Below are 115,343 nucleotides of genomic sequence, written 5' to 3'. Positions count from 1 at the left end.
CGTCGGTCTTGAACCGTTTCGAGAACTCCATCAACTGCCACAGATCCGAGCGCGCCTGCCCCGGCGCATTGACGAGCTGATGCCAGAACTGCGTGCGTCGCTCGGCATTGCCATACGCGCCCTCCTTCTCCACCCACATCGCCGCCGGCAGGATCAGATCCGCGGCCTGCGTCGTGACCGTCGGGTACGCATCCGACACGACGATGAAGTTCTTGGGATTGCGATAGCCCGGCAGCCCTTCCTGATTGAAGTTGGCGGCCGCCTGCATGTTGTTGTTGACCTGCACCCAATACGCGTTGAGCTTGCCGTCGGTGAGCATGCGGTTCTGTTCGACCGCGTGATACCCCACTTTCGGGCTGATCGTGCCGTGAGGAATCTTCCACAGCTCCTCGGCGTGCTTGCGATGCTCGGGATTGGTCACCACCATGTCGGCGGGCAAGCGATGCGAGAAGGTGCCGACTTCACGCGCCGTGCCGCACGCCGACGGCTGGCCGGTCAATGAGAACGGACTGTTGCCGGGCGTGGCGATCTTGCCGGTGAGCAGATGCAGGTTGTAACAGAGATGATTGGCCCACACGCCGCGCGTATGTTGATTGAACCCCATCGTCCAGAACGATACGACCCGCACCTTTGGATCCGCGTACAGCTCCGCCAACTGCTTCAACCATGACTCCGGACAGCCGGAAATCTTCGCCGCGTGCGCCAGCGTGTATGGCTTCACGAAGCGCGCATACTCCTCGAACGACATGGGCGTGGAATCGCCCGCCTGCCTGGCGTTCTTCGCCTTCTGTTCCAGCGGATGCTCCGGCCGCAAGCCATAGCCGATATCGTCATTGCCCTTCTTGAAGTTCACATGCTTGCCGACGAAGTCGCGATTCACGCGACCGGTCTCGATGATGTAATTGGCGATGTAGTTCATGATCGCCAGATCCGACTGCGGCTTCATGACCAGCGGGATGTCGGCGAGATCGAACGAGCGATGTTCGAACGTCGAGAGCACGGCGACCTTCACCTGCGGCGCGGACAAGCGCCGGTCCGCGACGCGCGACCACAGGATCGGATGCATCTCCGCCATGTTCGAGCCCCACAGCACGAATGCATCGGCGGACTCGAAATCGTCGTAACAGCCCATCGGCTCATCCATGCCGAAAGTTCGCATGAAAGCGTAGGCCGCCGAAGCCATGCAATGGCGCGCGTTCGGATCGAGATTGTTGCTGCGGAAGCCGGCCTTCATCAACTTGTTGGCCGCATAACCTTCCCAGATGGTCCACTGGCCGGAGCCGAACATGCCGACGGACTCCGGGCCGTTGGCCTGCAGCGCCTCCTTGAACTTCTGCGCCATGACGTCGAACGCCGCGTCCCAGCTGACCGGTGTGAACTCGCCGTTCTTGTCATAGGCGCCGTTGGTCATGCGTAACAACGGCTGCGTGAGGCGATCCGCGCCATACATGATCTTGGACAGGAAATAGCCTTTGACACAGTTGAGGCCGCGATTGACCTCGGCGTTGGCGTCGGCATGTGTCGCGACCACACGGTTGCCCTTTACCGCCACACGCACACCGCAGCCAGTGCCACAGAACCGGCACGGCGCCTTCGACCATTTCAACTTGGTGAATTGCGATTCGGTAATGATGTTCTGGGCCGGCGCATTCTGACTCGCCGCCGCGATGGCCGATGCGGCCGCGCTACGTCGCAGGAACTGTCGTCGATTCAGCGTCATGAGGTTCTTCCATTGCCGAGGCGCTTTCCATCAGGTGCGCCACGATCGAAACGGTGAGCACGCCGGAGAGTTGCTGTAGATCCGTAGTGGCGTCGGCGATCGCGCGGCTGTCCGCCGATTCGAGCACGATCGCCAGTTTGCCGACCTGACCGGTCTCGTGCAGCTCGGCACCGGGCATCGAGCCAATCAACGCGCGCACGGCCTCGCAGCCTTTCTCGGTCGCTCGCACGAGCAGACTCGCGATGTGCACCATGGGCTCGTCCGCCTCACCCGCGGGTCGCCCGAGCTTGAAAAAGTCACGACGTGAGATTTCGCGCATGGCTCTGGTTACACCGAGGGCGGGCCGGCGATGAGTTGATACATCCAGACCGCGAAGCCATAACCGGCCACGATCAGCACCGATAGAATCGGCGCCACGATGAATGTCAGAAAGATGAATACGGCCAGCTCGCGCCGCTTCTCCACTTGCATGTCGTTATTCCAACCCCTTGAGCCCAGTCACGTTGTATTCGGTGATTGCTTAGGGAGGAATCACGGAATACCGAGAGGCGGTGCGAGGAGTCACGGAGGGAAGATCATGCGGATGGGTCACGCGACGAATACAGCTCTGTCTGCATCTCGGTCAGCCGCTGGGCAGTCCTTCCGAACAGGCCCTTGTATCGCGAGCCTTGGTACAGAGTATCGATGGGCGCGCGTGCCGATACGACGAGATGCCCGCCACATTCGTAGATCGAGTCGACCAGAAGCGCGAATCGATGCGCCTGAACCTCATGCTCCACCCCGAACTGCGGAACATCGCTCACGAATACCGTGCGGAAACGGTGCCCCAGCTCATCGTAATCGCCCAGACTGGGCCGCTCACCGCATATTTCATCGAATGCGAACCAAACGGCATCGTTATTCAGCCATCGCGCCAATAGTGGAGCTCCGTGGATCGTCACTGTGGCGTTCGATTGACCCTGCCCACGCGTGAGCGCGTCGAACAGCGTCTCGAGTCTCCCTTGCGTCTCCTGGTCCGCTGCGTCGAGCCACTTGGCGGTCCAGACAAGGAGCTGCGACCGATGGTCGACTTCCCCTCGCAGCTCCAACTCCACCGTACGTTCCTGCAGCAGCTCGATCGCCGGCAGGAAGCGCTGACGTTGCAAACCGTTCTTGTAAAGCTCCCGAGCCCTCACTCTGGAGCCGATCACCAGGGTGACACCGGCGTCACCCAGCTCTTTGAGCAGCCCCCCAAGAATCATCGCATCTGCGATGTCTGTGACGAAAAGATCATCCAGGCATAAAACCTGCGCACGCCTCGCAATGCTCTGTGCAATGTCCCTGAGCGGAGTGGTCCCCTTCGCAGTGAAGCGCAGCTCATCGTGTATCGAGCGCATGAATCTGTGGAATTGCTCGTGCTGCTTGGCTTCGATCGTGAGACTGCGGATGAACAGGTCCAGCAGCAATGTCTTGCCCATCCCCGCGCCGCCCCAGATATAGAGGCCGCGCTCGGCCCTGCGCGGCTCCGAGCGGAGAAAATTGATCAGACGCCGTTTCGGCGCAGGTGTCACCAGACGCAAGCGCAGTTGCTCCAACTCCTCGGCAACGGCGAGCTGCGCAGCATCCGGTGTATATCCCCAACGCACGCATTCGGCCTCGTAAAGTGCCGTGACGGTCGCCTCGCTCGACCCGGCTTCAAGATCTTTCTTCTCAGCGGATTCCTCCGCCGTGAGCTCTCGTATGCACTCGGCCAGCGGCGCGCAGAAGCGGGCCAGCCAAGCCCGAGTCGTTTCATTGAGTGCATCGGTTTCGGGCAGCTCGAGTTGGACCACTCCGAGAGCGCGTATGTCGCGCACGGGCACCAGCAACATTGAGCGGGACGTTTCCTCGATGCGCACCGCAGGTGACATTACGGCGAGATCGGGAATCCACATCGGCTCGCCCGCTCGTGAGACTTTCTCGAGCAACGCCCGACGACTGCCGGGACCGATCGCAGACTGCCGCTGCCTTGATCGCGAAGCGATGACGACAGGTTGCTCATCGACCAATTGAATGATCTGACAGGCACTCGCCTCGGCCACGGCACGCATGACTCTCAAATACTCATCGAACGCCAGCTCTCTGTTCTCAGTAACGCGCAGCAGGCCCTGCGCGATGAATTCAGGGTCTTCGATCAACCCGTCACGTGCGCGCACGCCCGCGCCGCGAACACGCGCGAGCAAGAATCTCTGATCTGCGGTCAGTGGCGCACTGATCGTGCGCCCCGCCGCCTCGCATATCCACTCGAACAGCTCCGACCAGTCGCTCGCGCACGCAAACATTCCATAGTTCATCGCACTGATCCGCGCCTGAACATTCTCGGAGAAAAATCGCGCGCTGAACAGCAGCACAGGTAGCCGCCAGCCCTCCCTGATGAGCTCGGCGGCCCGATAGAGGCTTTCATCGATGTGGCCATCAGGTCGCTCCACCACCACGATATTGATGTCACGTTTGCGCAGCTCAGGCGCCGCTTTATTCGTATCGCTGGCAAAGTAAATCTTCGCGCCGCGGTCAATGAGATCGGACAAAGAGTCGCGCAGTTCGTGATCGGGGTTGCCGACCCACAGCAGCGTCATTCCCACGAACAACTCCCGGTCCGCAACCGACTGCAGCAGCTGCTGTACCCCCACGACGAAGTCCCAGCCTCGATCGGGTGAGTCGACGACGAGCCCGCCCTCTGCCAAAGCGTTCCAGAGCGCCGGATCGACACGCGATGGCGCCCGGCGCTCCACTGCCAGCAAGCCGGCGCGAGCCAGCATCGTTGGCGAATGGGTCTTGCGAAAACGTTCGAGCAGTTGTTGCGCTCGATCACCGGACGCCGGCTTCCGCTCCGCTTCGGCCAGGATCAGCGGCTCGATTTCAGAACTGAGTTTCACGAACGCAGAACTGTCGCCCGCATCCTCGACCACGCGTGCAAATTCCGACACGGAGACAGGCGGGGTGGTGGCTTTGAGCAATATCCCGGCCAGCGGCAATGGCAGGCCCCGGTCAGATTTGACAGCGGGAGCCCAGTTCGCGATCACACCGGTGCCGGCCGGCACTGAGCGCACCGATACTGGCCCAACGTTTGTCAGCACCAGCAGTCGACGACCTGCCTTGCGCGCCGATCCAAGAATATTCTCCAACACCACGCCGCCGCCGGCTGCACTCCAGTCGTGAGCCGCGAGCACTGTCGTGCCATCCCGAGCAATGGCGTGGCCCGCAAAGAACAACAGCATCAAATCGTCCGGATCGCTGCTCGCATACAGCTCATCGAGGGTCTTCAGTATGTTGCTCGACGTCGCACTCGTGTCCGACAGCAACTGCGTGCTCGCGTAGCCCAGGCGGCTCAATTCTATGGTCAATGCATACGCGTCGCTCGCGGCCGAGTGAAGCCGCGGCAGCTCCTGCGAGGCAACTTCGCCCACGCCCGCCAACAGCGCGTGCCGTTTCCTCACCGGAGCTGTGGACACCGGCAAAGCCACCGGCAGCGCAGGCCGCGCGCCCAGGTGTGCCGACCGTACGCCATCGCTATCAGTTCGATCGGAGACATCGGGAGTCCAACCGGCGCGCCGCAGCTGACGGCCCTGTACTCGTACCGTGATTTCTTCCGCATCGAGGATCGCTTCGCCGATCCGATAGGCGCGCACGCCGGAATCCCAGGCCTCGCTCTTCGGAGCCGCGTTGCAGCCGATGGCATACTCGTGACCGTCGTCGATGACCGGATCCTTCCCCTGCCAGGACGCATACAACCGCACGTCGAACAGCCAACGCGGCGCGAAGTCGGTCAGGAAATGTTGACGCGTCTGCGGTGAGAATTGCGGAGGAGCGTGGTGAGTGAGCAGGATGCGCAGCTCGTGGCGGCTGGCCCACTCAGCCACATCGCCACACACCGCATCGAGCTGCTTGCGATCCAGCGATGCGGAATTGCCGCCGAACGTCCTGAAGGGCGACATCGAAGAATCATTCAATCCAACGATGCCGACGCGAATGCCGTTGATCTCACGGCTGATTGCGAAGTCGCCCGGCAACAGGCCGCGGACGTTACCGCCGAGCGATTCGGCCCGACGCCGCCAGGATTCATAGTTGTAGAACGCCCGCGCGACGCTTTGCCGCTGCGGATCCTGTTCATTGCTCCAGAAATCGGCGGTTCGCTCCTGACCGTCCGCGATCCTGGCCCCGAGTCCGTCGCGATCGAAGGGGATTCTATGCTCGCCATCATGATTGCCGGGGACGACGATCAGCGCCGGCCAGGCTTGCTGCAACTTCTGGATCGAGCTTCTCAGCTCGAACAGAAGGTCCCCCACCCCGACGAACTGCTCCTCACCGGCATGCATCGTGAGATCGCCGGTCACGATGACGGCGTCGATGGGGCGGTCCGCGCTCAGATGGCGGCAGACATCGTCGATGAGCGGCTGCGCGGACCAGCCATCCCGGACGCGATAATGCAGATCGCCCAGATGTAACCAGCGAAACACTCGAGCTGATGCCGGCCTGGCGGCGGGCTGCGGGACTGGCCGCGAAATCGACTCGACCAGGTCCCTTCCGGCATCGACCACCACCTGCGGGCGCGCCTGCTCGACAACATCCACCGCCGCGCTGCGGCTCACAATCGGCACGCCCGCGCGATTCACCAGCACATAGCGAATATTGGCCGGACCGGGCTCCCGCGCCGTGACCCAGAATTTGGCCGGGCCATACGAGCCCCCGAACCGATGCACGACGATGGTGGAATCGCCGGCGGACTCCTGCACGAACGCCGGCCCGGCATCGAGAAAACAAGTGACGGGATATTCCTCCTCCGCGTACGGCCACTGCCCGGACCGCAGGTCGCAATCGACGTCGACCGAGATGAGATAGCGCACCCCCGCCCTGGGCTTGCGCGGATAGTTGATGCGAAATTGCAGTGGGATGTGCTCATCCATTGCGGTCACCCTTTGCTCCGCGCTCCTTGAGTCCCACCGAGAATCCCACCGAACCGTACTGGACGTACATGAAGGAACTGACGAAGCGCGCGGCGCCGGTTTCTCCGTCGAAATTCTTCACCGCGTCTTCGCGCAACTCACGCAGGAATTTCGCGAGCCGGACACCATCCGGACGACGCGCCTGTCTGAGCAGCTTCGCGCCGATCTCGGCGGCGTGCCGGTCGTCGACGGCGCCCAGCGTGCCGACAAATGTTTCGCTGAAATAGGACAGAAAGAACGCGGGCAAACCGGCGACTCCCAGCCGCGTGCGCGTCAACCGCGCGGAGTGACAGGCATTGACGATCATCGCCGGACGCATCTTGGGCGCATCGAGGACTTCGAAGTCGAGCGAGTTGACCGCGCCGCTCTTCAGGTTCGCTTTCCGCAGCTCCTTGCGGTGCTCCGCGTCGCAGGCAGGCACGCCGTGACAGGCCATGAACACCATCGCGATGTCCGGCGGCAGCGTCCGCAGGGTCTTGACCAGCTTGGCATTGGATTCGCATTCGACGTGCTCGCAGCTGTCCAGCTCGCCGACTTCGGCGGCGGCATGCTTCAAGCGAACGGCATCGATATATCGTACGACTCCGCCGCGCAAGTGACGTCGTTCCTGGGGATCGAGACGCACGGCCTCGGAAAAGTTGAACACCGCGGTCCACCGCGTAACCTCGATCAATGCCCCGAGCGGCATCCCGCCCTGGCGCAGCACCAGCATCTCCCAGGGCACTCGCGAGTCGGCGTGCTCGCAGATCAGAAGAGACACCTGACCCTGAGTGCACTCGATCACCCGATTGAGCCATCGAAGCAGACCGTGGATGGATGCCCGAGAGTATTCGAGCACGCTCGTATATACATTCATGGCGCTGCCGCCATCGCGCTCGACATCGACCAGGCTCAGCGGCGGCTGAGGAATGGTCGTGGTGACGTGACCCGTCTTCGCATGATAGCAACTGAGGTCCAGAGCATCGCCGTTCGCCGTGACATTGATTATCGCGAAGCGCTCATCGGGCTCGAACGCCAGATTCACGTGCGCCCGTTCACCGAGCTCGGCCGGCGGCGCATAGTAGTTGCCGCTTATCGCGATCTTCGACAACTCGCGAAGCGTTCGCTCCCGGGCGACCTTGAGACCGAACTGCCCTATGCAGCGTGCGGCCGTCCGGGGCACACGCACGGTAAAGGTCCACTGGCACGCGCCATTGTCCACGTCGCTCGGCCCCACCAGCAGCTCCGGCTCCAGAACCTCCAGCGCCGCTGCGCCCTGCCACACCAGCGACATGGAGGTGTCCCCCTCTATCGCGATCGCATCTGGCGCAGCTTCAGAGCTCTGCAACGTCAGTATCACTTCATAGTCGTGCCCGAGATCCATCCGGTCATCGGCGCCCTCGGGGACCTCGCCGTCGCTGGATTCGGCCAGGTCCAGACTGGGCACGACATAGACGCGTTTCGGTGGCCGTACGGGCGTAGGCCGCCGTGGCGCGGCGCCCTTGGCACTGGCGATCGTGGCATCGCCCCGCTCACCCATGATGATCCGTCACTCGAACGATTTCCGCGTCGAGCGCCGCCGCGAGCGCCAACGGCAAGTCGCGCAACAACGTCGGCCCTGGATTGATGAGAACCCGCTTCGTGTGCGTCAACGCTCGCAGATCGCGAGCAACACTTCTCGCATCCTCGATCCCTTGCCGGCCGACCCGCTCCGTCAGACAACCCTCGCGGCTCGCTTTCAATGTGACATTGCCGCGACCGTCCGTAACGACGACTAGCGTCGCGCGCCTGGCGGCAACTCTGCCATGCCCGAACGACTGTTGAATCGCTTGCAACGCCAGAGACAAGCCGTCGGCGAGAGGCGTGGCAGAACCGGCAGGTGCATCGAGCAGCGCGGCGATACCGGGCACCAGCACATTGCGGGCGAGAACCCGTTCCGCACGCAGCGGATTGGTTGCGTCCTTGGCTCCCACTTTGATCACGCAGACTTTCGCTCGCGCCGCATACGCATGCCGCAAGAAAGGGATCAGGCTATCGAGCCATTCGCGGTCGACGACGCTGGTGTAGTCGATCACCAATACGAACAGCTCCGTCGCCAGCGGGACGCGACGATAGGAACGCAGATCGCTCCGACGCAAAATGATATCGGTCGGTGGTTGCTCCAACGCCGCCCTGCGCAGCGACTGCATGGGCGCGGCGGCAAACAAAGTATCCACGATGGCCAGATCGCGCGTCGTCTCGGCACGCCGGGTGCCGATGATCGTGCCTCGCCCCGACGAGGCGACCTGAGCAAGCCGCCAGGGCATTCGCAACGACGCGTACTCATGAGGCGGCAGCGTTTCAGCCTGGGGTGATGCGCCAGCGGGCGCGTCGGCTCCATCGATCTGCGAATCCGTGCCGAGCAACGCGTCACCGGCCGTTGCAAGCCGGACATTCGGCTCCGTGTTACTCGCCCCACACTCATCGACGGGAGTGACGAGCATCGGATCGGGCCTGGTGAAATCCGCGCTCGCTCCCAGGGAGCTCGGCGTCGCCGATGCCCCGGCGGAATCCGCCGCTGCCTCGTCTCGGTCCGACTGCTTGCCCAGGTCCAATAGTCGGGCCGCTTCACGCACGGTGTTCGCATCGACGCTCGGCTTCGCGTCGAGCAGAGCCAGCGCCTTCGCGACTTCCAATAACGCCAGGGACTCGCGAACGTTACCGCTCACGTTGCTGGCCATGCAGCTCATCGTTTGCTCGATCGCCTCATCCGTCACGATTCGGGCGCCACCTCGCTCCCTCACCCCCTGGCTCGGTCCCGGTAGAGCGCGTTGCTCCGGGTGGGTCAGCGCCTCTCGCAAAATATCGAGGCGACTCACGATCGGTCGAACGGGCATTCGAATGCGCACGGGAAACCGGTCGACCAGATGTCTGGAAACACTGGAACCCGTTGCGTCCGGAAGCGAGGCAATCCATCGATGATGGACCGGAACCACACTGCTGCGACCACGACGCTCGATTCGCACGTGCGATGCGCCCAGCATGGTCACACCCGCACGAGCCGCGGCGAGCGACAAGCGAGCCAAATCAGGAACGATCACGATGCGAGTCGTGTTCGGCGGCGGCACCAACAGGCCGCGGCCATTCCAACCTTGGGGTAGATCCGCCACTCCCCAAAGCAAATCCTCGCTTTCGGCGGCTCCGAGCCACACACGATCCACGGCCTCGGCGCCAGCCTGCAACAGACCTCTGGCGAGACGGTCCGCCAGGGACTCCAGCTGCGAGCCGCTCGCGCCATACACCAGGAGCCCGTCGAGGGCGCTGGAAACAGCGACGCAATCGATCAGCCGCTCGAGATCAGGCACGGACATCGGAAAGTGTTTCGGCGACTGACGCATCGTCTTCGGTCGACCAGGGCAGCAGTTCGCGCTGGCCTGGCATCTTGCGTCGATGTTGCAGCACCAGTGCCGCGACCGAGCAAAGATGATCACGGGTGACTCGATTCGAATTCTGCAGCGCTGCCAGGGCCCGGCTGGCAAGCGCGAGTGTGACATCGCCGCGATGACCGTCGGCCTGGAAACGCTGAGCCAGCGCCACGCACCCTTCGAGCACCGGCTCCGGCACGCTCATCGCAGCGGCTCTTTCTTTCGCATCCTCCAGCTCGACCCGCATTGCTTCATCCTTCGCGAGCGCGCCGTCGTCGATGCCCGCCGCCGACCGCATCACTGTATCCAGTACTGCCCGGCGCTGGCCGGTGTCGCCGAGCCCGCGAACGTCGACCATCAAACCGAAACGGTCGAGCAGTTGGGGACGCAGCGTACCCTCCTCCGGATTCATCGTGCCGACCAATGTGAAGCGCACGCGCGACTCCCGCGTCTGAGACTCACGTTCGACGCGCAACAGACCGCTGGCGGTCACATCGAGAATGATATTGACGATGTGATCGTCGAGCAGATTGACCTCGTCGACGTACAGCATGCGGCCATTGGCTTCCTCCAGCAGCCCGGGCTTCCAGCGCGGCACGCTCTTCAACAGCTCGCCGACGTCCCAGCCACCGACGACCCGATCCTCGGTGGCATTGATCGGCAAGGTCACCGGCAATGTGCCGCTCACCATGCGGGCGAAAGCACGCACGATGGTCGACTTCCCCGCCCCGCGCTCGCCGCTCACCAAAACTCCGGAAATGCGCGGCTCGATGTAACTCATCATGAGCGCGTTCTTCAGCTGCGTCTGACCGACGATGCTGGACCAGGGCAGTACATTCATATTCTTCATGAAGAAACCGTCACACTGGTGCGTTGACCCGTCAGTCGCTCGCGCAAGTTGGCTACGCCGGCAAACGTGAATTGATGCAGACCGAGGCCCCACAACATCGCCATGATCCAGTCCTCCCAGCCGCCCCAGGTTGCATCGGGCGACCACAACGTAATCAGCCCCAGCACGGTGGTCACCAGCACAGTGACCACCAGCAATACGGCGTCGATCGCTCGTGTCTGTCGCACGTTGATGCGCAGGTCTTCCCGGGTGACTACGCGATCACCCGCGTGAGCGTCGGCCAGCGGGGGCGGCAGATCGATGGGGAGCTTCAGTGGCGCAGCCTCGCTCGCAAGCATGGCGCCTCGCTTGTCACCATGGAGCCGGCGCTCAGCCTCCAAAGTCGCGCGCTCTGCCTGCAGCAGTTGTGTCAACGTGTCTTGCGTGTTTGCCGCGCTGGCCGCAGTCAACGCCGCCGCCACCTGCGACTCAGCACCTTGAATCAGACTGACCACGGTGTCGCGCTCATCCCTGTCGAGGTCCTGATCGGCGGCCGCCTCGGTTCGCAGGGCCTCGATGTGGCGCTTCAGACCCGCTCCGATCAGCCTCGTATAGCGCGCCCATGCCTCCTGATAGCTCGCCATGGCTTGCTCGACGTTGCTCGAGACAGCCGCACGCGCGCCTGCCAACTGAGTTCGTAACGCGTCCGTTTCCACGACCCAGCGATCGGGCGCAACGCCTGGTGGCGCCCCGGCGCCAATGATTTCCATCAGGTCGTCGACCAATATCTCAGCCCACTTTGCGCTCACCTCTGTATAGATATCGAGCGCCGCCGGCACGTTGTCCTCGCCGAGATGATTGCGAGCCTCACCGAGTCGGGCCGTTAGAATGCCGGCGCTGCCTGCAATCGCTCCTTCCGGTCGGGACGCGACCGCAGCCTCGATGCTCTTGCGCAGCGCCTCGATGTGAGCAGTCAGCTGCCGCCGCAGTTCCGTCTCGATCAGGGCATCGAGGCCTTGCAACCGCTGCCTGGCCTGCTCGATCTGCGAAACATTCGAGTCCGCGGACGAGATCACGCCGCGTACGCTGACGATGACGCCCTGAAATTTGCCCCGCAGCGAGCTCGGTACCAGTCCGGCGACGCGCCGACGCCAGTAAATCCACAGGTTCGTGAGTTTGCGACGCTCGCTCAGCCGATCGAGCTGTTCCCGGACACCTGGTTCCATCGTGCCGAGCTCGAGCGTCAGCAGAAGAGCACTGACCTCACGATGCAACGAGCGAATGGTCGCGATCTCCTCTTGCTGATCCCGCGCCTCCTGCAGCATCCGCTCCAGTTCCAGCAGCAACCATTGAGCCCGCCGCATCTCGACCAGCCGCGGACGCACGCTCTCGGATAGAAAACGCAAGGCAATCGATATGCCGACGCCGATCAGGATGGCCATGAAGGCGGCCGAGGCCGGTTGGCGCAATGTGACGGTAAAATCCGCATCCACGGGCCTGGCGCCGCGCGCGCCGATTCGCAGCTTGCCCTGGTACTCTCCCGCTCCCTCCAGCTCGGCGAGAATGAACGACAGCGGCAACGACTGATTCGCCGCAAGCGTCAGCGGCCCGGGATCCCGAATGCCGATGAGCAGCCGCTGGCTGGCCTGTCCGCGGCCGCCGTTTGCTTCCCGTCGTGAAAACTCGGTCACGATCGGCGCATCGAGCGTGACCGGGCGCCCCGCGGTCTCTTGCAACACGATTCGCAGCTGCGCGTAGCTGTCGCCTCCAACCGCCGCCACCGCTCGCAGCGGCTGGATGCCTTGGATTTCGACGCCGAGCTCGCGAGCGGCACGGGTCACCGACAGCTGGGCGGTGTCTCGAGTACTGCCGTGAAGAAAGGAAATGTCGCCGGTGTACTGACCCGTCGCGGCGAGCGTTGCCGCCACCCGGAATGTGACAACCCGGCCGGCGGGAATGACGATGGGCAACTCGGCACGGGTGCCCGGACCCGCCGCTTGCGACGCCAGGCCACTATCGGCGCTCAGCTCGAGGGGATGGAGGTGTCCGCTGGCATCGCGCAACGGACTGCTCCGGATCGTGGCCGAAATGTCTTTATTGCCGCTGGCCTCGACCCCGAGCGTCAATGCGACCGCTGCGGTGTCGGCCGACAGTTTTATCTGGCCATCCGGCACACCCAGGATGGATAGCTTGACCGGCGGACCCTCGGCGCGGCACGGCGAGCTGCCCAAGATCGCCAGCCCGACGAGCAGCCCGGTCCAGCGGCATCGACGCGTTCCAGACGCCGAGATCCGTTCAAGCACATCTGTATCCCCATCGATGCGACATTTCGGATCATACCAATGCGCAACCGATGGGCGTCAATTTGCCTGGGGTGTGACCGCATTGCGGTAGCCGGCGACGAGAGTAGACTCGGCTCACTCCACGTCATCCCCGCACAGGAGTCACGTCCATGAGCGATATGACCAGGCGCCAGTTCCTGGCGATCACCGGCAGTACGCTGGCGGGCTCCAGCCTGGCGCTGCTGGGGTTCTCGCCGGGCCAGGCGCTGGCCGAAGTTCGTCAGTTCAAACTGTCGCGCGCGACCGAGACGCGCAATACCTGTCCCTACTGCTCGGTGTCGTGTGGCCTGCTGATGTATTCGCTCGGCGATAAAGCGAAAAACGCCACCCAAAGCATTTTTCACATCGAAGGCGATCCCGATCATCCCGTCAATCGCGGCACCTTGTGCCCCAAGGGCGCCGGGCTGATCGATTTCGTGCACAGTCCGAATCGATTGAAATATCCGGAGTATCGCGCCCCCGGGTCGGATCGCTGGCAACGCATCTCCTGGGATGAAGCCATGGAACGCGTGGCGCGGCTCATGAAACAGGATCGCGACGCCAATTTCATCGCGAAAAACGCCGACGGCCAGACCGTGAACCGATGGCTGACCACCGGCATGCTGGCGGCCTCGGCGAGCAGTAACGAAGCCGGCTACATCACCCACAAGGTCATTCGCAGTCTGGGGGTGCTGGCGTTCGACAATCAGGCGCGTGTGTGACACGGCCCGACGGTGGCAGGTCTTGCCCCGACGTTTGGCCGTGGAGCGATGACGAATCACTGGGTCGACATCAAGAATGCCGACCTGGTCCTGATCATGGGTGGCAATGCCGCCGAGGCGCACCCGTGCGGATTCAAGTGGGTCACTGAAGCCAAAGCGCACAACAAGGCGCGACTGATCGTGGTCGATCCGCGCTTCACCCGCTCGGCATCGGTCGCCGACGTCTATGCGCCGATCCGTGCCGGCACCGACATCGCGTTCCTTGGGGGCGTGATCAGTTATCTGCTGGCGAACGACAAGATTCAGCGCGACTACGTCATCAACTACACCGACGCCAGTTTCATCGTGCGAGAGGATTTCGCGTTCAACGAGGGCCTGTATTCGGGCTACAACGCGGAAAAGCGCGCCTACGACAAGACCAGCTGGGAATATGAGATCGGCGCGGACGGCTTCGCTCATACCGATCCGACGCTCGCGCATCCGCGCTGTGTCATCAATCTGATGAAGCAACACTACTCGCGCTACACGCCGGAAATGGTCGAGCGCGTGTGTGGCACGCCAAAAGAGAAGTTCCAGCAGATCTGCCAAATGATCAGCTCCACGTCGACCACCACGCGTGCGATGACGATCATGTATGCGCTCGGCTGGACTCAGCACTCCGTTGGTTCGCAGATGATCCGGTGCGCGGCGATGGTCCAGCTGCTGCTGGGAAACATCGGTGTTTCCGGTGGCGGTATGAACGCGCTGCGCGGCCACTCGAACATCCAGGGCCTCACCGATCTGGGCCTGCTCTCCAATAGCTTGCCCGGCTACATCACCCTGCCCTTCGATCGCGAACAGGACTATGAGAAGTACGTGGCCGTGCGCTCGCAGAAGCCGCTGCGACCGAATCAGATGAGCTATTGGCAGAACTTCCAGAAATTCTTCGTCAGCCTGCAGAAGGCCTGGTGGGGCGATGCCGCCACCGCCGAGAATCACTGGGGCTTCGATTATCTGCCCAAGATCGACAAGCTGTACGACATGCTGCAGGTCTTCGACTTGATGGACCAGGGCAAGATGAACGGCTATCTGGCGCAGGGTTTCAATCCGCTGGCCGCCGCTCCGAACAAGGCGAAGATGACCGCGGCGCTCTCGAAGCTGAAGTATCTGGTGGTCATGGATCCGCTGGTCACCGAGACGTCGGAGTTCTGGCGCAACTTCGGTGTCCACCACGACGTGGACTCGAGCAAGATTCAAACTGAAGTCATTCGTCTGCCGGTGAGCTGCTTCGCCGAGGAGGACGGTGCGCTGGTCAATTCCGGACGCTGGCTGCAATGGCATTGGAAAGGTGCCGAGCCGCCGGGCGAAGCACGTACCGATATCGAGATCATGGCCGAGCTGTACACGCGACTGCGCAAGCTCTATCAGCTCGAAGGCGGTGCGTATCCCGATCCGATCCTGAACCTGTCGTGGCGCTACATTCATCCCAACAAGCCGACGCCCGAGGAACTCGCAAAGGAATACTGCGGTCAGGCGCTCACCGATCTGCTCGATCCGAAAGACCCGACCAAGGTGCTCCGCAAGCGTGGCGAGCAACTGGCTGGCTTTGGCGAGCTGCGCGATGACGGCACCACCCTCAGTGGCTGCTGGATCTTCTGTGGCGCCTGGGGACCGAACGGCAACCTCATGGCTCGCAGAGACAACGCCGATCCCACCGGCATCGGTCAGACCTTGAACTGGGCCTGGTCGTGGCCCGCTAACCGGCGGGTGCTCTACAACCGCGCTTCTTGCGATACGAACGGCAAGCCGTTCAATCCGGAACGCATGCTGGTCGCGTGGAATGGCAAGCAGTGGATCGGCTCCGATACACCGGACTACAAAGTGGACGACGATCCGTCATTGGGTGTCGGGCCTTTCATCATGAATCAGGAAGGCGTCGCCCGCTTCTTCGCCCGCGGCAACATGGTCGAGGGGCCGTTCCCGGAACATTACGAACCGTTCGAATCGCCGCTCGGCTACAACCCGCTCAGTCGCAACGAGCCGCGAGCTGTCAGCAATCCGGCCGCACGCATCTTCAAAGCAGACCGTGATGCGCTCGGCAGCGCTGCGCAGTTCCCGCACGTCGCGACGACATATCGGTTGACGGAGCACTTTCACTACTGGACCAAACATGTCCGCCTGAATGCCATCACCCAGCCGGAGCAATTCGTCGAGATCGGCACCGCACTGGCCGATCAGATCGGCGTCGCCGCGGGCGATCGAGTGAGAGTCAGCTCCAATCGAGGACACATCGAAGCCGTCGCCGTCGTCACGAAGCGCATCCGGGCGCTGAACATCGATGGCAAGACCGTGCACACCGTGGGCATCCCGATTCACTGGGGATTCACGGGTCTGGCGCGGCCCGGCTACATCGCGAACACGCTCACGCCTTTCGTCGGCGACGGCAACTCGCAGACGCCGGAGTTCAAGGCGTTCCTGGTCAAGGTCGAGAAGGTGTAGGAGCTCGTCATGGCGCTACAGTCACTCGATATCGTCCGACGCTCCGCCACCACCACGCACCCGCCGACCGTGCGCAAGGCACAGACCGGCACGGTCGCGAAGCTGATCGACACCACCAAGTGCATCGGCTGCAAGGCCTGTCAGGTCGCGTGCATGGAATGGAACGATCTGCGCGATGAGATCGGCACCAACGTCGGCGGCTATCAGAATCCGCACGATCTCACCGATCAATCCTGGACGCTGATGCGGTTCGCCGAATATGAAAACCCCGCCAGGGGCGGCGATCTGGAATGGCTGATCCGCAAGGACGGCTGCATGCATTGCGCCGATCCGGGCTGTCTCAAAGCCTGTCCGGCGCCGGGCGCCATCGTGCAATACGCCAACGGTATCGTCGACTTCCAGGAGGAGAATTGCATCGGCTGCGGCTATTGCATCGCCGGCTGCCCGTTCAACATTCCTCGCATCTCGCAGCGGGATCACAAAGCATATAAATGCACGCTGTGCTCGGATCGCGTCGCCGTCGGCCTCGAGCCCGCCTGCATCAAGTCCTGCCCGACTGGCGCGCTCGTCTGGGGCACCAAAGAAGACATGCATCAGCATGCCGCCGAGCGAGTCGAAGATCTGAAATCGCGCGGCTTCGATCAGGCCGGGGTGTACGATCCGCCGGGCGTCGGCGGCACACATGTCATGTACGTGCTCCATCACGCCGATCAACCCGAGCTCTATAACGGCCTGCCCGAAGATCCGCGCATCAGTCTCTCGACCAGATTGTGGAAAGGCGTGACCAAGCCGCTCGCCCTCGCCGGTATCGCACTGACGGCCCTGGCTGGTTTCTTCCACTTCATCCGCGTTGGCCGCAATGAGACGCACGAAAGTGACGAGCAGGCCGCCGCGCAAGCAACGGAGCGGGCCCGCCATGGCTGACACCACCAGTGATCCGAGCCGTCGCACGATCGAGCGCTACACGCCCAACGAGCGCACCAATCATTGGACCGTGGCCATCGTGTTCATTCTGACGGCGCTTTCCGGGCTGGCCTTGTTTCATCCCGCCCTCTATTGGCTGAGCGGCTTGCTGGGCGGCGGCACCTGGACGAGGATCCTGCATCCGTTCCTCGGCGTGCTCATGGCAATCTGCTTCGCGCTGCTGGCAGCGACGATGTGGAAGTTCAACAGAATGGAACGGCGCGACTGGCAATGGCTGCGCCAGGGCCGCGACGTGCTGAACAACCGCGAGGCCAACGCGCCGGAGGTCGGTCGTTACAACGGCGGGCAGAAACTGCTGTTCTTCGTGTTCGTGCTCTGCGTTCTGGGTCTGCTGCTCTCCGGCCTGGTCATCTGGCGTCAGTATTTTTCCCTGTACTTCTCGGTCGGGGTCGTTCGGGCCGCCGCGGTCGTGCATGCGATCTGTGCCTTCGTGATGATCTGCGCCATCGTCGTCCACATCTACGCCGCCTTTTGGGTGAAGGGGTCGATCGCGGCCATGACGCGTGGTACCGTGACGCCAGGCTGGGCGTGGAAACATCACCGCGCCTGGTTCCGGGAAAAGATCCATGCAACGCATTCTCGAACCCGGTCAGATTGAGACCTTCGCGCAGCGGGACATTCCTCGACTGCGTCTTCCCGATCGTGCGCGCGTGTTCTCCGCTCGCGCCGAGCGCCTGCGCCGGCAAAGCGAAGCCGGTGCCATCGGACATGCCATCCGTGATTATCTGCACCTGATGGCGCATCTTGCCGATGCCCAACAGGCTGCCTTGGAAAGCATCGAATCCAGGCCGCTCGAATTGCCCGGCGACGAGGACATCGCCCATGCCCAGGCATTTCATATGCCCCTGGTATCAGTGGCGAGCTGGCAGCGTCAGGCGCAGTGGCAACAGGCGCTGGCGTCGATCTGCAGCTCGCTCACAGCATTGCCGAATCTTCCCGCACAAGTCCTGCTGGTCACCGATCATGTGTGTGCTCTGACGGCGCAGCAGCTCGAAGCCCAAGCGGATAATTTGTTGGCGGTTCAGCCGCTGCAGGTCGACACGGCGACCGCTCCGTTCATCATGGCGGCCCTGCAGGTGTACTGGGTGGCGCTGGCGAGTCGAACAAACATCGACGCCATTCACGAGCTCGACGTGCCCGGCGTCTGCCCGACCTGCGGCACACTGCCGGTGGCAAGCATCGTGCGCGCGGATTCACGGCATCAAGGACTGCGCTATCTGCACTGTGCCTTGTGCGCGACCGAGTGGCACATGGTCCGGGTGAAATGCAGTCACTGCCAGACGACCCAGGGCATCAGCTATCAGTCCATCGAGGATGGGCCGCGAAGCATTCGTGCCGAGTGCTGCGACACCTGCCGGACGTATCGAAAGATTCTGTATCAAGAAGATGACGTCGCGGTCGAACCGGTCGCAGACGATCTCGCCAGCCTGAGCCTGGATCTGTTGTTGAGCGAAGCCGGCTATCGTCGTGCCAGCCCCAATCCCCTGTTGTGGCAGCAGCCATGATCGTCGGCACCGCCGGGCACATCGATCATGGCAAGACGTCGTTGGTGCGCGCGCTGACCGGAATCGACACCGATCGGTTGAAGGAAGAAAAGGAGCGCGGCATTTCCATCGAGCTCGGCTACGCCTACACAGCGCTGCCCAACGGCGATGTGCTCGGCTTCGTCGATGTGCCGGGTCACGAGCGACTGGTTCATACGATGGTTGCCGGTGCCTGCGGCATCGATTTCGCACTGCTCGTCGTCGCGGCGGACGACGGCGTCATGCCGCAGACTCGCGAGCATCTCGCAGTCCTTCAGCTGCTCGGCATCTCGCGTGGCGCCGTCGCGCTGACCAAGGTGGATCGGGCGAATGAACAGCGGGTGCGCGAAGTGGAGTCGGAGATAAGAGAGCTTCTGCGGCCCACATCGCTCGCCAGCGCTCCCCTGTTCTTGGTGAAAGCCACGTCTGCCGATGATCCCGGCACCAAATCGCTTCGAAAACATCTGCATGAAGCGGCGATGGCCATGCCGGCGAGGAAGGATGGAGGTCTGTTCCGGCTGGCGGTGGATCGTGTCTTCACGCTGCCCGGCCACGGCACAATTGTCGCGGGCACGGTGTTCTCGGGAAGGATTCAGGTCGGCGACAGCGTAGTTGTGATGCCGGGCAACTTCGCTGCCCGTGTGCGCAGTATTCACGCACAGAATCATCCGAGTGAATGCGGCGTCGCCGGCCAGCGCTGCGCGCTCAATCTCGCCGGCATCGAGAAAAGCGCGATCTCCCGGGGCGACTGGCTCGGCGAACCTCGGGCCCTGGTTGCAACCAAACGAATCGACGCACGAATTCAACTGTTAGCCCATGGCAAGCCGAAACTTGCGACCGCCGCGACGGTTCACGTGCACCTCGGTGCCGCACACGCCACGGCGCACCTGATGCTGCTGGAGTCGGAGCATCTTCAAGCTGGCGAGTCGACGCGAGCTCAGCTCGTGTTCGAAACTGCAGTGTGCGCGCTGCCCGGCGATCGCTTCATCATTCGCGACGCGCAGGCGGCACACACGATTGGCGGCGGCGTCGTTCTCGATTCCTCCGCGCCGGCTCGCAAGCGCCGCTCGGATCAACGCCTGCGTTATCTCTACGCGGTGGAAAAGATGCTCGCGGGTGAGGGATTGTCGCAGTTGCTGGCCGTCTCGCCTCACGGCGTGAGCATGACGGATCTGCAACGATTGACGGCGTCCGCCAACGTGACCTTTCCTGCCGATGCTGTCGTCAAAGCCACGTTCGTCATGCTCACCTCGACGTGGGAATCATTGCGTGAAGACGCTTTGATCGCCCTGCGAGAGTTTCATGTCGAGTTTCCCGACGATCCCGGTCCCGATAGCGGACGGCTGCGTCGCATTGCACGACCGGACATGCCCGCGCCACTTTGGACGGCGCTCATAGATGAACTCGCGCAAGACGGCTCGATCGTTCGACATGGCCCGTGGCTGCAACTGCCCCACCACGCCGCCGCGCTTTCGGAGAGCGACCAAGAGCTTGCCCGACAATTGCAATCACTCATCGCGCAGGCGCGACCTGAACCACCCTGGGTGAGAGACCTGGCCGCTGCCGTTCGACAGCCGGAAGACCGCGTGCGACAGATTCTTCGCAAGCAAGTTGCCTGCGGCGCGGTCTGTCAGATCGTGCATGACTTGTTCTACGACAGCGATCGCGTCGACACGCTGGCCGAAGTCGTCGCCTCGCTGGCCCAGGAAGGGGGCAGCGTGAATGCCGCGCGCTACCGGGATGCGATCGGGCTCGGCCGCAAACGAACCATACAGATTCTGGAATTCTTCGATCGCGTCGGTTACACCCGACGCGTTCAGGACCAGCACGTCCTGCGCAAGGACAGCGGCTGGGCAGGCAGGGCTCATCGCGAGCCCCGCCCTCATTCCCCTCAGGTCAGTTGACCGAAACGTTCGATCAGCGACGTTCTGCAAGCCGCATCGGTCGCGGGCACGGAGCCCGGCGTGAAGCCAGCAGGCGCCGCGCCGCTCCAATCGGACAGGTCATTGCCGAAGTCGAAGCGATAGTCGAGGCCCGAGGCATTCGTGCCCACAGCCTTGAGCAGCAGCGAGCGCACGCCGCCGGCGACATCGATGCTCAACGTCAGTGTGTGATCGTCCAGCAGGCTCCAGTGACCGCCGACCAGCAACGCGCCGTTCGGATCGGTGCTGCTCGTCGTATCGAAATCGCCATCGTCGCCGCGATAGCGCACGCAGACCTTGATATCGCCCGAGCGCGCATTCGCCGCGCCGCTGACGAAGAACAGCGCATCGCCCCGCTCGCCTGGCTTGTCGAGGCTGACCGAGAACGCGGTGTTCACGAGCGACGCGAAGGCCGTCGCCGCGCCAGCCGGAATCTTCGCGCTGGCACTGATCGAGTTGGAGTTCCGATCGAAACCGAAGCCCGGCGCAATCAGCGTGCTCAGATCGATGTCGTCTTCACCCAGCGCGGCCAGGTCCGTGCCGAGGCCATTGCCCTGAGCAAGCTGGTTGCGAACCCAATCGATCAGATTGCTCAGCTCCGGATCGCTCGGATTCGCCAGCGCACGCTCGGCGGCCACCATCTGCAGACGCAGCACTGCTTTCAAGTCTTCCGGCGTTCCCACGCCCTGCAGGGCGCCGACAATTTCTTCATTCAACGCGACCAGGTCGGCGGTGAAATCCAGCAGCGGCTGGAACGAGCTGGGATTCGGCAGTTGATACGTGGCAGGCGTCACCTGCCCCGGATTCTGCGCCGTGTAGAGGGCCTGACGCGCAATCTCCGCCAACGCATCGACCGACGAGAAAGTCGACTCGAACGTTTGCGAGGGGCCGAAGTCGATGATCTGTGCCGCCATGGCGATATAGCCGTTCGCCCAAGAAGTACTCTCGATGTCCTGGAACGTGGCCGGCCCGAGCGCCAGATTGCCCACTTCGCCAGTGGTGCGCGAAATGATCGCCGCCAGCTGCGCACGGCTCATTCGCTGGATGTCTCCACTCGCCAGCAAATCGTCGTTCAACGAATCATTCAGCACACCCGCGGCAATCAGCGCGTCGACCTTGCTCTGTATATTCGACGATGAATCCGCGACCATGCTGGTCTGCGGCGTCACCAATCGCAGATCGTCGCGATTCAAGTCGCTCGAGCGCAGGCTGAGCACGCCCTTGAACGGCAGCTGCGTAACCGTGTCATAGCCGCCCGTCACGCGAATCACGACTTCAGTGCTCGCTGCGATCGTGCCGCGCAGACAGTACTGAGTCAGTCCGCCGTCCGCGCAATAGTTCGTGCCCGTGCGATGGTTATAGGAGAAATAACCGTCGTTGTCCGTGAGTGCACGGGGCTCGAACGCATCGAGCTTGCCGTTGTCGTTCTGATCGACATACACCGATGCGCCGGCGAGATAGCCGTCGATCGCGCGAGCATGGAACACTCGGGTGGTCGAGCCTGCGCTGTTGCCACGCGCATCGGTGCCGGTGTCCTGCGTGCCTTTGCCGCCGCCACCACACGCCGCCAATCCCATCATGCTGCTGGCGATTGCACCCGCCAGAATCTGTTTACGAATTTTCATTCTGTTTCTTTCCCTGCTGTGCTCAATAGCTCATTTCGAAGCCGAGGTTGAACGCTGCCGTTCTCGGCACGGAGTTCCCATCGATATTCGTGGATTCGAGCGCGCACGAAACATCGAGGTGCACGGCGCCGAAGAATGTGAAGCCCACGGACGCGCTGCTCAGCTCGCTGCCCGCCAGGTTCTTGCGATAGCCCACGCGCAGGTCGGGCAGCCAGTGGGTCTGCGTCTTGTAGCCGACCGCCACCTTCAGGTTCTGGTTCAGATCGCCCACCGGATCGTGCACGTCGTTGAGATCGACGCTGGCCGCGAGCGAGCCTTTGCCGGATGCGAAGAACACCGCGCCTTCCAGCGTGGCCAGACGCTCGAGCGTCCAGGTTTCGTTCAGCGCGATCCGATTGCTGTAATAAGCCGCCGTGAAACAGTTGTACTGCGCGCTGCCGCTCAACACTCCGCAATTGCTGCCGATGGCACCGTACTCGAAGTCGGGCTCGGTCAGGTTCGCAAGCGTCAGGCCGACGCGATAGTGGTTCGCGTCGTAGATCGCACCGAGATCCACGGTCACGTTGCTGGACTTGTGCTCGTTCGCGTCGTAGCTGTCTTTGAGCACGTCCTCGATGTCGTCGTCCTCGTCGATCGCTTCGAGCGCGACGACTTCCTTGCTGAGCGTGGCCTGCAGATAACGCAGGCTGCCGCCGACGATCAGGCGTCGTCCCGGCTGCTGCCAGACCGGGCGGCTGAAGCCGAGCGCGATCTCATCCACCCGACCCGCTTTGATGTACGCCGCCGACGCCGTCTCGATCTCTTCGGACACCGAGTTGTAAGTCAGCGGCGAATCCAGCAGTCCGAGACGCCCCTGCGCGCTGATGTTCGCGTCGAGCGTGAAGACGCCGAGGCTGTTGCGGTAAAGAATCGGGAACAACGGCACCTGCACGCCGCCGTGCACCTTCACGTAACCGTCGCGGCTCAGCGGCCCAAGAATAGAATTGAAACGGTTGACCAGCGCATTGCCTTCGGACAGGGAGATGTCGTCGCGGTCGAGCGCGTCGATCAGGTCGTCGATCTCATCGGAGAAGTTGTCGACCGGGCCGACCTCCATGCCGATGCCGATCGAGCTGAGAATACCCAGGCGGAACGAGGACTCCGGCGCGATTGCGAACTCGGCGCCGGCCGGATTGCGCGTGGCGTACAGCGCAGTCCAGGCGCCCGAGGCACCGTTATCCGAAAGGTTCGGCCCCGCATCGACAAATCCCGGCGCCGCGAACGACGCGCAAGAAAATAGGGCCGCGCTCACTGCGGCCGCGATGGCAACACTCTTCACTGCAAAGACCTCCGTGCAATTCGTTCTGGTTATCGTTGCCTACGAGGCGGCACGAACTGCACCGAACTGAAGCGCGAGCGAGTTCTTTGTCCGTAGAAGGAGACGTTGATCACGATGTGTGACGAGGCCGCGGAATCTCCATGGCGTTGGATTCAGGGAAACCTGCAATGCGTCCTCAGAAGCTCACGCCGACACCGAGGCCAAATGTCCAATACTCGCCTCCCCACCGCTGAAATCGGCACCTGCTTCATCCCCTTGCACGGATGGCCCGGCGTCGACCCACGCTTATAAGGGAAACGATGAAGCGTCCCCCTCCCGTTCCGACCCTGCTGCTCTCGGCGACCGCTGCGTTCGGGCTTGCCGCCTGCCAGTCGACCAGGCAATCGCCCATCGATGAGGTGTCGACCCAGGAAGGCCTGGTACGCGCCGACGTGAAGGGAGTAGATGCCGTCTACAAGCGGCCTGGAGCGAACCTCGCTCCATACAACAAGCTGCTGGTACGGCCGGTGTACGTCGAGTTCAGCAAGAACTGGAAGCCCGAGCAGGACTCCGATCTGTATCGGATGAACGAGCCCGACCGCGACAAGATCCGTCAGGGGCTGGCCGAGATGTTCGCCGAAGTGATGGTCAAAGAGTTGCAGACCAAGGGCGGCTATCAGCTCGTCAACGAATCGGCGGCCGACGTACTCGAAGTGCGGCCTGCCATCGTCAATCTCTACATCACCGCTCCCGACGTCTCGATGCAGACAGCGGGGCGAGTACGCACTTACACCGCCGACGCTGGCGAAATGACGCTGGTGGTCGAACTACGCGATTCGGTCACCGGCACACTGCTGGGCCGCGCCTTCGATCGACGCAGTGGCGACAACATGAGCTGGCAGTGGACCACCTCGGTAACGAATAGCGCCGAGGCCCGACGCATCATCACCGGCTGGGCCGACACCCTCAGAAACGCACTGGACGCGTCGCGCGGTAAAACCACCTGACTTATGGAGACGCACCATGCGTACCTGCGTCCTCCTTTCCTTCCTCATCTGCGCAGCGGCGCTCGCGCAATCCGACGATCCGTTCGATCATCGCTTCTCGGTGAGCGCGGGGGGCTATTGGCCCGACATAGATACCACCATCCGAGCCGACGGCAACGGCGGACGCGTCGGTACCTCGCTCGATCTGGAAAGCGAGCTGGGGCTGACGGATCGCGACACGCTGTTGGCCGGCGGCATGACCTGGAATATCACGCGGCGGCACAGTCTCGACCTGTTGTACTTCGAGCTGGGCCGCCGCGGCACGAGGAACATTTCCCGCGACATCAACTTTCGCGATCAGACCTATCCCTTCCAAAGCACCATCAACAGCCTGTTCGAAACAAACGTACTGCGACTGAGCTACGGCTACGCGTTCATAGCCGACGACCGCCAGCGATTGATGGGGCAGTTCGGCGTGCACTACACCCAGGTGAAAGCCGGACTGGATACCGCAACCGGCTCGATCCGCGCCGAAGCCGACACGGATGTTCCTTTACCGGTGATCGGCATCGCCTATCAGCGTCGCCTCGGCGAGCACTTTGCGTTCGACGTTACCGCGCAGATCTTCCGCCTGACGTTCGACGACTACGACGGCTCGCTCAATAATGCCGTGGCCAATTTCTATTGGGGGCCGGCACGACATTTCACGATGTTCGTCGGCTACAACTATTACAGCATCAATCTCGACGCCAACAAGGATCACTGGAACGGCTCGTTCGACTTCGGCTATCACGGCCCGTGGGCCGGCGTGTTGGTGGGATTCGGGGCGACGAAATGACGCGCCTATAACTGCGCATCGAGATGAAACGTGCGGGAGAACCAGGCTTGAAAGCGCCGACCAAGGGAGGCGTCCGGCTCCTTGTTCAGACGTTCCTTGCCATCGCTCCACGATAGCTTGCCTGCTTCGAGCGAGACCCGCCACGCGTGCGTGCCGCCGGTTTCTTTCTGGAAGATCTGTTCCAATTGCAGCGCCAGCTCATCGTTCTCGACCAGCACGCCCTGCTCGCAGTTCAACCAGGCGGAGCGCGGATCCAGGTTGTAGCTGCCGACAAAGAGCGCGCGGCCGTCGACCGCGAGCGCCTTGGTATGCAAGCTCGCACCGGAGGAGCCAAAGAAGCTGGATTCTCGCTTGCCCTCGGTCAGCGGCTTCAGCTCCCACAGCTGAACGCCGGCTTCCAGCAACGGTTTTCGATAGCGAGAGTAACCGCCATGCACCGCCGCCACGTCGTTCGCGACGAGTGAATTGGTGAGCACGCGAACGCTGCGCTCGGACCGCGCCGCGCTGGTCAGCACCTCCGTGCCACGATCGCCTGGAACGAAATAGGGAGAGATGATCGATAGCCGCGACTGTGCCGCCTGCGCCATCGGCACGAGCGCCGTCGCAACCTGAGCACGATTGGCGTCGCGCTCTTGCATCGTGACCTTGTCTGGATCGTCCGCCACGAATTGATACTTGTGCGCCCACTGCATCGGCCAGTCGCCGTTGATCATGCGCTGGATCGCGTCGTTCGTACGCAGCGCCTGCGAGTAAGGACTCTGCTCCGCCTTCGCGGCGTGCGCTGCCAACTTGGGCCGCAACAGGTTCAGCGCGTCGAGACTGACCTGGTCCGGATCCAGCACTTCCATGGGATACGCGGACGAGGAGTTCCAATACTCATCGAAGGACGCCGAGGCCTGGCGCACGACCGGACCGACCATGGCGAAGTCCAGATCGACGAAGTTCACGTCATCGCTGGCACTGAAATATTCATCGCCGATATTGCGCCCGCCGACGATCGCGAGCCGGTTGTCCGCGATCCAGCTCTTGTTGTGCATGCGGCGGTTGATGCGCGAGAAGCTGCTCAACCCTTCCGCCATCAAGCTGAACGTGCCACTGCGCGTGGCGAATGGATTGAACGTGCGTATCTCGATATTGGGATGCGCCGAGAGCGCGGCGATTGCGTCGTTGTTCCTGCGTGCATCGACGTCATCGAGCAACACGCGAATCTTTACGCCACGATCCGCCGCGAGCAGCAGTTCATTGGCGAAATACATGCCGGTGAGATCGGCATGCCAGATATAACTTTGCACGTCGATACTTCGCTTCGCCAGCCGCGCGGTCTGGGCACGAACGGCAAAAGCCTCGGTCCCCTCGACGACCAGCCGGAAAGCGGATTGCTCCGGATAGCGCGCCTCGAACGGAGCCGTCGCCCGATCCAGCGGCGTGTCGTCGGAGATCGCCAGGGCCTTCTCTTCGGGCAGTGGCGGTCGCGGATCGAGCTCAGCGCAGGCACCGAAATACGCCAGCAGGATTGCCAACACGACTATCGCTATGAAGCGCCGCACTTGCACCTTATAGTGCTCCACACCCTACGACCACGAGAGCCCGACATGAGCAATCTCTATGATATCCCGGTCAAGCGCATCGAAGGAACGGACGCCACGCTCGCGGCCTATCGCGGCAAAGTGCTGCTGGTGGTGAACGTCGCCTCCAAGTGCGGCCTGACACCGCAGTATGAGGGCCTGGAGAAGCTTTACCAGGACAAACGTGCGCAGGGCCTGGAAGTGCTGGGCTTTCCCGCCAACAACTTCAAGGAGCAGGAGCCGGGCAGCGACGCCGAAATCAGTCAGTTCTGTTCGCTGAACTACGACGTGCACTTCCCGCTGTTCTCTAAAATCTCCGTCAAGGGCGCCGATCAGCATCCGCTCTACGCCGCCTTGACACGTGCGCAGCCCGCAGCCACCGGTGATGGACCGTTCCGCGAACGCCTGAAAGGATATGGCATCGACACGGGCGCCCCCGGCGACGTGCTGTGGAACTTCGAAAAGTTTCTGATCGATCGCCAGGGCCAGGTCGTCGGCCGCTTCGCGCCGGACACGACCGCGAACGATCCTGGATTGATACAGGCGATCGACGCGGAGCTCGCGAAAGAGTAACGATATACTCGGCCCATGTCGGACTGGTCCATACAACGCGTCGAACAGCTGGCCACGGACTCGGCCGCCTTCAAGGCCGCGCAGGGCACGGCCAAGCCCGCCAAATGGCGGAACCTCGGCCGGGACGACCGATTGGTCTGGGGTGAATGTCAGGGCAGCGGATCGACGCCGTATCAGGTGCGCGTGGATCTGATCGATGTGACATACAAGTGTAGTTGCCCGAGTCGCAAACTGCCTTGCAAGCACACGCTCGGATTGCTGCTGTTGGTGGCCGGCGGCGCCAGTATCAATACCGCCGCGCCTCCTGAATTCGTCGCCGAATGGTCGGCCAACCGCGCCAGGCGCGCCGAAGCCAAACAAGCCCGCGAGGCCAGGGAAGCGACGGCGCCAGCACCGGATCCCGAAGCTCGAGCCAAGCGGGTCGAGAAGCGTGAAACACGCGTCGTCTCCGGCCTCGATCAATTGGAAGTCTGGTTGGCCGACATCATTGGTCAGGGCCTCGCAGTCACTCGCGCACAAGGACCGGCGTTCTGGTCGCAGATGGCCAGTCGCCTGGTGGATGCGCAGGCACCGGGTCTCGCTCGACGGGTTCGAGACCTCGGCGAGCTCGCGATGGCCAGCCCGCAATGGCAGGACGACCTGCTCGCCGGCCTCGCCCGCCTGCAACTGCTCATCGACGGTTATCGCGGCATCGATCGTCTGCCGCCGGAACTCGCGGCGGAAGTGCGCTCGATCGTGGGTTGGACTCAGGAGCAGGATGCACTACGAGCTCGCGAAGGGACGCGTGATCGCTGGCAAGTCATCGCGCGCCGTCAGACCGACGACGACACCCTCAAAACTCAATTCACCTGGCTGCACGGCGCAACCAGCAATGCCTTTGCGTTGGTGCTCGAATTCGCCGTCGGCGCGCAACCTCTGCCGGCCACCTACTCGGTCGGCCAGGTCGTCGATGCGGAACTCGTGTTCTTCGATGGCTGCCCACCGATACGCGCGCTGGAGAAAGAACGATTCAGCGTCGCGCCAAGACAGCTGACGTTGCCCACACCGCGTGATATCGCGACGTTACAAACTGAATATTCCCAACGCCTCGCAACCAATCCCTGGTTCGAACGGATGCCGTTCGTGCTCGGGCCGGTGCGCCCGATGTTTCATGCCGGAAGATTGCAGCTGCAGGACGCGGCAGATCGTCGCATCCCGGTCGCTGCAAATTGTCGGCACACGTGGGATCTGATTGCACTCGCAGGCGGCGACGCCATTGCATTGTTCGGTGAATGGAGCGGCAACGCCTTCGATCCTCATTCGGTGGAACGCGACGGACGGCTTTATACCCTTGCCCGCATCGCGGACCTGCCGTTGCTCTCGAGAGTCGCCTGAGCAATGTCGACACCGCCTTCTGCCTGGGATCAGTTGGCCAGTCTGGCGACGCTTGGCACGCGGCGAACGTCCATCGAGAACCAATCGATCTGGCCAGAGGCGTCTCTGTCTTCGCTCAGCGAGGCCACGTCGCCGGAACGCACGCTGCTGCGAGCCGCGTCGGCTCGCAAACTGTGGGACCTCGCTGGAGCACGAACTGCGCCTGAGGCCGTTGTGGCCGCTGCGCCCCCTGCTCCGGCTCCCAACACATCGGAGCTGCCGGAAGCCGCGGCGATGCGCCTCGTTCGAATGATTGGTGGCGATCGTCGCGAATTCATTCCCGAATGGTTCGAGCATGCGCGCGAGTCGAAACGCATCCTGCCGCCGCATTTTCTGCCGCTGGTATTGGAGCACGTGCCGCCCGCCGTTCGGGCCACCGCGAGTTCTGTTCTTGGTCCGACAGCAGCCTGGCTCGCGCAACTGAATTCAACGTGGACCGTCACGCCCATCGTCGCCGAACCCTCCGAGCAGCGCTGGCAAGAAGGCACACTCGAGGAACGACGAGCAGAACTCGCAGCGATGCGCGCTCGCGATCCGGCGCGTGGACGAGAGTGGGTAGTCACAACGTGGGAGAGCGATCCGCCCGAAGCGCGGGAAGCTTTCGTGCGCGCGCTGCTGATTGGCCTGTCCGATCAGGACGAGGCGTTCCTGGAATCTGCGCTCGATGACAAGCGCAAGGCTGTGCGACAAGCTGCGATCGAATGTCTGGTGAGACTGCCGCAGGCCACCTACGCGCAGCGCATGCGTTCGCGTCTCGAGCCGCTGGTGGCTTTCGAGAACAAGTCCGGCCTGCTTGGCAAATTCATCAAACGGAGACTCATCATCGAGTTGCCTACCTCGCCCGACAAAGCAGCTCAGCGCGACGGTATCGACGTCAAAGTGCCTGCGCAACGCAAGATCGGTGAGCGCGCCTACTGGCTGGTGCAGATGGTGGAACTCTCGCAGCCCGTCGATTGGACAGCACGCTTTCAATGCGACCCGGCGACGCTGATCGACGCCGTGATGGCGACCGAATATGCGGGCGAGCTGCTCGACGCGTTCAGCGAGTCGGCCAAGCGGCATCCAGACCCAGCCTGGCTGCACGCCCTCTGCGACGCATGGCTGAGTTTGAAACAGGAGTCGTATCTAAATACGCAGGCGGTCGCTCAACTCGTCGCCGCTGCACCCGAGGATCAGCGCGGCGCCTTGATCGAAGCGCTGCTCGGCAGGAAGGATCACAACTTCGCGTTCACGCTGCTGGCGAGCATCGATGTGCCCTGGACGAGCTCACTGACCGCGAAGGCCCTCGAATTGCTGTCGAACCGTGCGCGCGATGAACGTCAGCAATGGTCGCACAACCGCAATGCCCTCTCGCAGTGGGCACTGAAATGCGATGTGCCGACCGCAGCGGCCAGGTTGCCGCGCATCTTGGAAACCACGTCGACAGAATCGGCCTGGCGCAACGCCTTGGAAGAGTTCAACGACCTCGTCGAATTTCGCGCTGCCATGAAACGGGAGATGGTGTGAAGACACAAGAAGTATTGCGGGCGCCCGCGGAACAGGAATTTGCCGAGGAATTGGCGGCGCTCGCGAGGGCGGACGAGCGGCAGAAGCCGGCGAACTGGAAGCTGTCGCCGTGGGCCGTCGTCACTTATCTGATCGGCGGCAAGCTCGACAATGGCTTCCAGATCAAACCGAAGTACATCGGCCAGCGACGCTTGATGGAAATCGCGGTGGCGACACTGGCTACCGATCGTGCGTTGCTGCTGCTCGGTCTGCCGGGCACCGCGAAGAGCTGGGTTAGCGAGCACATCGCTGCAGCCATCAGCGGCGACTCCACCCTGCTGGTGCAAGGAACGGCCGGGACCGGTGAGGAATCGATCCGCTACTCCTGGAACTATGCCCTGCTGCTGGCCAAGGGCCCGTCACGTGAAGCACTGGTCGCGAGCCCCTTCATGCGCGCGATGGAAACCGGCGCGTTGGCACGGCTCGAAGAACTCACGCGCGTTCCCGCCGATGTGCAGGACACGCTGATCTCACTGCTGTCGGAGAAGACGCTGCCGGTTCCGGAACTCGCTACTGAAGTACGCGCGGCTCGCGGTTTCAATCTGATCGCGACGGCCAACAACAAGGATCGCGGTGTGAATGACATGTCGAGCGCGCTCAAGCGTCGCTTCAACACGGTCGTGCTGCCGACACCAGACTCGCTCGATGAAGAGGTCTCCATCGTTCAGATGCGCGTCGATTCCATCGGTCGCGCGCTCGAGCTGCCGGCCGAGGCGCCTGCCCTCGCGGAGATCCGCCGCATCGTCACGGTGTTTCGCGAATTGCGCGAAGGCAAGACCGAAGACGGCAAAGCCAAACTCAAATCCCCGAGCGGCACGCTGTCCACGGCGGAAGCGATCAGCGTGGTCAGCAACGGCATGGCGCTCGCAGGTCACTTTGGCGACGGCACGCTGCGCGCCGCCGATGTCGCGTCGGGTCTGGTTGGCGCGGTGATCAAAGATCCGGTACAGGACACGATCGTGTGGCGGGAATATCTGGAGACCGTCGTGAAGGAGCGCGACGGCTGGAAAGATCTCTACCGGGCCTGCCGCGAGCAGAGTTGAGTGGCGAACGTCCACCTTTTCGGCATTCGCCACCACGGACCGGGCTCGGCACGCAGCCTGGTACACGCGCTCGAACGCGTGCAACCGGATGTGGTGCTGATCGAAGGGCCGCCGGACGCAAACGATCTGATCGCGCTGGCTGCGCATCCGCAGCTCGTCCCGCCCGTGGCGCTGTTGATCTATGTGCCGAACGAGCCGCGCCAGGCGGTGCTCTATCCATTCGCGCACTACTCGCCCGAGTGGCAGGCGATCCAGTTCGGTCTCGCGCGAAAGCTGCCGGTGCGATTCATCGATCTGCCGCAGTCGGCGCGCCTGCGTGATCCTTCTTCCGAAGAGAAATCGAGTGAAGATGGGGCGGACGAGACGACTCGAGATCCGCTCGCGCCGATGGCCATCGCCGCGGGTTATAGCGATGCGGAGCGCTGGTGGGATCATCTGGTCGAATCACGCGCCGGCCATGATGTGGATGTATTCAAAGCCATTCACGAAATGATGTCCGAGCTGCGCGGCGCCCTCGAACGCCCCGTGCCACTCGTTGAGCAGCAGCGCGAAGCTCACATGCGCAAGTGCATTCGCGCCGCGACCGCCGAGGGCTTTGCGAACATCGCAGTCGTATGCGGTGCCTGGCATACGCCTGCCCTCGCTGATATGCCCAGTGCAAAGTCCGACGATGCACTATTGAAGGGCCTGCCCAAAGTCAAAATCGCAGCAGCGTGGACGCCGTGGTCCTATGAACGTCTGTCCTATCGCTCCGGCTACGGCGCGGGCATCGACTCGCCGGCATGGTACGAACTGTTGTGGGAGAAGCACACCGCGCTCGGTGCGCGCTGGATGACGCGTGCTGCTCGCCTGCTCCGTGACGAAGACATTCCTGTTTCATCGGCACACGTAATCGAAGCATGCCGGCTCGCGGACGCGCTCGCTTCCGTGCGCGGTCGCCCGGTCCCGGGCCTGGCGGAATACAACGATGCGGCCGTATCGGTGCTGGGCTCGGGCGATGCGCTGGCATTGCAGCTGATCCATCGGCGCTGGCACTTCGGCGATCGCCTGGGCATCGTGCCCGAAGCATTTCCCACGGCGCCGGTTCAACAGGACCTGGCTGCTCTACAGAAAAGATTGCGACTGCCGCCCAAGGCGGAAGAGAAAACCCTGGATCTCGATCTGCGTGAAGCCATCGATCGAGAGCGCAGCCAGCTACTGCGACGTCTGCGCCTGCTCCGTATCGAATGGGGCCGGCAGCAAACTCACAGCGGCGGCCGCGGCACCTTCCATGAGCTGTGGCAGATCGGCTGGCGTCCCGAGTTTGCCATCGCGCTGATCGAGGCGAGCCGTTACGGTCACACCGTCGAACAGGCCGCAACCGGATTGCTTGCCGAGCGCAGCGCCAACCCGGGCGCATCGCTAGCCTCTCTGATCGAATTGCTCGACGACGCCCTCTTCGCCGATCTGCCCAGCGCCATCACGACGCTCGTTGCCGCCATCGAGAATCGGGCCGCGGTGTCCGTCGATGTGCTGCAACTTCTGGATGCGCTTCCACCCTTGGCTAATGTTTGTCGCTACGGCAACGTGCGCGGTACGGACGTTTCGCTGGTGGCCGAGATTCTGAGTGGTCTGGTGCCGCGTATCACCGTCGGATGCCCGGCGGCCGCGAGTCACATCGACGAGGATGCTGCACGAAGCCTGTGGAGCAAGCTCATCGAAACCAATCGCGCGCTAGAGATGCTGGGGAACACGGACTTCATCGACAGCTGGCGCGCAATGTTGCAACGGGTCGCACAGAGCGACACCGCGCATGCACTCATCACCGGCTACGCTCACCGCATCCTTTACGACGCGAGCCAGCTCGATTTCGAGGCTCTATCGCTTGCCTTTGCCCGCTCGCTGTCGCCTGGCAATGAGCCCGTCGTCGGCGCGCATTGGGTTGAAGGACTGCTGTCGGGCAGCGGCGCGGTACTGGTTCACGACGATCGCCTGCGAGACCTGATCGACCAGTGGGTACGCAATGCCACCGCTGACAATTTCGTGCAGGTGTTGCCGCTGCTGCGTCGAACGTTTGCTCAGTTCCCAGCGCCGGAGCGGCGTCAGATCGGCGAACGTCTGCGTGCCGGTCAGCAGTTGCAAACTACAGCTACGAATATCGAGTTCGACGAAACGGCAGCGCGAGCCGTGCTGCCCGTGTTGAAACGCATCTGGAATCTCAGCGAATGAGCCTCGACGACGAAGCAGCACGACGCTGGCGATTGATTCTTGGCGGCGAATCCGCGGACGGCATCGGCTGCTCACTGACCCTGTCCGATGGCCGCATGGATCGCGCCCTGCAGGCGCTGTACGACTCCGATCGCAAAGGCGGGCTCGGCAGCTCGGCACCGAATGTTTCTCGCTGGCTCGGCGACATTCGCGAATACTTTCCAACGAGCGTCGTCCAGGTTCTGCAGCGGGACGCCATCGAACGCCTCGACATGACGCGCCTGCTCATGGAGCCGGAAGTCCTCGACTCGCTCAAACCCGACGTGCACCTGGTGGCGGATCTCATTGCCATGTCCGGCATGATCCCCGCGAAGACACGCGACACCGCCCGGCAAGTCGTGCGCAAGGTCGTGAACGAGCTATTGGCGAAGCTCGCCGAGCCGACGCGTCAGTCCGTGCAGGGCGCGCTCAATCGCGCCGCTCGCAATCGGCGTCCGCGTCACAACGATATCGATTGGCCGAGAACGATCCGCGCCAATCTGAAAAACTATCAACCGGACTATCAAACGGTGATTCCGGAAGTGCGCTATGGGTATGGCCGACGGCGGCAGTCCATGCGTCACATCATCCTGTGCATCGACCAGAGCGGTTCGATGGCCGCGAGCGTGGTCTACTCAGCCATCTTCGGCGCAGTGCTCGCGACACTGCCGTCTGTAACTACTTCGCTCGTCGTGTTCGACACCGCAGTGATCGATCTCACCGACCAGCTCGAAGATCCCATCGACCTGCTGTTCTCCGTGCGACTCGGCGGCGGCACCGACATCAACGGCGCCGTCGGTTACTGCCAGCAGCTGGTGCGCTCACCGCAAGACACTGTGTTTGTATTGATCAGCGATCTGTTCGAAGGCGGCGTTGAAACTGAGTTCATGAGACGTGCCACGAACATGGTTGCATCCGGCATGCAGTTCGTAACATTGCTGGCACTGAGCGACGAAGGCGCACCCGCTTACAACGCCGAGCTCGCCGGCCGACTCGCGACGCTCGGCGTACCGGCGTTTGCGTGCACGCCGGATAAATTTCCGGCATTGATGGCGGCGGCCATCGAGCGGCGGGATCTCAGAGAGCTCGTGGAGATGAGAAAGTAACGACAAACGTGGTTGGTTTGCCATCCACCCAACGGGGGTGAGGTCTTCCTGTAGCCCAGTCTATGCACTGCATGCCACAGGATTTCACCACGCTCTTTCCAGACTCGGACAGTCACCTGGGCGATGTGCATTGCTACATCGATAAGGTGGTCACGGACGGCGTCACCAAGGCAGACCGTCATTTCCGCTATTTGTTCAGCGACGTCTTTCAGCATCACCATACTCCGGAACCTCCCCATGCGATCGTGCGCCCGGCGGCGCAAACCAGTGCATCGAGACTCTTGCAACGCGACGACCTCTCGGTCGTTTTTCGCGACATTTATCTGAGCGACTTCACGCTGGCCGCCACCTCGAGCGCAGCGCCCGAAGATCTCGCCGCTCGTGAACTTCCCTACGCTGCTTTCCTCGAACAGATAACAGCCACTTCGATCCGGCCGGGCACGACGGCACCCGTCAGGAATCACCTGAGCTTTGTCACCGGCGATGCGGGCAGCGGCAAGTCGCTACTGATGGCGAAATTGCTGGATGATGTCATGCGAGAGAACCGCGCACCAAAACCCGCCAGGTTGCGCAGGTTACCTCTGTACATAGACATAGAAGCGACGTGGCGGCCTCGCGAAGGCAAGTTCGACGATATCGACCCATCGTTCTATCGAATGATCTATTCGCGGTTGCAGGACGCAACTGCAGCGCACGACCTGCCGCTCTCGGAGTTCATGCTGAAGCATGGCGCTGCATTGGCTTCGGACGATCCTGTCTCCGGTCTGAACCGCTTGTGCTCATGGTTGCTGTCGCAGCGTTACAGCGCACTGTTCATCTTCGATCACCTCGATCGCTTTCAGTTCGCACATACGCGCTACTCCTTCTTCGAGGAATACAGGCACGAGCAATCGCAGAGTGTGAAAGAGAACGTCCTGGCTCTGTATCGCCAGTTTCAGGACCCGCTGCAGCTGGGCGCCCTGTCGGCGACCGTCATCATGGTTTGCAGAAGCGATCTGTTCAGGTGCCTGCATGAGAGATATGACGGCGGCGAATCGCGCCCCTCGAACCCCGAACCGGTGTTCCTGGTATCCGGTGTGGATGCGTTGGATGCTCTGCGTGGGCGCGCCGCATTGCTGGGCCGCGCCATCGACTCTGTACGGGACGTGCTGACACCCGCCGAGACGACGCGTTACCACAAGGCGAAAAGCATTCTCGATCGCGCCCTCATAGCCGCGAAAGACTCGACGAACCTCAACGACTCGCCATTGCACATCCTCGGCTACATCCAAACACTGTCGACCCGGGGAGCGGGATCTCTGCTCGACTTCCTGGCCCGGCTCGAATTCGACAGCCACGACGATGGCGAATTGCTCGCCAGAGTCCTGGAGACCAGTCCTCGCCACCTGTTGCGCCTGTATGTCACCGATCTGCGAAAGCGTTTTCGCGAGGCCCGGAATCACTTTCCCAACCTGTTCCTGAACGACGCCAGTGTCGACGCCCACGACGATCATCCGTACGCTCACCGGCCAGCGCACCGACAAACCTACTGGTTGAAATTCCTGGTCCTGAAAGTCCTCCAGACGAGACCTGACGGAAGCCTCCAGTTCGGCGAGCTGCGCCGACTGCTGTGCGAGATCTGCGGCTACGAAGATACATTGCTCCGATTGGTCGTTGGCAACCTCTCTACCCAGAATCAGTTCAGATGCATCGATCCGCACGATGCCGGCGACGGTATCGAGCAGCGCAGGCTGTGCCTTTCAAACCGCGGTCGCCTTCTCATGGGCGACCCCACTGCTGCTCAGGATCTGTATCGAAATCCGTTTTGCTTCAGTCTGGAGTATCTGCAGCTGGTCACCGACGATCCCTGGTTGCGATACCCCGCGCCCTGGTCATCGGCCATCGCCTTGCCGAACGTCCATCTCGGGCACCTGCTGAAGACCGCCCAGCGCTATCGCGCCGACAGTCTTCAGTACCTGCGGAAGAAAATCCCCGCGACATTGCTGTTCCTGCGCGTGCTCGATGCATCCTGGAAATCCGAGAGCCAGCGCATCGCTAAGCTGCCATCAGCGTTGCAGCAGATGATCGAGCCGCGCTTCGATGAGATCGCGGTCAGGCTCCTGAGCGACGCCGGCAAGATGCTCCACGCCTACATCGGTGCGGAAGGCATTCATTCGGAGTGGCGCGACTATTGGCGGCATCTGCGTAGCGATGCGGCGTTCGACAACTGGTGGCTCGACTTCAGACGCACGAATCCGGCGGTGAGACGCTGATGTCGGCCTGTTCACCCACTTCATGGATGCCTGTGGCGGCCGCGCTGATTGGCGCGTCCGTCACCGCCCTCTTGTACCTCGCACGCGAGTATGCGGATCGCGCCAAGTCACGCCGCGTCGCGCTCAGTACGTTCTATTACTTCACTCATAGCCTGGCCGAAGCACTCCATCACCCCGTGACCCAGATGAGCCACGTCGATCTGGCCATTCTGAACGAACATTTGCCGGCACTACTGGCGATCAAAAACTTCGACACGATGCTGGAAGAAGTCCACGACCGATATCTCAAATGGCGACTCAGCTGCTATACCCAGTTGCCATCGACCGCAGCGGAGCTACACAGAGAGCAGCAACTGCTGAGAATGCACGGCCGCCACGCCAACGACTTGCTGAAAAGGAACCGATAATCATGCCGATGCGCTTCACCGAATTCTTTCCGGACTCGGAAGACTTTCTGGGCCACCTGGCCTGCTATCGGGACAAAGTCGTGTCCGACGGCATGACGCGGGCGGATCGTCACTTCCGCAACATGGTCAGCGATGTGTTTCATCACCATGCGACGCGGAACTACACCGAGCCAAAAGAAAGGAAAAACATCGAGGCCTCGCCCGACGATCCGCTCCGACTGGTACAACGCGATGACATCACCGCGATGTTCCGCGAATCGTTCATGTCGGAATTCCGGATCTCCGCGACCCCGAATGAGATGGAAGACGATATCGCCGATCGCATGGTGTCCTTCGACGACTTCTTCGATCAGGTCACTGTGCCGTCGGCCCAGGCCGGTCAGACCAATCCCGGCAGCAACTATCTGAGCTTCGTGACCGGCAACGTGGGTCACGGCAAGTCCCTGCTGATGATGAAGCTGCTGGACACCATCGAAGAAAGGAACGGCTCGCGTCCCTCCAAGGGATTGCGCTGCCTGCCCATCTATATTGATCTGGAAGCCGCCTGGGGCCACCATGAGGGAGAGTTCAAGGATATCGATGCCTCATTCCATCAAATGATCTATGAAAGGGTCGAGGACGCCGCCATCCAGCACGACCTGCCATACGCGGAGTTCTCGAAGCGACATGGCTCGGCGCTGGTCTCGGACAGTCCCGCCATCCGCCTGAAGAACCTGTGCCGCTGGCTGCCCGAGAAGCGCTACTACGCGCTCTTCATCCTGGACAACGTGGATCGTTTCCATTTCGCGCACACCCGCTATTCCTACTTCGACGCCTATCGGCACAAGCAGATTCACAGCGTCCAGACCAATTTCCTGAAGCTCTATCGCGACTTCCAGGACGAGAAGTATCTGGGGGCGCTGTCCGCGACCATCATCATCGTTTGCCGGAAGGACGTCTTCGATTACAGCCGCCAGGCCTACGATGGCGCCGAGCTGCGCCTCACCGGCAAGGAGCCGGTGTTCCAGGTGTTGCAGGTGGATCCCGTGGAGATCGTGCGCAAACGGGTCGCGCTGCTCGGCAAGGTCATCGAATCGGTGCGCCACTCCATGTCGAGCGCCGACGTGGCGCGCTACGAGAAGGCCAAATCCATCCTGGATCGCGCCATGCAAGCAGCGGAAGCGCTGCCGGGCCAGGACGACCCGCCGCTGCCCGTGCTGCGCTACATCTGCGACCTGTGTCATCAGGGACTGCGATCGCTGCTCGAGTTCCTGACCCAGCTCGAGGTCGACGGCTGGGAAGATTGCGAGGTGCTGGCCAGAGTGCTGGAAATCAGTCCTCGCAATCTGCTGCGCATGTATGTCACCAACATGCGCAAACGCTTTCGACAATCCCAGAATCACTTTCCCAATCTGTTCCTGAACGACTGCAGAGCCAATCCCGACGCCGACTATCCGGAAGCGCACCAGGGACACAAACAGACCTACTGGCTGAAATTCCTGATCCTGAAAATCATCCAGGCGCACCGCAATCAGTGCATCGAGTTCCGTGCGTTGCACCGGTTCCTGTGCGAGGTCTGTGGCTACGAGGAAGGGCTGGTCCGCCTGATGGTGGGGATCCTCAGCTCACCGCACAGCTTCAAATGCATCGACATCAAGTACGAGGGCAAGGAGATCGTGCAGCGCCGGCTGCATCTTTCCACTCGAGGCAAGCTGTTGCTGGGCGATCCGGGCGGCGAGAATTACCTGCATCGCGAACCGCTCTGTTTCTCTCTGGACTATCTGCAGCTGGTCATCGACGACCCCTGGCTGAGATATCCAGCACCGTGGGCGGAACACATCGCGCTACCGACAGTTCACATCGGATACACGCTCAAACCGGTGCAACGCTACCGCAGTGACGGCCTCGCCTATCTGAAGAAAAAAATCCCTGCGACACTACGCTTCTTGCGCGTGCTCGAAGCTTCGTGGAACTCCGAGCATCGACGCATCGCCGCCCTGCCCGACTGGCTGCTGCAGAAGATCGTGCCCGACTTCGAGGAGATCGGCAGCAGGCTGATGAACGGCGTGGGTAAAGTCCTGAGCACCTACGAGGGCGGCGAAGGAATTCATTCCGAAATGCGAGATAGCTGGCGACAGCTACGAGAGGATCGGGAATTCGACCAATGGTGGATGCGCTTCAGGCACGAGAATCCCGATGTCAGCCGCTGACCGACTTCGAATGCCAGTCGAGGAGCTGTTGATAATTGACGCCCACGCCGCCGCAGACCACCACGACCACCCGCTTCGCGCGCGACAGCACCGATGATTTTTCGGTCAAGGCCGCCAACGACGCGCCACAGGCCGGTTCCGTCAGCAGGCGGTGCTCTTCCAACAGCATGAGGCAACCCGACACCGCCTGCGCGTCCGACACGACCACGCTTTCGATTCGGAACTGACCAGCAAGCTCCACTGATCGCTCGCACACCGCGCGCGCCCCCAGCGAGCTTGCGATGGACTCGATGCCTGGCAGCAGCACCGGCTTACCCGCAGCCAGTGCCTGTGAATACGAATGAGCCCCTCGCGTTTCCGCCGCGACGACGGCGACATCGTTCCAGCCGTTGCGCTTCAGGCCCTCGCAAACTCCGCACAGCAACCCGCCGCCGCCCACTGAAAGCACGATGGCATCCGGCTTGTCGGCCTGCCTGGCAAGCTCATCGACCAGCGTCGCATGCCCAGCCCACAGCAGCGGATCATCGAAGGGATGAATGAACGCGCTGTTCGCATCGACCAGCGTGAGCGCCATGGCGTTCGCTTCGTTCCAGGCATCGCCATGAACGATCACCTCCGCCCCTTCCATCTCGATCAGGCGCTTGGCGCGCGGAGTCGTCGTCTTGGGCACGACGACCGTCACCGGCACGTTGAGCCGTCGTCCCGAGTACGCCACGGCGAGTCCGGCATTGCCGCCCGACGAACTGATGAACCGCCTGGCGCCGCGCTTCTGATATTCGACGCAGGCGTGACCGACGCCGCGAGCTTTGAATGATCCCGTCGGCTGAACCGCCTCCAGCTTCAGGAACGTTTGAAAGCCGGCCTTCGCGCTCAGCGGTAGCGATTCGATCAGCGGGGTCTCAACGTGCATCGATGAATGAGCTCCTGCGCACAAACCTTACATTCTGCACACGTGCGCCTGTGACGAGCAGGCCCTGAACGGCGCCGGTCGTGGACCGGGTGAACTGAACAGTGCCTCCTTGGGAGGTCAGAAACAAGATGTACACCGCCTGGCCATCACAAAATCACAGAACGGAACAAACGAGTGCGTGGAAGCCGCCGTACCCAGAGGTGAATTGGAGCCTGGGTACATGAAGCAACCTGGAAAGCCAGGTTGGTAGCGGGGCGTGCTTTGGAGCGTTCCGCCGGTGCCGCAGAGCGTTCGGCTGAAGTAGCAGCGATCGTACAGAACAGCCGGATCTAGGTGGTCGCAGTTCTTCCGCTCGATTCGCGCCGCTTCAACGGGAATAGGACAACTGATCGGCGGTCAAGCCAGTAAATAGGTTCCAGTGCCGCGCGAGCGCCGAGCGATGCGCCTTGAGCCAGTGACGCTCAGCGGCTGGCATGGATTCGCGACAGAGAGTGTCTTCGCCGGCAAGCCGGGCATGCTCCAACTGCTGCTCGATGGCAGACAGTTTAGTGAACGCAGACCCGAATTCCAGGCGGCGAGCGGCCAAAGTCTTTGCTATCGCGACCAGAAACCCCAAGCGATTCTGCACACCGCGCAGCTCAGCATTTCGAACGAGCCACATCCAATCCAAGTCCGGATACGTCAACAGCACCCACGGAAGCGCCTCCGCCAGTCGGGATTCGAGGTCGTTCTGAAGAAGAGCATCGAGAACAACGGCTGCCGGATTTGCCTTTCGAGGCCGCAGGTGAGAAAAGCCTGGATAACCAAGGCCGGAGAGCTGCCCAGCGAGTTGCGCACCGTCAGCGACATTTGCTCTGGATACAGGCTCGGGCATGAGAAGAGCGGCGACGCCGTGGCTACTTGGTCGATGGGTTCTTTCGGCGCTGCTCAATCTCGTCCACAAGCTCATCGACTGTGGGGCTTTCGAGAATGCCATCCCGCTCCGCTGTGTAGTCGCTTCGACCCGGATCGAACTGCTGGAGGAAGCGCGCCATGCCCACAGGTCCGAGCGCTTTAACAAGCGCCTCAATGCCTGCTTGTCGCAACTCCGGCAGAGTCGCTTTGCCGCCATCAATAACATCTACTACGGCGTTCATGGTGCGATAACCTCCGAATACCACTTTGCGGGATTCTCAACCCGCAACGCAATTTTGTCCTGGAGAACTCGCCCGATGACGAAGTCGGCTGACAAAACACCGGAGGCGCCGGGGTGGCACGTAGGCGCCTTTGCTCTTGATCTCCTCGAAGCTCACTACACGATTTTCAAGGCAACTCGCGATGATCTGCGCACCGAAGAGCACAGCAAGGTAGCTGACGTCGTTGGTCAGTACGTGCATGGCAAACATTGAGGAAGGCGCGACTGACGGATGAACTCGTCAGAGCCGCCGTACCCAGAGGTGAATTGGAGCCTGGGTACATGAATCAACCTGGAAAGCCAGGTTGGTAGCGGGGGCAGGATTTGAACCTGCGACCTTCGGGTTATGAGCCCGACGAGCTGCCAGACTGCTCCACCCCGCAACAGGAGGGCGCGCATTGTAAGCGCCCTATCGTGAACATTACAAGCTAAATAATCAGCCGAGAAATCTTAGAGAAATCAGCGTGAAACGCCTCACCGTCGAATTCTGTAAATGAAGTCGACGGCGGCGTTTTTCAAGGGGCCCGCCTCACGGCAATACGCGAGCGCAAAGATCCAGCAATACCGACGGGAAAATGCCGAGGGCCAGCACGGCGACGCCGTTGGCGCTCAATACGGCGCGTAGCGTGCCACCGGCTTCGATGCTGTAGGTATCGGACGGCTCATCGAAGTACATGAGCTTGATGATGCGCAGGTAGTAGTACGCCGCCACTACTGACAGCAGCACGGACACCGCAGCCAGCCAGCTCAGGCCCACGTTCACCACCGCGCCGAGCACGGCGAGCTTCGCCCAGAAGCCGACGAACGGAGGCACGCCGGCGGTGCTGAACATCAGCATCATCATGACCGCGGCGAACCAGGGGCTCTTGCGAGCCAGGCCTTTGAAGTCCTCGAGCTGGTCGCCTTCAAAGCCTTCGCGCGACAGCAGCAGGATCATGCCGAACGAGCCGACCGACATGATCACGTAGGTCAGCGTGTAGAACATCGAGGCGCGATAGCCGTCGGTCGTGCCGGCGAGGATGCCGAGCAGAATGAAGCCGACGTGCGAGATGGTCGAATACGCCAGCATGCGCTTCAGGTTGGTCTGTGCGATCGCGACCACGTTGCCGACGATCATCGATGCGACGGCGATTGCGATCAGCATGTGCTGCCAGCTCGCGACCATCGCATCGAGGCCTTCGGCGAGCACGCGGATGGCGAGCACGAACGACGCGATCTTCGGCGCCGAGCCGATGAACAACGTCACCGGCGTCGGAGCGCCGTGATAAACGTCGGGCACCCACATGTGGAACGGCACGGCGCCGAACTTGAACGCGATGCCGACGATCACGAACGTCAGGCCGAAGATCAGGCCGAGGTTGCCTGCCCCTACTTCGCGCACCGCCACCGCCAGCTCGTCGAGCTGCAACGTGCCGGCGACGCCGTAGAGAATCGAGAAGCCGTACAGCAAACAGCCGGACGCGATCGCGCCGAGCACGAAGTACTTCATGGCCGACTCGGCCGCGACGCCCGAGTCGCGATCGAACGCCACCATCGCGTACAGCGACAGCGACAACAACTCGACGCCCAGATACACGGTCAGCAGGCTGCCGGCGGAGACCATCACCATCACGCCGAGCATCGCGACCAGCGCCAGGATGAAGAACTCACCGCGGAACAGACCATGGCGCTGCAGGTACTCGCGCGAGTACAGCAACGACACAGCGACCGTTCCATAAGTGAACAGCTTCAGCACGTCGCCCATCGGATCGGCGATGAACATGCCGTCGAACGCGGTGACGCGACTGTCGACCGAGTAATGCCAGGTGACGAACGCGCAACCCGCCAGCGTCACCATCGTGAGTCCGTAGGTGAGCCAGCGCTTGCTGTCGTCCAGGAACACATCGACCAGCAGGATCACGCAGATCGCCGTCAGCAGGAAGATTTCTGCCGCCGCGGCCTGCATACCAAAGTTTGTTACTACTGCTTCCATCTACTTGTCTCTTACGACCCAAGTCTTGACACCGTTGACGACGAATCCCGATTGAGTTGGTCTTGCGATCATCCGAATCGTTTCGGTCAGGGTAGTCGACTTGTTCGGCTTGCGGTTTATCGCCTTACGCTCGATAGGTTCAGAGCTTGGAGACCGTGATCTGCTGCACCAGGTTTTCCACCGTGGGGCGCATCACGTCCAGCAGGGGCGCGGGCCACAGGCCCAGGCCGAGTACGGCCAGTGCCAGCACGCCGAGCACGAGCAGTTCGCGACCGTTCACATCGGTCAGCTCGGCGACATGATGGTTGGCCACGGGACCGAAGACGACACGCTTGACGAGCCACAGCGTGTACGCGGCGCCGAGGATCAGCGTCAGGCCGGCCAGGAACGCGTACCAGAAGTCGGCACGGAAGCTGGCGAGGATGACCAGGAATTCGCCGACGAAGCCGGAGGTCGCGGGCAAGCCGGAATTCGCCATGCCGAACAGCACCATGAACGCCGCGAAGATCGGCATCGTGTTCACGACACCGCCGTATGCGCTGATCTCACGACTGTGCACGCGGTCGTAGAGCACGCCGACGCAGAAGAACATCGCGCCCGAGATCAGGCCGTGCGAAATCATCTGCACCATCGCGCCATCGATACCCATCGCGGCGCCGGTCGTGTCACCGGAATTCACGCGCATCAGTTCGAACGTGAGGAACGAGCCGAGCGTGACGAAGCCCATGTGCGCGATCGACGAATACGCAATCAGCTTCTTCATGTCGTTCTGCACGAGGGCGACGAAGCCGATGTACACCACGCCGATCAGCGACAGCGAGATCACCAGCCAGTCGAGCGTGTCGCTCGCGTCCGGGGTGATCGGTAGCGAGAAGCGCAGGAAGCCGTAGCCGCCCATCTTCAGCATGATGGCCGCGAGGATCACCGAGCCGCCGGTGGGCGCTTCCACGTGCGCGTCCGGCAACCAGGTGTGCACCGGCCACATCGGCACCTTCACCGCGAACGCGGCGAGGAACGCGACGAAAATGAACAGTTGCTCGTTCAGGCCCAGCGGCAGGCGCTGGAACTCGGCGATCGCGTAGCTGCACTGACCGGCGTCGCAGGTCTGCAGATACATGTAGATCAACGACACCAGCATCAGCACCGAGCCGAGGAACGTGTACAGGAAGAACTTGATCGTCGCGTACACCCGGCGCGGTCCGCCCCAGATGCCGATGATGATGAACATCGGGATCAGCATCGCTTCCCACAGCACGTAGAACAGCAACGCATCGAGCGCCGAGAACACGCCGATCATCAGGCCTTCGAGGATCAGGAACGCCGCATAGTACTGCGCCGGGCGCTTGTCGATCACGCTCCAGCCGGCGATCACGACCAGCGGCGTGATGAACGCCGTCAGCACGATCAGCGGCATCGCAAAGCCGTCCACGCCGAGCGCGTAGTACGAGTTGAAGAAAGGAATCCAGGTGCGCTCCTCGACGAACTGCATCGCCGCGGTCGTGGTATCGAAGTTCGTCCACAACAGCGTCGAGATGCCGAACGTGACGGCGGTGGTGATGAGCGCGACCCAGCGACCGAGCGCGATGCTCTTGTCGCCGAGCAGGATCATGGCCACGCCACCGGCGATGGGCAGCCACATCAAGACACTGAGAATGGGCCAGGTAATCGTCGACATATCGGGTTCTTACTTTGAATTACCGCAGCACATACCACGCCAGCAGCACGGACAATCCGATGATCATCGCGAACGCGTAGTGATACAGATAGCCGGACTGGAGCCGGCGCATGACGCCCGACAACCAGCCGACCGCCCGCGCCGAGCCATTGACCGCCGCGCCGTCGATGATCGCCACGTCACCCACGCGCCACAGCGCGGTGCCGAGACCGACGCTGCCCTTCGCGAACACGGCCTGATAGATCTCGTCGAAGTAGAACTTCTTGGCGAACAGGTTGTAGAGCACGGAGAACTTGCCCGCGATCACCGCCGGCAGATCCGGACGCTTCACGTACAGGAACCACGCCAGCGCCCAGCCTGCGAACGCCAGGTACACCGGCGGCTGCATCATCGCGTGCACGATGAACTGGAACGGACCGTGCCACTCCTCGCCGATGTGGCCGAGCACGTTGTGTTCTTCGCTCACGAACAACACGCCATTGAAGTAATCGCCGAACAGCATCGGGCCGATCGTGACCGCGCCGATGAACAGCGACGGAATCGCCAGCAGGATCAGCGGCAATGTCACAACCCATGGCGACTCGTGCGGCTCGACCGGGCCGTGATGGCCGTGATCGTCGTGGCCGGTGCCATGAGCAGCACCGTGATCGCCGGCCTTCGCGTGATCGTCGTGGCCATGACCTACCGCTGCGTGATGATCGTCATGCGCGCCGGCATGCGCCACAACTGCGCCATGACCGTGCGCATCGTGACCGTGGCCTGCGGCGGCCGCAGGCGGAGCAGCGTGATCGTCGTGACTGCCGTGCGCAGCACCCTCACGGAAGCGCTCCGGACCGTGGAAGGTCATGAACACCAGACGGAAGCTGTAGAACGCGGTGATGAACACACCGAGGAACACGCACCAGTACGCGTACGTCGCGCCCGGAATGTGCGAAGCGTGCACCGCTTCGATCAGCGCGTCCTTCGAGAAGAAGCCCGAGGTACCCGGGAAGCCGATCAGCGCGAGCGTGCCGATGGCCGACGTCCAGTACGTGATGGGCATGTACTTCTTCAGGCCGCCCATCTTCCGCATGTCCTGCTCGTGATGCATGCCGATGATCACCGAGCCCGCGGCCAGGAACAGCAGTGCCTTGAAGAACGCGTGCGTCATCAGGTGGAACAGCGCGCCGGCGTAAGCAGACACACCGAGCGCCACCGTCATGTAGCCGAGCTGCGAGAGCGTCGAGTACGCGACCACGCGCTTGATGTCGTTGTTCACCAGGCCCAGCAGGCCCATGAAGAACGCCGTCGTCGCACCGATGACCAGAACGAAGGACAACGCCGTTTCAGAGAGCTCGAACAGCGGCGACATGCGCGCCACCATGAAGATACCCGCGGTCACCATGGTGGCCGCGTGGATCAGCGCCGAGATCGGGGTCGGGCCTTCCATCGAGTCCGGCAGCCATACGTGCAGCGGCACCTGCGCCGACTTGCCCATCGCGCCGACGAACAAGCAGATACAGACAACCGTGATCGCCTGCCATTCCACGCCCGGGAAAATGGTCATCGTGTTGGCGACGATGGCGTCACGCGCGTTGAACACGGTCGCGTAGTCGAGCGAGCCGGTGTAGTACGCGACGCCGGCGATGCCGAGCACGAAGCCGAAGTCGCCGACGCGGTTGACCAGGAACGCCTTGAGGTTCGCGAAGATCGCCGAGGGGCGCGTGTACCAGAAGCCGATCAGCAGGTACGACACCACGCCCACCGCTTCCCAGCCGAAGAACAGTTGCATGAAGTTGTTCGACATCACCAGCATGAGCATGGAGAACGTGAACAGCGAGATATAAGCGAAGAAGCGCTGATAGCCCGGGTCGTCCTTCATGTAGCCGATGGTGTAGACGTGCACGCACAGCGACACGAACGTCACCACCGTCATCATCATGGCGCTCAGGTTGTCGACCAGGAAGCCGACTTCCATGCGAATGCCGTCGCTCACCAGCCAGGTGTAGACGGTCTGATTGACGATGGGCGCGCCGTCCACCAGCAACAGCTTCAGCACATAGGCCGACAGGCCGAACGCGATGCCGACGCCGGCGATGGTGACGGTATGAGCACCGGCGCGACCGATGACCTTGCCGGCGATGCCAGCGAGGATGGCCGCCAGCAGCGGTGCGAGAACGATGGTCAGGAGTACGGATTGCGAGATCATGAGTAGAAGCTGCGCTGTCTTTGTCGTGACACGACTGCGGTGCTGATCGAGGGCATTGCCGGGATAACCGTAGTAGTCATCGCAACGTTCAACCTTTCATCGTGTCGAGCTGCTCGACGTTGATGCTCTTACGCTCACGGAACAGCACCACCAGGATGGCCAGACCGATGGCCGACTCGGCGGCCGCGACCGTAAGGATGAAGAACACGAACACCTGCCCGCCGAGATCGCCCAGCTGGCGCGCGAACGCGATGAAGTTGAAGTTCACCGCCAGCAGCATCAGCTCGATGCACATCAGCAGCAGAATCACGTTCTTCCGGTTCAGGAAGATGCCGGCGACGCTGAGCGCGAACAGGATGCCCGCCAGCATCAATACGAAGTTCAGGGAAATCATGACTGCTTCTCCCCTGCCTCGATCACGGGAGGCATCTTCACTATGCGGACGCGGTCCTGAGCACGCACCGACACCTGCGCGCCAATGTCCTGCTGCTTGAGGCCGGCGCGTTTACGCATGGTCAGCACGATCGCGGCCACGATGGCGAGCAGCAGGATCACTGCCGCGAGCTCGAACGGATACAGATATTTGGTGTAGAGCAGCTCTCCGAGCGCACCGGTGTTGCTGTAACCCGGCTCCGCTGCGATCGCCGTCACCGGCGTCACTTCCTGGCCGAGGCTCTTCACCCAGACGACGCTGCCGATTTCGGCGACCACGATCAGCGCGATCAGGATGCCGAGCGGCGCATAGCGCGTGAAGCCTTCCTTCACCTGCGCGACGTTGATGTCGAGCATCATCACCACGAACAGGAACAGCACCATCACGGCGCCGACGTACACCAGCACCAGCACGATGGCGAGGAACTCCGCTTCCAGCAGCATCCACAATACGGCGCTGTTGAAGAACGAGAACACGAGGAACAACGCCGCGTGCACCGGGTTGCGCGCGGTGATGACACCGACGGCCGACACCAGCAGCACGCCGGAGAACGCGTAGAAAAGAATTTCAGTGATGGACATGACTAGCGGTATCTCGCATCGGCAGCTTTGTCGGCCGCGATCATGGCTTCGTAGCGATCGCCGATGGCCAGCAGCTTGTCCTTGGTCATGATGTTCTCGCCGGGATTCTCCATGTGGTACTCATGGATGCGCGTCTCGACGATGGCATCGACCGGACATGCCTCCTCGCAGAAGCCGCAGAAGATGCACTTGAACAGATCGATGTCGTAGCGCGTGGTGCGGCGGGTGCCGTCGGCCGCGACATCGGACTCGATGGTGATCGCCAGCGCCGGGCACACCGCTTCACACAGCTTGCAGGCGATGCAGCGTTCCTGGCCGTTCGCATAACGGCGCTGCGCATGCAGGCCGCGATAGCGAGGCGATTGCGGAGTCTTCTCTTCCGGGTACTGCACCGTGATGTTCGGCCGCGCGACGAACTGACGCATCGTCACGTACAGGCCGACAATGAGCTCGGTCAGGAAGAACGTCTTGAAAAAACTGGCAGGCGTTTTCATGGCTATCTCTTGGCTCGCCTTACTTGGACCAGGGCCCGATGTCGTAGGCGAAGAACGCGCCCAACACCGCGAGCCATACCAAGGTCACCGGGATGAACACTTTCCAGCCCAGCCGCATGATCTGGTCGTAGCGATAACGCGGGAACGTCGCGCGGAACCACAGGTAACAGAACAGGAAGAACGACAGCTTCAGGAACAGCCAGTGGAAGCCCGGCGCGGTCAGGAAGCCCGGCAGCGGATAGCCCTCGAACGGCGACAGCCAGCCGCCGAAGAAGAAGATCGAGGTCAGCGCCGAAATCAGGATCATGTTCACGTACTCGGCGACGAAGAACACGGCGAACGCCATGCCCGAGTACTCGACGTGGAAGCCGGCGACGATTTCCGACTCGCCTTCCACCACGTCGAACGGCGCGCGGTTGGTTTCCGCGACGCCCGAAATGAAATAGACGACGAACAGCGGAATCATCCACCAGAAGAAGTAGCTGAAGTAGCCGCCCGACTGCCGCTCGATGATGTCACCGAGATTCAGCGAGCCCGCGGCCATCACGACGCCGACGAGCGCGAAGCCCATGGCGATTTCGTAGGCGACCATCTGCGCGGCGGCGCGCATGGCGCCCAGGAACGCGTATTTCGAGTTGGTCGCCCAACCCGCGAGGATCACGCCGTACACACCGGCAGAGCTCAGCGCGAGCAGATACAACAGGCCCGCGTTGATGTCGGCGACCGCGCCATCCGGCCACAGAGGAACGACCGCCCACGCAGCGAGCGCAGGAATCACGGCCAGCAGCGGCGCGATGATGAACAGGAACTTGTTCGACGACGAAGGAATGACGATTTCCTTCAGCATCAGCTTCAACACGTCCGCGAACGGCTGCAGCAAGCCGCCGGGGCCGACGCGATTCGGACCGATGCGCGCCTGGATCGAACCGATGACCCGACGCTCGGCCAGCGTCAGGAACGCCATCGTCAGAATCACGCTGATGAACAGAACCAACGCGACCACGCCGTAGAACACCACGGCGCGAATCCATTCCGGCAGGAATGGCAGGAGCGTGTTTACAAACTCAGGAACACCGTTCACGCGTTCTGCCCTCGCACTGTCTCGCGACCTTCACGCGTGTTCTGCAATGCCGCCGAGCGACGAACCATCGCATCGACTTGATAGATCGGAACGTCGCGCACGACCGTGGCTCCCGCCGTCTTCGCCTGCAACGTACGAGTTGCAGCCTTGGCAGTGAACGCGCCCGCTTCGTCGACGATCTTACGAATCTCCGCGGTGACCTGATCGGCCGCGGTGTATTCGAAGCCCGGCAGGTTGAGCAGATTGCCCAGCACGCGCAGGACCTTCCAACCCGGCCGCGCCTCGCCCACTGGCGACGCCGCGCCCGGCACGCTCTGCCAGCGACCTTCGAGATTCACATACGTGCCGGCCGTTTCGGCGAACGTGCCGATCGGCAACACGACATCGGCGAACTGAGCGGCGGTCGAATACGGCGACAGCGCGACGACGAACTCCGCGCCTTCAAACGCGGCACTCGCCGCATCAGAGGCGATATCGAGCTTGGGCTCGATGGCACCAAACACGATGTAGGCCTTGAGCTTGGCTGCCAGCATGTCGGCGACATTCAGGCCGGGCGCCGAAACTGCCTGACCACCCACCGTGCGACCCGGCAGGAAACCAACGATGTGCGCGCCGACGGCATTGCCGCCTTCCGGCAGATAACCGAGTGTCGCACCCGTCACTTCGGCCAGCGCGCTCGCCACCAGACGCAGATCGGCGAACGCCGGATCGCGCTGAGCGATCGCACCGAGCAGGATCAAACGACGCTCGCCTTCGCTCAGCTGCTGAGCAATGGCCTTGTGCGTGTCGTTCGGTTGAGCCTGACCGACCAGCGACGCGATCGACGCCGGCGCGGGCTTGCCGCTCGCATTGACCGCAGCCGCGGCCACAGCCACCAGATGATCGAGCGAGCCGATGCCGTTCGATGCGAGATAACCCGCGACTGGGAACAGATAGTCGTAACGCTGCGCGTTGATGAAGGACACCTTTCCGCCCTTCAACGCAGCCTTACGGATGCGATGCGCGAGCAGCGGCACTTCCTTACGAATGTTCGATCCAACAATCAACACCGAGTTGGCCGTCTCGAGATCTTTAATCGCCACGCCGAGCGAGGGGAACAACGGATCGCTCGCATCGTCGCGGAAGTCACTGCGACGCAGACGATGATCGAGGTTCGCGCTACCCAGGCCACGCGTGACACGCGCCAGCAGGTGCAACTCTTCGAGCGTCGAGTTCGGCGAAGCAATCGCGCCGATCTGTCCGCCGCCATGTTGTTTGGCGATGCGACCGAGCTTTTCAGCCACCTTCTGCAGCGCCGTTTCCCAATCCGTTTCCTGCAGCACGCCGTTCTCACGGATCGAAGGCTTCAGCAGACGATCGTCGCTGTAGATGCCCTGGTAGCTGAACCGATCGCGGTCGGCGATCCAGGTCTCGTTCACGTCCTCGTTGGCACGCGGCACGATGCGCATCACGCGACCACGCAGTACGTGCGCGTAGATGTTGGTGCCGACGGCATCGTGCGGAGAGATCAGCGGATGCTGAGTCATTTCCCAGGCACGCGCGCGATAACGGTACGGCTTGTTGTTCAACGCGCCGACCGGACACAGATCGATGATGTTGGCCGACAGCTCGTGATCGACACTCTTCTCGATGAACGTGCCGATCTCGGTCATTTCGCCGCGGCCCACCGTGCCCAGTTCCTGGAAGCCCTGCACGTCCTGCGTGAAACGCACGCAGCGGGTGCAGTGAATGCAGCGGGTCATGTCGGTGGAGACGAGCGGGCCGAGGTTCTTGTCTTTGACGACGCGTTTGCGCTCGCTGTAGCGGGAGATGTCACGACCGAAGCCCATCGCCAGATCCTGCAACTCACATTCGCCGCCCTGATCGCAGATCGGGCAGTCGAGCGGATGATTGATCAGCAGGAACTCCATCACGGCGCGCTGCGCGGCGATGGCTTTCGGGGACTTCGTGAACACCTTCATGCCTTCGGCGACCGGAGTCGCGCACGCCGGCATCGGCTTCGGCGCCTTCTCCACTTCCACCAGGCACATGCGGCAGTTGGCGGCGATCGGCAGTTTCTCGTGATAACAGAAACGCGGCACGTACACGTCGTTCGCGTCCGTCACCTGGATCACCATCTGACCCTTGCGCGCCTTCATCGGCACGCCGTTGACTTCAATGTTGACCTCGTCACTCATGCTTCGGTCTCAACTCAAGCGGCCTGCGGACGGCGATCTTTGTCGACCATGCTGTGGCCATGCTCGATCATGTATTCGAACTCGTGCCGGAAGTGCTTCATGAAGCTCTGCACCGGCCACGCGGCGGCGTCGCCGAAGGCGCAAATGGTGTGGCCTTCGATCTTGTTGGCGACATCGACCAGCATGTCCAGGTCCGACTTCTTGCCTTGGCCCGCCAGCATTCGTTTCAACAGGCGGTTCATCCAGCCGGTGCCTTCACGGCACGGCGTGCACTGGCCGCACGACTCGGCGTAATAGAAACGGGAGATGCGCTCGAGCGCCTTGACCATACAGGTCGAGTCGTCCATCACGATCATCGATCCGGTGCCGAGGCTCGAGCCGGCTTTGCGCACGCCGTCGTAATCCATCGTGGCCGCCATCATTGCTTCGGCGGGCACCACCGGCACGGACACGCCACCGGGAATCACGGCCTTCAACTTGTGACCGGTGCGCACACCGCCGCAGATCTCCAGCAGATCCTTGAACGGGATACCGAGCGGCAGCTCGATGTTCTGCGGCTTGTTCACGTGACCGGAGATCGAAAAGATCATGGTACCGCCGGCGTTCGGCACGCCCAGGTCGGTGAACCACTTCGGGCCGTTGCGCAGGATGGTCGGCACCGACGCGTAGCTCTGCGTGTTGTTGATCGTGGTCGGCTTGCCGTACAGACCGAAGTTCGCGGGGAACGGCGGCTTGAAACGCGGCCGGCCCTGCTTGCCTTCCAACGATTCCAGCAGTGCAGTTTCTTCGCCGCAGATATAAGCACCCGCGCCGACGAACGAATACAGATCGAAGTTAACGCCCGAGCCCAGCAGATTCCTGCCGAGCAGGCCCGCGGCATACGCTTCTTTCAACGCTTCTTCGAAACGCGGCACCGGCTCGTCGAGGAACTCGCCGCGGATGTAGTTGTAACCAACGGTGGCACCCATCGCGTAACCGCCGATGGCCATGCCTTCGATCAGCGCGTGCGGGTTGTAACGCAGGATGTCGCGGTCGTGGCAGGTGCCCGGCTCGCTCTCGTCCGAGTTACAGACGACGTACTTCTGCGGCGCCTTGCTCGGGAGCATGAAGCTCCACTTCATGCCGGTGGGAAAGCCCGCGCCGCCGCGACCACGCAGGCCGGAAGCCTTCACCTGATCGATGATGGATTCGGGCGTCGGCTTCTCGCGCAGGATCTTCTCCCACACTTCGTAGCCGCCGGTCTTCCGATAGGTATCGATCGACGACGGCTGATCCTTACCGAGCGTCGCGAAGCACACGAAGTTGCTCGCGTACTTGCCCAACAGCAGTTTGTTTGATTCGTCAGTCATGGTTGGCGATGGCTAGGTGTATCGCGCGGCGTTCGTTACTTGTGCCGATCCAGAATCTCGTCGATCTTCTCGGGCGTGAGATTCTCGTAGTACACGTGATCGACCATCATCATCGGCGCGTTGTTACACGCGGCCAGACATTCCTCTTCGCGCTTCAGGAAGAAGCGGCCGTCCGGGGTGCTCTCGCCCACCTTGATGCCGAGGCGCTTCTCGACGTGCGACAGCATGTCTTCACCGCCGCACAACATGCAGGAGATGTTGGTGCACACGGAGATGCTGTGGCGGCCGACCGGCTTGGTCTCGAACATCGAATAGAACGTCGCGACCTCGTACACCTGGATCGGCGGCAGGCCGATGTACTCGGCGACTGCGTCCATCGATTCCTTGGTGAGATAGCCGCCGATGTCGTGCTGAACCGCGCGCAGCGCGGCGATCACCGCCGAGCGCTTGCGATCCGGCGGGAACTTCGTCAGCCAGTGATCGATCTCATGACGGGCATGCTCGGAGAGCACGCCTTTGTAGCCGTGCGGCGCGTCGTGCGCGACGTTGCCGGTGTCGATTTCGTCCAGCTCCGGCGCGCTCTTGCCGCCGTCGTTGGAGCCTGGATCTTGCGTGCCGCTCATCGGTCAACTTCCCCGAATACGATGTCCTGCGTGCCGATCACGGCCACCACGTCCGCGAGCAGGTGGCCCTTCACCATCTCTTCCAGCGAGGCGAGATGCGCGAAGCCCGGCGCGCGGCACTTCAATCGATACGGTTTATTGGCACCGTCGGACACGAGATAAACACCGAATTCGCCTTTCGGCGCTTCCACGGCGGCGTAGGTCTCGCCCGCCGGCACGCAGTAACCTTCGGTGAACAATTTGAAGTGATGAATCAGCGATTCCATGTCGCCCTTCATCTCTTCGCGCTTCGGCGCGGCGACCTTGTGATCCTCGAGCATCACCGGGCCGGGGTTGGCACGCAGCCAGTCGACGCATTGTTTGATGATGCGGTTCGACTGACGCATCTCCTCGATGCGCACCAGATAACGATCGTAACAATCGCCGTTCAAGCCGACCGGAATGTCGAAGTCCATGCGGTCGTACACTTCGTACGGCTGCTTCTTGCGCAGGTCCCACTCGATCCCCGAGCCGCGCAGCATCGCGCCAGTGAAGCCGAGCTGCAGAGCGCGCTCCGGCGACACGACCCCGATGTTCACCGTGCGCTGTTTCCAAATGCGGTTGTCGGTGAGCAATGTTTCATACTCATCGACGTTGGCGGGAAAGCGCGCGACGAAGTCGTCGATGAAGTCGAGCATGCTGCCGCGCCGACGCTCGTTCAAACGATCCACGTCGGCCTGCGAGCGCCACTTCGACGGCTGATACTTCGGCATCGAATCCGGCAGGTCGCGATACACGCCGCCCGGACGATAGTAAGTCGCGTGCATGCGCGTGCCCGACACCGCCTCGTAGCAGTCCATCAGGTCTTCGCGCTCACGGAACGCATACAGGAAGACGGTCATCGCGCCGATGTCGAGGCCGTGCGCGCCGAGCCACATCAAGTGATTCAGGATGCGGGTGATCTCATCGAACATCACGCGGATGTATTGAGCGCGCTCCGGCACCTTGATGCCGAGCAGCTTCTCGATGGCCATCACGTAGGCGTGCTCGTTGCACATCATCGACACGTAGTCGAGACGATCCATGTAGCCGATCGATTGATTGAACGGCTTGGACTCGGCCAGCTTCTCGGTGCCCCGATGCAACAGCCCGATGTGCGGATCGGCCTTCTGGATGACTTCGCCATCCATCTCCAGCACCAGACGCAACACGCCGTGCGCGGCGGGATGCTGCGGGCCGAAGTTCAAAGTGAAATTGTGAATATCTGCCATGGCAACTGTCAGCGATTGGCGGGCGACACATCCGAGCCGACCGGCACTTCCTTGAGCACCTGGTCGTAACGGTTGTCTTCGCGAATGACACGCGGCACGAGCGTACGCGGCTCGATGCTCACCGGCTGGTACACCACTCGGCCCTTGGCCGGGTCGTACTTCACCTCGACGTTGCCGATCAGCGGGAAGTCCTTGCGGAACGGATGGCCGATGAAGCCGTAGTCGGTGAGGATGCGGCGCAGGTCCGGATGATTGCGGAACATGATGCCGTACATATCGAACGCTTCGCGCTCGAACCAGTTGGCGCCGGCCCAGATCTCGACGAGGGAGTCGATCACGGGCGGCTCGCCCTGGCCGGTGAAGCAGCGCAGACGCAGGCGCCAGTTGTTTGTAATCGAGAGCAGCTGATACGTGACCGCGAAGCGCGGCTTCGTGGTCTGCTCGCTCACATGTTCCTGGATGCGATTCACGCCGCGGCTGAAACCGGTGGCAGTGGAGGCGAGCGTGCTCCACTCTTCGCGGCCGTAATCGAGATAGTCGATGCCGGCCAGATCGATCAATTGCTCGAAGCCGAATTCGGTATTGTCGCGCAGCTCTTTACAGACGGCGAGCAGATTCGCGGCGTCGACTTCGAACGCGACTTCGTTCGGCAACGCCGGCAACGGCCGCAGCTCTTGAGCAAAGCGCGCCGTCAGTCGCGAGGCCAATGTCTCGGTACGTGAACTCATCGAAGTTCTACCTATGCCCGCCTTCAGCGAGCGATCGTGCTGGTGCGGCGGATCTTGTTCTGCAATTGCAGGATGCCGTACAGCAATGCTTCGGCACTCGGCGGGCAGCCCGGCACGTACACATCGACCGGCACGATCCGGTCGCAGCCGCGCACTACCGCGTACGAGTAATGGTAATAACCGCCGCCGTTGGCGCAGGAACCCATCGAGATCACCCAGCGGGGCTCGGGCATCTGGTCGTAGACCTTACGCAACGCCGGCGCCATCTTGTTCACCAGGGTGCCGGCCACGATCATCACGTCGGACTGACGCGGGCTGGGGCGGAACACCACGCCGAAGCGGTCCAAGTCATAGCGAGCCGCGCCTGCATGCATCATTTCGACGGCACAGCAAGCCAGACCGAAAGTCATCGGCCACATCGAACCGGTGCGCGCCCAGTTCATGAGCGAGTCGACCGTGGTGGTCATGAAGCCGCGTTGAGTTACCGCGGCATCCGGCGTTTCCGCCGTGGGAGCCGTCAATCCCATTCCAACGCCCCTTTCTTCCACTCGTACACGAAGCCCACCACCAGGACAGCCAAGAACACGCCCATGGCAGCGAGCCCCACCATGCCGACCGCATCGAGCGCCACCGCCCACGGGAACAGGAAGGCGATTTCCAGGTCGAACACGATGAACAGAATCGCCACCAGGTAATAGCGCACGTCGAACTTCATGCGCGTATCGGAATAAGCCTCGAAGCCGCACTCGTAAGCGGACAGTTTTTCGGCGTCGGGTTTGCGGGGTCCGAGCAGGAAGCCCAGACCGATGAGCACGGAGCCGAGCACGGCGGCCACGCCCAGAAAGATCAGGATGGGAACGTAGTTCTGCAACATCACGTAAGCTGCTGACGCGCCGGGTCCGGCGGCGGCGCGCATTGTATCAGGACGGTCCGAAAAGGGTTCTATAAGAATTGCACGAAGGCAGCCTTCTTAATGCAAGAACCCCGGCGAAAACACTCGAAAGAACTGGTGCGGCTGAGAGGACTCGAACCTCCACGGATTGCTCCACTACCACCTCAAAGTAGCGTGTCTACCAGTTCCACCACAGCCGCACTTGTAATCGACTTTCGAGGCTTCTCGCTTTTACTGTTTGGGCGGTTCGTTCGGGGCCGGTTGAGGAGCCGGTTCCGAGGGCGTTTCGACCGCCTGGTCGGCAGGCGGAACGGCCGGCGTGGTCGCGGGCAGCTCCGGTGCCTTGTCCTGCAAATTCACACGATCGATCACGCTCTTCGGCGCGGCCGGCGTGCGGCCACCCATGTACGCCAGCGACAGGCTGGTCACGATGAACAGCGCCGCGAGCGTCGCCGTGGTACGCGACAGGAACGACGCCGAGCCACGAGCACCGAACACGGTGCCCGACGCGCCCGCGCCGAAGCCGGCGCCCGCATCGGCGCCCTTGCCTCGCTGGAGTAACACCAGCGCCACAATGGCCGCGGCGATCAACAGGTGAATAATCACCACCGCCGAATGTAACCAGTTCATACGATTCAATTCCGCTCTTAGTGAGCCTGGGCCGCCGCGCAGATCTTCAAGAACTCATCTGCCTTCAGCGACGCGCCACCGATCAGTCCACCGTCGACATCGGGCATCGCGAAGATCTCCTTCGCATTGCCGGCTTTCACGCTGCCGCCGTATAGCACCTGCAAACGGGCCGCGATATTAGCATCACGAGCCGCCACCTCGGCGCGAATATGTGCGTGAACTTCCTGCGCCTGCTCCGGCGTCGCGTTCTTGCCCGTGCCGATCGCCCAGACCGGCTCGTACGCGAGTACCGCCTGCTGGAGCGCGCCCGGGACCGCCACATCCAATACCGCCTTCAACTGCCGGGAGACCACTTGCATGGTCTGCCCTTTTTCCCGCTCTTCGAGCGTTTCGCCGACGCAGAGGATCGGGATCAGACCCTGCGCTTGCGCCGCCAGGAACTTACGCGCCACCAGCGCATCGTCCTCGCGGTAGATCGTGCGCCGCTCGGAGTGGCCCACGATCACGTACGTGCAACCAACGTCCTTCAGCATGGCCGCCGAGGCCTCGCCGGTGAACGCACCGATCTGCTCGGCACAGCACGTCTGCGCGCCCAGCTTCACGATCGAATCCTTCAACAACCGCCCGACTTCCCAGAGGTAGACATTGGGCGGACACACGGCGATATCGACCGGCACTTGCCCGGGCAACCCCAGCAGCAGGCCTTCGATCAACTCGGCGTTCTGCGCGCGCGAGCCGTGCATCTTCCAATTCCCGGCGATGAATGGCCGTCGCATGGGCAGTACCTCCACAGTTGGGTCTTCGTCGCCCCCCTGCGAAGGGCGCGGAAGCTTAGCGGCGAGTCAGCGCGAAATCAAACGGAAACCGTGAGTTAGGGCGAAAAAACTAGCCCGCGGCAACCTTCTGTTCCGCGGCCGCCGCCACCACACTGGCCAATTCCCGGCAGATCTCACGGACCAGCTTTTCGTCCCTGCCTTCGACCATGACGCGGATCACGGGTTCAGTGCCCGACGGACGCAGCACGATGCGGCCGGTGCCGGCCAGCCTGGCCTCGGCGCGCGCCACCGCCTCCTTGATCTGCGAGGAGCTGAACGGGTCGATCTTCTTCGCGACCCGCACGTTCTCCATCACCTGCGGATACTTCGGCATCGGCGCGGCCAGCTCGGCCAGGCTGCCGCCGGTTTCTTTCATGATCGCCAGCACCTGCAACGCGCTGATCAGCGCGTCGCCGGTCGTGGTGTGATCCAGGCACAGCAGATGGCCCGAAGTCTCGCCGCCCAGCGTGCCGCCGGTCTCCTTCAGCAGCTCCATCACGTAACGGTCGCCGACCTTGGCGCGACGGAATTCGATGCCCTCTTTCTGCAGCGAATGTTCCAGCCCCAGATTGCTCATCACGGTGCCGACCACTGGCCCCTTCAGCAAACCCTTCTGTTTGCGGGCGCGCGCGATGATGTACAGCAGTTGATCGCCGTCGACGGTGCGGCCGAGGTTGTCGACCATCACCAATCGATCGCCGTCGCCATCGAGCGCGATGCCCGCCTGCGCCTGCACGCCCGGCACCGTGAGCTGTAACAAGCTCGGCGAGGTGGAGCCGCAATTCAGATTGATGTTCCGGCCGTTCGGCGAGGAGCCGATCGGCACGATTTCGGCGCCGAGATCGGCGAGGATGCGCGGACCGACTTTGTAACCGGCGCCGTTCGCGCAATCGATCACCAGCTTGAAGCCCGACAGATCCAGGCCCGGCACGGTGCTCATCACGAACTCCTGATAACGCACGCGCGACTTGTCGACGCGGGTGGCGCGGCCCAGATCGCTGGAGCTGCGGGTCACGGGCGGCTCGTCCAGATATTGCTCGATCTGCGCTTCGATCTCGTCGCTCAGCTTGCCGCCGTTGCGATCGAAGAACTTGATGCCGTTGTCTTCGTACGGATTGTGAGAGGCGCTGATGACCACGCCGAAGTCACATTCGAAACGTTTGGTGAGATACGCGATGCCCGGCGTGGGCAGCGGGCCGATCAACATCACGTTCACGCCCGAGGCGACGAAGCCCGCTTCGAGCGCGGCTTCGAACATGTAGCCGGAGATTCGCGTGTCCTTGCCGACCAGCACCGTGCCGCCCTTCGGCGCCAGCACACGCGCCGCCGAGCTCGCCAGCTTCAATGCGAATTCCACGGTCAGCGGATGTTCGCCAACGCGGCCACGCACGCCATCGGTGCCAAAGTATTTACGGCTCAAAGCTGCTCCCTCGAAGGCTTAGTTTTCAATCGGCCCGCGTGCGACAAAACCGGCGGCGCGTAGGGCCTGGGCGACTTTGACGGCATCCACCGTCTCGGCCACGTCGTGGACGCGAAGGATACCAGCCCCCGCCAGCACGGCGGCGGTAGCCACTGCCAGCCCGCCAGCGAGGCGCTGCTCCACCGGCCGGCCCAGCAGGGCCTGGAACATGGATTTACGCGATACGCCCACCAGCAGCGGCAGGCCCGAGCGTCCCAGTTCGGGCAGATGCGCCAGGAGGGCGAGATTATGCTCAAGGCGCTTACCGAAACCGATACCGGGATCAAGAACCAGGCGGTCGCGGCCGATGCCGGCAGCTTGGCAGGCCTCGGCCCGCTGCTCCAGGAATGCCGTCACTTCCCCTACTACGTCGTCATAGCGTGGCTCGTGCTGCATGGTCCGGGGCTGTCCCTGCATGTGCATCAGACAGACGGCCGCGTCCGTTCGGGCGGCGGCATCCAAGGCTCCCGGCTCCTGCAGAGCGCGAACGTCGTTGATCAAACTCGCGCCAGCGGCGACGGCGGCGGACATGACGGCGGCTTTGCTGGTGTCGATGGAGAGGGGAATCGAGGTACGAGCGACGAGCGCTTCGATCACGGGCACGACGCGGCGGATCTCTTCTGCTTCGCTCACATCGGCGGCGCCGGGTCGCGTGGATTCACCGCCCACGTCGATCATGCCGGCGCCCTGCTCGATCATACGGAGCGCATGGTCGACGGCGCGTGACACATCGATGAACCTGCCGCCGTCGGAGAATGAATCCGGCGTGACATTGAGGATGCCCATCACGATCGGATGGGAGAGATCGAGCGTGTGAGTGCCGCAGCGAAGCTGCATGGAGTGGTCCCGCTGAAACGGAAAGAGGCGCGTTGCCGCGCCTCTCTCCAACTACCCGATTGCCTGGCGCCGCTTAGTGCTGGCTGGCCGGCTTGCCGATCGGAGCTTCGCTGCCCTTCTCGCGCTCGCGGCCCTTGCCGCTGCCATTGCCACCGAACGGCGCGCCGCTGTCGTCCCAGCCGGCGGGCGGCTTCGGATCGCGACCTTCCATGATGTCCTTGATCTGAGTCTCGTCGATGGTCTCGTACTTGATCAGGGCCTCGGACATCTTGTGCAGCTTGTCCAGGTTCGACTCGAGGATGTCCTTGGCACGCTTGTAGTTGGTGTCGATGAGATAACGCACTTCCTCATCGATGGCGTGCGCGGTCACATCGGACACCTGCTTGTGCTGCGTGACCTGGCGGCCCAGGAACACTTCGCCCTGGTCCTCGCTGTACGTCAGCGGGCCGAGCTTGTTCGACAAGCCCCACTTCGTGACCATGTTGCGGGCGATTTCGGTCGCGCGCTCGATGTCGTTCGAAGCGCCGGTCGTGATCGACTCGGGTCCGAAGATGATTTCCTCGGCGATACGGCCGCCAAACAGCGTGCTGATGCGGCTCTCGAGACGACGCTTGCTGGTGCTGTAACGGTCCGCTTCCGGCAGGAACATCGTCACGCCCAGCGCGCGACCGCGCGGGATGATGGTGACCTTGTAGACCGGATCGTGCTCGGGCACCGTCAAGCCGATGATGGCGTGCCCCGCCTCGTGATACGCGGTGAGCTTCTTCTCCTGCTCGTCCATGACCATGGAGCGGCGCTCGGCGCCCATCATGATCTTGTCCTTGGCGCGCTCGAACTCATCCATGGTCACTGTGCGACGGTTGGCACGAGCGGCGAACAACGCAGCTTCGTTGACGAGGTTGGCGAGGTCGGCACCCGAGAAACCCGGCGTACCGCGCGCGATCACCTGCGGCTTCACATCTTCAGCCAGCGGCAGCTTGCGCATGTGGACCTTGAGGATCTGCTCACGACCGCGCACGTCCGGCAGCGGCACCACGACCTGACGATCGAAGCGACCCGGACGCAGCAGCGCCGGATCCAGCACGTCGGGACGGTTGGTGGCGGCGATGACGATCACGCCCTCGGTGCCTTCGAAGCCGTCCATCTCGACCAGCAACTGGTTCAAGGTCTGTTCGCGCTCATCGTGACCGCCGCCCAGGCCGGCGCCACGATGCCGACCGACGGCGTCGATTTCGTCGATGAAGATGATGCACGGCGCGTGCTTCTTGGCCTGGTCGAACATGTCACGCACGCGGCTCGCGCCCACGCCGACGAACATTTCGACGAAGTCGGAACCGGAAATCGTGAAGAACGGGACCTTGGCTTCGCCGGCGATGGCGCGGGCGAGCAGCGTCTTACCGGTACCGGGCGAGCCGACCATCAGCACGCCACGCGGAATCTTGCCGCCCAGGCGCTGGAACTTGCCCGGGTCTTTCAGGAACTCGACGATCTCGACCACTTCTTCCTTGGCTTCGTCCACGCCCGCGACATCGGCGAAAGTGACCTGTACCTGGTCCTCGCCGAGCAGTCGTGCGCGACTCTTGCCGAAGGACATGGCCCCCCTGCCGCCGGCACCGCCCTGCATCTGGCGCATGAAGTACACCCACACCGCGATCAGCAGCAGGATGGGGAAGGAAGAGATGAACAGCTGCATCAGGAACGACTGCCGCTCGGGCGCCGCTCCGGAGAATTTGACGTTGTTCTCGATCAGCGTGCCGATCAGCTCGGAGTTTTCCGTCTCGGGATTGTTGACGGTGAACTGCTCGCCGTTGGCCCGCACACCGCGGATCACGTCGGTAGTCTTGTTGAGGGTGACTTCGGCGATGCCGCCATCCTTCACCTGCTGCAGGAAGGTGGAATACGGCATCTCCTGCACTCCGCCGGATCGCGCACTGAAGTTGCTGACCACGGTGGCCACAACTACGGCGATGACGATCCAGAGTACGATGTTCTTGGCTAGGTCGTTCAAAGTCCCATCCTCGTGCGTCCCGTCCTCTTGACCTTGGGGCCGCAGCCTGGAAGTAAATAAGTAGGCGCGAATGACACTACACCACCGGACCGGGACGCGCCATAACCGACTCCCCGATCCTTATCAACCTTAAAAGTAAGATCTTCCAGGTTAAGCCTTAAAGTCCCGGCCCAGCAGGTAAAGTTCCGAACTTCGTTGCCGCGAGGCGTCCGGTTTACGCACCTTGACCGAGCCGAAGCTCGCCCGGAGCGCCTTCACGAACGGCTGAAAGTGCCGGCCCTGGAATACCTTGACCAGGAAATCACCGCCGGGCCGTAGCCGTTGACGGGCAAAATCCAGAGAAAGTTCAACCAGATGCATCGAACGATCATGGTCCACATCGGCAATGCCGGTGGTATTGGGGGCCATATCGGACATTACAAGCTGCGGGCGCTCCGCCCCGATCATTTGTTCCAGCTGTTCCAGCACCAAATCATCGGAGAAGTCGCCCTGCAGGAAATCGACGCCGACGATGGCATCCATGGGCAGGATATCCAGCGCCACGATCCGGCCCTTGCCCTGGAGCAATTTCGCAGCCAGCTGACTCCAGCCGCCCGGAGCCGCGCCCAGATCGACGATCGTCATACCCGGACGGATCAGCCGATCGGCGCGCTGAATCTCGTCCAGCTTGAACACGGCACGCGAGCGATAGCCCATCTGCCGTGCCTGCTTTACGTACGGGTCGCTCTCATGTTCGGCAAGCCATTCCCGGCTCGATTTAGTACGCTTAGCCATGACTTCAGCTCAGCAGCTTTCCGAAAAGCAGAAAAAGTACCTCCGTGGCCTCGCCCATGGCCGCGATCCCATCATTCTCATCGGCTCGGGCGGCCTGTCCGCCGGGGTCTCGAAGGAATTCGACGTCGCACTCGGCGCCCACGAGTTGGTGAAAGTGAAAGCCCGCGTCGGCGATCGTGAGGAGCGGGACAACATTCTCGCCGAACTGGCCAAACAAAGCGGCAGTTCTTTGGTACAGCGCATCGGCAACGTGGGTGTGTTCTATCGTCCGCACAAGGACAAGCCGAAGATCATTCTGCCGGCGGAATGATTGAAAACTCGGGATCGGGCATGCTGCCACGACCCTCGTGCGAGTCGGCAAAAGGCGTGACTTTTGCCTCTCGCTCGCCACCTGCGGCGGCGGGGTACATCCACGTACCCATCACTGTTGGCGCGCCTTCCACATCAGCGCCAGCGCGCTCAGACAAGCGATCAGAAACAGCACGGCGGAGACGCCGTGAAGCATCCCGAAGCGGGCCATGTCGTTCGCTTCGCGAGCCGCGTTCATCATCGGGCCGAGAATCAGCTCGCTGGATAATGGCGCGGCGGCGGTCAGCAGGATCAACCAGAGAATCGTCTTGGCCCTGCCGGCGGCGAATGCCCTGCCGGCGGCAAAGGCCCCGCGGGCGGCGAAGATGGCGATCAGCAGAATCGCGATGACGACGCCCAACCACGTCTCGATGTGAAACAGCCGCGCGGCCATCTGACCGGCGAGCCGGCGCTCCGGCAGCGTCGCGAACAGTTGAGGCGCGACGATGCCGCAGACCGTCCACAACGAGCCGGCCCAGAGCGTGACCAGGAACGTCGCGCTGAACTCGAGCAGCCGCGAAGCGCGGCGCTCGGGCTGAGCTGCCTCGATTCCACTGATAGCCATATGGTGTGCCCTACTTCGTCAGCGCCCATTCCTGGGCGCCAACAATATCGCTGCCGCCGAGCCCGCCCGACGAGCCGCCGATCAATCAGCCACAGCCGTTCCAAGTCACTCGAAGGTCGCGGATGAAACTGTCGGTTCTTGATCAGGGCCAGCGGCGAGCTGACAAAAAACAATGTGGCCGCGTTATGAGCTACTGGTATCGGACCGCAACGATCTCGTAGCTCTTGGTGCCGTTCGGCGCCACCACGTCCACGACATCGCCTTTCGACTTACCGACCAGCGCGCGCGCGATCGGTGACGACACGGAGATCAGGCCCTGTTTGATATCAGCCTCGGCGTCGCCGACGATCTGATAGAGCACCTTGTTGCCGGTGTCTTCATCTTCCAGGTCGAGCGTCGCGCCGAACACCACTTTGTCCGTGGCCGGCAACGAAGCGACGTCGATGATCTCCGAGTTCGACAGGTGCGCCTCGATGTCCTTGATGCGGCCTTCGATGAAACTCTGCTGCTCGCGCGCGGCGTGATACTCCGCGTTCTCGCTCAAGTCGCCATGCGCGCGCGCCTCGGCAATCGCCTGGATCACGCGCGGACGATCTTCGCTCTTCAAACGCTTCAGTTCGGCGCGCAGCTTCTCGGCGCCTTTCAAAGTCAACGGCAGACGTTTCACGATGCGATCTCCAATCGCTGGCCGGCCGTCGTCCCGCTGTCTTGCGAGATCTCCTTGTGCAGATCCTGCAGACGGTTCACGTCGACCTCATTCATGTGGGCAATGGCATCGCAGGTCGCCAGTCCCGCCGCTACTGTTGTGTAGTACGTGACGCGCTTGTGGACCGCTTCGCGCCGGATGGAGCGCGACTCGAATATCGCCTGCTTGCCTTCGGTGGTATTGACGATCAGCGAAATCTCGTCGTTTTTTATCATGTCCACGATGTGGGGGCGACCCTCACGCACCTTGTTGGCCGTGCGACAGGGAATTCCCGCATTGTTGATGGCTTCCGCGGTGCCAGACGTTGCAACGATTTCAAACCCCTGCGCGACCAGACGACGCGCCAGCAACACCGCCGAGGGTTTGTCGCGATCGCGCACGCTGATCAAACAAACACCGCGCGTCGGCAGAATCACGCCCGAGGCGAGCTGCGCCTTGGCGTAAGCCTCGCCGAAAGAACGGCCGGTACCCATCACCTCGCCGGTGGATTTCATTTCCGGGCCGAGGATCGGATCGGCTTCGGGGAACTTGGCGAACGGGAACACCGACTCCTTCACCGCGAAGAACTTCGGCACGCGCTCCTCGGTCAAGCCGAGCTCCTGCAACTTCGCGCCCGCCATCACGCGGGCCGCCATCTTCGCGAGCGGCACGCCGGTCGCTTTGGAAACGAACGGCACGGTGCGCGAGGCACGCGGATTCACTTCGAGGATGTAGACGATGCCGTTCTGGATCGCGAACTGAATGTTCATCAGCCCGACGACCTTCAGGCCCCGCGCCAGCTTGCGCGTCTGTTCCTTCAGATCGGCCTGGGTCTCGGCGGACAGGCTGTTCGGCGGCAGCGAGCAACCCGAGTCGCCCGAGTGCACACCGGCCTGTTCGACGTGTTCCATGATGCCGCCGATATAAACGTCCTCGCCGTCGCAGATCGCGTCGACGTCGACTTCGATGGCCTGGTCGAGGAAGCGGTCGAGCAGCACCGGGCTGTCGTTCGACACCTTCACCGCATCGGTCATGTAAGTGCGCAGGTCGTCTTCGTTGAAGACCACTTCCATGGCGCGACCGCCGAGCACGTACGAAGGCCGCACGACCAGCGGGAAGCCGACCGTCTTGGACATCGTGATGGCCTGCTCTTCGGTGCGGGCCGTGCAATTCGGCGGCTGCTTCAGGTTCAGCTGCTGCACCAGTTGCTGGAAACGTTCGCGGTCTTCGGCAACGTCGATCGCATCCGGCGTCGTGCCGATGATCGGCGCGCCCGCGGCTTCGAGCGCGCGGCACAGCTTCAGCGGCGTCTGACCGCCGTACTGGACGATCACGCCGACCGGCTTCTCCTTGTCGATGATCTCCATAACGTCTTCGAACGTGAGCGGCTCGAAGTACAGACGATCCGAGGTGTCGTAGTCGGTGGAGACCGTTTCGGGATTGCAGTTGACCATGATGGTCTCGAATCCCGCTTCGCGCAGCGCCAGCGCCGCGTGCACGCAGCAGTAGTCGAACTCGATGCCTTGCCCGATGCGATTCGGACCGCCGCCGAGAATCATGATCTTCTTGCGATCGGTCGGGTTCGCTTCGCACTCCTCGTCGTAGGACGAGTACATGTAAGCGGTCGAGGTCGAGAACTCGGCGGCGCAGGTGTCGACGCGCTTGTACACCGGACGAATGCCCATGGTGATGCGCTTGCGACGCACGCTCGCTTCATCGATACCCAGCAGGGTCGCGAGACGACGATCGGAGAAACCTTTGCGCTTGAGCGTCCACACACGATCGCGCGTGAACGCCTCGAGGCCCTGCTCCTGCACCCTCTGCTCTTCCAGGACGATGTCGTGGATCTGCGAGAGGAACCAGGGATCGATGCGCGACAGCGACTGCACTTCGTTGAACGACAGACCGGCACGGAACGCATCGCCGACATAGCGCAGGCGATTCGGCCCCGGCATGCGCAGCTCTTCGCGCATTTTGTGCGTCTGTTGTTCGCTGAGCGGCAGCGTCAGCAATGGATCGAGACCGTCGGTGCCCACTTCCATGCTTCGCAGCGCCTTCTGCAGCGACTCCTGGAACGTGCGGCCCATGGCCATCGCCTCGCCCACCGACTTCATCTGGGTCGTGAGACGGTCGTTGGCGCCCGGGAATTTCTCGAACGTGAAGCGCGGAATCTTGGTGACCACGTAGTCGATGGTCGGCTCGAACGACGCCGGGGTCGCGCCCCCGGTGATTTCGTTGCGCAGCTCATCGAGCGTGTAGCCGACCGCGAGCTTGGCGGCGACCTTTGCAATTGGAAAGCCGGTCGCCTTCGAGGCGAGTGCCGACGAACGCGACACGCGCGGATTCATTTCGATGATCAGCAGACGACCGTCGGTCGGGCTCAGCGCGAACTGCACGTTCGAACCGCCGCACTCAACGCCGATCTTGCGCAACACCGCGATCGAGGCATTGCGCATCAGCTGATATTCGCGGTCCGTGAGTGTCTGCGCCGGCGCGACCGTGATCGAGTCGCCAGTGTGCACGCCCATCGGATCCAGGTTCTCGATGGAACAGATGATGATGCAGTTGTCCGCGCGGTCGCGGACCACTTCCATCTCGTATTCCTTCCAGCCGATGACGGACTCTTCGAGCAGCACTTCGGAGGTCGGCGATGCATCCAGGCCGCGCTCGACGATGGTGATGAACTCTTCGCGGTTGTACGCGATGCCGCCACCCGAGCCGCCCATGGTGAACGACGGACGAATGATGGTGGGATAGCCGATCTCGGACTGCGCCGCCAGCGCTTCATCCATGCTGTGCGCGATCTTGGAACGCGGCGACTCCAGGCCGATCTCGCGCATGGCGTTACGAAACTTCTCGCGGTCCTCGGCCATGTCGATGGCTTCGCGGGACGCGGCAATCAGCTCGACGCCGTATTTGTCCAGCACGCCTTCGCGCACCAGATCGAGCGCGCAGTTGAGCGCGGTCTGTCCGCCCATCGTCGGCAGCAGCGCGCTGGGACGCTCCTTCTCGATGATGCGTTCCACCGTGCGCCAGTTGATGGGCTCGATGTAGATCGCATCGGCGGACTCGGGGTCCGTCATGATGGTGGCCGGATTCGAGTTCACCAGGATGACTCGATAGCCCTCTTCCTTGAGCGCCTTGCAGGCCTGCGCCCCGGAATAGTCGAACTCACACGCCTGGCCGATGACGATGGGGCCGGCGCCGATGATCAGGATGCTTTTGAGGTCAGTACGCTTGGGCATGTCGGGTGTTCGTCAACCTTCGGCGGCGCGGCGACCGTCTTTGGCGGCGGCCGGGTTCTGAGCGGACTGCGCACTGGCGAGCCGCTGGTGGATCATGGTGGTGAACTTGGTGAACAGCTGGCCCACGTCCTGCGGGCCCGGCGCCGCCTCGGGATGGCCCTGGAAGCTGAAGGCCGGACAGTCGGTGCGCTCGATGCCTTGCAGCGAGCCATCGAACAGCGACTTGTGAGTCACCTTCACGTTCGGACCGAGCGTGCTCTCATCGACCGCGAAGCCGTGATTCTGGCTGGAGATCAGCACGCGGCCGGAAGCCATGTCCTGCACCGGATGATTGGCGCCGTGATGGCCGAACTTCATCTTCACCGTCTTCGCATCGCTCGCCAGTCCCAGCAGCTGGTGGCCGAGACAGATGCCGAACACCGGAATGTCGGTCTCGAGGAATTTCTTGATCGCCTCGATGGCGTAGGTGCACGGCTCCGGATCGCCGGGACCGTTGGACAGGAAGATGCCGTCCGGATTCATCGCGAGCACTTTGTCGGCCGGCGTCTGTGCCGGCACGACGGTGACACGCGCGCCCTGATCGGCGAGGCAACGCAGGATGTTGCGCTTGATGCCGTAGTCATAAGCGACCACATGCACTCGCTGGCCCGGACGCGACTTCGGGCCCTGATGCTCACCCCAGTTGGTGCCTTCGTTCCATTGATACACGCGCTTGGTAGACACGACCTTCGCCAGGTCCATGCCCTTCAAGCCGGGGAACTTGCGCGCGGCATGCACCGCCGCCTGCGCATCGACCTTCTCGCCCGTCATGATGCAACCGGCGAGCGCGCCCTTCTCACGAAGGATTCGCGTCAGCTTGCGAGTGTCGATGTCCGCGATGGCGACGATCTTGCCGCGCTGGAGAAAACTCTCCAGGGATTCCGAGGCGCGCCAGTTGGAATGGACGGCCGGCAGATCGCGAATGATCAGACCGGCCGCGTACACCGATGCCGCTTCCAGGTCTTCCGGATTGGTGCCCGTGTTCCCGATGTGCGGATAGGTGAGAGTAACAATCTGTCTGCAATAGGACGGGTCCGTGAGGATTTCCTGATAGCCCGTCATGGCGGTGTTGAACACCACCTCGCCCGTCGTGTTGCCTTTGGCGCCGATGGAGCGGCCGTGGAAAACGGTCCCGTCCTCGAGTGCCAGTACAGCGGCCACGTTACCGGTGTGGTTCATGTAGCTCCCGATGTCATCTGTTTCAGACACGCATGCGGAAGACGAGATGGGCGCCTAAGGCCCGATCCCGCCACAAGTGATTTCACCGCGTGCTGAAGACGGCAGTCTACGCGAGTCGCCCAGGTGATGAAAGCGAAATGCGCGTGTCTGTCACCAGCGGAGGGGACAGATTTTAAATCTGTCCCCTCCGGCTCGAGCCCAAGGTTGAGCAAGCTAGCCGGATTTAAAGGGCTGGCGCCCGAACTACAGACCGAGCACGTCCTGCATCGAATACAGGCCGGGCGACTTGCCCACCAGCCATCGCGCGGCTTTGACCGCGCCGCGCGCGAAAGCGAGCCGATCGCTGGCGCGATGAGTCAGCTCGATGCGCTCGCCGATGCCGGCAAACGTGACGGTGTGGTCGCCGACCACATCACCACCCCGGAATACCGAGAAGCCGATGGAGCCACGGGGACGCGCACCGGTATTTCCATGGCGGGAATATTCAGCCGCGTCCGCCAATTTGACATCTCGCCCGTCGGCCGCCGCCGCACCGAGTGCCAGCGCCGTTCCCGAGGGTGCATCTTTCTTGTTCCGGTGATGCGCCTCGAACACTTCGATGTCGTAATCGGCGTCGAGCTTGCTGGCCGCCAATTCAACGAGCTTGAGCAACAGGTTCACGCCCAGGCTCATGTTCGGCGCCATCACGATGGGAATGGAGTGCGCCGCGGCCGCGATCTGGGCCCGCACCGCTTCGCTGTGACCGGTCGTGCCGATGACGACGGGACACCTGGCCGCGACACATGCGGCGAGATTCGCGGCGGTCGCTTCGGGCAATGTGAAATCAATGGCGACCTGCGCATTGCGCAGCGCCGCCGCCGGATCAGCCTCGACCGCGACATTGCGCTGGGGACCGCCGCCGCCTGCGTCGCTCGCGTCCTTGCCCAGCCAGCGGCTGCTCGCCGAGGCCGACGCGCCACTGAGCCTGGCGCCCGGCGCTTCGTCGATCGCGCTCAGCAATGCACGACCCATGCGGCCGCTGACGCCGAGCACGGCGATCTGCAAAGAGTTGTCGGCCATCGCTTGAATCAGCTTCCGATGTCGAAGAAACGTTTGACGCCGTCCAGCCACGTGCTCTCACGCGGGCTGTGGCTGCGCCGGCTGTCCTGCAGGGACGCATCGAAGGCGCGCAGCAGTTCTTTCTGATGGTCGGAGAGATTGACCGGCGTCTCGACCACGACCCGACAGAACAGATCACCCGTCGCTCCGCCACGCACCGGCTTCACGCCCTTCTCTTTCAGGCGGAACACCCGGCCGGACTGCGTCTCTCCCGGGACTTTCAATTCGACATTGCCGCCGAGCGTCGGCACGTCGATCGCGCCACCGAGACTCGCTGTGACGAAGCTCACCGGCACTTCGCACGACAGATGACTGCCGTCGCGCTCGAAAATCGGATGTTCCTTGACGCGGATCTCGACGTAGAGATCGCCCGGCGGGCCGCCGTTGCGGCCGGCCTCGCCTTCGCCGGTCAGGCGAATGCGGTCGCCATTGTCGACGCCTTGCGGGACTTTGATGTTGAGCGATTTCTTCTTGCGCAGCCGGCCCTGCCCCAGGCAGGAATCGCACGGCTGACTGATGATCTGGCCGCGGCCTTTACAGCGCGGGCAGGTCTGCTGAACCGCGAAGAAACCCTGCTGCATGCGGACCTGACCGGCACCGTTACAGGTGTCGCAGGTCACCGGCTTGGAGCCGGGCGCGGCGCCCGAGCCCTGACACGGCTCGCACTCGGCGAGCGTGGTGAATTCGATATCCGAGGAATGGCCGAACACGGCCTGCTCGAGATCCAGCTCGAGGTCGTAGCGCAGATCGGCGCCACGAAACACCTGCTGACGTCCGCCGCGACGACCGCCGCCGAAAATGTCACCAAACACATCGCCGAAAATGTCGCTGAACGCGTCGGAGGCGCTGAAGCCACCGCCGCCGCCCCGGGCCGCGAGGCCGTCATGACCGTGCTGATCGTAAATGGCGCGCTTCTGCGCGTCGGTCAGCACCTCGTACGCTTCCTTGCACTCCTTGAATTTCTCTTCGGCTTCGGCGTCGTTGGGATTGCGGTCGGGATGAAACTTCATCGCCAGACGGCGATAAGACTTCTTGATCTCGGCCTCCGTGGCCGTGCGGGCTACATCGAGCACCTTGTAGTAGTCGCGCTTGGACATTTTCGCGGTTCAGACCCCATCCCAGACGTGGCGCATGATGCCTGCGGTCGCCGGCCCCACGCCACTGATAAACAAGTCGGGCCCAGGAGACATGACTGTCCCCTGGGCCCGCTGCGTTGGATTATTTCTTCTTGTCTTTGACTTCTTCGAACTCGGCATCGAGCACGTCCTCGTTGCCGCCGCCCGCGCCACCGCCACCCGCCGCGCCTTGCGGGCCCGGTCCGGGGCCAGCGCCAGCTTCAGCGGACTGCTGCGCCAGGGCCGCAGCCAGACGGCTCACTTCAGCCGCCTTCTTGTCGATGATGTCCTTGTCGTCCTCGCCCAGGGCGCGCTTCAGATCGGACACGGCATTTTCGATGTTGGCGCGATCGGCGGGCGGTACCTTCTCGCCCAGATCCTTCAACGCCTTCTCGGTCCCGTGCACCAGCGCGTCGGCCTTGTTACGCGACTCGACCAACTCGCGGAACTTGCGATCTTCCTCGGCGTGCGCCTCGGCGTCCTTCACCATTCGCTTGATCTCGTCCTCGTTCAGACCGCTCGAGGCCTTGATGACGATCTTCTGTTCCTTGGCGGTGGCCTTGTCCTTCGCCGACACGTTCAGGATGCCGTTGGCATCGATGTCGAACGTGACTTCGATCTGCGGCATGCCACGCGGCGCCGGCGGAATGCCTTCCAGGTTGAACTGGCCCAGCGACTTGTTGTCGTGCGCGCGCTGACGCTCACCCTGGAGCACGTGAATGGTCACGGCGCCCTGGTTGTCGTCGGCGGTCGAGAAGGTCTGATTCGCCTTGGTGGGAATCGTGGTGTTCTTCTCGATCAGCTTGGTCATCACGCCACCGAGCGTCTCGATACCGAGCGACAGCGGCGTCACGTCGAGCAGCAGCACGTCCTTCACTTCGCCGGACAGCACGCCGCCCTGAATCGCGGCACCGACGGCCACGGCTTCATCCGGGTTCACGTCCTTGCGCGGCTCCTGGCCGAAGAAATCCTTCACCGCCTTCTGCACCAACGGCATGCGGGTCTGACCGCCGACCAGGATCACTTCGGAAATGTCCTTGATCGACAAGCCCGCGTCCTTCAGCGCGATCCGGCACGGCTCGACCGTCTTGGTCACCAGATCCTCGACCAGCGACTCGAGCTTGGCGCGCGTCAGCTTGATGTTGAGGTGCTTCGGACCGGAAGCATCGGCCGTGATGTACGGCAGATTGATTTCGGTCTGCTGGCTGGAGGACAGTTCGATCTTGGCCTTTTCGGCCGCTTCCTTCAGGCGCTGCATGGCCAGCGGATCGCGACGCACGTCGACGCCGCTTTCCTTCTTGAACTCTTCGCCGAGATAGTCGATGACGCGCTTGTCGAAGTCCTCGCCGCCGAGGAACGTGTCGCCGTTGGTGGCGAGCACTTCGAACTGACGCTCGCCGTCGACATCGGCCACTTCGATGATGGACACGTCGAACGTGCCGCCACCCAGGTCATACACCGCGATCTTGCGATCGCCGCCCTGCTTGTCGAGGCCATAGGCCAGCGCAGCCGCGGTCGGCTCGTTGATGATGCGCTTGACGTTCAAGCCGGCGATGCGGCCGGCGTCTTTGGTCGCCTGACGCTGCGAGTCGTTGAAGTAAGCCGGCACGGTGATGACGGCTTCAGTGACCGTGGTGCCGAGAAAGTCTTCGGCGGTCTTCTTCATCTTCTGCAGGATGCGCGCGGAGATTTCCTGCGGCGCCATCTTCTTGCCCTGCACTTCCACCCAGGCATCGCCGTTGTCGGCCTTGGCGATCTTGTAGGGCACCATGTCGACGTCCTTCTGCACGACATGGTCGTCGAAGCGACGGCCGATGAGGCGCTTGATCGCGAACAGGGTGTTCTGCGGATTGGTCACCGCCTGGCGCTTGGCCGACTGGCCGACCAGCACTTCATTGTCCTTGGTGAACGCCACGATCGACGGCGTGGTGCGATCACCTTCGCTGTTTTCGATCACGCGCGGCTTGCCGCCTTCCATGATCGCGACGCACGAGTTGGTCGTGCCGAGGTCGATGCCGATGACTTTGCTCATGGCCGTAATCTCTCCTGCAAATTATCCGTTAGTAATTGTCGAATTGAAGTCTGTAAGTCTGGCCAGGTCGCGCGCGTTCTGCCTGCAACTCCGGCCGTCTTGCCGTGATATCTGCGGACCGTGCCGGCGTTTACAAGCCCCCGCTGACAGACGATCAGGGCGCCCGGGCGACGATTACGCGTGCCGGACGGAGCAACCGGCCGTTCAGCTGGTACCCCTTCTGCACCACCTGAGTGACGCTGTCCGGAACGTGCTCGGCCGAAGGCTGCATGGCCATGGCTTCGTGGTGCTCCGGATTGAACTGCTGCCCCAGGGGGTCGATCTCGGTCAGACCGTTCTTCTCGAAGGCCTTGGCCAGCAATTTCAGGGTGGCTTCGGTGCCGGCGCGCAGGGTCTGCGCATCGCCGGCGGCCAGCAGGCCGAGCTCCAGGCTGTCCTTCACGGCCACCAGATCGTTGGCAAAGCGGTCGACGGCGTACTTATGCGCCTGCTCTACATCGCGCGACGCACGCTTGCGAATATTTTCCATCTCGGCGAGCGCGCGCATGTACAGATCGCGGCTTTCCAGGGCTCGGGCTTCGGCGGCGGCCAGCGCGGTCGCCAGATCGCCAGGCTGCGCTGCCTGGGCCGCGTCGCTGCCGGGCGGGCGATCCTGCTCGTTGGGCGTGCTCATGAATGAATTCTCCTATCGCAAAAAGGGCCCCGTGCCCGGCTGGCAACGCCGGTGGCGGGACGCGCGGTTTCTCAAAGGGGCGGCATTCTGCCTGATCAGGCGGCCGACCTCATGCCTGACCGCTTCAGGGGACAGTCAGGCGCGACGGGAATGGCGACTCAGACGCGAGAATTCAAGGCGGAGCCGAGCAGCTTCGCGGTGATGTCGACGATGGGGATGATGCGTTCATAGGCCATGCGGGTCGGACCGATGACCCCCAGCACCCCGACGACTTCCTTATCCAGGGTGTAGGGTGCGGTGACCAGACTGCAATCGTCCAGGATGGTGTAGCCGGATTCCTGGCCGATGAAGATCTGCACGCCGTCGGCTTTCAGGCTCAGATCCAGCAGGTGCAGGATGTCGCGCTGCTGGGTGAACGCCTCGAACAGACGCCGCAGCTTCTCGACGTTGGATAACTCGGCGAAGCTCATCAGGTTGGTTTCGCCGGCAATGACATATTCCATCCGGCCGCCGATCGGGCTCGGCATGACCACGTGCTGGGCCAGATGAATCGCGTCCAGCATCACCTGGTTCAGCGACTCGCGCGTCTCCTTCAGCTGAGTCAGCAAGTGCTCGCGCACCGCGCTCAATTCCTTGCCGCCGAATTCCTGGTTCAGATAATTCGACGCGCGCCGCAGCTCCTCGGAGGTGTAGTGCCGGTCCAGCTGCACGATCCGGTTCTGCACTTCGCGACCGTTCACGACCATGATGGCCAGCACGCGGTTATCCGACAGCGGCACGAATTCGATCTGGCTCAGCGCCGAGTGACTCTGACGCGGCAAGGTCACGACGCCCGCCAGCCTCGTCACGCTCGACAACATCTGCGACGCCGCCGCCACCAGCGATTTATGGTCGGCGGAGTGTTCACCGAAGCGCGTCTGGATCGCGGCGATCTTCTCGTCATCGAGCGGCTCATATTTGAGCAGCGTGTCGACGAAGAAACGATAACCCTTGTCGGTGGGCACGCGGCCCGCCGAGGTATGCGGTGAAGTGACGAAGCCGAGCTCTTCCAGATCCGCCATGACATTGCGGATGGTCGCAGCGCTCAGATTCAGCCCGAGATCACGCGACAGCGTGCGGGACCCGACGGGTTGCCCGTCGCGGATGTAATGCTCGACCAGCAGTCTGAGTAACTGCTGCGAGCGTTCATTCAGCGATTCGTCGTTTTGGGTCGGCATCGTTCGGTTCGGGCGGCTTGCATCGAAGCATCACGCCCCGACCGCATCTAGGACTCAAACCTATGTGACAGAAGGCAATTTGCACCAGCCCGCGCTGCGATGCCCGACTGTCCGAGTAAGCTAAACACGGCGCCGGGCTCGGATCAAGCAGCTCGCCCCCTAGGCGTGACCACATTCGACCCGGGAGATATTGTGACCCCTCCCCCGCTTCGCCACCGGATTCGCGTGGCTGGCTGACATGGGTCCGTGCTAAAAACCGCATCCATGCCCGCAGCGCCCCACCCGTTCCAAACCATCGCCATCATCGGCAACACGCGAGACTCGCGGGTCGTCGAGTCGTTACAGGCTCTCGCTGCTCATCTGCACAGCCGCTCGCGGCGTGTGCTCATCGATGGGGCGACGAGCGTCGACTACCGCGGCGTCACCGTCGAGCAGCTCCCTGAATCGGAGCTGTGCACGAAGGCGGACCTCTTGATCGCGGTCGGCGGCGACGGCTCGATGCTGCATGCGGCCCGGCTCGCCGCGCCACGCGGTCTGCCGGTGCTCGGTATCAACCGCGGACGGCTCGGTTTTCTGGCCGACATCGGCCCCACCGAGCTCGCCACTCGCGTCGATGAGATTCTCGCCGGCCGTTATGTGAGCGATCAGCGCACGATGCTGCAGGCGACGTTGAGCTCGCCCGGCCAGCCGGATCGCCAATGCAACGGCCTGAACGACGTCGTTCTGCAGAAGTGGCAGACCGGTCGCATCCTGGATTTCGAGACCTACATAGACGGCCGCTACGTGAACACGCACGGCGGCGACGGCTTGGTGATCGCGACGGCCACCGGTTCGACCGCTTATGCGCTGTCGTGTGGCGGACCGATTCTTTATCCGGGACTGGATGCCATGGTGCTGGCACCAATCTGCCCGCACACCTTGTCGGACCGGCCCATCGTGGTCCGAAGCAATGCCATCATCGAAGTGCGGCTGCTCGATCGGCCCGACAGCAACGGCCAGGTCACCTGCGACGGCGTGTCGCTCGGCGCTCTCTCTCAAGGCGATCGGCTGATCGTTCAGCCGGCCGCGGGCAAGGTGACTCTCCTGCATCCCGCCGATCACGATTACTATCGCACGCTGCGCTCGAAGCTGCGCTGGGGCCGCGGTGACCGAACCGCTCCGTACCCCGACCCAACCACCGAATAAACCTCCGCCGCGAAGATGCTCACTCATATTCAGATCCGCGACTTTGCCATCATCGACGCGGTCGAGCTGGAGCTTGGCCCGGGCCTGACCGTGCTCACGGGCGAAACCGGCGCGGGCAAGTCGATCCTGGTCGATGCGCTGCTGCTCGCGGCCGGCGGTCGCGCGGGCGCCGAAGTCGTTCGTCATGGCGCCGAGCGCGCTGAAGTGTCCGCGACGTTCGCCATCGAGAAAAACGCCGCGGCCCACACCTGGCTCAACGAGCAATCCATCGAGCACGAAGGTGAATGCGTACTGCGTCGAGTGATCTCCGCGGACGGTCGCTCGCGCGCTTATGTCAACGGACAAACGATGTCCGTGCAGTCGCTGCGCCAGCTCGGCGAAACGCTCGTCGACGTGCACGGCCAGATGGAATATCAGTCGCTGGTCCGTCGCTCCGCTCAACGCGAATTGCTCGACCAGAGCGGCGAACACCGCGAGCTGCTCAGTGTAGTCACCGAAACCTGGCGCACTTTGTCCCAGGTCAAAGAAGAACGCGATCGCGCGGCCGCCTCCGCCCAGGACCGCGAGGCTCGACTCGAGCTGCTGCGTTATCACACGAGCGAGCTGCAAGCACTGGATCTGAAGGCCGGCGAAGCTGAAGAGCTCGGCGCCGAGCGGACGCGTTTGTCACAACGCGGTCGGCTCGCCTCCGGTGCGCGAGAAATCATCCAACTGCTGCGTGAAGCGGAAGATGTGAGCGCGGAACAGGCGATCTCGCGCGCGCTCAGCACGGCACGACATGTCGGCGAGCTGGACCCGACGTTCGCACCGATGGCGAGGTTGATCGATGAGAGCTTGATCGCTCTGCGCGAAGGCGTCGAAGCGGTGGAGCGTTACGAGTCCGATCTCGAAGCCGATCCGCAGCGTCAGGAATGGGTCGAGGACCGGCTCGCGACCATGGAATCGATCGCGCGCAAGCATCGCGTCGAAGTCAGCGCCCTGCTCGACCTGCAAGCGGAATTGCAGCAGGAATTCCAGCGGCTCGACTCGCTCGAAGCGTCCATGGCGCAGATCGAGAAGCGCCTGGAGGACGCCCAGAAAAAATTCAATGCTGCCTGCGACAAGCTGACGGCCGCGCGCAAGTCCGCCGCGAAATCGTTGGGCTCGAGCATCAGCTCGTTGATGCAGACCCTCGGCATGCCGGGCGGAAAATTTCAGATCGACGTGCGCGCCGCGGAGTCGGCCGGTGCGAATGGCGCCGACGACATCGAGTTCCTGGTCAGCGCCAACCCCGGCCAGCCGCCTCGTCCGCTCGCCAAAGTGGCGTCGGGCGGTGAATTGTCACGCATCAGCCTGGCCATTCAGGTAGCCGCTGTGCAGACCGATGCCCTTGCCGGCTCGCTGGCCTGCCTGGTGTTCGACGAAGTCGATGCCGGGGTGGGCGGCGGCGTGGCGGAGATCGTCGGCCGTCAGCTGCGAACCCTCGGCGAGCGGGCGCAGGCCCTCTGCGTCACCCACCTCCCCCAGGTCGCCAGCCAGGCGCACGCGCATGTCCGAGTGACCAAGCTGACGGATGGCAAGACCACCCGCACGGCCCTTCACCCGCTGACTGCCGATGAACGCGTGGAAGAAATCGCCCGCATGCTGGGCGGTATCAATGTGACCGACAAGGCGCGGGAACATGCCGCCGAGATGCTGCGGCCGGCGCCGACGAAGACTGCCGCCAAGGCGGCGGCTGGCGCGAGCAAGGCTCCGGCCAAAGCTGCCGCCCCCGCTCCGAAGAAGAAGCCGGCGCGGCGCTGAGCCGTCAGAGGAGTGGCTTCAGTTGCGGCTTTTCTGGTTTCTTGCCGGACAGTCCGGGCGGCTGCAGTAGCCGTACAGGATCATGGAATGATCCTTCAGCTCATACTTGAGACGGGCCGCCACCTGGCGCTGGCGCTCCTCGATACCGGCATCCATGAACTCTTCGACCCGGCCGCAACCTAAGCACACAATGTGGTCATGGTGCTGGCCCTCGTTGAGCTCGAACACCGCCGTGGTGCCCTCGAAGTGATGACGCGTCACCAGCCCCGCGGCCTCGAACTGCGTCAAGACCCGGTACACCGTGGCCAGGCCGATATCCTCGTGAGATTCGAGCAGATGCTTATAAATGTCTTCCGCGCTCATGTGGCGCGGCGTGGCCGTGCCGAGAATCTCGAGAATCTTGATCCGAGGCAACGTGACCTTGAGGCCAGCCTTCCGCAAATCATTGGTTTCCACGTGCTTGGTCCTCAGATCGAATGTCCGCGAGCGTCCCGCTGCGAGACCGACCGCTTTTGAGTATCATCCTGCCGCATTATCTCGCAGCCCAGCCGCTGGCTCCACCCCGAAATGACACGAATCAAGTACATACTGGCCTCGCTGATCGCTACCGCGCTGCTGGCCGGCGGCCTCACAGGATGCGTCCACCGCGTCGATATTCAACAAGGCAATTTTCTCGACAAGGACGACATCGACCGCGTCGCGATTGGCATGACCCGCGTCCAGGTGCGATCGCTTCTCGGTACGCCCATGGTCGCCGACCCCTTCGTGAGTCAGCGCTGGGACTACCTGTACTACTTCAAGCGCGGTCGCTGGAGCGAGCCGCAGAAGCGTCATTTCATCGTGTTCTTCGACGCCACCGATAAAGTGGAACGCATCGATCGCCCGACCGACACGGTGCCCACCCTGGTGAAGCCGCCCGAAGCGAAGACCGCCGCGGCGAACTGAGTTACTTGCGACGTTGAGTTTCGGCGCGGCTGCGCTCGGCCGCTTCGCGCCGGCTCTGCTTGGGATCGATCAGCAACGGCCGCAGAATCTCGATGCGGTCGCCATCGCGCAGCTGATAGGTGAGCGGCACTGCCCGCCCGAAAATCGCACAGGCCAACGGGCGCGCCGCGGCTTCCGGAAATTTTTGCAGCAGCCCTGAGCGATTCACCGCCTCGGTGAGCGAGGTGCCGGGCGGCACTTTCAGATCGACCCCTGGCTGTTGGTCCGGCAGCGCGTACACCACGCGGATGCGCAGCAGCTCACTTTTTTCCATACTTCTCGCGAGCGCGGTCGACGAAGGCGTCGATCAACTCGCTGCAATTCTTCTCGAACGTGCGAGAGAGCAGCATGTTGAGCATGGCGCTGGCGAACTCGAACCGGACCGTGAGCCCGACCTTGACGCCCTTGTCACCCAGCGGGGTAAACGTCCAGCGGCCCTCGAAGGTCTTGAAAGGCCCGTCCACCAGCGTCATCAACATCTCGGTGGGACGTTTCAGAAAATTGCGCGTCGTGAACGTCTCGCGCACGCCCGCTTTGTGCATTTCCAGCTTGCCGGTAACCTGGTCCGGCGTGCTTTCCAGCAACTTCGCGGCGGAAATCCAGGGCACGAACTGCGGATACTGCTCAATGTCCGCCACCAGCGCGAACATTTGTTCGGCTGAATAGGGGACCAGGGCACTTCGAGTTACTTCACGCATGCGCCGGCACGGTACAATCCGCGCCCTCTATGAGCAAGCAGAAAGCCGACAACAACCCGACCATCGCCGAGAACCGCCAGGCCCGCCACGAGTACTTCATCGAAGAGACGTACGAGGCCGGTCTGTCGTTGCAAGGCTGGGAGGTCAAGAGCATGCGCGCCGGACGCGTGCAGCTGAAGGAAGCGTACGTGTTCCTCAAGAACGCCGAAGCCTTCCTGTACGGCGCGCACGTCTCCGCCCTGCCCACCGCCTCCACGCACGTGATCCCCGACCCGATCCGCACGCGCAAGCTGCTGCTGAACCGCGCGGAGCTGAGCCGGCTGGTCGGTGCCGTCGAACGCAAGGGCTACACCCTGGTGCCGCTGGAAATGTATTGGAAGGCCGGCCGCGCCAAGTTGCGCATCGGTCTGGCCAAGGGCAAGAAGGAACACGACAAGCGCGCGACCTCCAAGGATCGCGACTGGCAGCGCGAAAAATCGCGATTGATGAAACATTCGAAGCGCTGAACCCCCACCCTTTTAAGACATTCCCTGCCTGTTTCCCGAGCGTGGCGCGGTCAAAGTGATGAACGCGTCACGCGGTTACAGTTGCTCACGGGATCTGGACGCGTCGCCGTGCAATGTGCACGGTGAGCCGCACCGTGCGGCGTAACGCTTTCCGGAGGAAACATGACCAGCGCGATTTCGATGAGTAACTGCTACTCGTCGTACGCGAGCACGCAAACGCGTGCCGCGGATACATCCAAACTGCAACAGCAGTTGTTCAGCAAGGTGGACACGAACGGCGACAAGTCCATCGACGCGACCGAGCTCACCTCGTTTCTCGACTACGTCGGCGAGAAAACCGGCAGCTCGATCGACTCGGCATCGGCACTCAAAGCGCTCGACAGCGACGGCAACGGCTCGATCAGCGAGACCGAGCTGACCGACAATGCCAGCGCATTGTTCGATCAGCTGAAGTCGCAGCTGATGAGCTCGCAGATGCAACCGGGCCACGGCGGCCCACCGCCTCCGCCGCCCTCGGGCGAGGATTCGAGCGACATGTTCTCCAGCATCGACACGGATGGCGACGGCTCGATCTCCAAGACCGAGCTCGAGACCTTCCTGAGCAGCCGCGCCGATGACTCCGGCAAGGGCCCAAGCGCAGACGACATCCTCGCCCGCGACGATACCGACGGCGACGGCGCCATCAGCTCCGCGGAATTCGAGGACGCCATGAGCCGCGGTCCGCAGGGTCACCGTGGCGGTGATAGTGGTGGGATGAACTTCGAGAAGCTGCTGTCGTCGCTGGTGAATCAGTACGCGGCGGTGGGGTCGGCTTCGAGCGCAGTGGGGTCGTTGAGCGTTGCGGCCTGATTGCTGGGTCAGCGCCAACGAAATGCCACCGACGACGATGCGTCGGTGGCATTTCGGGAATTGGTGGAGGCGGCGGGAATCGAACCCGCGTCCGCAAGCACTACGCTACAAGATCTACATGCTTAGCTCACTCATTGATTCTCGCCGCGCGCTACCCGAGGAGCAGGGAAGACGAACGACCAGCTGCAGAGCGTTTTAACGAGGCGGCCTGTAGCACACCGACTCGCGAGCTTGTGAGCGCGTCCCCCAATCTGGATGCACAAGCACATACCAGGCGGAGGTTAGGCGGGATTAAGCCGCCAGAGCGTAGTTGTCGTCGTTTGCAACTATAAGTTTGTAAGCAGTTTAAGGAGTTACCTACAACTCCGCATGCACCTGGAGTTTCGCCACCCACGTCGAAGCCGGTCGCCCCCGAAGGTGTCGCCACTCATGGCAACGGACGCTAGTGTAAGGCCAAAGCGGCGGATCTCAAGGGGAAATTGCGAGAAGCGTGTCGGCGTCGGCTCATTTGCCCTCCAACCTCTCGCAGTCCAAGGCCCTCGACCACGGCCGCAGCCTCTTGCTCGTCCCGACACACGAATACGAGCGTACGCGGGGCCGGGCTCTTCCCTATCCAAGGCGCGAGAGAACTACACCGCGCTCGAAATGCGCGGCGACCAGGACGCGCGACTCCGCGGGTGACTCGCACAACCAAGAGCGCGAAAAACGCGCGCACCCCTGCTCTGCCGACAACAAAGAAACATTCAGAGCGCATGGGTTCAGGGCGCACCCCCGTTCGATCTTAACGACTACTCGCCAGCGCGATGGAAAGCGATGCCCGAGTAAACGAACAACTGCGATGGTCTGCGCGGGACATCCATAAATAGCAGGGGGTAGCCTTTAGGCTACAAGCGATCTAGAATGAGTTCCATCAAAGTACGGCAATACCGAACCCAGGACGGCAAAATTCCCGTATTGGAATGGCTAAGCAGCTTCCGTGACCGCATTGCGCGTGCTCGGATCGACGCCCGCCTTGAACGACTGGCTCTCGGATTGCGCGGTGATTGGCGGTCAGTGGGCGGCGGCGTGAATGAACTGCGCATCGACCATGGCCCCGGCTATCGGGTGTACTTCGCACAGCATGCCAACACCGTTGTTATCCTTCTGTGTGGCGGCGACAAGCGCACTCAAGCGAAAGATATCGAGCAAGCACATGCCTACTGGAAAGACTACAAAGCGCAAAATCGCACCTAGCGTGCCCTTCCGCGCGTCAGTCCATCTTCACAGCGATGCGGAGATCGCCGTTTATCTCGAAGAAATGCTGGCGGATGGCGACGCACGCGCGGTCCCGATCGCGCTTCGTACGGTGGCGGAAGCCGTGGGCGGCATGGGGGCGCTTGCCGAGAAGACAGGATTGTCACGCGAAACGCTCTATCGGACCCTGTCTGCGAGCGGCAATCCGCGGCTGGATACGTTGGCACTCATCCTTGAGGCGTTTGGTCTGAGACTGTCGGTGAGACCGGCCCCGAAACCACGGCGCACGGAGCAACGTGCGTCACACAGCTAATCACAACACTCGTTTACCTCAAGCCCATTAAACTTGAGGAATACTCTCAACCGACCGCGACAACGGCAGAGCAGAAGGAACATAGCCTTGGCTACGGCGTCGTACCGCAGAACGTTCTAAGCGATATTCAAGCGTGCAATTGTGAAAAAACTGCTGATCACGGACGTCGACAATACACTGTTTGACTGGCAGCGCCTTTGGTACGAGTCCTTTTCGGCTATGAGTCGCAAAGCCTTGGACATCTCGGGCATGGACCCAGAACTATTCTATGCTGAGTGCAGTCAACTGCATCAGAAGCACGGAACTAGCGAGTACGCCTTTGTTCTTACCGAGCTACCCTCATTGAAGAGACTCTACGGGGCGGATGTCATGAACGTGATGCAGCCCGCCATCGATTCTTTCCGAGAAGCTCGGCGTGAATACCTTAAGCCATATCCCGGTGTCCATGCTGCTCTGGACTTCCTCAGAAAAGCAGGAATAACTGTCGCCGCCTTCACGGAATCAAAAGCCTTTTATACGAGCTACCGCTTTAGAAAGCTCGGACTCGACGAAAGGATAGATTTTCTGTATTCACCGGTTGATCACGCTCTACCCGATGACGCGAGCTCCATTCGAAAGTACTCACCCGAAACCTATGAACTGAAGTACACCAGACATCGCTTCACTCCTGAGGGCGAATACAAGCCAAATCCGCACATCCTATTGAGCATCGTTGACGAACTTGGATTTGACATTGAAAGCACTGTATACGTTGGTGACAACCTGTGGAAGGACGTCTTCATGGCGCAGCAGGCCCAGGTCACTTCTGTGCACGCAGCATACGGGGCTGCACAGCACAGGGCCGAGGAATACGATCTATTGAAAAAGGTGACGCATTGGACACCTGAGATGGTGGCACGCGAACGAGAGGCATTGAGACCGGGCGCGGTCACACCAACATACGTGCTACGCGATTCGTTCGATGAGATCATTAAAATAATGGAGATCTAATGGACGAGATGGCGGCGCAAATTGAGATCTGGAAGAAGATCGTGGACGTGCAACAACACTTCAACGATTTGGAGCTTCGCATCCGAAACTTTGCCCTAATTGTCACGGGTGCATTTTTAGGCTTAGGCGCAAACGCCCTCAAAGATGGGGGCACTGCAACCATTAATGGCCATCACATTCCAACTGCTGCTTTGATCGTGGCAGCCTCTCTCGTACCGCTCCTGGCTTTCTATCTGATGGATAGGCTGTGGTATCACCGCCTTCTTAAGGGGGCTGTCAACGCAGGGACTCAGGCAGAAAAGAAACTCACGGAACTCGGACTGGCGGTCGATTTGGGCACTCAGATTAGCCTCGCGAGCCCTTTCACAGTGTTCAAGAAAAGCGTGCACTCACATCACAAGATGGATGGATTCTACATCCTCTTGTTGCTCTCAATCGCGAGCCTTGGGCTAACTCTTGCTCTTGCAGTGAGGCCGTCAACAGTCATCGCAGGAACTCCCAGCCACGTGACGCAAGCACAAGGACTCGACGAGGCTGCCGCCGATGCGGTCTGCAAAGCCTACGTGCAGGATCTTTTGAATCACTCAGCGGGCGTGCCGGGCTCGACTGCTACGGACCCCGGCACCGGCCGACAAGCTGTATTGGTGTCGGGCAGATGGAGATTGGTGCCACGATGCTAAGCATCTGTAACCCATTCTAATTTCGCGTGCAGATGAACACTGCCAGATGCAACCTCGCGAAACTCCGGCGTGCGCAAAGCTCATAGCGAACACCACACTAGGGGACTACTTAATCAACTTGAACGGCTTCGCGATCTCGTACCACTCAATCAAAAGATCGCGGGTCGACTCGAACATAGTCCGCAATTTGGCATCCCGCTCTTTTCGTTGCTTAAAATTAGTCGGCTGATGACTAACAGCATTTCGCCAATCAGTGTGGCCTCGTGCCTTCACGATCGATTGCTTGCTAAAAGTCGGCACCTTAGCCTTGATCTTGCCAACATCAATGCGCACCTCCATTGTCTCCAGCATTGTCGCCCAGGAATCGGTGTGAAAGAACCTAGCTTTTAGGGCGGGCGTTCCAGCCGGATGCTTCCAGAGCCCCTTGCTGTATGTATGCTCCGCGAATATGCGCGTCAGCTCTTCAAGCGACTGACTGATAGCTTGGCAACCTTGACCAGGCGAACCATCAAGGAAAGTCGACTCCGCATTCTTGACCTCCTCCCTGCGATTCTTTGGCACAGATTCCAGCGTGGTCTTCTTTAGACCGAACAAGGAGAGTGGCACGGGGCGATGGAACTCATGAACACTACCATCGTCATTTATTTGCGCGACCCCAATACCGCACTCTCTCGCCTGCTTAAGTTCAGCATTGAATGTCGGAGCAGCCGCAGTAGGCGGAACCGCCACCCATAGCTGTATGGGCAACGCCCGAGTTGCCGACTTACTAACAAATTCGTAGAGCGAATTGGAAAATGGCGTCTCTCGTACCTCTATCCCAACGTAGTAACCCGTAGACAAAGTGGCGAGCCATGTCGGCTTAAGCGGTAAGCCATCGTCGATCGATGTCTCGCATTTAAACCCTTTCGCACCATAGTGCTGCGCAAAGTACGACTTTGCTCGGTCCGCAACGTCATGAAGGCTTTGGCCGAGGATGATGTAGGTCATGCGTCGGCCTTCAGGATCGCCTCAGCGCGCTTCACCAGCTCCTCAAGCTTCTCCCTGACATCCTCATCAATCTCCGAAGCATCCACCTCCTGAAGTTTCACCAACAAGCTATCTATGCGTGAAACGATGTCGCGCTCAGCATATGCTTCCGAAGCAGTCTCATCCCATGCTTGCGTAATGGAGTACTTCGGCTCCGTTAGCAACTTCTTGATCGCCTTCTTGGCTTTATCGGAACTGACTCCAACCTTGGTGGCTCTCGCGATCTTTCCTACCTTTCTGAAATCGACGATGTTGTCGACCACCTTGTCCTTATACTTCTTAAGGAGCACATCGCGCGCAACATCTATGTTCCTGACGACATCCGGCATCGCCCGAACAACCGTCTTTAGAGATTTTTCGATCTCGATAAAGAGGTCTTCGCTCAGTAGTTGCTTGCTTTTTGGCTTCTTTAGCTCCTCCAGGAGCATGTCTTGATACTTCTTCGGCAGATCACTGAGCATCTTGCATCTGCGAATGACACCCCGCACGAGCCCAGTCTTCGCAGATAGCTCAACCTCCGATGGCTCCTTGCCCAGCTCTGCGGTAAGTAATTCAATAATCTTCGGTAGCTTCAGAGCGATCGTCAACAAATCCCATTGCTCGCGAAGAGCATGGATGTTGAACATTAGAAGCAGATTTTCTAGCGGCTTCGGCTCCTTCTGAATGAGGGCGGGAATGGTCTTTAGGTTTAGCTTTGAGGCGCAGCGCCAGCGCCTCTCACCATCGATAAGGATGAACTCCGACCCACGCTTGAATACAGCGATGGGAACTTGAATTCCATACTGTCGAATCGACTCCTGTAACTCCTCAAGCTCGCCCTGACGGAATGTGATTCTAGGATTATCTGGATTAGGACGAATCTTTCCGGTTGGGATGTCAGCAAGCGTTCCGGATTGACTCGATGCCATGCGCTTGGTCTCAGGTATTCGTTACCAGAAGCTCGATGGCGTTTCGCCTCGCGGAGACGAAGCCGGCAATGTGGCGTCGAACAGCTATTCGTCTTATCGACCAGCGTGAGAATAGTTCTCTCGCCTCTCGACAGTCCGCATAACTGACCACAAAGGCGGCCCCCTTCCTATCCATGGTGCTTAGATGGGCAGCGAGACGCTCTAGATCTCGTTTTGAAAACTCGCGCCGATCGTACTCACGGAACACGCGCCGCGACTCAACAGCATAGGGAGGATCAACATAGACAAAATCGTTTGCCTGGACGGCAGAAAGCACCTCCCCAAAATCCCCCGCCTTCAGCGCCGCGCTCTGAAGGAGAGCAGCGGATCGCCGAAAATCCTCTATTGGAGGGATCACACCTGGCTTCTTATGGGCAAACGGAACATTGAAATGACCGTCCCGGTTCGTTCTATATATGCCGTTAAAGCAATACCGGTTGAGATACACAAATCGAACCGCTCGACCGAACGCCTTAAGTCGACTACTACTCCGATCTCGTACCCGATAATATTCCCGTTCGGTGCGCTCAATGGCGGAGACAGCGCGGTGAACGTCATCTGGACGTTCGCGAATTACCTCATATGCCTCCATTAACGCACTATTAATATCTCCGAGGAGCGCCTTCTCTGGTTGAAGCTTGAAAAACAACGCTGCTGAGCCCGCGAATGGCTCCACATATCTTCGATATGAGGGCTTCCAGAAATCCGCAAGCACCGGAAGGATCTTTCGCTTACTACCCGCCCAACGTAGGATTGGCGTCACCGATGGCAACTGGCCAGCCACCCCTACAGCATCGGCCGGAGAGTCCGAATTGAGGGTCCGTGAGCGCACGCCGCTCACTCGCGCAGTCTGAGGCATGACTAAATCTGCCTTACAGAGACCAACAGCCTGAGGTGATGCAGCGCTGTTTAATTCCTGTTCTTCTCATTGTTCTTCCCTTTGAGCGCACGACCGTCGTCTTGGCAGATCGAGAAAGAGCAAAATACGACCACACCCGTTAATAATCCAACTCTAACTCGCGGCCATATTTACATGCAAATATAGATTGGGCCACGGACTGGATGGACAGTAACTATGAGCGATACCATGCCGAAACGTGCGCTTCGAAACTCTCGGCCGCGACGGGCCGGGCGAGGTACGGTTTGAGGTTCTTGGCTTGGAGGCTGACCGCGACCTGATTGGCGCGCTAGCGAGGCTCTTGGCCGAATCCGGCTCCCCGGCCCCGTCTATACGCGCCGCGGTGAATCGGCTCATAGTCACCGGTGCGCAGCGCAAAGGGCGAATCCTCGACGCGTTACGGCGCTCTCCACTCGCGCACACCGATCTCGATGTCCGAAGGGCTCACACCTCCCGAGGCCGCAAGGTTGATTTGTGAATAGTTGATTAGGCTAGCATGAACCAGCCGATATCATCCTCGCGCACTACAGACTCGGCCACCTTAACAACATTGGATGGAAACGCCCCAGCGGGATGATGCCGACAACGCGCCCCCCCAGGAGGAAGGCCGGAATCTTTGCAGAGATTATTCCAGACCAGCCTGTCGCCTTCGCTTATCAGCGAGACGCGCAAAGAGCCTCGCTGGGCTCGCGATTCATGTCGGGAAATCTGCCGAGGCCATCATCCACCGTTAAGCTGCCATTATCCCAGCGTGCCTTCGGCGATCTCGATCGAGAAATAATCGGCATAACTCATGAATATAGGTAAAAACTGATAAGCCAAGTGACGATCACTGCGTCCACTAGCAGATTGCAGCCCAGCAAGCAAGCAAGTAACAATCCGATCGCGCCAGTTTCCGGTTCACTGTCGCCGATCCGGCCTCATGAAAGCAGACTGCTTCCCGCGTGGCATGTCGCCACAGAGGTTTCCGAATGTCTGTTGAAAGTCCTGAATCAAATCGCCGAATTCTACGCCGGCGGGAAGTTGAGGCTCGATGCGGATTCAAGCGTGCTCATCTCTACAAACTGATAGACGAGGGAAAGTTTCCTCGACCGGTTCGCATCGGCGTCCGAGCCGTTGGCTGGGACTCTGTTGAGATCGAGCAGTGGATCGCCGAACAGCTGCAGCGGCGGATCTAACCGTTGCGGACATAAACGCTCGCAATATAGCGCCCGCGACCATCACCATGACCAAGATCCAGGGAGGTCGCGATGCGCGCCTCCCGCTGGCTGTAGCCGGCATCGCGATACGCCTGCATACGCTCCTGCGCAAACGCATAGCGGGCAGCGTGACTTTGGATTCCTGCTCGGCTGCAAATACCGCTGTATACCTTCGCGGCTTGCTTTAGCTCCTTCGTTTCCACTCCTTTGGCGCATGCCAAGAGATAACGCCGTCCACTGGCTTCCAGTATCTCCAGTGCTCGCCGCACCGATGCCAGCGCCCGCCCCACATCAGCAGGATGCACTAACCGCGGCCGCGCACCTTTGGTGCCGTCGAACAAGCGGGCGCATCCCTGCCGTTCTAGTTCACGTTGCAATCGAAGGAGCGCATCTATCTGGCCGGCACGAATGGCTTCCAGCGCCCTCAGACCTAGTGCTCGCTGCAACTCCAGAGTTGCGCCGGCGTCCGGCCTGCCTAACCGTTCCATGCGTTGCTGGAACGCGCGAATCTGATCGTCCGATAGTGGTTGCTTGCGACCAATGCGGCTGCCTTGGGCAATCCCGAGTGCTCGATTGCTGTAAGCGGGATTGCGAGCCAGCCCTTCTTTACCAACGTATTCCAGCACTGCACGCAGATGGCTCATGTCTTTTGCCAGCGTTCGACTTGCGAGACCACCGTCCGCCCGATGGCGGATGTACGCCTGCAAGTGCTTGCCGCCAATCTGAGTTGCGGAGTGAATCCCGAAGCCCGTTTCCCGCATGACCTCGGCGAACGTTTTGAACGTTCGGCTGCGACCCTCCTGCGTTAAATGCCCACGACCCAATAGATAGCCGATCCTCTGAAGATCTGCCTGCAACTCAGATTTCTTACTCATCACTCCCTCCAACTCGTCACTTCGATCTGCACATCCGGGCAATCCCGGCAGGAAACGTTTCCTGCCTTGATCCATCGCGAGCGGCCGGATGTGCGAGTCCGGTCGGTTGAGTTTCGTGGCCTCACAGCAGCACGTGCCGGTGACATGTGGTGCTGCTCACGCGTGAGCGTGAGATCGAGGCTGCCCTTGGCGGGCCGCTCGCGGTGGCTGATATCGACTGAAGGAGCTTCGTTGCGAAGCTATGGTTGATTGCGTCCGTTGCAGACGCGGTGCCACTTTCTCGCATCGGTGAAAATGCGTTGCGGTGACAGTGATTTGCGGCAGTGGGCGGTGTGCGTCACTTTCTCGGCTTCGCCGAAGACAGTGACGCACGCGTGGAGGAATGCTGCTGTTGACGCAGTTTGTGTAGTTACGTTGTTAGAAGAATAGTTGCCGCAGAGACGACCGCTGGACAGCGGATTGGAGAAGAAAGGCGTCAGCGCCCGAGTGATGAGTCAGGACCACAGCCGGGTTGGCTGCGCAGCTCTGCCTGGTCTAAAGCTGCTTGGGGTTGCCTGCAAACGCAGGCGGGCTTACGACGATGCCCTCGTCGTCAGGGAATAATCGTCGAGGTCGAGAATGCGCCAGCAGCTAGCGATCTGCGCCGGGCCATTGAAGGTTCGCGTGACCACGAGCTCGCGCTCGGACGTACGCTCTGTCGTCGTGTCGTTCTTCATGGGGTCCGCTCACTTTCTCTTCTTGCGTTCACCGATCTTTTCCCGTTGTTTCAGTTGCTCGACAACGATCCCTTTGATTCAAGCGCTCAAGCCGCGCGCCACCTACTGCGCCTTCTCCTCCTCAACGCGCTTCTTTTCCTTCTTATTCTCCGCCGGACTCGTCATTGCAGGACTCGAATGCGTAATGTCCTGATCCGTCTTATCCTCGCGCTCCTCGCCCGGCGCCTGTTCCTTGAGCATTTCCTTCGCCACGGCCTCGCACTCGCGCTTCACTTGCCCCTTGGCCGATTCGCACTGTTTCAACAGCTTGCTATTTGCTGGATCTTCGGCGGCAACCGCCGATAGGGATAGACCGCAGGCCAATAGCACCGACAGCATGAGCTTCGAAGCCACGATGCACTCCTTGTTGTTACTTCAAGGACAGTACGCCTGGGCTCCGGGCTGAGTTTCAGTCGAAGGAGCGGCGGGCAAGGTTTCGTCGCGAATGACGCACGCTGCGCATGCCCTTCGCGCAGTCAGCGCCGTTTGTGCATGAAGGCAGCGAACGTCAACCCCGCCTCCTCCTCGATCCGCAGCAACTGATTGTACTTGGACTGCCGCTCCGAATTGCGCACCGATCCGATCTTGATCTGGCCCGCGCCGGTGGCCACGGCCAGATCGGCAATAAATGAGTCCTCGGTTTCACCCGAGCGGGCGGACACCACGGTCGCATAGCCGGCCTTGCGGGCCAGTGCCATGACGTCGAGAGTGCCGCTCAAGGTGCCGTTCTGGTTGACCTTGATGAGTACGGCATTCGCCACCTGCCGTTCGATCCCCGAAGCGAGGCGTTGCGCGTTGGTCGCGAAGAAGTCATCGCCGACGAGTTGTAGCGAGCGATCGCCAAGCTTGCGAGTGAACGATTGCCACGCCTCCCAATCGTCCTGATCGAATGGATCCTCCACCGACACGATCGGGTACTTGCCGCACAAGTCGAACACATAGGACATCATCGCATCAGAAGTCAGCTCGCGGCCGGCGCGGCGCAAGTGATAGCAACGTTGCTCCTCCACATATAGCTGGCTCGCAGCGACATCGATGGTGATGGCCATGTCATGTCCCGGTCGCAGTCGTGCGGCCTCGATGGCCCGCACCATCAGCGTCAACGCTTGCTCGGCGCTTTCGAAACCCGGGCTCAGACCGCCCTCGTCCGCCAGCAATGTGACCCGACCCTCTTGCGCCATCAAACGTGCAGCGGCGCTGCGAACGCGGGCAATCCACTCCAGTGCTTGAGAATACGTCGTTGCGCCGACTGGCATCGCGAGGAAGTCCTGGAAGTCCATGCCTCCTCCGGCATGCGCTCCGCCGCTCAGGATGTTTGTCATTGGCATCGGCATGGACGGCGCCACGCCGGGCACGAGCGATCTGAGATAAACATGCAGGGGCTGACGCACATGCGCGGCCGCAGCTCTAGCGGTTGCAAGAGACAGCGCGAGAATGGGGTTGGCACCGACGCGTCCGAGGTCGGGTGTGCCATCGATCCAGCGTAGCGTTGCATCGACCGCAGTCTGGTCGAGCGCATCCACGCCCTGCATCTGCCCTTCACAGGCTTGCAACGCAGTCGCGACGACGGATTGAACTCCGTAGCTCTCGTAGCTCTCGGCATCGCCATCTCGCAACTCGCGGACTTCGTATTTGCCGGTGGAAGCACCCGAGGGCACCGACGCACGACCCAAAGACCCGTCATGCAAGATCACATCGGCCTCGACGGTCGGGCGACCGCGAGAGTCGAGGATCTGACGCAGCTTCAAAGAAGCGATTCGCGAAGGATTCATGAGCGCAGCAATCTCAGTACAGTAGCCGGTCAAAGAGCTCCAACCACGCCGGCGCAGGTTCGAGCAGCAGCCTCAGGGCGCGCTTTCTCACTTCCTCGACATCGAGCTCGTCGAGAAAATTCACCGGCGAATCGCCATCGAGTCGCGCCAGCACGAGTGCGCCGATGACTCGGGCGAGCACGGTGTCATGCGAGGCAACCGGTCCGCGCTTGGCATAGCCACCGGTAAACGCATGGCAAGCCGCGTAGTAAGAAGACTTCGAGCTGCCGCGACGCCAGCCGGTCAGGAGCAAATGAGAGAGACAGAATGCGATGTCAAAGCGCGGCTCGCCCCAATGCACGACTTCCCAGTCGAGGATCACAACCTGCGCATCGCGCGCCAGAATGTTTTTTGGGCTGTAGTCGCCGTGGACGAGCACTCGTCCCGGCGCACGCAGCAGTTCGATGATTCGATCGATCGGCTCACGCGCCTCGGGATTCCTCTCGGCCGCTCGCACAAAGAACGGCTGGATGCGAAGCAGCTCGAAATATTCACGAGTGCCAAACGTCGTCGCCAGACTGGAGTCGCGAGCGGACTCCGTTTGAAGGCGCGCAAGCAACTCGCCGATGCGGGCGGCGGTCATCAAGTTGACCTCGCCTGCACTGAGCTGCGCCTGCCAGTTCCGCAGGCTCGCGTCGATCCGCTCCATCGCGAATCGATGATTCGCGGCATCGACCCACAGAACCCGAGGCACCACTTCGCCGCCCAGGAACGTCGGCGCTATTCGAAGCGCTTCGACCTCCTGACTGGATCGTGCGGGATCGCAACGCCAGTCGGCAGCGACTTTGAGTTTCGGCAGCGCCTGCTTGACGACAATCTCCCGGCCTCGTTCGTCGCGGACAATGGCGACGTCACTGGCGACTCCGCCGTCGAGATTGACGCGATCGACCATGTCCTACTCCGGAGCGGTCGGTTGCAGCGGTCGAATCCAGATATTGCGAAAACGCAGCGGATAGGTGTGATCCTGCAACTTGATCGGTCCCGTCGGACCGTGCACCACCGTGCCGGGCAGTTGGTGGAACAATGTCGTGCCCAGGATCTGCGTGTGATTCTGCGTGATCACACCGTTGTGAAACACCGTGACGTAGCCTGGCGTCGTGACTTTGCCGTCCTTGAAGCGCGGGCCGGTATAGACGATGTCGAAGCTTTGCCATTCGCCCGGCGGGCGCGACGCGTTCACCAGGGGTGGCGACTGACCGAAGATGGCGGAGGCCTCGCCGTCCGCATAGGTGAGGTTCTGATAGCCGTCGAGTATTTGCACCTCATACAGACCATACAAGAACACACCGCTGTTGCCGCGCCACTGACTGCGATTGATGGGCAGCGCCGGCGTCGCGAACTCGACGTGCAGCTGACTGTCGCCGAACGATTGTTTTGTGACGATATCGCCGGTGCCCGCGACGACCTGGATCGCGCCGTCCACGATCTTCCACTTTGGGGAAGAGCCGTCCTTGGCGGAGACCCATTCCTTCAGGTCTGTTCCATCGAACAAGACGACGGCGTCGGACGGTGGCTTACCCTCGGCCGCGGCAGGTGTGACGATCGCAGGACGCGGGCGCTTCTCGTCGTGGACGCGCCACTGGCTGCCCGGCAGTTTGGGACCGTCCGAATATCCGACCGGAAAATCCTCTTCTTTCTGTGAACACGTATCCTGGAACGGCTCGCCCGCCAACCGTTGGTTGAGCCATTGCGTCGACATCTCCCAACTCGGCCCGATGTGGCCTTTGTCGGCCAGGAACACTTCCTGAATCTTCGTGCCCATGGCGCACGCCTTCTTGATGGCGGTGCGGGTCCATTCGGGTTTGATGAACTCATCCTTGCCGGAGTAGATCACCAGCATGGGCGCCTTCGCTGCCTGGTGGGGTAACGCCATCGCCTCGAGCAGCTTCGCCATGTGCTGAGTGGCCGCCGGCGTTGCCGGTTTGATCTCATCGGCTGTGACTTTCTGCAAAGCTTCCGCACGCTCTTGCTCGTGTGGGCCGAAACAATAGGAAAGCGCCTGCCAATTTTTCGCCGCGGAGCCGCGTCTATAGAGATCGAGGTCCAGCTTGGGATTGACGCGATGCTGAGTCATCAGCATCCAGATGTAGGCGGCCTTCTGGAACTCATTGAACGAGCCGTCCGCCGCCATCTGCGCATACTCGGAAAAATCCGTCGGCGGGACCAGCGCCGCGGCGCCGAGCAGATTCAGTTCGGGCGCGTAAGTCACCGCTTGTTCCGCTGTTGCCCATGCGGCCGCCCCGCCCTGCGAGCCGCCGAACACCAGCCACCGATCGGAAATCGCGCCGGGCCGGAAGTGACGAAGCGCACGCACCGAATCGATGACGTTCCATGCTTCAGTCCTGGCGCCGAGATAGAGATGGACGCCCGGCGCGCCGAGCCCTTCGTAGTCTGCCGCCGCGACGGCGTAGCCCATCTTCAGCGAAGCCGCCATCATCGGCACGGTGCCAAACATGGTTTTCGACAGCGAGGGACCGCATTCGTAGTTGATGCCCGCCGTTGCGTGTGCATGCGCCAGCACCGGCCAGCCGCCCGGTGGCGGCGTGCCCGCAGGCACGAAGATCATGCCGGAGACGACGGTGGAGGAGCCGTCACGACCGGACGTCGAGCGATACTTCACACGCACCGCTGTCGCCCGGAGGGCAGTGATCGATTCGTCGATGTCGGTGACGACCTTCGCTTCGACCAGCGAGCCCGGTCCCTTTGCGGCGAAATCAGGCTCGGACGCGGAAGCAATGCCGCTCATCGCAAGGAGCGCGACAGTCGCCCCCACCAAAGCACGCAAGCATCGCGACCACAATCCGGTCGCCTGTGAAGCAATCCCAGCGGTGCTCCTCAGCACAGAGTGACGTTCGTTGAATATCATCATCGGAATGCCGCGTGTCCAAACTGTTTGCTGAGATAGGCGTAGGCCACTCGCGCGGCCTTCATCGGCGATGTATTCACCCATGGCGCTTCCTGCTCGACGAACAGGTAGCGGACTCGGGTCTCGCGAATCAGTTCGAACACTTCTCGCCAGTTGACGATGCCTGTGCCCACATCGGTCGAGGCCAGGTCCATGGGATTGCTCGACACCCTGGCCGTGTCCTTGAGATGCACGGTGCGAATGCGACCATTGGCGCGGTGGAACAGCGCTTTGACATCCTGCCCGGCGGTCACGGCCCAGCCGATGTCGAGCTCGAGGTCGATGAGTTTCGGATCGGTGCGCTCCCACAGAATGTCGAAGCCGCTCTTGCCCTGTTCCAGCGGCACGAAGTCGAAGCCATGATTGTGATAGCCGACACGAATGCCCGAGCGCGCCAGGATCTCCGCCTTCTCGTTCATCAGGTCGGCGGTTCGCCGCCAGTCGTCCGCTCCCATGAGCTTCAGCACTCCAAGCAGCTTTGCCGCGTTGAAACCGCCGGGCGGCGGATGATTCAGCGCGTCGACGAGCGCATCTGAATAGCGCGGCGCCGGAACGACGGCATGGGTCGCGCCCAGGGTGTAGATGTCATCGGCGAGTCGCGACAGGTCGCCTTCGAGATCCCAACTGTTCTTTGCAGGACGTGGCAACACATGAATCGCGGGACAAGACAGCCCAGCCCGATCCAGCGCAGCCCGCAGACGCTGCGCCGATTGGCCATACGATTGTGAGATCTGTACGGTTCGATAGCCGATACCCGCGACCTCTTCGAGTGTGCCGTCCAGATCTTTCGCTGGCGCGTCCTCCAAGGTGTAGAGCTGCAACCCCAACAACCATGGCGCACTCCCACCCGCGGCAGCCGGCGTGTTTGCCTGCGCCCGAAACGTCGGCAACATCGCGGCGGCGGCAAAGGCGCCGAGACCTGCAAGCACCTGTCGTCGCGATCGAAGCTGCGGTTGTGTCATAGCAATCCCACTTTCTTCAGCACTTCGGGCGGCGGTCCGTTGAAGCTCGGCATCGGCACGTTGCCGATGTATTCGAGATCTTTACGGCCTTGCGGCGTCGTATAGAAACCGCCCGCGGTCAGATCGCGATAACGAGCGAAGAACACGGCAGCCTGTTTGAACTGCGGCTTTGCCTTCGGCAGATAACAGATATCGTCGCAGACCTGTCGCTGTTGACTCACCCCGAGCTGTCGGAACGGTTTGGAGAAACGCCGGCTTGATTCCTGATCGAGCCACTGCAGTCCGTCGACCACGACTGCCCGATCGGCGCGCTGAGGTTCGTACGGCGCGCTGACCCACTCATCGATGAAGTCGACCACGCCCACCGACGAAGCACTCGGCGACCTGGCATCCGCTGGAATGATCAGATCGCACAACACGGCAGCCGTTGCCCGCTGATCCGCCGTAAATGTCAGTGGCCAGAGATCGCCCGGCTTGTACACGCGCAACAGATTCGGATCGGTGCCGTACGGTTTTGCAACCGCTGGCGTCGTCTTGGTCGACGGCGCGGCAAGAACCTCGTCGCAGTACTCGAGCAACGGCATCGACGCCGACGCGGCGAGCACCCATTTGATGGTGGTACGTCTGTCCATCACAGCTCCTTGCGACGCATGCGATCCAGAATGTGATCGGCCACACGCCAGGCGTTCGCCATGATCGTGAGCGTCGGGTTCTTGTCGGCGTTTGACGGGAACGGTGCGCCGTCGGCCAGGAACAGATTCTTCACGTCCCAGGCCTGGCACCACTTGTTAACCACGGAGTCGCGCGCGTTGTCGCCCATGATCGCACCGCCGACCTCATGGATGATGCTGCCACCGGCCGCAATCGCCTTGGTGCCATCGGTCTCCGCGCGCCCCTGCACGCGCCCGCCCATCGCTTCGATGATCTGCGCGAAAGTCTTTTGCATGTGGGCCGCCTGACGCGTCTCGTGCTCCGACCACTTCCAATGGAAACGCAGCACCGGGATACCCCACTTGTCCTTGATGACAGGATCGATCTCGCAATAGGAATGTTCGTTGGGAATCATCTCGCCGCGACCGGCGAAGTAAACCATCGAGCCGTAGTAGCGACGCGCGTCTTCCTTGAACTTCGCGCCATAGCTGCCGCCCGTCAGCCACTCCAACCCCATCGCGGTCGATACCTCCGGCATGTGCCGGCCACCACCGAACTCGATGTGATAGCCGCGCGCGAAGCCGAGCTTACCGGCCCGCTGCTCCTTGTAGAGCCACCAGGGCGAATACAAGTGCCCGCCCGCGACACCGTCTTCGTTGTGCGGTGGAATGTTCTCCAGCATCGGGATCTGCCCCGAAAGGTCGCTGCCGACGGTATCCATCAGGTACTTGCCGAGCTTGCCGCTCGAATTCGCCAGCCCTCGCCCGGAATTCAGAAGAATGCGCACCGACTCCAGCGCGCTCGCCGCCAACACCACCGCGCGTGCCGTGACCTGGAAATCCCGGCGTGTTTTTCTATCGATGGCAATGACGCCGGACGCGTTGCCGTTCTTGGCAAGCGTGACCTCGCGAACCATCGCATCCGTGACGATATCGAGCCGCCCCGTCTCCAGCGCCGGCGGCAGATGAACAGTCGTCGATTGATAGTTCGCACGGATCGAACAACCGCGGCCGCAAGGGGTCGCCCAGAAACACGCCGCTCGCTTCTTCATGTCGGCCGCGATGATGGCCTGCGCGGCGGCGTTGCCCGGATGCAGTTTGGCCGGCGAACGTTTCCAGTCGAGCTGTTCCGTCAGCACGGCGCGATGACAGGCGACCATCGGGATGCCGAGTTTTCCGCCTGCTTTGCCAATCAACAAATCGCTGACCAGCGGCTTCGGTGCCGGCAACAGAATCCCATCGGGAGAGTCCGGCGTGTTCTCCAGGCCTTCCTTCGATCCGTACACGCCGATGAGCATCTCTACTTTGTCGTAGTACGGCGCGAGTTCCTCATAAGAGATCGGCCAATCGAAGCCGAGACCGTCGCGCGTGCGCGGTTTGAAATCGTAGGGACCGTTACGCAGCGAGATGCGTCCCCAATGATTGGTCCGACCGCCGAGCATGCGTGCGCGCCACCAGGTGAATTTCTCACTCGGTTGCGTGCTGCCTTGAACGTACGGTTCGCCGGGCACTTCCCAACCGCCGTCCACCGTCGCGTCGTAGAAACCGAAAGGTTTGTCCGAGGTGATCCAGCCTCGCAACGGCGCCTGCTCCGGCGTTTGAAACATCGGCGTTTCGGTCGTGGGATCGTAACGGCGCCCCGCTTCGAGCATCAGTACGCGCGCGCCTTCCATTGCAAGCGTATAGGCTGCCTGGCCACCGCCGGCGCCAGAGCCCACCACGATCACGTCATACTGCGACTTCAACGCCGCGTCGGCGGTAATGAATCCCACTGTCAGGCTCGTCCCTTCAATATCGGCCGCGTCTCGGGATGCCCGCCGCCGCTGAGTGTCGTGATGCTGTTCTTGAATTCGACTTGCACGCCGTCGCCATCGAAGCGACACGTCACGTCGTCGTGATGGGGCGTTCCGTAGAAGCGCCACTGCATCTGGAAAGTGTTCGGGTCTTTCCATGCCCCCGCGGCCCCGACGTTCGCCGGCCGCTGCGGCCCCACGGGCGGTCCGACCAATTCAGAGATTTCTGGCGGTGTGCCGGGCATGGAAGTCGTGCCATCGGCCCAGCGACCGAGCCCGCAATCGACATCGAAGCTGCCCGTCCCCGTCGTCAGCTCGAACTTGCAAGCATCGCCATCGAAGCGGAGCGCCACACTCTTGGCCCCGAGGCTGTTGGATTCCAGCGTGAAGCTGCGAGCGTTGATTCGAGCACCCGTCGGCGATGTTTTCGAACCTGCCGGCACCGGCAACGTCAGCGCGGCGAGTTGTTCCTGTAACTTCGAACTCGAAGCCGCAGTCACCGGCAGCGGCTTGTCTCGCAGGCCAGGCAACAGATGCTCCCATACCAGGTTCAACAAGCCTTGCATGTCGGCAGTCGCGCTCGTGATTGCGATCACCGCATCCTGTTTCGGCAGCACGATGCAGTACTGCCCGAACGCACCGTCGCCGCGAAAGCCGTCGTGGCGGCAACGCCAGAACTGATAGGCGTAGCCCTGGTGCCAATCGCTGGTTTGTTTCAGCTGGGCGAGGTCGCTGCCGGGCGCGGTCGCCGGTTGCTGGATCTTGAAGGTCGTCGCCTCCCTCACCCAGGCTTCCGGCAACAACGGCGCACCGTTCCACTGTCCCTGTTGCAAATACAGCTGACCGAACTTCGCGAGCGTGTCCGTGGTTATGCTCAGCCCCCATCCGCCAGTGTTGATGCCGCGCGGGCAGGTCGCCCACTGAACCACGCGAGCCCGCAATGGTTTTAATAGGCGGGGACGCAGGTAATCGATCAGCTTTTGCCCCGTCACCTTTTGCACGATGGCGGAGAGCATGTAGGTGGCGCCGCTGTTATAAACAAACGTGCTGCCCGGCACATGCTCGACAGGTAGCGCCAGAAACGCCTTCACCCAATCCTGTTCGTGAGTGATCAGCGGCGCCGTATCAGCAGAGTGGCCCGCCGACATCGTGAGCAAGTGCTGAACCTGCATCGCATGTAAATTCTCGCTGACGCCGCCGGGCGACTGGTCGGGAAAGAAGTCGATGACCCGATCCGTCACCTTGAGCTTGCCGTCCGCGACCGCGAGCCCCACCGCGGTCGAGGTGAAGCTCTTGCTCAACGAATACAGAGTTTGCGGCGTAGTGGCGCGATACGGTTGCCACCAGCCTTCGGCCACGTTCTGCCCGTGGCGCATGAGAATCAGACTGTGCATCTCATGCTTCGAACCGGCAACCGCGTCCAGAAACGCTCGAATCGCCTGTGACGAAACGCCCGCGGCTTCTGGTGTCGCGCGTTCATCCGCGAACGCACGCAGCGATGTGGCACCCATCCCGAGCGCCACCGTCGCCACGCCGGCTTGTTGCAAAAACGTCCGACGATCGAATGTCAGCATCGCTCCGCCAGCCTCTTACAGTGAATAGTTCAATGTAAGGTACACCGATCTCGGTGAGTTGGGCTGGAACACGTTGTTCATGACATAGCCGCCGCGGTTGCCGACGTTCTTGACGTTCACGCGCGCCTCGAGCTTGTTGAACGCGTAACCGGCGAACAGATCGGCCTGCACCAGGCTCGGAAGCCGGACTGCGTACTGCCAATCTCCAGCCATCACGCCTTGAGTGCTCGATTGCCCATGAACCCAGGCGCCGACGTACGCACCCGACAGCAGTCCTTGGTCGAACGCATAGCGACCGCTGAGATTCCACTGCTCCTTGGGTGTGCTGCCGAAGCGCAGACCGACCATCTGCGGCACGCCGGGATAAGCCAGATACTCAGCCGTCGGCATATAGGTGTAGTTGGCGGAGAGCTGCAGACTGCGGCTCGGCGTCCACACGACCTCGGCCTCGGCGCCTTCGGTTCGTCCCTTGCCGCCGAGGTGATAGGAAACAATGCTGCCGGTCTGACCTTGCGTGGAATAATCTGGCGTCGCGATGTTACCCAGGTCGTCGCGGAACACGGAGATCGTGCTCGCGACCTCGCCACCGAACCATGCGGTCTTGATGCCGATTTCCTTGCCCGTGCCCTGCGCGGGCGGAACGACCTGGTCGGTCCCCGGCTGTAACAGCCCCGAAGGCGTGAACGACTCCGAGTAGTTCATGAAGATCGACGTATCGGCGAGCGAGGAATCGCCCGGGAACGGCTTGATCACCAGGCCGGCCTGCGGTGTCGTATCTGTAACACGCAGTCCGGAAACCGTGGTCTCGGTGTAGCGACCGCCGACGAGCGCACGCAAACGACCGTCGAACATCGATGCCTGCTCGGCGATGTAGTACGCATGCGTACGTGTGTGCGCATAGTCGGTGGAAAGAATGTCGGGCGTCGGATTGGTAGCGAGACGCGCGTTGAACTCATCACGCAACATGCGCGGGCCGTCAGTGCGATAGTCCCACGGCTCGCCGTTCGAATTGATCGCCGGTGCCCCGATGTAAGCCTCGAGAATATCCGCCTCGCTGTACGAGTCGGAATAGCCCACCAGCATCTGATGACTGATCGGACCGGTGTCGAAGTCGAGCGCCGCCTCGAGTTTGTTCTGCCAACCGGTCTCGCCGGTTCGGCCGCCGAGGAACATGGAAAGAATGCTGGAGCGGCCGTCGGCACCCAGCACCTTGGCGCCACTCTGGATCAGCGCGAGCGGCTGCCACAGATACGTGTTGTAGAAGAAACCGTTGCGCACTTCGATGTGGTCGTTGATCCGATAATTCACATCGAAGCTGGCCATCTCGACTTCGGCCTGGTTGAGGTTTTGCGGGCCGAGCACGTTGTAACGCTTGCCGCCCGGCAGGTAGTCCTCGACGGTGATGGTCTGGATCGGCTCCGTCGGTCCGTAATTCGCGCCGACCCACGCATCCAGCGGCACGAACCACGGCGTGCCCGATCCCATGAAACCCTCGTGACTGACCGGCAACGTCGAGGCGCGCGTATCGACATCGGCCTTGCGATAGTTCACGGAGAGAGTCAGATCGTCGATGGGCTTGTAAGTCAGGCCGAGGATGACGGTCTGCTCCTTCTGCCCGGTCCATTTCACCCAGCCATCCATGTCCTTCAGATAGCCGTTGATCAGATAGGCGAGCTTGTCGGAGCCCAGCGTGCCGGTCGAAAAGACCTCCGCGCTCTTGTAATCCCAGCTGCCATAGCCCACTTCAATGTAATTCTTCCGTGTGAACGACGGCTTCTTGTAGATGATGTTGATGGTGCCGCCCGGCGGCACGTTGCCGTTGAACACCGCGGACGGGCCCTTGACCACTTCGATGCGCTCCACGCCCACCGAGGAGCCCAGGCCCGCCGCAGTCGACAGCGTATCGAAGCCATCCACCTGGGGCGTGACGGCGAAGCCGCGCACACCGAAATTGGTGCCGACCTCGCCGCTGTTGCTTTGACCCATGACGCCGGTCATCGAGCTGATCGCATCCATCATCTGCTGCGAACCGGTGTCGCTGAGAAACTCGCTGGTCAGGGCCGTGATCGAGATCGGCGTGTCCAGGATGCTGGTGACGATGCCGGTGGCGCTGGTGGACGCATCGATGCGATAGCCCTGCACCACCACTTCTTCCAGCAGTTGCGAATTCGGCTCGACCGCCTGTTTGGTCGACTGAGCCGACGCCACGCCCGCCACCGACCAGGCACAAACGAAAATCAAGCCGCGATTTCTGTACTTCATGCTCCCCCTCGCTGTGACGGACTCTTCAGGGTCCGCGCTACTGTGGTGAGATTAGGACACAGCGTCGCAGTTGCCGACTACGCAATAGTTGGCCAGCCACACGTACAGTTTTAATATGCTCCGGCACCCGGGTGCCGTTGAGGGGACAGACGTGGAACCGAAGTTCGAGAACGTGCAGACCGACAACGAGAGCTCTTTCTGCAGCCTCTGGTTTTCCTGCGCCCGGCTGGCCGACGACCACACCTGGCACTATCACCCCGAATTCGAGCTCAGCTGGGTGGTGCGCAGCGCCGGCACGCGCTTCGTCGGCGATAGCATCGAGCGCTACGAACAGAACGACCTGGTGCTGCTCGGCCCCAATCTGCCCCACTGCTGGCACGACGAAACCGATCTCGGCGCGCAGGAACATGGCTCCGAAGCCATCGTCCTGCAGTTTCGCCCTGAAAGCTTCGGCGGGGATTTCCTCGGCCTGCCCGAGCTCGCGCCCATCAACCGCCTGTTCCGCGCGTCCAAGTGCGGCTTACATATTCAGGGTGAGACGGCCACGCGCGTGCAGGGCCTGATGAAATCGATCTTTCGCAAGACCGGGCTGGAGCGCTTGATGGGTTTGCTGGAGATCCTGCAGGTCATGGCGCAGGCGCCCGACGACCTGCGCGCGCTGGCCAGCGCCGACTATCACATCACCAACGACATCACCGAGACCAACCGCCAGCGCATCGAGTTCATTCATCGTTACGTGCGACAGCATCTCGGCCGCGAAGTCAGTCAGTCGGAAATCGCCGCGCTGGTCGGCCTGACGCCGCCGGCGTTCAGCCGCTTCTTTCGCAAGGCCACCGGCCAGACCTTCGTCGGGTTCGTGAACATCCTGCGCATCAACGAGGTGTGCCGCCTGCTGATGGAGGGCGAAGCAGGCATCACCGACATCGCCATGAATTGCGGCTACAACAACATCGCCAACTTCAACCGGCAATTCCTGGCGCTCAAGGGCATGAACCCGACTCAGTTCCGCGAGCAGCGCAGCCGGATGCTGGACCGTCCGCAGGTGCCGGAGGCGAGCGCCGACCTGCAGCGCAAGCCGCACCCGAATCGGATCAGTATGGCCAGTTCGGCTGAGTAAAGACGCCGCCGTCGACGCTCAGGGTCTGGCCCGTGATGAAGTTGGATTCCTCGCGGGCCAGAAACAGGATCGCGTTGATGACGTCGGCCGGCGTACCGACCCGGCGCATCGGCGTGATACGCGACCACGTTGCGGCGTAGTCGGGCACTTCCTTACGCGTGCGCTCGTTCTCGATGGCGCCGGGCGCCACGCAATTGACCGTGATTCCATGCGGACCGAACTCGACGGCCGCGAGCCGGGTGAGCTGCTCGATGCCGGACTTCGACGCCGAGTAATCGACCAGATTGGGAAAGGGCACCTTGTTGCAGCCGGAGCCGATGTTGATGATGGCGCCACGCCGCCCCGCTTTGATCATCAGCTTCGCCGCCTTCTGCGTGTTCAGAAAGCAGCCCTTCAGATTGGTGCGAATGACCTGATCCCAGCTGGCTTCCTCCAGATGCAGGAACGGACTCCAGGTCTGGACCGCGGCGTTGTTGATCAGCAGCGTCGGGACTGTGTCGAACGCCGCGACGATGTTGTCGAAGAAGGTCTCGACATCCTCCCGGATGCCCACATCGCAGCGCTTGACCCAGGCGCGTCGGCCGTGGCTCTCGATCTGACGCGTCACATTCGCAGCCGCCGCTTCGTCATGAATGTAACTGACGGCGACATCCCAGCCCTGACTGGCGAGCGCGATGACGGTCTCATGACCGATACCGGAGTTGCCTCCCGTGACGACAGCAAGCCTGGTTGCGTCGGTCACGAGCGCGCCTCGGCGGTGTGGCGCACGACGCGCTGTCGCTGCGTTCCCAATCCTTCGATCCCCAGTTCCATGATGTCCTGTTCCTTGAGCCATTGGGGCGGCTTCATGCCCATGCCTACGCCCGGCGGCGTGCCGGTACTGATGACGTCGCCCGGCTGCAAACTCATGAACTGACTGATGTAGTGAACGAGATAGGGAACGTCGAAGATCATGGTGCGCGTGTTGCCGTCCTGGACGGTGCGGCCATTCACCGTGCACCACATCCGAAGATCATCGAGGCGCGGGACTGCGTCCAGAGTCACCAGATAGGGACCCAACGGACAGAAGGTGTCGCAGCCCTTGCCCTTGTCCCATTGCCCGCCTCGCTCCAATTGATAGCTACGCTCCGACACATCATTGACGACGCAAGCGCCAGCGACGTAGTCCATCGCGCTGGCCAGCGGCACATAACGCGCCTCGCGAGCAATCACTATGCCGAGCTCGACTTCCCAATCGCCTTTCTCCGCACCGGGCGGCAACACCACGTCGTCATTCGGGCCGACGATGGACGAGGTCGCTTTCAGAAACAGGATGGGCTCGCGAGGTATCGCCTGGCCGGTTTCGCGGGCGTGATCCGAATAGTTGAGGCCCACGCAGATGATCTTTCCGACGCCGGCGACCGGCGCGCCGATGCGCACATCGGCATTCACGATCGGCAGACTGTCGATGGACGGCACACGCAGACGCTGCAAGTCCGGCAGCGTGCGCGCATCGATATCCGCAACGACTCCCGAGAGATCGCGAATGCGGCCCTCGCCATCCAGCAATCCGGGACGCTCGCCGCCCTTGGGGCCAAATCTGAGCAACTTCATGGCCGACATCAGATGCTGATGCCTCCGTCCACCACCAGATCGGCGCCGTTGATCAGCGAGCTTTCGTTCGACGCCAGCATCACGGCGACGGCGGCGATCTCATGCGCCTGGCCCATCCGGCCCATGGGTTGCCGGTCAAGCAACGCTTGCCGCGCGGCCCCTGGATCGGTGAAAGCATTCAAGCGATCGGCCAAAGAGGGTGAATCTATGGTGCCGGGACTGATGCAGTTGCAACGAATTCCCTCGCGCACGAAATCGAAGGCAACGGAACGAGTCATCGCGATCACCGCCCCCTTGGTGGCCCCGTACACGAAGCGCCGACTCGCCGCCATGGTCGTCGAGACCACCGAAGCGATGTTGATGATGGCGCCGTCGTGACGCTCCACCATGCCAGGCAGAAACGCCCGCACCATGGTGTAGATGGAGGTCACATTGATGCTCAGGCTGGCCGCGAAATCCTCGGGAGTGCATTCCAGCGCGGTGCCCACCGCGACATAACCGGCGCAGTTCACGAGTACGTTGACATCGGGATATCGTCGGGCCGCCTCGCGAACGCTGTCGGCATTCGTGACATCGAGCGCCAGAACCTCGACGCCACTGCCCAGCTCACGCAGCTTTTCCGTCTGGATGTCGGTCGCGATCACGCGCGCGCCTTCGGCGGCGAACGCTTCGACGACAGCACGGCCGATGCCCTGCGCCGCCCCTGTGACCAGACAAACCTTGCCCGCCAATCTTTTCGACATGGCCGTACCTTAGCGACCGGCTCTTCGCCGCTACCACGACACAGTTGATGCGATGTCGATATCGTTTTGACTGCGCGCCGATCAATTCAGAATCGGTGCGCGATCAAGCGGCGCGTGGCTGGTTCGCGCCACCGTTCTTTACCCTCGCTCCGACCCCGGGGAGGATGTGTGCCAGTCATCAAAGATACGTTTGGATACCTGCAGGACGACCGTCGAGTGGATCGCATCACGCTGTCGCATCCACGCAGTGGCTTCAGTGTCGAGATCCTCGAATACGGCGCCCGAATACGAGCGATCAATTTTCCACACGCGCGCCGGGGGCCGGTGAATACCGTGCTCAGCTATGCGTCGCTGAGGGAATACGAGCTGGATACCGCCGCTCTGGGCGCCATCATCGGACGCTGCGCGAATCGCACGGTCGCGCGGGCCCATCCGGAGTTTCAACTCAGTTGCAACGATGGGCCGAACCATCTGCATGGCGGGCTCATCGGCTTCGGTCGTTCCCTGTGGCGGGCGGTTGCCTGCGTCGACGGCGGCTCGCCCGGCGTGCTGCTGGAATTGCAGTCGCCCGATGGCGATGAAGGGTATCGAGGCAATGTCTCGGTGCAGATGGAGGTGCGCCTGGACTCGCCGCTGTCCTTCAGAACCGTCGTGACCGCGACCACCGATCGCGCGACGCCGCTCAATCTCACATTGCATCCCTACTTCAATCTCACGGGCGATCCGGACGTTTCGATCGACGATCATGAGCTGCGGCTCGCAGCCGCGACGTATCTGCCGGTCAGCCAGGATCAAATCCCCACCGGCGAGATCCGCGCGGTCGACGGCACACCCTTGGACTTTCGACAGCGCACCCCCATCGGCGCCAGGATTCATGAGACGGACGGGGGCTACGATCACTACTGCCCTCTGCTGCCGGGCTCGGCCGTCGCCGCCGAACTATCGAGCCGCCGCTCGGGCATTCGCCTGAGCGTCAGCACCAACCAGCGAGGAATTCAGTTCTACTCAGGCAACAGCCTGGCGGGCGCGACACCACGGATGTTCCGTGCACGAGTCGGGCTCTGTCTGGAGCCGCATGGATTTCCCAATGCGCTCAATGAGCCCACGTTTCCGAGCATCATGGTGCAACCGGGCGAAACGTATCGTCACGATACCCGCTATCTGTTCGCCATGACGCAAGACTGAGAAAAGATGGCGCGACCGTTTACGGCCGCGCCATCGAACACTCCACCCCTATATTGTCATAGACCGTAGATTTCCAGCTTACCGATCTCGGCGCCCGTGTTCAGGCTATTGGCCGTCACCGACACCCGGATGTATCGTGCCGTGGTGACCGGCAGATCGATCGATACCAGGAAATTGTTGGTGTTGGTGAATCCGTACGACTTCGCGGCTGAGATCGTCGAGAAGTTGATCCCATCGGTGCTCGCCTGGATCGCAATGGTCTCGTTTCTCCACCACGTCCATTCCGGCGGCAGCGACACCTTCACCGTATGCACGTCGTAGCTCGCGGCCATGTCGATCGTCAACGTCGCCGGCAAGCTGGCGCTCCGCCAGTAAGTGCTGACGCCGGCATCCACTGTGTTGGCCCCGACGTTGCCGCCGGAATCACTGCTCGAGACAACGGACTTGCCGAGCGCGAGATCAGCGCCGCCGCTGGGATTGCCGGAATGCAGGCTCACGCCGCTCACCGAACTGCCAACCACGTAAATCGGATTGCCTGAGAGCGCGAGCACCGCCGTACCGCTCGACGGTGTCACCGATCTGACCGTGCCCAACGTGCTCGTCACGTTGAACGCGGCGCTCGCGGCCACATCGACGCCCGTCGCGTTCGGATTCGACGTCCACATGACGCGCACCGACGGCGATCCCGACTTAGTGAACACCAGCGAGTACACGTTGGCGCCGAGGCTGTCCGAGCTGGAGTACGTGTAGCCGTCGAGCTTGCGGCTCAGCACCGCTTGCGCGACGAATGCGGGCTTCGGCGCGATGGCGGGATTGTATTGGGGATGACGGAGCATGCCCCAGTTGCCGTCCGGGCTCGCATACGGGCTGTCGTCGAACAGATCGTAGAACTCATAACGATCCAACCCCTTGCGCAAGGTCAGCACGGCATCGCGCACCAGATACGCGGCCTGCACCGCCTCCGAAACGCCGATGGTTGGATAGGTGGACCAGCCGGTCTCCGTCATCCACAGCGGCTTGCCCGACGCGGCGGGATAGTTCGCGAGCAACGACTTGACGTTTTGCACGATGGTTTCGTTGTCGCCTTCCGGATTGCCGAAAGTCAGCGCGCCGGTGCCGGTCTCGACCGTGTAGTTGTGAATATTGAACACGTCGACATAGCTGGCGCCGCCCGCATCCAGGAAGTCCTTCAGCCAGTTGTAGGAGATGAAGTTATATTCCGGCTGCACCTGGGTATCGCCACCGAGCCACAGCGGCGACAGACCCGCCATGCCGGTCAGCACGACCTTCGCCGTGGGTGCCTCGGCATGGATGGCTGCTTCCGCCGCCTGTAGCATCGGCAGATAACAACTCACCGACCAGTCGCAGTTGCCCTGCGCGAAGCCGTCGGGATGGTTGTACTCGTTGAAGATTTCGTATTCGAGCTGAGCGCCATAACGATCGGCAATGGCCGCGGCGTAGGCCGCATAGGCAGCACGCCCCGCCGGCGAGTACGGACGAGTGTCGTTGTCGTAGGCCGGATTGGAATATCCGAGCACGGCCAACGGCTTGATGTTGGCGGTGGTCAGCGAGGAAATGAGCGCGTCGTAGTCGATGAAGTACGGCGTGGTCGGCGCGAATGTGTAATTGCCGGCGGTCGGCTCGATCTGCGGCCAGCGCATATCGAAGCGCATGAACGACAGGCCGCCCTTCGCGAGCAGGCTCGCGTAGTTCGGTGACGGCAGGATCTCCGGATGGGCCGTGGTGCCGAACTTGTTGGTCGACGCATTCGGTACCGTCGACAGATTGGTGATGATGCCGACGCTGGTATCGATGGTGCCCTGGAACAAGGCCCCCAGCGACAGCCGGTAATATCCGGCTGGAATACTGTTGAGATTGATGGAGCCGTTGGTGCCGCTGGCCGTGCCGGAGGCCACGATGTTTCCGGCAATATCCAGCAGCGTCCAGGAGACGTTGCCGGTCGGATTGGTCAGCGTGACGGTGGCCGCCCCGGCCTCGAACAATAGATCCGTGTTGGTGATGGTGATCGCATCGGCCGATCCCACGTAGGACAACGACGCTAGCAGCGCGACGCCTGCCAGGTTGCAAGATCGAGACGCGCGATATCTGGTTCCTTTCATGACATCCCCCGTGTTGAGTTTGCTGGTCGATCGCGGCGCGAAGGTAGCCGTGCCCTCGCACCGCACACCACGACTCAATTGATGGGATGCCAATGAACTATTGCTCGCCATTGTGTAATGGCGATCGACACTTTATCGATTTGCCTTGTCAATAAGCGTTTCCGGCCGCAGACTTGCGCCCCAGCGGGTTATGACAAAGTCCGGCTCAACCGGCGTCGACAATGCGATACAAAGAGACGAAAGAACAGAGCGCGGAGATTCTGCGCCTGACACTGCCCTTGATGGCTCAGCATCGGGCGGCCTATCACCCTCAGACCTACACTCTCTGGTATGAGCACGTCGCCGGCATCAACCCGCGACTGAGCAACGAGCTGGATCAACGCGTGGCCCGGCGCGAGTCGCTGACCGACGACGACGTCTGGCGCCTGCATGCGAACTTCGTCATCGCCCGGGACGCGGAAGCGCTCGAACGCATGCATCAACGGCTGCAGACGCTGCTGTCGGATACAGCGACAGCCGCCTCCAGCGCGGGACTCGAGGCCACGCAGTTCAATCAGACCCTGCTGCTTCACAAGGATCAGTTGGCCCGGCCGCTGGCCATGAACCTGATCACCGACATCGTTGCCGACCTCATCACCGATACCGAGCGCATGCGGGTCGTGACCAAGGAGCTGACCGAGCAGCTCGAGCGCTCGACGCAGGAAGCGCGCCACCTCACCGAACAGCTGAAGCAGGCCGAGCATCAGGCCAAGCTGGATCCGCTGACGGGCATGCTCAATCGGCGCGGCCTGGAGCAACGCATGCAGTCGTTCGTGGAGGACGCGGGCTCGTTGCAGGGCGGCGCCATGCTGCTCTCCGATATCGATCACTTCAAGACGCTGAACGACACCTACGGCCACCTGCTCGGCGACAAGGTGCTGCGCGCGGTCGGGCAAGTGATCTGCGAGAGCATCAAGGGCCGTGACATCGCCGCTCGCATCGGCGGCGAAGAGTTCGCCATCTTCCTGCCGGACACCACGCTCGAGGGTGCCGCGATTCTGGCGAAGCGGATCTGCGCCGCCACGTCAGCCCGCACGATCCGGCGCAGCGGCACCGAGCAATGCATCGACCGGGTGACCATCTCGATCGGCGTCGCCGCCAGCCGGGAATCCGACACCTTGGAAACACTGATCGACCGTGCCGACAAGGCCATGTACGCGGGCAAGCAGGCGGGCCGCAATCGCGTCTCGCTCTATCAGACCGCCTGAGCCGGCGTGCAATCACGCGCGGCCCAGACGCGACAATCTCCGGCCCGCTCAGGGTTGCACGGCCAGAAGGTCGTCGTATTCCGCCCCTGCCCTGTACATCACCGGACCGTAGCAAGCGAATAGTTGCGCGCTACGCCCGCGACAGCAGTTGCTGCGGCTCTTCGGCCACGTCGTTCGCTGCAGGAAAAAAACGTGCTTCGAGATCCGCCACCGACAGCGGCTTGGCTAACAGGAAACCCTGCACTTCGTGGCAGCCTCGGGCGAGCAGCCAATCGAGCTGACCCTGGCGCTCCACGCCTTCCGCGGTAACCACCAGATTCAGACTGTGAGCAAGCGAAAGAATGGCGCTCGCCACCGCCGCGTCACCGGCCGAGTTCTCGATATCGCGCACGAATGCCTTGTCGATCTTGATGCGATCGGGCGGAAAGCGGGTGATATAGGCAAGCGACGAGTAGCCGGTGCCGAAGTCATCCAGCGCAATTCGACACCCCAGCTGCCGCAGACGTTTCAGCGCGCTCTGTACCGTCGCCGAGTCCTTGATCAGCAGCGATTCCGTCAACTCGATCTCGATCAACGACGCCGGCACGCCCGCCGCCTTTGCCTCGGCCTCCACGACCTTCGCGGGATCGCCGTGTAACAATTCCTTACCCGAGCAGTTGATCGCGACCGGCAGCACGATGCCGCGATCCAGCCACTTGCGCAGCTGCCGGCACACGGCTCGCACCACCCAGCTGCTCATGTCCAGGATCAGACCGCTGTCTTCGGCGATCTCGACGAAGCGGTTCGGTGAGATATCGCCGTACTCGGCGTCGCGCCAGCGCAGCAGCGCTTCGACGCCGACCAGCTTGCGATCCTGGATCCGGAACTTGGGTTGAAAGACCAGGTTCAGCAGGTCGTTGTGAACTGCCTTGCGCAGCCGGCCTTCCAGCTCGAGCCAGTCACGCATTCTGGCGCTCATCGCGGGCGCATACGACGCTACGGCGCCGGAGGTTGCCTTGGCGTGGTACATCGCCGTGTCTGCGTGTTTGAACACAGTGGCTACGTCAGCGCCATCGTCTGGATACACCGCCACGCCGATATTCGGCGATGAGTAGAACTCCAATGCGTCGTGAGTGATCGCCAGCTTGAACGCTTCGGCGCACTGTCGTGCCAGGGTCAGCGCGATTTCGCGAGCACCCGCCTGTCTGAGCACCACCACGAATTCGTCACCGCCCAATCGTGAGATCAGGACTCGCTCGGACTCGATGCCGAACTCGTTCACCGTGCGCACCAGTCGATCCGCAAAGGCACGCAACACAGCGTCGCCCATGGCGTGACCAAACGAATCGTTCACACGCTTCAGACTGTTGAGATCGATATAGACGACCGCTGCATTCTCACCCGCCTGCCTGGCGGCATCGAACATGGCCGCAGCCGTTTCCATGCAGCGCTGCCGATTCGGCAGGCCTGTCAACGTATCGTAGTAAGCGAGTCGCTCGATGTGTTCGGTGCTCGCAATCAGTGCTCGCGCACCAGCCGCATTACGAAGAATGTATTCGAGGCGCCTCGGCAACAGTGCCCAATTCACCGGCTTGGAAACGAAGTCGGTCGCACCTGCTTCGAACGCCAGTGTGATCGCGTCCGAATCCTCATGCCCGGTCACCATGACGATGGGTGTGGTGGTGAAGCGCGCGTCGGCACGCAAACGGCGGCAGACTTCATAGCCGTTGAGGCCCGGCATATCGACGTCGAGCAGGACGATGGCCACTTGATTGTTGAGCGCGGCCGCGAGTGCATCGGCACCGTTGTCGAATGCCAGCGCTTCCAAGCCAACCTGCGCTGCCGACTCTTCCAACAACACGAGCCCCGTCGACTCGTCGTCGGCGATGATGGCGATGCCGGAATGGCGGTCCGCGATACTCATGCGCTCGCCTTCATGGTCAGGCCCAGCAGTGCGTTCATCAGGGGCGCGTGCGCGGCCTGAATCGTGTCATGGAGCGTGGCGGCTTGCTGCTGCTCGCCCGCGATACACAATTGCTCGAGCCTGCGCAGCTCCTTGCCATAGCTCAGCGCGCCGACATTCGACGCACTCGAAGCCAGCTTGTGACAGATGCCGGCCGCGGTCTTCAGATCCTGCTCAGCCATCGCGGCACTCAATTGCGCCAGCGACTCGGCCGAACCGGTTCGAAACAACTCCACGAGCTTCGAGTACAAGTCGGAGTGACCGCGGGCGCTCAGTTTTCGCATCGACGCGACCGCATTGGCATCGACGCTCGCAAGCGCATCTTGCTTCGTCGGTGCGGCGGACAGCTTGATCAATTGCGCCGCGGTATCGGCTTCCTGGGTCACCAACCATTTGCGTAACAGGCGCGCGCACTCGTCCAGCGTGTAGGGTTTGGTGAGGATGTCATCCATATCGGCGCGCAAGCACTTTTCTCGATACGTGGTTGCATCGTGCGCGGTGAGCGCAACGATGGGCGTGCGCTCGCCCTGCTTCGCTCGCTGGCGGATCAGTTGGGTCGTCGCGAATCCATCCATGTCCGGCATGTTCAGATCCATCAGGATCAGATCGAAGTGCTCGCCGGCGCTGCGCGCCACGGCTTCGTTGCCACTCTTCGCCCACACGCTCGTGCAACCCAGGCTTGCGAGATAGCCTTCGGCCACCGCTGCGTTGACAGGCTCGTCCTCAACCAGCAGGACATGCGCTTTGAACGACGGCGTATCGCTCGCGCTGGTACGAGGCTGATCGGTCGCTGCCACCTCGACACCAGTGACCACCGCCAGCGCCTCGCGTAGCGCAATCCGGTGCACGGGCTTGAGCACGATGATCTTCTCATCGAGCAACGCGCGCAGGTTGTAAGACTCGGCCTCGGCATTGGTTGCAATGACGATGAGCCCGGGCCGCGACGTCCGGCCTGTCAACAAACGTTTCAACTCTTCGGAATGCGTGCTCGCATCCAGGATCGTGATCTCCGCCCCGCCGTCTGCAGGTACCAGCCCGAATGAAGACACGTGACGCGTCAGCGACTCCCGCAACGACGTGCGTCGAGTAAGGATGCGAACGGTGCGGCGAGGCAATGCCGTCTCGGCTGCAGCAGGTGTCGAATCAATCTGCAGAGGCAGCGCCAAATGGAACGTCGATCCGACCTGCGGCGTGCTCTCCACGGTGATCTCGCCGTCCATGATGTCGGCCAGCTCGCGACAGATCGCCAGGCCCAGACCGGTGCCGCCGAATTTCCGGGTCGTGGTCTCATCCGCCTGCGAGAACGGTTCGAAGATGCGCTCGACGGCCGCTTCATCCATGCCGATGCCGGTATCGGTCACGGCAATCCTGGCAACGGCGCGCTCCTCGTCGACCATCGTCACATCGGCTCGCACGACGACTTCACCCTGCAAGGTGAACTTCACCGCGTTGCCGACGAGGTTCATCACGATCTGACGCACGCGAAGCGGATCGCCCAGCAGCACCCGTTCGCCGCGCGCGGGCGGACAAACGATCAGTTCGATGCCTTTGCCCTCGGCGGCCCCGGCAAACAGGCTGGTGCATTCTTCCAGCACCTGGCCGAGATCGATGGGCAATGCCTCGAGCTCCACTTTGCCGGCGCGAATCTTCGACAGATCCAACAAGTCATTCACGATCTGCAACAGGATCTGCGCCGAGGAGCGAATGGTCTTGGTGAGATGCGATTGCGTCGCTGACTGTTGGGTACGCGACAGCAGCTCGGTCATGCCGACCACGCCGTTCATGGGCGTACGCAACTCGTGACTCATGCGATCGAGGAAGTTGCTCTTGGCTTGCGCGGCTTCGGCGAGCTGACGATTGCTTTCGACCAGCTCTCGCGTCCGCAACTTCACTTCGGCGTCCAGCACTTCACGCTGGTGAACCACAGCTTGGTATTTGCGGCGCTGTCGATGCGCGCGATACAAGATCACGCCGAGGATCAATGCAGCGTACGCGGCATAGGCCCAAGGCGATTGCCAGGGCGCTGGCGCGCGCTCAATAGTGATTTTGTAGGGCTGCTCGCTCCAGCCCGAATCGGAGCTCGCGGCGCGAACTTCGAGCACGTGCTCGCCGGCGGGCAGCGTCGTCAGTGTGATTCGTCGCTGACTGCCCAGGTCGATCCAGTCATCGCTCAGTCCCGGCATGCGATACGCCAGGCGATTGTGCTGAGTCGAGCCGAAGTCCAGCACGCCGAAGTCGAGCGACAGGATGCTGTCGCGATAGCTGAGCGGAATATTCTGGAGCAACCAGAACGGCGTGCCGCTGCGCATGCGGGCGCCGAGAATGTCGACATTGGTCAGCGCGAGACGCGGCGGCTGCCGGTTCT

Annotated in this window: 96 protein-coding genes, 2 tRNA genes and 1 other RNA gene (2 of these 99 running past the window's edge); 31 read left to right on the top strand and 68 right to left on the bottom strand. The window is 61.9% G+C overall.

All coding sequences use genetic code 11. From position 1 onward, the window contains the following. From napA to EKO19_RS23255, 8 genes are all read right to left on the bottom strand, one after another. On the bottom strand, positions 1 to 1,720 hold the 5' portion of the coding sequence (napA, locus tag EKO19_RS23290; RefSeq protein ID WP_129779051.1) for a nitrate reductase catalytic subunit NapA. It extends 779 nt beyond the left edge of the window; the window shows 1,720 of its 2,499 coding nt (coding positions 1-1,720); the start codon lies at positions 1,718 to 1,720; its stop codon lies off the left edge, out of view. Further along, positions 1,686 to 2,039 carry a chaperone NapD gene (locus tag EKO19_RS23285; RefSeq protein WP_129779049.1) on the bottom strand — a complete coding sequence of 118 codons (354 nt, stop codon included), beginning with the start codon at positions 2,037 to 2,039 and terminating at the stop codon, positions 1,686 to 1,688. Before EKO19_RS23285 ends, napA begins: the two co-directional genes overlap by 35 nt. Positions 2,040 to 2,047: 8 nt before the next feature. Next, a complete protein-coding gene (gene napE, locus EKO19_RS23280; protein ID WP_129779047.1) occupies positions 2,048 to 2,191 on the bottom strand; it encodes a periplasmic nitrate reductase, NapE protein in 144 nt (47 codons plus the stop codon). Positions 2,192 to 2,295: 104 nt separating this feature from the next. Then, positions 2,296 to 6,642, bottom strand: a complete 4,347-nt coding sequence (zapE, locus tag EKO19_RS23275) for a cell division protein ZapE (RefSeq protein ID WP_129779045.1) — start codon at positions 6,640 to 6,642, stop codon at positions 2,296 to 2,298. Further along, positions 6,635 to 8,200, bottom strand: coding sequence for a CHAT domain-containing protein (locus tag EKO19_RS23270; RefSeq protein ID WP_129779043.1), 1,566 nt, complete (start codon positions 8,198 to 8,200; stop codon positions 6,635 to 6,637). Before EKO19_RS23270 ends, zapE begins: the two co-directional genes overlap by 8 nt. Beyond that, positions 8,193 to 10,010 (bottom strand): hypothetical protein, encoded by a 1,818-nt coding sequence (locus EKO19_RS23265; protein ID WP_129779041.1) that lies wholly within the window; start codon positions 10,008 to 10,010, stop codon positions 8,193 to 8,195. The genes EKO19_RS23270 and EKO19_RS23265 overlap by 8 nt, the downstream gene beginning before the upstream one ends. Next, positions 9,997 to 10,914 carry an AAA family ATPase gene (locus EKO19_RS23260; protein WP_129779039.1) on the bottom strand — a complete coding sequence of 306 codons (918 nt, stop codon included), beginning with the start codon at positions 10,912 to 10,914 and terminating at the stop codon, positions 9,997 to 9,999. Before EKO19_RS23260 ends, EKO19_RS23265 begins: the two co-directional genes overlap by 14 nt. Beyond that, a complete protein-coding gene (locus EKO19_RS23255) occupies positions 10,911 to 13,196 on the bottom strand; it encodes a hypothetical protein (protein ID WP_129779037.1) in 2,286 nt (761 codons plus the stop codon). The genes EKO19_RS23260 and EKO19_RS23255 overlap by 4 nt, the downstream gene beginning before the upstream one ends. Positions 13,197 to 13,345: 149 nt before the next feature. Between EKO19_RS23255 and fdnG the strand changes: the two genes are divergently transcribed. The 5 genes from fdnG to selB are packed head-to-tail and all read left to right on the top strand — an operon-like array spanning position 13,346 to position 20,825. Continuing rightward, the gene (gene fdnG, locus EKO19_RS23245) at positions 13,346 to 16,414 is read left to right on the top strand and encodes a formate dehydrogenase-N subunit alpha (protein ID WP_157995405.1); all 3,069 of its coding nucleotides are present in this window, start codon (positions 13,346 to 13,348) and stop codon (positions 16,412 to 16,414) included. A 9-nt stretch (positions 16,415 to 16,423) separates the two neighbouring features. Beyond that, positions 16,424 to 17,338, top strand: a complete 915-nt coding sequence (fdxH, locus tag EKO19_RS23240) for a formate dehydrogenase subunit beta (RefSeq protein WP_129779031.1) — start codon at positions 16,424 to 16,426, stop codon at positions 17,336 to 17,338. Further along, positions 17,331 to 17,996 carry a formate dehydrogenase subunit gamma gene (locus EKO19_RS23235; protein ID WP_129779029.1) on the top strand — a complete coding sequence of 222 codons (666 nt, stop codon included), beginning with the start codon at positions 17,331 to 17,333 and terminating at the stop codon, positions 17,994 to 17,996. Before fdxH ends, EKO19_RS23235 begins: the two co-directional genes overlap by 8 nt. Continuing rightward, positions 17,965 to 18,903: a formate dehydrogenase accessory protein FdhE gene (fdhE, locus tag EKO19_RS23230; RefSeq protein WP_129779028.1), complete on the top strand. Its 939-nt coding sequence runs from the start codon at positions 17,965 to 17,967 to the stop codon at positions 18,901 to 18,903. The genes EKO19_RS23235 and fdhE overlap by 32 nt, the downstream gene beginning before the upstream one ends. Next, positions 18,900 to 20,825 carry a selenocysteine-specific translation elongation factor gene (selB, locus tag EKO19_RS23225; RefSeq protein WP_129779026.1) on the top strand — a complete coding sequence of 642 codons (1,926 nt, stop codon included), beginning with the start codon at positions 18,900 to 18,902 and terminating at the stop codon, positions 20,823 to 20,825. The genes fdhE and selB overlap by 4 nt, the downstream gene beginning before the upstream one ends. Here the strand turns inward: selB and EKO19_RS23220 are convergent. Further along, positions 20,813 to 22,468 (bottom strand): hypothetical protein, encoded by a 1,656-nt coding sequence (locus EKO19_RS23220; protein ID WP_129779024.1) that lies wholly within the window; start codon positions 22,466 to 22,468, stop codon positions 20,813 to 20,815. The genes selB and EKO19_RS23220 overlap by 13 nt on opposite strands. 22 nt (positions 22,469 to 22,490) lie before the next feature. Beyond that, positions 22,491 to 23,786, bottom strand: a complete 1,296-nt coding sequence (locus EKO19_RS23215) for a conjugal transfer protein TraF (protein WP_157995404.1) — start codon at positions 23,784 to 23,786, stop codon at positions 22,491 to 22,493. 299 nt (positions 23,787 to 24,085) lie between these two features. Between EKO19_RS23215 and EKO19_RS23210 the strand changes: the two genes are divergently transcribed. Both EKO19_RS23210 and EKO19_RS23205 read left to right on the top strand, forming a co-directional pair. After that, positions 24,086 to 24,772 carry a DUF3313 family protein gene (locus EKO19_RS23210; protein ID WP_157995403.1) on the top strand — a complete coding sequence of 229 codons (687 nt, stop codon included), beginning with the start codon at positions 24,086 to 24,088 and terminating at the stop codon, positions 24,770 to 24,772. Between the two features lie 16 nt (positions 24,773 to 24,788). Further along, positions 24,789 to 25,589 carry a hypothetical protein gene (locus tag EKO19_RS23205; protein WP_129779018.1) on the top strand — a complete coding sequence of 267 codons (801 nt, stop codon included), beginning with the start codon at positions 24,789 to 24,791 and terminating at the stop codon, positions 25,587 to 25,589. A 5-nt stretch (positions 25,590 to 25,594) separates the two neighbouring features. On the opposite strand, the gene EKO19_RS23200 is transcribed toward EKO19_RS23205, so the two are convergent. Then, positions 25,595 to 27,112: a phospholipase D-like domain-containing protein gene (locus tag EKO19_RS23200; protein WP_175597162.1), complete on the bottom strand. Its 1,518-nt coding sequence runs from the start codon at positions 27,110 to 27,112 to the stop codon at positions 25,595 to 25,597. A gap of 69 nt (positions 27,113 to 27,181) precedes the next feature. Between EKO19_RS23200 and EKO19_RS23195 the strand changes: the two genes are divergently transcribed. The 9 genes from EKO19_RS23195 to EKO19_RS23160 all read left to right on the top strand — a co-directional run bounded on the left by EKO19_RS23195 (position 27,182) and on the right by EKO19_RS23160 (position 39,908). Beyond that, complete coding sequence (locus EKO19_RS23195; protein ID WP_129779014.1) at positions 27,182 to 27,727, top strand: glutathione peroxidase; 546 nt, start codon at positions 27,182 to 27,184, stop codon at positions 27,725 to 27,727. 15 nt (positions 27,728 to 27,742) lie between these two features. Beyond that, positions 27,743 to 29,101: an SWIM zinc finger family protein gene (locus EKO19_RS23190; RefSeq protein WP_129779012.1), complete on the top strand. Its 1,359-nt coding sequence runs from the start codon at positions 27,743 to 27,745 to the stop codon at positions 29,099 to 29,101. Positions 29,102 to 29,104: 3 nt separating this feature from the next. Beyond that, a complete protein-coding gene (locus EKO19_RS39275; RefSeq protein ID WP_246038948.1) occupies positions 29,105 to 30,646 on the top strand; it encodes a DUF5691 domain-containing protein in 1,542 nt (513 codons plus the stop codon). Further along, positions 30,643 to 31,728: an AAA family ATPase gene (locus EKO19_RS23185; RefSeq protein WP_246038947.1), complete on the top strand. Its 1,086-nt coding sequence runs from the start codon at positions 30,643 to 30,645 to the stop codon at positions 31,726 to 31,728. Before EKO19_RS39275 ends, EKO19_RS23185 begins: the two co-directional genes overlap by 4 nt. Continuing rightward, positions 31,729 to 33,936: a DUF5682 family protein gene (locus tag EKO19_RS23180; RefSeq protein WP_129779008.1), complete on the top strand. Its 2,208-nt coding sequence runs from the start codon at positions 31,729 to 31,731 to the stop codon at positions 33,934 to 33,936. It begins immediately after the preceding gene. Continuing rightward, entirely contained in the window at positions 33,933 to 35,060 is a 1,128-nt protein-coding gene (locus tag EKO19_RS23175) for a VWA domain-containing protein (protein ID WP_129779006.1), read from the top strand. The genes EKO19_RS23180 and EKO19_RS23175 overlap by 4 nt, the downstream gene beginning before the upstream one ends. A gap of 71 nt (positions 35,061 to 35,131) precedes the next feature. Then, a complete protein-coding gene (locus tag EKO19_RS23170) occupies positions 35,132 to 37,312 on the top strand; it encodes a hypothetical protein (RefSeq protein ID WP_129779004.1) in 2,181 nt (726 codons plus the stop codon). 32 nt (positions 37,313 to 37,344) lie between these two features. Then, positions 37,345 to 37,719: a hypothetical protein gene (locus EKO19_RS23165; protein ID WP_129779002.1), complete on the top strand. Its 375-nt coding sequence runs from the start codon at positions 37,345 to 37,347 to the stop codon at positions 37,717 to 37,719. Positions 37,720 to 37,721: 2 nt separating this feature from the next. Continuing rightward, positions 37,722 to 39,908 carry a hypothetical protein gene (locus EKO19_RS23160; RefSeq protein ID WP_129779000.1) on the top strand — a complete coding sequence of 729 codons (2,187 nt, stop codon included), beginning with the start codon at positions 37,722 to 37,724 and terminating at the stop codon, positions 39,906 to 39,908. On the opposite strand, the gene EKO19_RS23155 is transcribed toward EKO19_RS23160, so the two are convergent. Further along, a complete protein-coding gene (locus EKO19_RS23155; protein WP_129778998.1) occupies positions 39,898 to 40,818 on the bottom strand; it encodes a pyridoxal-phosphate dependent enzyme in 921 nt (306 codons plus the stop codon). The two genes, EKO19_RS23160 and EKO19_RS23155, sit on opposite strands and share 11 nt — an antisense overlap. Positions 40,819 to 41,185: 367 nt before the next feature. Continuing rightward, the gene (locus EKO19_RS23150; RefSeq protein ID WP_129778996.1) at positions 41,186 to 41,692 is read right to left on the bottom strand and encodes a hypothetical protein; all 507 of its coding nucleotides are present in this window, start codon (positions 41,690 to 41,692) and stop codon (positions 41,186 to 41,188) included. Here EKO19_RS23150 and EKO19_RS38380 point away from each other — a divergent pair. Beyond that, a complete protein-coding gene (locus tag EKO19_RS38380; RefSeq protein ID WP_157995402.1) occupies positions 41,691 to 42,206 on the top strand; it encodes a hypothetical protein in 516 nt (171 codons plus the stop codon). The genes EKO19_RS23150 and EKO19_RS38380 overlap by 2 nt on opposite strands. 92 nt (positions 42,207 to 42,298) lie before the next feature. Here the strand turns inward: EKO19_RS38380 and EKO19_RS23140 are convergent. From EKO19_RS23140 to rlmE, 22 genes are all read right to left on the bottom strand, one after another. After that, positions 42,299 to 42,375: transfer RNA gene (locus EKO19_RS23140), tRNA-Met, on the bottom strand. A 146-nt stretch (positions 42,376 to 42,521) separates the two neighbouring features. Next, positions 42,522 to 43,964: an NADH-quinone oxidoreductase subunit NuoN gene (nuoN, locus tag EKO19_RS23135; protein WP_129778992.1), complete on the bottom strand. Its 1,443-nt coding sequence runs from the start codon at positions 43,962 to 43,964 to the stop codon at positions 42,522 to 42,524. Between the two features lie 139 nt (positions 43,965 to 44,103). Then, a complete protein-coding gene (locus EKO19_RS23130; protein WP_129778991.1) occupies positions 44,104 to 45,639 on the bottom strand; it encodes an NADH-quinone oxidoreductase subunit M in 1,536 nt (511 codons plus the stop codon). Positions 45,640 to 45,658: 19 nt separating this feature from the next. Continuing rightward, on the bottom strand, positions 45,659 to 47,827 hold the full coding sequence (nuoL, locus tag EKO19_RS23125) for an NADH-quinone oxidoreductase subunit L (RefSeq protein ID WP_129778989.1): 2,169 nt from the start codon (positions 47,825 to 47,827) through the stop codon (positions 45,659 to 45,661). Between the two features lie 88 nt (positions 47,828 to 47,915). Then, a complete protein-coding gene (gene nuoK / locus EKO19_RS23120) occupies positions 47,916 to 48,221 on the bottom strand; it encodes an NADH-quinone oxidoreductase subunit NuoK (RefSeq protein ID WP_129649173.1) in 306 nt (101 codons plus the stop codon). Further along, positions 48,218 to 48,841, bottom strand: coding sequence for an NADH-quinone oxidoreductase subunit J (locus EKO19_RS23115; RefSeq protein WP_129778987.1), 624 nt, complete (start codon positions 48,839 to 48,841; stop codon positions 48,218 to 48,220). The genes nuoK and EKO19_RS23115 overlap by 4 nt, the downstream gene beginning before the upstream one ends. Positions 48,842 to 48,843: 2 nt before the next feature. Beyond that, positions 48,844 to 49,335: an NADH-quinone oxidoreductase subunit NuoI gene (gene nuoI / locus EKO19_RS23110; RefSeq protein ID WP_129778985.1), complete on the bottom strand. Its 492-nt coding sequence runs from the start codon at positions 49,333 to 49,335 to the stop codon at positions 48,844 to 48,846. Positions 49,336 to 49,354: 19 nt separating this feature from the next. Continuing rightward, positions 49,355 to 50,362, bottom strand: a complete 1,008-nt coding sequence (gene nuoH, locus EKO19_RS23105; protein WP_217705610.1) for an NADH-quinone oxidoreductase subunit NuoH — start codon at positions 50,360 to 50,362, stop codon at positions 49,355 to 49,357. 50 nt (positions 50,363 to 50,412) lie between these two features. After that, on the bottom strand, positions 50,413 to 52,593 hold the full coding sequence (nuoG, locus tag EKO19_RS23100; protein WP_129778983.1) for an NADH-quinone oxidoreductase subunit NuoG: 2,181 nt from the start codon (positions 52,591 to 52,593) through the stop codon (positions 50,413 to 50,415). Between the two features lie 14 nt (positions 52,594 to 52,607). Next, positions 52,608 to 53,942 (bottom strand): NADH-quinone oxidoreductase subunit NuoF, encoded by a 1,335-nt coding sequence (nuoF, locus tag EKO19_RS23095; RefSeq protein WP_129778981.1) that lies wholly within the window; start codon positions 53,940 to 53,942, stop codon positions 52,608 to 52,610. Between the two features lie 35 nt (positions 53,943 to 53,977). Further along, on the bottom strand, positions 53,978 to 54,565 hold the full coding sequence (gene nuoE / locus EKO19_RS23090; protein WP_129778979.1) for an NADH-quinone oxidoreductase subunit NuoE: 588 nt from the start codon (positions 54,563 to 54,565) through the stop codon (positions 53,978 to 53,980). Beyond that, the gene (locus EKO19_RS23085) at positions 54,562 to 55,815 is read right to left on the bottom strand and encodes an NADH-quinone oxidoreductase subunit D (protein ID WP_129778977.1); all 1,254 of its coding nucleotides are present in this window, start codon (positions 55,813 to 55,815) and stop codon (positions 54,562 to 54,564) included. The genes nuoE and EKO19_RS23085 overlap by 4 nt, the downstream gene beginning before the upstream one ends. 8 nt (positions 55,816 to 55,823) lie before the next feature. Next, on the bottom strand, positions 55,824 to 56,543 hold the full coding sequence (locus tag EKO19_RS23080; RefSeq protein ID WP_129778975.1) for an NADH-quinone oxidoreductase subunit C: 720 nt from the start codon (positions 56,541 to 56,543) through the stop codon (positions 55,824 to 55,826). Between the two features lie 23 nt (positions 56,544 to 56,566). Continuing rightward, complete coding sequence (locus EKO19_RS23075; RefSeq protein WP_129778973.1) at positions 56,567 to 57,070, bottom strand: NuoB/complex I 20 kDa subunit family protein; 504 nt, start codon at positions 57,068 to 57,070, stop codon at positions 56,567 to 56,569. Beyond that, positions 57,061 to 57,417, bottom strand: coding sequence for an NADH-quinone oxidoreductase subunit A (locus EKO19_RS23070; RefSeq protein ID WP_129780224.1), 357 nt, complete (start codon positions 57,415 to 57,417; stop codon positions 57,061 to 57,063). Before EKO19_RS23070 ends, EKO19_RS23075 begins: the two co-directional genes overlap by 10 nt. A gap of 133 nt (positions 57,418 to 57,550) precedes the next feature. Then, positions 57,551 to 57,635 (bottom strand) — tRNA-Leu (locus EKO19_RS23065). Between the two features lie 31 nt (positions 57,636 to 57,666). Beyond that, positions 57,667 to 58,065 carry a preprotein translocase subunit SecG gene (gene secG, locus EKO19_RS23060; protein ID WP_129778971.1) on the bottom strand — a complete coding sequence of 133 codons (399 nt, stop codon included), beginning with the start codon at positions 58,063 to 58,065 and terminating at the stop codon, positions 57,667 to 57,669. A gap of 17 nt (positions 58,066 to 58,082) precedes the next feature. Next, positions 58,083 to 58,841, bottom strand: a complete 759-nt coding sequence (tpiA, locus tag EKO19_RS23055; protein ID WP_129778969.1) for a triose-phosphate isomerase — start codon at positions 58,839 to 58,841, stop codon at positions 58,083 to 58,085. 109 nt (positions 58,842 to 58,950) lie between these two features. Beyond that, entirely contained in the window at positions 58,951 to 60,300 is a 1,350-nt protein-coding gene (gene glmM, locus EKO19_RS23050; RefSeq protein WP_129778967.1) for a phosphoglucosamine mutase, read from the bottom strand. A gap of 18 nt (positions 60,301 to 60,318) precedes the next feature. Continuing rightward, entirely contained in the window at positions 60,319 to 61,176 is an 858-nt protein-coding gene (gene folP / locus EKO19_RS23045) for a dihydropteroate synthase (RefSeq protein WP_129778965.1), read from the bottom strand. A 73-nt stretch (positions 61,177 to 61,249) separates the two neighbouring features. Further along, positions 61,250 to 63,184 (bottom strand): ATP-dependent zinc metalloprotease FtsH, encoded by a 1,935-nt coding sequence (gene ftsH, locus EKO19_RS23040; protein ID WP_129778963.1) that lies wholly within the window; start codon positions 63,182 to 63,184, stop codon positions 61,250 to 61,252. Positions 63,185 to 63,334: 150 nt separating this feature from the next. Further along, on the bottom strand, positions 63,335 to 63,958 hold the full coding sequence (rlmE, locus tag EKO19_RS23035) for a 23S rRNA (uridine(2552)-2'-O)-methyltransferase RlmE (RefSeq protein WP_129778961.1): 624 nt from the start codon (positions 63,956 to 63,958) through the stop codon (positions 63,335 to 63,337). Here rlmE and yhbY point away from each other — a divergent pair. Further along, positions 63,957 to 64,268 (top strand): ribosome assembly RNA-binding protein YhbY, encoded by a 312-nt coding sequence (gene yhbY, locus EKO19_RS23030; RefSeq protein ID WP_129778960.1) that lies wholly within the window; start codon positions 63,957 to 63,959, stop codon positions 64,266 to 64,268. The two genes, rlmE and yhbY, sit on opposite strands and share 2 nt — an antisense overlap. Positions 64,269 to 64,379: 111 nt before the next feature. Here the strand turns inward: yhbY and EKO19_RS23025 are convergent, their stop codons facing one another. The 9 genes from EKO19_RS23025 to hrcA form a co-directional block, all read right to left on the bottom strand. Next, complete coding sequence (locus tag EKO19_RS23025) at positions 64,380 to 64,871, bottom strand: DUF4149 domain-containing protein (protein ID WP_129778958.1); 492 nt, start codon at positions 64,869 to 64,871, stop codon at positions 64,380 to 64,382. Between the two features lie 190 nt (positions 64,872 to 65,061). Further along, the gene (gene greA, locus EKO19_RS23020) at positions 65,062 to 65,538 is read right to left on the bottom strand and encodes a transcription elongation factor GreA (protein WP_129778956.1); all 477 of its coding nucleotides are present in this window, start codon (positions 65,536 to 65,538) and stop codon (positions 65,062 to 65,064) included. Further along, positions 65,535 to 68,801 carry a carbamoyl-phosphate synthase large subunit gene (gene carB / locus EKO19_RS23015; protein ID WP_129778954.1) on the bottom strand — a complete coding sequence of 1,089 codons (3,267 nt, stop codon included), beginning with the start codon at positions 68,799 to 68,801 and terminating at the stop codon, positions 65,535 to 65,537. Before carB ends, greA begins: the two co-directional genes overlap by 4 nt. Positions 68,802 to 68,813: 12 nt before the next feature. After that, complete coding sequence (gene carA, locus EKO19_RS23010) at positions 68,814 to 70,019, bottom strand: glutamine-hydrolyzing carbamoyl-phosphate synthase small subunit (protein ID WP_129778952.1); 1,206 nt, start codon at positions 70,017 to 70,019, stop codon at positions 68,814 to 68,816. A gap of 243 nt (positions 70,020 to 70,262) precedes the next feature. Then, positions 70,263 to 71,078, bottom strand: coding sequence for a 4-hydroxy-tetrahydrodipicolinate reductase (gene dapB, locus EKO19_RS23005; RefSeq protein ID WP_129778950.1), 816 nt, complete (start codon positions 71,076 to 71,078; stop codon positions 70,263 to 70,265). A gap of 8 nt (positions 71,079 to 71,086) precedes the next feature. Further along, positions 71,087 to 72,214, bottom strand: coding sequence for a molecular chaperone DnaJ (gene dnaJ, locus EKO19_RS23000; protein WP_129778948.1), 1,128 nt, complete (start codon positions 72,212 to 72,214; stop codon positions 71,087 to 71,089). A gap of 121 nt (positions 72,215 to 72,335) precedes the next feature. Beyond that, entirely contained in the window at positions 72,336 to 74,264 is a 1,929-nt protein-coding gene (gene dnaK / locus EKO19_RS22995) for a molecular chaperone DnaK (RefSeq protein WP_129778946.1), read from the bottom strand. Between the two features lie 154 nt (positions 74,265 to 74,418). After that, positions 74,419 to 74,937 (bottom strand): nucleotide exchange factor GrpE, encoded by a 519-nt coding sequence (gene grpE, locus EKO19_RS22990; RefSeq protein ID WP_129778944.1) that lies wholly within the window; start codon positions 74,935 to 74,937, stop codon positions 74,419 to 74,421. A gap of 158 nt (positions 74,938 to 75,095) precedes the next feature. Next, complete coding sequence (gene hrcA / locus EKO19_RS22985; protein WP_129778942.1) at positions 75,096 to 76,154, bottom strand: heat-inducible transcriptional repressor HrcA; 1,059 nt, start codon at positions 76,152 to 76,154, stop codon at positions 75,096 to 75,098. 264 nt (positions 76,155 to 76,418) lie between these two features. On the opposite strand from hrcA, the gene EKO19_RS22980 reads away from it, so the two are divergent. Both EKO19_RS22980 and recN read left to right on the top strand, forming a co-directional pair. Further along, positions 76,419 to 77,339 (top strand): NAD(+) kinase, encoded by a 921-nt coding sequence (locus EKO19_RS22980; RefSeq protein WP_129778940.1) that lies wholly within the window; start codon positions 76,419 to 76,421, stop codon positions 77,337 to 77,339. 15 nt (positions 77,340 to 77,354) lie between these two features. Continuing rightward, positions 77,355 to 79,121, top strand: a complete 1,767-nt coding sequence (gene recN / locus EKO19_RS22975; RefSeq protein WP_129778938.1) for a DNA repair protein RecN — start codon at positions 77,355 to 77,357, stop codon at positions 79,119 to 79,121. An 18-nt stretch (positions 79,122 to 79,139) separates the two neighbouring features. Here the strand turns inward: recN and fur are convergent, their stop codons facing one another. Beyond that, positions 79,140 to 79,577, bottom strand: a complete 438-nt coding sequence (gene fur / locus EKO19_RS22970) for a ferric iron uptake transcriptional regulator (RefSeq protein ID WP_129778936.1) — start codon at positions 79,575 to 79,577, stop codon at positions 79,140 to 79,142. Between the two features lie 111 nt (positions 79,578 to 79,688). Between fur and EKO19_RS22965 the strand changes: the two genes are divergently transcribed. Next, positions 79,689 to 80,066, top strand: a complete 378-nt coding sequence (locus EKO19_RS22965; protein ID WP_129778934.1) for an outer membrane protein assembly factor BamE — start codon at positions 79,689 to 79,691, stop codon at positions 80,064 to 80,066. A gap of 1 nt (position 80,067) precedes the next feature. Here the strand turns inward: EKO19_RS22965 and EKO19_RS22960 are convergent, their stop codons facing one another. Then, a complete protein-coding gene (locus EKO19_RS22960) occupies positions 80,068 to 80,379 on the bottom strand; it encodes an RnfH family protein (RefSeq protein ID WP_129778932.1) in 312 nt (103 codons plus the stop codon). Further along, positions 80,366 to 80,803, bottom strand: a complete 438-nt coding sequence (locus tag EKO19_RS22955) for a type II toxin-antitoxin system RatA family toxin (RefSeq protein ID WP_129778930.1) — start codon at positions 80,801 to 80,803, stop codon at positions 80,366 to 80,368. The genes EKO19_RS22960 and EKO19_RS22955 overlap by 14 nt, the downstream gene beginning before the upstream one ends. 29 nt (positions 80,804 to 80,832) lie before the next feature. Here EKO19_RS22955 and smpB point away from each other — a divergent pair, with 29 nt between their 5' ends. Beyond that, positions 80,833 to 81,309: an SsrA-binding protein SmpB gene (gene smpB, locus EKO19_RS22950; RefSeq protein WP_129649118.1), complete on the top strand. Its 477-nt coding sequence runs from the start codon at positions 80,833 to 80,835 to the stop codon at positions 81,307 to 81,309. A gap of 162 nt (positions 81,310 to 81,471) precedes the next feature. Beyond that, on the top strand, positions 81,472 to 82,158 hold the full coding sequence (locus EKO19_RS22945; RefSeq protein ID WP_129778928.1) for an EF-hand domain-containing protein: 687 nt from the start codon (positions 81,472 to 81,474) through the stop codon (positions 82,156 to 82,158). A gap of 61 nt (positions 82,159 to 82,219) precedes the next feature. Here the strand turns inward: EKO19_RS22945 and ssrA are convergent. Beyond that, positions 82,220 to 82,571, bottom strand: a transfer-messenger RNA (tmRNA) gene (gene ssrA, locus EKO19_RS22940). A gap of 487 nt (positions 82,572 to 83,058) precedes the next feature. Here ssrA and EKO19_RS22935 point away from each other — a divergent pair. The 4 genes from EKO19_RS22935 to EKO19_RS22920 all read left to right on the top strand — a co-directional run bounded on the left by EKO19_RS22935 (position 83,059) and on the right by EKO19_RS22920 (position 85,374). Next, positions 83,059 to 83,391 carry a type II toxin-antitoxin system RelE/ParE family toxin gene (locus tag EKO19_RS22935; RefSeq protein WP_129778926.1) on the top strand — a complete coding sequence of 111 codons (333 nt, stop codon included), beginning with the start codon at positions 83,059 to 83,061 and terminating at the stop codon, positions 83,389 to 83,391. Position 83,392: 1 nt separating this feature from the next. Continuing rightward, positions 83,393 to 83,704 (top strand): addiction module antidote protein, encoded by a 312-nt coding sequence (locus tag EKO19_RS22930; RefSeq protein ID WP_217705533.1) that lies wholly within the window; start codon positions 83,393 to 83,395, stop codon positions 83,702 to 83,704. A 141-nt stretch (positions 83,705 to 83,845) separates the two neighbouring features. Further along, positions 83,846 to 84,694, top strand: coding sequence for an HAD family hydrolase (locus EKO19_RS22925; RefSeq protein ID WP_129778922.1), 849 nt, complete (start codon positions 83,846 to 83,848; stop codon positions 84,692 to 84,694). Next, positions 84,694 to 85,374, top strand: a complete 681-nt coding sequence (locus EKO19_RS22920; protein ID WP_129778920.1) for a hypothetical protein — start codon at positions 84,694 to 84,696, stop codon at positions 85,372 to 85,374. The genes EKO19_RS22925 and EKO19_RS22920 overlap by 1 nt, the downstream gene beginning before the upstream one ends. A gap of 105 nt (positions 85,375 to 85,479) precedes the next feature. Here the strand turns inward: EKO19_RS22920 and EKO19_RS22915 are convergent, their stop codons facing one another. The 3 genes from EKO19_RS22915 to EKO19_RS39990 are packed head-to-tail and all read right to left on the bottom strand — an operon-like array spanning position 85,480 to position 88,206. Beyond that, a complete protein-coding gene (locus EKO19_RS22915; RefSeq protein WP_129778918.1) occupies positions 85,480 to 86,361 on the bottom strand; it encodes a hypothetical protein in 882 nt (293 codons plus the stop codon). Next, entirely contained in the window at positions 86,358 to 87,308 is a 951-nt protein-coding gene (locus EKO19_RS22910; protein ID WP_129778916.1) for a ParB/RepB/Spo0J family partition protein, read from the bottom strand. Before EKO19_RS22910 ends, EKO19_RS22915 begins: the two co-directional genes overlap by 4 nt. A 10-nt stretch (positions 87,309 to 87,318) precedes the next feature. Further along, complete coding sequence (locus EKO19_RS39990; RefSeq protein WP_129778914.1) at positions 87,319 to 88,206, bottom strand: DNA adenine methylase; 888 nt, start codon at positions 88,204 to 88,206, stop codon at positions 87,319 to 87,321. A gap of 1,010 nt (positions 88,207 to 89,216) precedes the next feature. On the opposite strand from EKO19_RS39990, the gene EKO19_RS22895 reads away from it, so the two are divergent. Further along, the gene (locus EKO19_RS22895; protein WP_129778912.1) at positions 89,217 to 89,423 is read left to right on the top strand and encodes an AlpA family transcriptional regulator; all 207 of its coding nucleotides are present in this window, start codon (positions 89,217 to 89,219) and stop codon (positions 89,421 to 89,423) included. On the opposite strand, the gene EKO19_RS22890 is transcribed toward EKO19_RS22895, so the two are convergent. From EKO19_RS22890 to EKO19_RS22840, 11 genes are all read right to left on the bottom strand, one after another. Next, the gene (locus tag EKO19_RS22890) at positions 89,420 to 90,319 is read right to left on the bottom strand and encodes an integrase domain-containing protein (RefSeq protein WP_175597161.1); all 900 of its coding nucleotides are present in this window, start codon (positions 90,317 to 90,319) and stop codon (positions 89,420 to 89,422) included. The genes EKO19_RS22895 and EKO19_RS22890 overlap by 4 nt on opposite strands. A gap of 572 nt (positions 90,320 to 90,891) precedes the next feature. Further along, positions 90,892 to 91,035, bottom strand: a complete 144-nt coding sequence (locus EKO19_RS38905) for a hypothetical protein (RefSeq protein WP_217705532.1) — start codon at positions 91,033 to 91,035, stop codon at positions 90,892 to 90,894. 102 nt (positions 91,036 to 91,137) lie between these two features. Next, positions 91,138 to 91,428 carry a hypothetical protein gene (locus EKO19_RS22880; protein WP_129778908.1) on the bottom strand — a complete coding sequence of 97 codons (291 nt, stop codon included), beginning with the start codon at positions 91,426 to 91,428 and terminating at the stop codon, positions 91,138 to 91,140. Positions 91,429 to 91,550: 122 nt separating this feature from the next. Next, on the bottom strand, positions 91,551 to 92,846 hold the full coding sequence (gene eno, locus EKO19_RS22875; RefSeq protein ID WP_129778906.1) for a phosphopyruvate hydratase: 1,296 nt from the start codon (positions 92,844 to 92,846) through the stop codon (positions 91,551 to 91,553). 13 nt (positions 92,847 to 92,859) lie between these two features. Continuing rightward, positions 92,860 to 93,777 carry a phosphotransferase family protein gene (locus tag EKO19_RS22870; protein ID WP_129778904.1) on the bottom strand — a complete coding sequence of 306 codons (918 nt, stop codon included), beginning with the start codon at positions 93,775 to 93,777 and terminating at the stop codon, positions 92,860 to 92,862. A gap of 3 nt (positions 93,778 to 93,780) precedes the next feature. Beyond that, positions 93,781 to 95,631, bottom strand: a complete 1,851-nt coding sequence (locus EKO19_RS38900; RefSeq protein ID WP_217705531.1) for a 3-keto-alpha-glucoside-1,2-lyase-like domain-containing protein — start codon at positions 95,629 to 95,631, stop codon at positions 93,781 to 93,783. A gap of 119 nt (positions 95,632 to 95,750) precedes the next feature. Then, positions 95,751 to 96,752 (bottom strand): sugar phosphate isomerase/epimerase family protein, encoded by a 1,002-nt coding sequence (locus tag EKO19_RS22860; RefSeq protein ID WP_129778900.1) that lies wholly within the window; start codon positions 96,750 to 96,752, stop codon positions 95,751 to 95,753. Then, positions 96,749 to 97,384, bottom strand: a complete 636-nt coding sequence (locus tag EKO19_RS22855; protein WP_129778898.1) for a gluconate 2-dehydrogenase subunit 3 family protein — start codon at positions 97,382 to 97,384, stop codon at positions 96,749 to 96,751. Before EKO19_RS22855 ends, EKO19_RS22860 begins: the two co-directional genes overlap by 4 nt. After that, positions 97,384 to 99,174 carry a GMC oxidoreductase gene (locus tag EKO19_RS22850; protein WP_129778896.1) on the bottom strand — a complete coding sequence of 597 codons (1,791 nt, stop codon included), beginning with the start codon at positions 99,172 to 99,174 and terminating at the stop codon, positions 97,384 to 97,386. The genes EKO19_RS22855 and EKO19_RS22850 overlap by 1 nt, the downstream gene beginning before the upstream one ends. Before the next feature lie 2 nt (positions 99,175 to 99,176). Further along, the gene (locus tag EKO19_RS22845; protein ID WP_129778894.1) at positions 99,177 to 100,769 is read right to left on the bottom strand and encodes a serine hydrolase domain-containing protein; all 1,593 of its coding nucleotides are present in this window, start codon (positions 100,767 to 100,769) and stop codon (positions 99,177 to 99,179) included. Between the two features lie 15 nt (positions 100,770 to 100,784). After that, entirely contained in the window at positions 100,785 to 103,031 is a 2,247-nt protein-coding gene (locus EKO19_RS22840; protein ID WP_129778892.1) for a TonB-dependent siderophore receptor, read from the bottom strand. Between the two features lie 88 nt (positions 103,032 to 103,119). Here EKO19_RS22840 and EKO19_RS22835 point away from each other — a divergent pair, with 88 nt between their 5' ends. Continuing rightward, positions 103,120 to 104,148 (top strand): AraC family transcriptional regulator, encoded by a 1,029-nt coding sequence (locus tag EKO19_RS22835; protein ID WP_129778890.1) that lies wholly within the window; start codon positions 103,120 to 103,122, stop codon positions 104,146 to 104,148. Here the strand turns inward: EKO19_RS22835 and EKO19_RS22830 are convergent. The 3 genes from EKO19_RS22830 to EKO19_RS22820 are packed head-to-tail and all read right to left on the bottom strand — an operon-like array spanning position 104,123 to position 106,484. Continuing rightward, positions 104,123 to 104,890 carry an SDR family NAD(P)-dependent oxidoreductase gene (locus EKO19_RS22830; RefSeq protein WP_217705530.1) on the bottom strand — a complete coding sequence of 256 codons (768 nt, stop codon included), beginning with the start codon at positions 104,888 to 104,890 and terminating at the stop codon, positions 104,123 to 104,125. The genes EKO19_RS22835 and EKO19_RS22830 overlap by 26 nt on opposite strands. Further along, positions 104,887 to 105,741 carry a fumarylacetoacetate hydrolase family protein gene (locus tag EKO19_RS22825; protein ID WP_129778887.1) on the bottom strand — a complete coding sequence of 285 codons (855 nt, stop codon included), beginning with the start codon at positions 105,739 to 105,741 and terminating at the stop codon, positions 104,887 to 104,889. Before EKO19_RS22825 ends, EKO19_RS22830 begins: the two co-directional genes overlap by 4 nt. An 8-nt stretch (positions 105,742 to 105,749) precedes the next feature. Next, positions 105,750 to 106,484, bottom strand: coding sequence for an SDR family oxidoreductase (locus tag EKO19_RS22820; RefSeq protein WP_129778885.1), 735 nt, complete (start codon positions 106,482 to 106,484; stop codon positions 105,750 to 105,752). A gap of 168 nt (positions 106,485 to 106,652) precedes the next feature. Here EKO19_RS22820 and EKO19_RS22815 point away from each other — a divergent pair, with 168 nt between their 5' ends. Then, on the top strand, positions 106,653 to 107,669 hold the full coding sequence (locus tag EKO19_RS22815; protein WP_157995401.1) for an aldose epimerase family protein: 1,017 nt from the start codon (positions 106,653 to 106,655) through the stop codon (positions 107,667 to 107,669). Between the two features lie 56 nt (positions 107,670 to 107,725). Here the strand turns inward: EKO19_RS22815 and EKO19_RS22810 are convergent, their stop codons facing one another. Continuing rightward, positions 107,726 to 109,789, bottom strand: coding sequence for a discoidin domain-containing protein (locus tag EKO19_RS22810; RefSeq protein ID WP_175597160.1), 2,064 nt, complete (start codon positions 109,787 to 109,789; stop codon positions 107,726 to 107,728). Between the two features lie 221 nt (positions 109,790 to 110,010). Here EKO19_RS22810 and EKO19_RS22805 point away from each other — a divergent pair, with 221 nt between their 5' ends. Then, a complete protein-coding gene (locus EKO19_RS22805; RefSeq protein WP_129778880.1) occupies positions 110,011 to 111,036 on the top strand; it encodes a GGDEF domain-containing protein in 1,026 nt (341 codons plus the stop codon). Between the two features lie 130 nt (positions 111,037 to 111,166). Here the strand turns inward: EKO19_RS22805 and EKO19_RS22800 are convergent, their stop codons facing one another. Together EKO19_RS22800 and EKO19_RS22795 are read right to left on the bottom strand one after the other, a co-directional pair. Then, entirely contained in the window at positions 111,167 to 112,939 is a 1,773-nt protein-coding gene (locus EKO19_RS22800; RefSeq protein WP_129778878.1) for a putative bifunctional diguanylate cyclase/phosphodiesterase, read from the bottom strand. Continuing rightward, positions 112,936 to 115,343: the 3' portion of a hybrid sensor histidine kinase/response regulator gene (locus tag EKO19_RS22795; protein ID WP_175597159.1), read on the bottom strand. It continues 2,059 nt past the right edge of the window; 2,408 of the gene's 4,467 nt are visible here — the last part of the coding sequence; its start codon lies beyond the right edge, outside the window — the gene reads right to left on this strand; its stop codon occupies positions 112,936 to 112,938. The genes EKO19_RS22800 and EKO19_RS22795 overlap by 4 nt, the downstream gene beginning before the upstream one ends.

The sequence above is a fragment of the Peristeroidobacter soli genome (assembly GCF_004138485.1).
Lineage (GTDB): Bacteria > Pseudomonadota > Gammaproteobacteria > Steroidobacterales > Steroidobacteraceae > Steroidobacter > Steroidobacter soli.
Note: the sequence above shows the minus strand (reverse complement) of the source record. Positions and strands in the feature narration are given on the sequence as shown.

Bases quoted from the DNA above. Each gene is read 5' to 3' on its own strand.
- EKO19_RS23285 (WP_129779049.1), bottom strand. From the start codon at position 2,039: ATGCGCGAAATCTCACGTCGTGACTTTTTCAAGCTCGGGCGACCCGCG.
- napE (WP_129779047.1), bottom strand. From the start codon at position 2,191: ATGCAAGTGGAGAAGCGGCGCGAGCTGGCCGTATTCATCTTTCTGACA.
- zapE (WP_129779045.1), bottom strand. From the start codon at position 6,642: ATGGATGAGCACATCCCACTGCAATTTCGCATCAACTATCCGCGCAAG.
- EKO19_RS23270 (WP_129779043.1), bottom strand. From the start codon at position 8,200: ATGGGTGAGCGGGGCGATGCCACGATCGCCAGTGCCAAGGGCGCCGCG.
- EKO19_RS23265 (WP_129779041.1), bottom strand. From the start codon at position 10,010: ATGTCCGTGCCTGATCTCGAGCGGCTGATCGATTGCGTCGCTGTTTCC.
- EKO19_RS23260 (WP_129779039.1), bottom strand. From the start codon at position 10,914: ATGAAGAATATGAATGTACTGCCCTGGTCCAGCATCGTCGGTCAGACG.
- fdxH (WP_129779031.1), top strand. From the start codon at position 16,424: ATGGCGCTACAGTCACTCGATATCGTCCGACGCTCCGCCACCACCACG.
- EKO19_RS23235 (WP_129779029.1), top strand. From the start codon at position 17,331: ATGGCTGACACCACCAGTGATCCGAGCCGTCGCACGATCGAGCGCTAC.
- fdhE (WP_129779028.1), top strand. From the start codon at position 17,965: ATGCAACGCATTCTCGAACCCGGTCAGATTGAGACCTTCGCGCAGCGG.
- selB (WP_129779026.1), top strand. From the start codon at position 18,900: ATGATCGTCGGCACCGCCGGGCACATCGATCATGGCAAGACGTCGTTG.
- EKO19_RS23220 (WP_129779024.1), bottom strand. From the start codon at position 22,468: ATGAAAATTCGTAAACAGATTCTGGCGGGTGCAATCGCCAGCAGCATG.
- EKO19_RS23210 (WP_157995403.1), top strand. From the start codon at position 24,086: ATGAAGCGTCCCCCTCCCGTTCCGACCCTGCTGCTCTCGGCGACCGCT.
- EKO19_RS23205 (WP_129779018.1), top strand. From the start codon at position 24,789: ATGCGTACCTGCGTCCTCCTTTCCTTCCTCATCTGCGCAGCGGCGCTC.
- EKO19_RS23195 (WP_129779014.1), top strand. From the start codon at position 27,182: ATGAGCAATCTCTATGATATCCCGGTCAAGCGCATCGAAGGAACGGAC.
- EKO19_RS23190 (WP_129779012.1), top strand. From the start codon at position 27,743: ATGTCGGACTGGTCCATACAACGCGTCGAACAGCTGGCCACGGACTCG.
- EKO19_RS39275 (WP_246038948.1), top strand. From the start codon at position 29,105: ATGTCGACACCGCCTTCTGCCTGGGATCAGTTGGCCAGTCTGGCGACG.
- EKO19_RS23175 (WP_129779006.1), top strand. From the start codon at position 33,933: ATGAGCCTCGACGACGAAGCAGCACGACGCTGGCGATTGATTCTTGGC.
- EKO19_RS23170 (WP_129779004.1), top strand. From the start codon at position 35,132: ATGCCACAGGATTTCACCACGCTCTTTCCAGACTCGGACAGTCACCTG.
- EKO19_RS23160 (WP_129779000.1), top strand. From the start codon at position 37,722: ATGCCGATGCGCTTCACCGAATTCTTTCCGGACTCGGAAGACTTTCTG.
- EKO19_RS23155 (WP_129778998.1), bottom strand. From the start codon at position 40,818: ATGCACGTTGAGACCCCGCTGATCGAATCGCTACCGCTGAGCGCGAAG.
- EKO19_RS38380 (WP_157995402.1), top strand. From the start codon at position 41,691: ATGAGAAGAGCGGCGACGCCGTGGCTACTTGGTCGATGGGTTCTTTCG.
- EKO19_RS23150 (WP_129778996.1), bottom strand. From the start codon at position 41,692: ATGCCCGAGCCTGTATCCAGAGCAAATGTCGCTGACGGTGCGCAACTC.
- nuoN (WP_129778992.1), bottom strand. From the start codon at position 43,964: ATGGAAGCAGTAGTAACAAACTTTGGTATGCAGGCCGCGGCGGCAGAA.
- EKO19_RS23130 (WP_129778991.1), bottom strand. From the start codon at position 45,639: ATGTCGACGATTACCTGGCCCATTCTCAGTGTCTTGATGTGGCTGCCC.
- nuoL (WP_129778989.1), bottom strand. From the start codon at position 47,827: ATGATCTCGCAATCCGTACTCCTGACCATCGTTCTCGCACCGCTGCTG.
- nuoK (WP_129649173.1), bottom strand. From the start codon at position 48,221: ATGATTTCCCTGAACTTCGTATTGATGCTGGCGGGCATCCTGTTCGCG.
- EKO19_RS23115 (WP_129778987.1), bottom strand. From the start codon at position 48,841: ATGTCCATCACTGAAATTCTTTTCTACGCGTTCTCCGGCGTGCTGCTG.
- nuoI (WP_129778985.1), bottom strand. From the start codon at position 49,335: ATGAAAACGCCTGCCAGTTTTTTCAAGACGTTCTTCCTGACCGAGCTC.
- nuoG (WP_129778983.1), bottom strand. From the start codon at position 52,593: ATGAGTGACGAGGTCAACATTGAAGTCAACGGCGTGCCGATGAAGGCG.
- nuoF (WP_129778981.1), bottom strand. From the start codon at position 53,942: ATGACTGACGAATCAAACAAACTGCTGTTGGGCAAGTACGCGAGCAAC.
- nuoE (WP_129778979.1), bottom strand. From the start codon at position 54,565: ATGAGCGGCACGCAAGATCCAGGCTCCAACGACGGCGGCAAGAGCGCG.
- EKO19_RS23085 (WP_129778977.1), bottom strand. From the start codon at position 55,815: ATGGCAGATATTCACAATTTCACTTTGAACTTCGGCCCGCAGCATCCC.
- EKO19_RS23080 (WP_129778975.1), bottom strand. From the start codon at position 56,543: ATGAGTTCACGTACCGAGACATTGGCCTCGCGACTGACGGCGCGCTTT.
- EKO19_RS23075 (WP_129778973.1), bottom strand. From the start codon at position 57,070: ATGGGATTGACGGCTCCCACGGCGGAAACGCCGGATGCCGCGGTAACT.
- EKO19_RS23070 (WP_129780224.1), bottom strand. From the start codon at position 57,417: ATGTTGCAGAACTACGTTCCCATCCTGATCTTTCTGGGCGTGGCCGCC.
- secG (WP_129778971.1), bottom strand. From the start codon at position 58,065: ATGAACTGGTTACATTCGGCGGTGGTGATTATTCACCTGTTGATCGCC.
- tpiA (WP_129778969.1), bottom strand. From the start codon at position 58,841: ATGCGACGGCCATTCATCGCCGGGAATTGGAAGATGCACGGCTCGCGC.
- folP (WP_129778965.1), bottom strand. From the start codon at position 61,176: ATGCAGCTTCGCTGCGGCACTCACACGCTCGATCTCTCCCATCCGATC.
- yhbY (WP_129778960.1), top strand. From the start codon at position 63,957: ATGACTTCAGCTCAGCAGCTTTCCGAAAAGCAGAAAAAGTACCTCCGT.
- rlmE (WP_129778961.1), bottom strand. From the start codon at position 63,958: ATGGCTAAGCGTACTAAATCGAGCCGGGAATGGCTTGCCGAACATGAG.
- EKO19_RS23025 (WP_129778958.1), bottom strand. From the start codon at position 64,871: ATGGCTATCAGTGGAATCGAGGCAGCTCAGCCCGAGCGCCGCGCTTCG.
- carB (WP_129778954.1), bottom strand. From the start codon at position 68,801: ATGCCCAAGCGTACTGACCTCAAAAGCATCCTGATCATCGGCGCCGGC.
- carA (WP_129778952.1), bottom strand. From the start codon at position 70,019: ATGAACCACACCGGTAACGTGGCCGCTGTACTGGCACTCGAGGACGGG.
- dapB (WP_129778950.1), bottom strand. From the start codon at position 71,078: ATGGCCGACAACTCTTTGCAGATCGCCGTGCTCGGCGTCAGCGGCCGC.
- dnaJ (WP_129778948.1), bottom strand. From the start codon at position 72,214: ATGTCCAAGCGCGACTACTACAAGGTGCTCGATGTAGCCCGCACGGCC.
- dnaK (WP_129778946.1), bottom strand. From the start codon at position 74,264: ATGAGCAAAGTCATCGGCATCGACCTCGGCACGACCAACTCGTGCGTC.
- grpE (WP_129778944.1), bottom strand. From the start codon at position 74,937: ATGAGCACGCCCAACGAGCAGGATCGCCCGCCCGGCAGCGACGCGGCC.
- hrcA (WP_129778942.1), bottom strand. From the start codon at position 76,154: ATGCCGACCCAAAACGACGAATCGCTGAATGAACGCTCGCAGCAGTTA.
- EKO19_RS22980 (WP_129778940.1), top strand. From the start codon at position 76,419: ATGCCCGCAGCGCCCCACCCGTTCCAAACCATCGCCATCATCGGCAAC.
- recN (WP_129778938.1), top strand. From the start codon at position 77,355: ATGCTCACTCATATTCAGATCCGCGACTTTGCCATCATCGACGCGGTC.
- EKO19_RS22965 (WP_129778934.1), top strand. From the start codon at position 79,689: ATGACACGAATCAAGTACATACTGGCCTCGCTGATCGCTACCGCGCTG.
- EKO19_RS22960 (WP_129778932.1), bottom strand. From the start codon at position 80,379: ATGGAAAAAAGTGAGCTGCTGCGCATCCGCGTGGTGTACGCGCTGCCG.
- EKO19_RS22955 (WP_129778930.1), bottom strand. From the start codon at position 80,803: ATGCGTGAAGTAACTCGAAGTGCCCTGGTCCCCTATTCAGCCGAACAA.
- smpB (WP_129649118.1), top strand. From the start codon at position 80,833: ATGAGCAAGCAGAAAGCCGACAACAACCCGACCATCGCCGAGAACCGC.
- EKO19_RS22945 (WP_129778928.1), top strand. From the start codon at position 81,472: ATGACCAGCGCGATTTCGATGAGTAACTGCTACTCGTCGTACGCGAGC.
- EKO19_RS22935 (WP_129778926.1), top strand. From the start codon at position 83,059: ATGAGTTCCATCAAAGTACGGCAATACCGAACCCAGGACGGCAAAATT.
- EKO19_RS22920 (WP_129778920.1), top strand. From the start codon at position 84,694: ATGGACGAGATGGCGGCGCAAATTGAGATCTGGAAGAAGATCGTGGAC.
- EKO19_RS22915 (WP_129778918.1), bottom strand. From the start codon at position 86,361: ATGACCTACATCATCCTCGGCCAAAGCCTTCATGACGTTGCGGACCGA.
- EKO19_RS22910 (WP_129778916.1), bottom strand. From the start codon at position 87,308: ATGGCATCGAGTCAATCCGGAACGCTTGCTGACATCCCAACCGGAAAG.
- EKO19_RS39990 (WP_129778914.1), bottom strand. From the start codon at position 88,206: ATGCCTCAGACTGCGCGAGTGAGCGGCGTGCGCTCACGGACCCTCAAT.
- EKO19_RS22895 (WP_129778912.1), top strand. From the start codon at position 89,217: ATGTCTGTTGAAAGTCCTGAATCAAATCGCCGAATTCTACGCCGGCGG.
- EKO19_RS22890 (WP_175597161.1), bottom strand. From the start codon at position 90,319: ATGAGTAAGAAATCTGAGTTGCAGGCAGATCTTCAGAGGATCGGCTAT.
- EKO19_RS38905 (WP_217705532.1), bottom strand. From the start codon at position 91,035: ATGAAGAACGACACGACGACAGAGCGTACGTCCGAGCGCGAGCTCGTG.
- eno (WP_129778906.1), bottom strand. From the start codon at position 92,846: ATGAATCCTTCGCGAATCGCTTCTTTGAAGCTGCGTCAGATCCTCGAC.
- EKO19_RS22870 (WP_129778904.1), bottom strand. From the start codon at position 93,777: ATGGTCGATCGCGTCAATCTCGACGGCGGAGTCGCCAGTGACGTCGCC.
- EKO19_RS38900 (WP_217705531.1), bottom strand. From the start codon at position 95,631: ATGAGCGGCATTGCTTCCGCGTCCGAGCCTGATTTCGCCGCAAAGGGA.
- EKO19_RS22860 (WP_129778900.1), bottom strand. From the start codon at position 96,752: ATGACACAACCGCAGCTTCGATCGCGACGACAGGTGCTTGCAGGTCTC.
- EKO19_RS22855 (WP_129778898.1), bottom strand. From the start codon at position 97,384: ATGGACAGACGTACCACCATCAAATGGGTGCTCGCCGCGTCGGCGTCG.
- EKO19_RS22845 (WP_129778894.1), bottom strand. From the start codon at position 100,769: ATGCTGACATTCGATCGTCGGACGTTTTTGCAACAAGCCGGCGTGGCG.
- EKO19_RS22840 (WP_129778892.1), bottom strand. From the start codon at position 103,031: ATGAAGTACAGAAATCGCGGCTTGATTTTCGTTTGTGCCTGGTCGGTG.
- EKO19_RS22825 (WP_129778887.1), bottom strand. From the start codon at position 105,741: ATGAAGTTGCTCAGATTTGGCCCCAAGGGCGGCGAGCGTCCCGGATTG.
- EKO19_RS22820 (WP_129778885.1), bottom strand. From the start codon at position 106,484: ATGTCGAAAAGATTGGCGGGCAAGGTTTGTCTGGTCACAGGGGCGGCG.
- EKO19_RS22810 (WP_175597160.1), bottom strand. From the start codon at position 109,789: ATGAAAGGAACCAGATATCGCGCGTCTCGATCTTGCAACCTGGCAGGC.
- EKO19_RS22805 (WP_129778880.1), top strand. From the start codon at position 110,011: ATGCGATACAAAGAGACGAAAGAACAGAGCGCGGAGATTCTGCGCCTG.
- EKO19_RS22800 (WP_129778878.1), bottom strand. From the start codon at position 112,939: ATGAGTATCGCGGACCGCCATTCCGGCATCGCCATCATCGCCGACGAC.